This is a genomic window from Kocuria sediminis (assembly GCF_009735315.1).
GTDB lineage: Bacteria > Actinomycetota > Actinomycetes > Actinomycetales > Micrococcaceae > Kocuria > Kocuria turfanensis.
In genome coordinates this window covers 57,322-161,753 of sequence record NZ_WOGU01000011.1, presented here as the reverse complement: position 1 = coordinate 161,753, position 104,432 = coordinate 57,322, and the positions used below count along the sequence as shown (strand labels likewise).

The following is a 104,432-nucleotide window of genomic DNA, read 5'->3' as shown; positions in this document are numbered from 1 at the left end:
GACCCGGCCGTCGTCGATGAGCAGCGGGTCGCCCACGTGCACGTCGCCGGGCAGGCCCTTGTGGGTGGTGGAGCACAAGGTCGCGGTGCCCTCGACGTCCTCGACCGTGATCGAGAACTCGTCGCCGGGCAGCAGCTCGTGGGGGCCGTCGGCGAAGCGGCCGAGCCGGATCTTGGGCCCCTGCAGGTCGGCGAGGATCGCGACGGTCTGCCCGGCATCCGTCGAGGCCCGGCGCAGGTTCTCGTAGGACGCGTCGTGCACGGAGTGGTCGCCGTGGCTCATGTTGAGCCGGGCCACGTTCATGCCCGACCGGATCGCCTGGGAGAGGTTCTCGTAGGAGGAGATGGCCGGGCCGATCGTGGCCACGATCTTTGCTCGTCGCATGTGTGCCGCCTTGGGTTGTGGGGTGTCACCGCGGGTGGACGCACAAGAAAGAACGACCGGGACGCCGCGCGGGCGCGGCGGAGCTCCCGGCCGCTCTGCCTGGTTGTCCTGCCCCGGAGCGGGGAGGTCGTTCCCAGCCTACCAACGCGGCACGCAGTGTCGAGGCCGCGGCTCCCCCGGCGCCCGTCCGCCGGCGCCCGTCCGACGACGACGACGCGGCCCGCACCCCGGGTGTGGGGTGCGGGCCGCGCCGTGGTCCGTGCCGCGGTTTGTGCCGCGCTCCGTGTCGTGGGCCGGTACCTACATGCTGAGGTCGATGGCCCGGTCCGTGGGGGCCACCGGCGCCGGCAGGCGGGTGGAGCCCGTGAGGAACCGCTCGACGGCGGCCGCGCAGGCCCGGCCCTCGGCGATCGCCCACACGACCAGGGACTGGCCCCGGCCCGCGTCGCCGCAGGAGAACACCCCGTCCACGTTGGTCATGTACTGGTCGTCGCGGGCCACGTTGGTCCGCCCGTCCAGCTCCGCGCCGATCTGCGCGGTGATGTCCTCGGACTCGTTGCCGGTGAAGCCCAGCGCCAGGAACACCAGGTCCGTGGGCAGGACCTTCTCCGTGCCCTGCTTCGGGGCGCGGCGGCCGTCGGGCAGGTACTCGGTCTCGGCGACCTTCAGCCCGGTCAGCTTCCCGTTCTCGCCCACGAACTCCACGGTCGAGGCCATGTAGGTCCGATCGCCGCCCTCCTCGTGGGAGGTGGAGACCTCGAAGACCTTCGGCATCATCGGCCACGGGTCGGCGTCGGAGCGGTCGGCGGCGGGCTTGCGCCCGATCGCCAGGGACGTGATCGACGCGGCGCCCTGGCGGTTGGCGGTGCCGATGCAGTCGGAGCCGGTGTCGCCGCCGCCGAGCACGATGACGTGCTTGCCCTCGGCGGAGATCTGTCCCTCGACCTGGTCGCCGGCCACCACGCGGTTGGCCTGCACCAGGTAGTCCATCGCGAAGTGCACGCCCTCGAGGTCGCGGCCCGGGATCGTCAGGTCGCGCGGGCGGGTGGCGCCGGTGGCGACCACGACCGCGTCGTAGCGGCGCTTGAGCTGGTCCCAGGTGATGTCCTTGCCGATCTCCACGCCCGGGCGGAAGCGGGTGCCCTCGGCGCGCATGACGTCCAGGCGGCGGTCGAGGACCTCCTTCTCCATCTTGAAGTCGGGGATGCCGTAGCGCAGCAGCCCGCCGATCCGGTCGTCGCGCTCGTAGACGGCGACCGTGAACCCGGCCTGGGTGAGTTGCTGGGCCGCGGCGAGCCCGCCGGGCCCGGAGCCCACGACCGCCACGGTCTTGCCGACCAGCCGCTGCGGGACGAACGGCTTGATGATGCCCTCATCGAAGCCCATCTCGCCGATCGAGTACTCGATCTGCTTGATGGTCACCGCCGGCTGGTTGATCCCCAGCACGCACGAGGACTCGCACGGGGCCGGGCAGACCCGCCCGGTGAACTCCGGGAAGTTGTTGGTGGCGTGCATGCGCTCCACCGCCTCGGCGTCGAGCCCGCGCCACACGAGGTCGTTCCACTCCGGGATCAGGTTGCCCAGGGGGCAGCCCTCGTGGCAGAAGGGGATGCCGCAGTCCATGCACCGGCCGGCCTGCTTCTGCAGCACCCCCCGGTCCTGGGCCTCCTGGACCTCCTTCCAGTCCATGATCCGGACCGGCACCGGCCGCTTGGGGCGGTCGACGCGCTCGGTCACCTTCAGAAAACCGCGCGGATCAGCCACGGGTCGTCACCTCCAGGATCTTGTGCCAGGCCTCGTCGCCGTCGGGGTCCTGCCCCCGGGTCGCGGCCTCTTCGCGGATGCCCTGCACCGCGGCGTACTCCCGCGGCAGGACCTTGGTGAACCGGCCCAGCGTGGCCACCGGATCGGCAAGCAGCCGGTCCGAGAGCTCGGAGCCGGTCTCCTCGCCGTGCTTCGTGATGAGCGCCAGAACCGCCTCGGCGTCGGCCTCGTCCAGCGGCAGCAGCTGCAGCTCCCCGCTGTCCCGGGCCTGCTTGTTGACGGAGGTCTCGGCCAGGTCGATGACGTAGGCGACGCCGCCGGACATGCCGGCGCCGAAGTTGCGCCCGGTGCGGCCCAGCACCAGGGCGGTGCCGCCGGTCATGTACTCGCAGCCGTGGTCCCCGATGCCCTCGACCACCGCGGTGGCCCCGGAGTTGCGCACCAGGAAGCGCTCGCCCACGGTGCCGCGCAGGAAGATCTCCCCGCTCGTGGCGCCGTAGCCGATCACGTTGCCGGCGATGACGTTCTCGGAGGCCTCGAACACGGCGTCCCGCTCGGGGCGCACGATGATCCGCCCGCCGGAGAGGCCCTTGCCGGTGTAGTCGTTGGCGTCGCCCTCCAGCCGCAGGGTGATGCCCTGCGGCAGGAACGCGCCGAGCGACTGCCCGGCCTGGCCGGTGAGCGTCACGTCGATGGTGTCGTGGGCGAGCAGGTCCGTGCCGAAGGTGCGCGTCACCACGTGCCCGAGCATCGTGCCGACCGCCCGGTCGGTGTTGATGATGTGCTGCTGGATCCGCACGGGCTCCCGCTTCTCGAGGGCGGGCCGGGACAGGCGGATGAGCTCGTTGTCGAAGTGCTTCTCCAGCTCGTGGTCCTGGCCGCGCATGTTGCGGACGGCGGCGCCGCGGTGCTCGAGCACCGTGGAGTGCAGGATCGGGGACAGGTCCAGCCCGTGGGCCTTCCAGTGCTCGATCGCGGCCTTGGTCTCCAGGACCTCGGCGTGCCCGACGGCCTCCTCGATCGAGCGGAACCCGAGCTGGGCCAGGTACTCCCGGACCTCCTCGGCGATGAACTCGAAGAAGTTGACCACGTGCTCGGCCTTGCCGGTGAAGCGCTTGCGCAGCTCCGGGTTCTGCGTGGCCACGCCCACCGGGCAGGTGTCCAGGTGGCACTTGCGCATCATGATGCAGCCCTCGACGATCAGCGGGGCCGTGGCGAAGCCGAACTCCTCCGCCCCGAGCAGCGCCGCGATGACCACGTCGCGGCCGGTCTTCATCTGCCCGTCCGCCTGGACGACCACCCGGTCCCGCAGCCCGTTGAGCATCAGCGTCTGCTGGGTCTCGGCGAGGCCGAGCTCCCAGGGGGCGCCGGCGTGCTTGAGCGAGTTCAGCGGGGCCGCGCCGGTGCCGCCGTCGTGCCCGGAGACGAGCACCACGTCGGCCTTGGCCTTGGTGACGCCGGAGGCCACCGTGCCGATGCCGATCTCCGAGACCAGCTTCACGTGCACCCGGGCCCGCGGGTTGGAGCGCTTGAGGTCGTAGATCAGCTGCGCCAGGTCCTCGATCGAGTAGATGTCGTGGTGCGGCGGCGGGGAGATCAGCGACACCCCGGGGGTGGAGTGGCGCGTCCGGGCGATCCAAGGGTAGAGCTTCTGGGCCATGAGCTGGCCGCCCTCGCCGGGCTTGGCGCCCTGGGCCATCTTGATCTGGATGTCGTCGGCGTTGGTGAGGTACAGGCTCGTGACGCCGAAGCGCCCGGAGGCCACCTGCTTGATCGCCGAGCGGCGCTCCGGGTCGAGCAGCCGCTCGACGTCCTCGCCGCCCTCACCGGTGTTGGACTTGGCGCCGAGCCGGTTCATGGCGATGGCCAGCGTCTCGTGCGCCTCCTGGGAGATGGAGCCGTAGCTCATCGCGCCGGTCTGGAAGCGCTTGACGATCGAGCTGACGGGCTCGACCTCCTCCAGCGGCACCGGCCGGCGGTCGGAGGAGAAGCCGAGCAGCCCGCGCAGGGTCAGCAGCTTCTTGGTCTGGTCGTCCACGAGCTTCGTGTAGGACTTGAAGATGTCGTAGCGGCCGCTGCGGGTGGCGTGCTGCAGCCGGAAGACGGTCTGCGGGTTGAACAGGTGCGGCGGGCCGTCGCGGCGCCAGTCGTACTCCCCGCCGGTCTCGAGGTCGCGGTAGGGCTCGGTCACGCCGTCCGCGGGGTAGGCCCGGCGGTGGCGGGAGGCGGTCTCCTCGGCGATGACGCCGAGGCCGATGCCGCCGATCTGGGTGTGGGTGCCGGTGAAGTAGTCGTCCACCAGCTCCCGGGACAGGCCCAGGGCCTCGAAGACCTGGGCGCCGCAGTAGGACGACACCGTGGAGATGCCCATCTTGGACATGATCTTCTGCACGCCCTTGCCCAGGGCCTTGATCAGGTTCTGCACGGCGTGCTCGGTGGTGATCCCGGTCAGGTCGCCCGAGCGCACGAGCTCCTCGGCGGACTCCATCGCCAGGTACGGGTTCACCGCGGAGGCGCCGTAGCCGATGAGCAGGGCCACGTGGTGGACCTCGCGGACGTCGCCGGCCTCCACGATCAGCGCCACCTTGGTGCGGGTGGCCGAGCGCAGCAGGTGGTGGTGCACCGCGGAGGTGAGCAGCAGCGACGGGATGGGCGCCCACGCGCCGTTGGAGTCGCGGTCCGAGACGATGACGTACTCCACGCCGCGGGCCACGGCCGCGGAGACCTTCTCGCAGATCTCGGCGATCCGGGCGCGCAGGGACTCGGCCCCGCCGTCGGGCCGGTACAGCCCGCGCACCCGGAGCGCGGCGGGCATCCCGTCCTCGCCCTCGATGTGCAGGAACTGGTCCAGCTGATCGTTGTCGATGACCGGGAAGTCCAGGGCGATCTGGCGGGTGCGCACCCGCTCGGTGGTCAGCAGGTTCCCCGACGGCCCCACGGATCCGCGCAGGCTGGTGACCAGCTCCTCGCGGATCGCGTCCAGCGGCGGGTTGGTGACCTGCGCGAAGGACTGCACGAAGTAGTCGAACAGGGTGCGGGACTTCTCGGAGAGCACGGCGATCGGGGTGTCGGTGCCCATGGCGTAGATGGGCTCGGCGCCCTTGGCCGCCATCGGCCCCACGATCATCTTGAGCTCCTCCTGCGTGTACCCGAAGGTCTTCTGGCGCAGGGTGATCGAGGAGCGCGGGTGGACCATGTGCTCGCGCTCGGGCAGGTCGGCGATGTCGACGATGTTGCCGTCGGCCCACTCCTCCCAGGGCGCCGCGGAGGCGATCTCGGCCTTGATCTCGGCGTCCTCGACGATCCGCCCGCGGGCGGTGTCGACGAGGAACATCGTGCCCGGGGACACCCGGCCCTTGCGCACGACCTTGCGGTCGCCGATGTCGACGACGCCGACCTCGGAGGCCAGGATGACGAGCCCGTCGTCGGTGACCCAGAACCGTCCGGGGCGCAGGCCGTTGCGGTCCAGCAGCGAGCCGACCTGGACGCCGTCGGTGAAGGCGACCGCGGCGGGACCGTCCCACGGCTCCATGAAGGAGGCGTGGTAGCGGTAGAACGCCTTGCGGGCCGGGTCCATGGTCTCGTGGTTCTCCCAGGCCTCCGGGATCATCATCATCATGGCCTGGGTGACGGGCCGGCCGGAGAGCACGAGCAGCTCGGCCACCTCGTCGAGGGACTGGGAGTCGGAGGCGCCCTCGGAGCAGATCGGGAACAGCTCCTCGGGGTTGCGGCCCAGCAGCGGGGACTTCAGCTGCGACTGGCGGGCGCGCATCCAGTTGCGGTTGCCCTTCACGGTGTTGATCTCGCCGTTGTGCGCCAGGGTGCGCATGGGCTGGGCCAGCGGCCAGGAGGGGAACGTGTTGGTGGAGAAGCGCGAGTGCACGATCGCCAGCTCGGTGGCGAACCGCTCGTCGGCCAGGTCCGGGTAGAACGGCTCCAGCTGCTGGGTGGTCAGCATGCCCTTGTAGACGATGGTCCGCGAGGACAGGGAGGGGAAGTACACGCCGGCCTTGTTCTGGGCGCGCTTGCGCAGCCGGAAGGCCTTCTGGTCCAGGCGGCGCCGGGCGGCCTCGTCCTCGGGCGCGGGGGCGGCCTCGGCCACGAAGAGCTGGACGAACCAGGGCATGACCTCGCGCGCGGAGCGGCCCACCACGGACTCGGCGACCGGGACCGGGCGCCAGCCCAGGACCTGCAGCTCCTCGGAGGCGGCGAGCTCCTCGAGCGCGGCCTGGATCTGCTCCGCGTTCACCCCGCCGTGCGGCAGGAACGCGGTGCCCACGGCGTAGCCGCCCAGGGGCGGCAGCTCGAAGTCCACGACCGCCCGGAAGAACGCGTCGGGCAGCTGGGTGAGCAGCCCGGCGCCGTCCCCGGTGCCCTCGTCCCCGCCCACGGCACCGCGGTGCTCCAGGTTGCGCAGGGCGGTCAGGGCCGCGTCGACGATCTCGTGGGTGGGGGTGCCGTTGAGGGTCGCGACCACGGCGAGCCCGCACGCGTCCTTCTCCTCGTCCGGGTGGTAGAGGCCCTGCTCCTCGGGCGCGTTCGAGAACTGCTCGAACGGCGACGTCGCCTGGTCCTCGGCGATCTCGGCCGGGTCGGCCGGACGCGGGTCCGTGCCGTGCTGGTCGGAATTGTCACCGGGGGTGCCGGCGGGGGTAGAAGTCATGACAGACGTCTCCTCACCATGAGATGTGGTCAGCAGGAGCGGCCCCCGCGGCAGAGCTCCGGTCGGGAGGTGCCGCCGGTTCGTGAGCTGCCGTCGGCGTCCTCGAACGGTGGTCGAGGTGGTGCCGGGCGGCGGAAGGGCCCCGTTCCAGGAAGGTCCGACGTTGGACGCTCTGGCGTGCGCAGGAGCGGAAGGCGTGGTTCACCCGTCCCCGGTCGTGCGCCAGTGAAATCTAGCACCCCGATGTTACAAGTCTGAAAACTCCCGGACCCGCCGCGGTATCACGGGGCCGATCCGCGGTACCAGGTCCGCGCGGCCTGTGCGGCGCCGTCCCGGGCGCGCCGGCGGCGCACGGTGACCACCGCGAACAGCGCCAGTCCCAGCAGGAGCACGCCCAGCGAGGTCCACACGTGCACCCGCAGCCCCAGCACCATCAGGGAGGGGTCGATCCGCAGGAACAGCTCGATCAGCATCCGGCCCAGCCCGTAGTGGACCAGGTACAGGGCGAACAGCCGGCCGCCGTCCAGGCGGAACCGCCGGTCCAGGGCCAGCAGCAGCACCACGCCGGCCACGTTCCACAGGGACTCGTAGAGGAACGTGGGGTGGAAGAGGGTGTCGGCGGGCAGCCCGGCGGGGAAGTTGGCACTGGCCGGGTCGATCTCCAGCCCCCAGGGCAGGGTGGTGGGGCGGCCGAAGAGCTCCTGGTTGAACCAGTTGCCCCAGCGCCCGATCGCCTGGGCCAGGAGCAGCCCCGGGGCCGCGGCGTCGGCGAACACGGCCAGGGACACCCCGTGCCGGCGGCACACCCACCACGCGGCCGCCGCGCCGAAGGCCACCGCGCCCATGATGCCGAGCCCGCCCTCCCAGATCCGCAGCGCGTCCACGGGGTCCGCGCCCGGGCCGAAGTAGCCGGCCGGGTCGGTGATCAGCACGTGGTACGCCCGGGCGCCGACGATCCCGGCGGGCACCGCCCACATCACGACGTCCCACACGATCTCCGGGTCCAGCCCGAGGGCCCTCCAGCGGCGCAGGGTCAGCCACAGCGCCGCGGCGATCCCGGCGAGGATGCACAGGGCGTAGGCGTGCACGGTCAGCGGTCCGAGCGAGAAGCCCGACCAGTCCGGGGAGGGGATGCCCTGCCGGACGGGGACGCTCAGCAGGACGGGGGTGGCGGCGCTCAGCAGCATGGGGTGGGGCCTCGGCTCGTGGGGACGTGGGGAGGGGCGGGGGCCCGGTCCGGGCCGCTCCGCCCCGTCACGCTATCAGGCCAGACCGGCGAGCTCGCGGGTCAGGGCGCCCACGGCCTCGGGGCCGCCGTCGGCCAGGGCCTTCACGAGGGCGGTGCCCACGATGACCCCGTCCGCGTAGGCCCCGATCTCCTCCACGTGGGCCCGGCGGGAGACGCCCAGCCCCACGCACACGTGCTGCGCGCCGGCGGCACGGGTGTCGGCCACGAGCTGCTCGGCGACGTCGGAGACGGCGTCCCGGGCCCCGGTCACGCCCATCACGGAGACGGCGTAGACGAAGCCGCTGGCGGCCTTGGCCACCAGGTCCAGGCGCTCGCGCGAGGAGGAGGGGGCGGCCAGGAAGATCCGGTCCAGGCCGTGCGCCTGGGAGGCGGCGAACCACTCGGCGGCCTCGTCGGGGATGAGGTCCGGGGTGATGATCCCCGCGCCCCCGGCCTCGGCGAGCCGCTCGGCGAAGGTGTCCACGCCCATCTGCAGGACGGGGTTCCAGTAGGTCATCACCACGGGCACGGCGTCGGTGCGCTCGGCGACCGCCCGGACCACGCGGAAGACGTCCGCGACCCGGAAGCCGTTGGCCAGGGCCGTCGTCGTCGCGTGCTGGATGACGGGCCCGTCCATGACCGGGTCCGAGTAGGGGATGCCGATCTCGATGACGTCCGCGCCGTTGCGGCCCAGGGCCACCGCCGCCTCCACGGACTCCTCGACCGTGGGGAAGCCCGCGGGCAGGTAGCCCACGAGCGCGGGCCGGCCCTGCTCCCGGCAGGCGGCGATGCGTGCGGCGAGCCGGGAGTCGGGGTTGCTGCCCAGGTCGGCGGGCAGGATGCGGGAGGCCAGGTCGGCGCCGGGGTGGGTGGTGCTCACAGTCGCTCGCCCTTCTCGCCGAGCTCCGCCTCGGCGCTGTCGTCCGGGAGCATCCCGAACCATTCCGCGGCCGTGGCCACGTCCTTGTCGCCGCGCCCGGAGAGGGAGACGACGATGATCTTCTCGGCGGCGGCCTCCGCGCCCAGCTCCTCGACCCAGCGCCGGCCGATCTTCAGCGCCCCGGCCAGGGCGTGGGACGTCTCGATCGCGGGGATGATGCCCTCGGTGCGGCACAGCCGCCGGAACGCGTCCATCGCCTCGGTGTCGGTGATCGCCTCGTAGCGGGCCCGCCCGATGTCGTGCAGGTAGGAGTGCTCCGGGCCGACGGCCGGGTAGTCCAGGCCGGCGGAGATGGAGTGGGACTCCAGGGTCTGGCCGTCCTCGTCCTGCATCAGGTACGTCCGGGCCCCGTGCAGCACCCCGGGCCGGCCCAGGGAGATGGTGGCGGCGTGCCGGCCGGTCTCCACGCCGTCCCCGCCGGCCTCGAGCCCGTAGAGCTCCACCGAGGGGTCGTCCAGGAAGCCGTGGAAGATGCCGATGGCGTTGGAGCCGCCGCCCACGCAGGCCGCCACCGCGTCCGGCAGGCGCCCGGTCTGCTGCAGGACCTGGGCGCGGGCCTCCTCCCCGATCTGCTCGTGGAAGTAGCGCACCATCGCGGGGAACGGGTAGGGTCCGGCCGCGGTGCCGAGCAGGTAGTGGGTGTGCTCGACGGAGGCGACCCAGTCCCGCAGGGCCTCGTTGATGGCGTCCTTGAGCGTGCGGGAGCCGTTGGTCACGGGCACCACGGTGGCGCCCAGCAGCTCCATCCGGGCCACGTTGAGGGCCTGCCGGCGGGTGTCCTCCTCCCCCATGTAGACCACGCACTCCATGCCGAACAGCGCGGCCGCGGTCGCGGAGGCGACCCCGTGCTGGCCGGCGCCGGTCTCGGCGATCAGCCGGGTCTTGCCCATCCGGCGGGCGAGCAGGGCCTGGCCGAGCACGTTGTTGATCTTGTGCGAGCCCGTGTGGTTGAGGTCCTCGCGCTTGAGGAGGACCCGGCACCCGGCCTCGGCGCCGAAGCGGTGGGCCTCGGTGAGCAGGGAGGGGCGTCCGGAGTAGTCGCGGGAAAGACGCTGGAACTCCGCGGTGAACTCGGGGTCCGCCTTGGCCTTCTCGAAGGTGTCCGTCAGCTCGTCCAGGGCGGCGACCAGGGACTCGGGCATCCAGCGCCCGCCGAAGTCCCCGAAGTAGGGGCCCGGGGCCTCGCGCAGCGACGCGGCCCGCGCGGCGACGGACTCCGCCTCGGCGTCCGGGACGTGCCGGCGGGCACGGGCCGCGGCACCGGCGGTGCGGAAGCCGGCGATGGTGGCCGCGGCGTCGGCGCTGCGCACGAGCGCCTCGCCGACCAGCACGGCCTTCGCCCCGTGGGAGGCGTACAGCTCGATCTGCTCCTCGCCCTCCACGCCGGACTCGGCCACGAGCACCGCGTCCTGCGGCAGCAGGCCGGCCAGCCGGCCGAAGGTCTCGACGTCGGTGTCGAGGGTCTTGAGGTTGCGCACGTTGACGCCCACGATGCGGGCGCCCACCGCCACGGCGCGCTCGATCTCCTCGGGGGTGTGCGTCTCCACGAGGGCGTGCATGCCCAGCTCGTGGGTGAGGTCCAGGAAGCGGCGCAGCTGCTCGTCGGTGAGGGCGGCCACGATCAGCAGCACCAGGTCGGCTCCGTGCGCCCGCGCCTCCCAGATCTGGTACTCGTCGACCGTGAAGTCCTTGCGCAGCACCGGCACCCCCACGGCCGCGCGCACGGCGTCGAGGTCGGCCAGGGAGCCGTTGAAGCGGCGCTGCTCGGTGAGCACGGAGATGACGGAGGCCCCGCCGCGCTCGTAGCCGGCGGCGAGCAGGGCGGGGTCGGCGATCGGGGCCAGGGCGCCCTTGGACGGGCTGGCGCGCTTGACCTCGGCGATGATCTGCACGGCGTCCGGGCCGGGCCCGCGCAGGGCGGACTCGGCGTCCAGCGCCGGCGGCCGCTGGGCGGCGGCGGCGCGGAGCTCGTCGAGGCCCACGCGTTCCCGGCGCTCGGCCAGGTCGGCGCGGACGCCCTCGATGATGGCGTCCAGGACCGTCCCGGTGCTCTGTTGCGACATGGATTCCTGTCCTCTCGGCGGCGGCGGCCGCCTCTCTGCGTGCTGCGGGGGCCGGGCCGGCATGCCGGGCGCTGGCCCCGCGGGGCCGCCCGGCGGTGACCGGTGCTGCGCGGCGCCGGCCGTGCCGGCGCGGGCTCAGCCCTGGTGGTTGTGGGCCTCGTGCTTGCGCTGCTCGGAGCCGGCCCCGTGGCCCATGGAGCGGAGCACGGCACCGGCGATCAGGCCGACGACGACGAGGCCGATGCCGACGATCAGCACGGGGGTGTTGCCCACGGTGAAGCCCACGACGCCGACGATGACGCCCACGGACATGATGCCGATGGTCACCCAGGCGGCCAGGGTGTTGCCGTGCCCCACGAAGCCCGTGTGGTCGAGGACGATCTCGTTGCCGTTTGCCATGTTCCTGCACTCCCGATATCCCTGCCGGGGCCGGCCGGCCCCGCTCGCCGGGCCCCGGCGGGGCGCGGCGCTTGCTGACAGTCTGTCTCGCTCCATTGTGCCACCCCGCGGCCGGGGACGCGCACGCGCCGCGGGGCCGGGCGCGGTGCCCGGTGCGCCCGGCCCCGCTCCCCGTGGCCGGGCCGCGGCACCGGCCCGCGACCGCTCGCGGCGCCGGCCGTGGGCCGGTGCTCAGGCGGTGGGGTCGCGCCCCTCCGTGAGGGCGTCCCAGGAGTCGATCTCGTCCCCGCGTCCGGCGGTCGCGCCCGGGGCCGTCTCCGTGCCGGTGCGCTCGTAGCGCCGGGCCGTGGTCCAGGACCGTCCCGCCGCCAGGGACCACGCGCCGCACAGGGTGACCAGCACGGCCGCGGCCGCGGCGAGCCACGGCCAGAGGGTCAGGGCGAACTCGCCGCCGGCGTTGACCATGCCCGTGGACTCCCCCACCGTGGTCTGCGCGGCGCCGGCCGGGTCCGTCAGCACGGCCACGGTCGCGGCCAGGGCGCCCAGCCCGGCCAGGACCACCACCACGGACACCACGGAGCGCAGCACGCGCCCGGAGATGGCCGTGGTGAGGGCGCCGGCGGCCGCGACCAGGCCCAGGGCGGTGACCGCGGGGGCGGCGTCGGAGCCGGCGACGTCCACGGTGACGGGCTCGAGCGTGGTCTGCACCGTCGCGGAGACCCACGTGGCCGCCGAGCAGGCGAAGACCGCGAGCGCGGCGACCAGCGTGGCCAGCACCACCGTGGACCGGCGGGAGAGCCGCGCGCGCCGGGACGCCGTGGCCTCAGCCACGTCCGGCACCGGCTCCCGGGACGGCCGTGCGCTCGAGGTCGAGCTCGTGCAGCCGCTCGGCGAGCAGGACCGCGCGCAGCGGGGCGGTGGCCTTGTTCAGGGACTCGAGGGCCTCGGTCTCGGGGTCCGAGTCGGCCACGATGCCGCCGCCGGCCTGGACGTAGGCCTTGCCGTCCACGAGCAGGGCGGTGCGGATGGCGATGGCCATGTCCATGTCCCCGGCGAAGTCCAGGTAGCCGACCACCCCGCCGTAGACGGCCCGGCGCAGCGGCTCGTACTCGTCGAGCAGGCGCAGGGCGCGCGGCTTGGGGGCGCCGGAGAGGGTGCCGGCGGGGAAGGTCGCGGCGAGGACGTCGTAGGCGGTGGCGTCCGGGCGCATCCGCCCGACGACGTTGGAGCACAGGTGCATGATGTGGCTGAAGCGCTCGACCTCCATGAACTCGGTGACCTCCACGGAGCCCGGGACGGCGATCTTGGAGATGTCGTTGCGGGCGAGGTCCACGAGCATGAGGTGCTCGGAGCGCTCCTTCTCGTCCTGGAGCAGGTCCCGCTCGAGGGCGAGGTCCTCCTCCACGGTGCGGCCGCGGGGGCGGGACCCGGCGATGGGGTGGGTGACCGCCTGGTCCCCGGTCACGGTCACGAGCGCCTCCGGCGAGGAGCCCACGATCGAGAAGGGCCGCCCGTCGGCGTCCTCGAAGCTGTACAGGTACATGTAGGGGCTGGGGTTGATCGCCCGCAGCATGCGGTAGACGTCGAGGGAGTCGGCCGTGCACTCCGTCTCGAAGCGGCGGGAGACCACGACCTGGAAGATGTCCCCGTCCACGATCGCCTTCTTGCCCTCCACGATGGAGTTCATGAACAGCGTGCGGTCCCAGCTCTGGGCGACCTTGGCCTCGAGATCTCCGCGGATCTCGTCGGTGCCGGTGAGCGTCGAGGCGGTGACGTGGTCCAGCGGCCGGGTGAGCTTCTCGAGCATCGCGTGCACCCGCTCCACGGCGTCCGCCCAGGCCTCGTCGACGCGCTCGTCGGTGTCGTCGAAGTTGATGGCGTTGGCCACGAGCATGACGGTGCCGTCGGTGTTGTCGTGGACGGCGATGTCGGAGACGAGGTTCATGGCCAGCTCGGGCAGGCGCAGGTCGTCCTCGGGCGGGTGCGGGAGCTTCTCCCAGCGGCGCACGGCCTCCCAGCCCACGAAGCCGACGAGTCCGGAGGTCAGCGGGGGGACGTCCTCGAAGCGCTCGGTGTGCAGTAGCGCCATGGTGTCCCGCAGCGCCTCGACCGGGCTGCCCCCGGTGGGCACGCCGGCGGGCGCCCGGCCGATCCAGTGGGCCTGCCCGTCCTTGGCGGTCAGGGTGGCCCGGGAGTTCGCGCCGACGAACGAGTAGCGGGACCAGACCCCGCCTTCGGCCGCGGACTCCATGAGGAACGTGCCGGGACGGGCGGCGCCGTCCTCGAGCGCGAGGGCGCGGTAGAGACCGATCGGGGTCACGGCGTCCGCGAGGATCTTGACGCGCACGGGGATGACGCGGTGCTTCGCGGCGAGCGCGCGGAACTCGTCGAGGGTGGGGCTGATGGTGCCCAGGTCCTGCATGGGTGTCGACCTGACTTCCTGGTGGCGGACGGGGAGAGCGGGGGTGCGGCTCAGACGGCGGCGGCGGCGCCGAGGTCGCGTCCGTCGAAGCAGCTGCGGGTGCCGGTGTGGCAGGCGGCGCCGGTCTGGTCGACCTGCACGAGCAGGGCGTCGCCGTCGCAGTCCAGGCTCACGCGGTGCACGCGCTGGACGTGCCCGGAGGTGTCGCCCTTGCGCCAGTACTCCTGGCGGGACCGGGACCAGAACGTCACGCGGCCCTCCGCGAGGGTGCGGCGCAGGGCCTCGTCGTCCATCCAGCCCAGCATCAGCACCTCCTTGGTGTCGTGCTGCTGGACCACGGCGGCCACGAGACCGGCCGGGTCCCGCTTGAGGCGCGCCGCCACGGCGGGGTCGAGGACGTCGGTTCCGGGTGCGGGGCTCTGCTGGTTCATCGCCCCCATCCTATCGACCCGTCCCGGGGGACGGCTCCCCGGTGCCGACCGCCGCAGGCCCCGGCTGCCCGTCCCCGGGTCGACCCGCCCCGGACGCGGCGCCCGCGCGGGGGTGCGGCCGGTTCGACGGGACGGGCCGGACACGCGCGGAGCCGGGCACCCCTGCGGGTGCCCGGCTCGGTCGGCGCGGCGGTCAGCGGTGACCGGCCGCGCCCGGCGGCGGTCAGCGGCGGTTGAGCAGACCCCGCAGCCGGCCCCCGAGGCTGCGCCCGGTGTTCCGGCCGGCGCCGGCCTGCCCGGCGGCGTTCATGCCGCGGGTGGCCCGGCGGCCCCCGGCGGCCCGGCCGGTGGTGCCGCCGGCCCCCCGTCCGGTGAAGCTCCTGATGATGCTGTTCAGTCCCACGGTGGACTCCTTCGCGGTCGGCCTGTCGAGCGACTGTCGTCAGCTCACTGCCGACTGTACGCCCGGCACCGGCCCACGGCTACGGGCACCCTCACCTCCCGCGAGGTGGCGGCCGACGGCGCCGGACGCCGCTCCGGTGGCCGACGGCTGCGACCTCGGCGCGGGCGGGCAGGACCGTTCAGCGGACCTCGTGGCCCGCCGAGCGCAGGGCGTCCTTGACCTCGGCGATGGCGTGCACCGGCCCGAAGTGGAAGATCGAGGCCGCCAGCACGGCGTCGGCCCCGGCCTCCACGGCCGGCGGGAAGTGCTCCGGGGCCCCGGCCCCGCCCGAGGCGATGAGCGGCACGTGCACCCGGGCGCGCACGGCCCGGATCATCTCCAGGTCGAAACCCTCCTGGGTGCCGTCCGCGTCCATGGAGTTGAGCAGGATCTCCCCCACCCCGCGGTCCTCGGCCTCCCGTGCCCACTCGAGGGCGTCGAGGCCCGTGAGGGTGCGCCCGCCGTGGGTGGTGACCTCGAAGCCGGAGGGGGTGTTGCCCGTGCGGCGGGCGTCGAGGGAGAGCACCAGCACCTGGCTGCCGAAGTGCCCGGTGATCTCGTCGATCACCTCGGGCCGGGCGACCGCCGCGGTGTTGATCGACGCCTTGTCCGCCCCGCAGCGCAGCAGCCGGTCGACGTCGGCGACCGCGCGCACGCCGCCGCCCACCGTCAGCGGGATGAAGACCTCCTCGGCGGTGCGGGAGACCACGTCGAAGGTCGTGGCGCGGGCCGCCGAGGACGCCGTGACGTCGAGGAACGTCAGCTCGTCCGCGCCGGCCTGGTTGTAGCGCTTGGCCAGCTCGACCGGGTCCCCGGCGTCGCGCAGGTTCTCGAAGTTCACACCCTTGACGACGCGCCCGGCGTCGACGTCCAGGCACGGGATGACACGTACGGCAACGCCCACGGGCGGGACCTCCTCGGCTGCGGTGGGGACGGGGGGAAAGCGGTCAGATGCGGGCGGCCTGGATCGGGGAGACCAGGATGGCGCGCGCACCGACGTCGTAGAGGGCGTCCATCACCTTGTTGGTCTCCGACTTCGGGACCATGGCGCGCACGGCCCACGCGTTGCCGCGCCCGAGCCGGGAGATGGTGGGGCCCTCCATGCCGGGGGTGATCCGGGTGGCGGCCTCGACGAGCTCCTCGGCGACGTCGTAGTCCATCATCACGTACTGCCGGGCCACGAGCACGCCCTGCAGGCGGCGGCGCAGCACGGACAGCCCCTCGGGCTCCTCCGCCCGGCGGCTGCGGATCAGCAGCGCCTCGGAGGTCATGATCGGCTCCCCGAACACCTGCAGCCCCGCGGCGCGCAGCGTGTTGCCGGTCTCCACCACGTCGGCGATCGCGTCGGCCACGCCCAGCCGGATGGAGGACTCCACCGCCCCGTCCAGGCGCACCACCGAGGCGTCCACGCCGCGCTCGGCCAGGTAGTCCCGCAGCAGCCCGTCGTAGCTGGTGGCGATGCGCTTGCCGGCCAGCTCGGCGATCGAGGAGTACCGGCCGGCGGGGCCGGCGAAGCGGAAGGTGGAGCGGGCGAAGTCCAGGGCCAGGTCCTCGTCCGCGTGCGCGCCGGAGTCCAGCAGCAGGTCACGGCCGGTGATCCCGACGTCGAGGGTGCCCCCGCCCACGTACACGGCGATGTCGCGCGGGCGCAGGTAGAAGAACTCGATGTTGGCCTCGGGGTCCACGAGCACCAGCTCGCGGGAGTCCCGGCGCTGCCGGTACCCGGCCTCCTTGAGCATGGTGACGGCGGCTTCGGACAGGGCGCCCTTGTTGGGCACTGCGACACGCAGCATGGGGGATCCTTCTCGGCTTCGGTGGGACGGGGGCGGGAGCGCTCAGAGGTGGCGGTAGACGTCCTCGAGCGTCAGGCCCTTGGCGACCATCATGACCTGCAGGTGGTAGAGCAGCTGGGAGATCTCCTCCGCGGCCTGCTCGGAGGTCTCGTACTCGCACGCCATCCAGACCTCGGCGGCCTCCTCGACGACCTTCTTGCCGATCCCGTGCACCCCGGTGTCCAGCTCCCGGACCGTGCCGGAGCCTTCCGGTCGGGTCACGGCTTTGTCGCTGATCTCGGCGAAGAGGGTCTCGAAGGTTTTCACGACTACCAGGGTAATGGGTCCGCGGGCTCCCCCCGGACGGGCCGCCGCACGGCCCGTCCGGGGGGCGGGGGGGGGCTCAGACCCCGAGCGAGCGCAGCAGCAGGGCGGTCTGCACCGCGGCGGCCGTCGCCTCGTAGCCCTTGTCCTCCTGGGAGCCCTCCAGGCCGGCGCGGTCGAGGCCCTGCTGCTCGGTGTCGCAGGTCAGCACCCCGAAGCCGACGGGCACGCCGGTGCGCACCGAGACGTCCGTGAGGCCCTGGGTGGCGGCGGAGCAGACGTAGTCGAAGTGCGGGGTCCCCCCGCGCACGACCACGCCCAGGGCCACCACGGCGTCCAGTCCGGGCGCCAGGCGGGCCGCGGCCACCGGCAGCTCGAAGCTGCCGGGCACGCGCACGACCGCCGCGTCGGTCACGCCGGCGTCGGCGAGCGCGCGGCGGGCGCCGTCGAGCAGCCCGTCCATGATCACCGTGTGCCAGCTCGAGGCGACGACGGCGACGCGCAGTCCGCTCGCGTCGGCGGCGCTCAGGTCGATGTCGGGGGCTCCGTGTCCGCTCATGGGGTGAGGTCTCCTGTGCTGTTCGTGCGGTCGCCGGCGTGCGCCGGCCCGTCGGGGTGTGCGGTGGTGTCGTCCACGTGGCGCAGGCGGTGGCGCATGCGGTCCCGCTTGGTCGCGAGGTAGTCGTGGTTCTCGGGGCGGGCCGGGACCTCGTTGGGCACCATCGCGACGACGTCGATGCCCAGCTCGGTCAGCCGCTCGGCCTTGGCCGGGTTGTTGCTGAGCAGCCGGATCCGGGTCAGGCCCAGGCGGTGCAGGATGGCTGCGGCGGCGCTGTAGTCCCGCGCGTCGGCGGGCAGGCCGAGCAGCTCGTTGGCCTCCACCGTGTCCGCCCCGCCGTCCTGGAGCTTGTAGGCCCGCAGCTTGTTCACCAGGCCGATCCCGCGGCCCTCGTGGTTGCGCAGGTACAGCAGGGTGCCGCCGTCGTCGGCGATCCGGCGCAGGGCCAGGTGCAGCTGCGGGCCGCAGTCGCACCGGTAGGAGCCGAAGACGTCCCCGGTGAGGCACTCGGAGTGCAGCCGCACGAGCGGGGGCTGGCCCACGGGCACCCGCTCCGAGGACGGGGCGGTGAGGCTCAGGTGCTCGGCGGCCGGCTCCCCGGGCCGGCCGGGCACCTGCCAGCCCACGACCTCGAAGCGCCCCTCGGGGGTGGGCACGACCACGGGCTCGGAGCTCACCAGCGGGGCGTCCGGCGTCATCGGCGGTCCCTGCGCAGCTGCTCCGCCAGGTCCTCGATGCTCACCAGCGGGATGCCGTGCCGGTCGGCGAAGGCCCGCAGGGCCGGCAGCCGCATCATCTCCCCCTCGTCGTGGACGAGCTCCGCGATGACGCCCACCGGTTCCAGGCCGGCGAGGACGCACAGCTCGACGGCGGCCTCGGTGTGCCCGCGGCGGACCGCGACGCCTCCGCCGGCGGCGCGCAGGGGCAGGACGTGCCCGGGCCGGGTCAGGTCCTCCGCGCCGGCGGACGGGTCGGCGAGGACCCGGGCGGTGAGGGCCCGGTCCGCCGCGCTGATGCCGGTGCTCACGCCGTGGCGGGCGTCGCAGGTGACCGTGTAGGCGGTGCCCTTGGAGTCCTCGTTGACGGCGACCATCGGCGGCAGGTTCAGCGCGTCCGCCCGCGCCCCGGTCATCGGCACGCACACGACGCCGGAGGTGTGCCGGACGGTGAAGCCCATGAGCTCGGCGGTGGCGTGCTGGGCCGCGAAGACGATGTCGCCCTCGTTCTCCCGGTCGGCGTCGTCCACGACCACCACGGGCCGGCCCTGCGCCATCGCCTCGACCGCCGTGCGAACGGGGTCCAGGCGGATCTCCTCGTCGGCCCCGCCCGCGCCGGGGCCCGTGTCCGTGCGGGTGCTGCTGGTGCGCATCATGCTCCTTCTCCTGCGGTGGGCCCGGCCTCCGGCGCCGGGGTGCTGTCGGTCCGGGCGAAGGCCAGCAGCCGCTGGGCGTACTTCGCGAGGACGTCGACCTCGAGGTTGACGGACGCGCCGACGGGGCGCCGTCCCAGCGTGGTCTCGGCCAGGGTGGCCGGGATGAGCCCGATCTCGAACCAGGGCTCCGCGGCGCCGGGGGCGCTGACCGCCGTGACGGTCAGGGACACCCCGTCCACGGCGACCGAGCCCTTCTCCGCGACGAAGGGGGCGAGCTCCCCGGGCACCGCGATCCGCACCCGTTCCCACTCCCCCAGGTCCTCCCGGGCGACGACGGTGCCGGTGCCGTCGACGTGGCCCTGGACCACGTGGCCGTCCAGGCGCCCGCCGGCGGGCACGCACCGCTCCAGGTTCACGGTGTCGCCGGGGGCCAGCGCCCCCAGGGTGGTGCGCACCAGCGTCTCGCCGATGACGTCGGCCAGGAACTGTCCGGCCCCGATGTCCTCGGTGCGCGTGGCCGTCAGGCACACGCCGTTCACGGCGAGGGAGCCGCCGTGCGGCAGGTCGGCGACGAGCGGGCCCGCGTCCACGAGGAGGCGGGCGCTCCTGCCGTCCGGGCGGGACTCGACCGAGCGCACGGTGCCCTGCCCGGCGACGATTCCTGTGAACATGCGACTTGTCCTCTGTCTCTCTCGGTGCGGTCTGTCGGTGAAGTCGGTTCGGTGCGGTCCGTGGCCTCGGTCAGCCCGCGGGGGCGGGCCGCAGGTGGATCCACAGGTCCGGGCCCAGCTGCTGCACCGGTCCCCCGCCGGCGGGGTCCAGCCGCCAGCGGGAGGCGTCGGCGAGGGTGCCGATGCCCTGCTCGGCGAAGGCCGGGCGGCCGGCGCCCAGCAGCAGCGGCGCCTGGTAGAGGCTGATCTCGTCGACGAGGCCGGCTCGCAGGAAGCCCCCGGCGACCGTGGCCCCGCCCTCGATGAGGACGTGCCGGACCCCGGCGTCGTAGAGCTCGGCCAGGGCCGCGTGGGGGTCGTGGGTGACCAGGTGGCGGAACCGGCCGTCGCTGCCGCGGATCGCCGCGCCGGCCGGGACGGCGCGCAGCCCCATGGCGGCGCGCAGCGGCTGCCGCGGGACGGCGGCGCCGTCGCCGGTCCGGGCGGTGAGCCGCGGGTCGTCGGCCAGGACCGTCCCGGTGCCCACGAGCACGGCGTCGGCGCGGGCGCGGAGGTCGTGGCCGTGCTCGCGCGCCGAGGCGGAGGTGATCCACTGGCTGGTCCCGTCCGCCGCGGCGATCCGGGCGTCGAGGGTCTGGGCGACCTTGAGGGTGACGAAGGGCCGCTGGGCGCGCATCGTCTCGCCCCAGCGGTCGTTGAGCCGTTCGGCCTCCTCGGCGAGCACTCCGGAGCGCACCTCCAGCCCGGCCGCGCGCAGGGTGGCGGCACCGCCGGCGGCGGCGGAGGTCCGGTCGGGGGCCCCGAAGACCACCCGGGGCACACCCGCCTCCACGATGGCCTCGGCGCACGGGCCGGTGCGGCCCCAGTGGTTGCAGGGCTCGAGGGTGACGTACATGGTGGTGCCGCGCAGGTCCGTGCCGGCGGAGGCGGCGCGCTGCAGGACGTCGACCTCGGCGTGGACGGTGCCCGCCCCGCGGTGGTGGCCGACGTGCAGGATCCGGCCCGCGGCGTCGGCGAGGACGGCTCCCACGAGGGGGTTGGCCCCGCGCGGGCCGCGCGCCGCCGCGTGCAGGGCGGTCCGCATGATCGACCGTTCGGCGTCTCCGCCGGGCCGGTGCTGCGGGTCCATTCGCGTCGTCCTTTCCCGGGTCGGCTCCGGGGGCAGGACGACGGCGGCGACGGCCGGGCCCGTGCGGCCGCGACCGGCGACGCGGTGGGCCGGAAGGGCGCGCCGCGAGGGCCGTCGAACGTGTTGCCTTCCATCCAGACTGTGACTGTCGGTACCGGAGTTCCACCGGTTCGGCCGTGCCCGCCCCGATGGGGCGCCGCACGGTTCGCGGACTGTGACCGCCGGTTCGGACTTGCACCGACCCCGGAACACGTTGTTCTTGTGGCCGATTATGGCACAGCCCCGCCGGGCCGGCCGCACGGGGCGGCGGGGTCCGCTCAGGGCCGGGAGTCGTGGGCGGCCCTCCGCAGCGCCGTGATCGCGGCCTCGGGGTCCCCCGCCCCGTAGACGGCGGAGCCGGCCACGAAGGTGTCGGCCCCCGCCTCGGCGGCGCGCACGATCGTCTCCTCCGTGATCCCGCCGTCCACCTGCAGGGCCACCCGTCCGCCGCCGGCGCGGATCGCCTCGGCCGCCCGGCGGATCTTCGGCAGCATGACGTCCAGGAAGGCCTGCCCGCCGAAGCCGGGCTCCACCGTCATCACCAGGAGCATGTCCAGCTCCGGGAGCAGGTCGAGGTAGGGCTCCACGGGGGTCGCCGGGCGCAGGGCCATGCCGGCCCGCGCGCCGTGGGCGTGCAGCTCCCGGGCCAGCTTCAGCGGGGCGCGCGCGGCCTCGGCGTGGAAGGTGACCGACTCGCAGCCGAGCTCGGCGTAGCCGGTGGCCCAGCGGTCGGCGTCCTCGATCATCAGGTGCACGTCCAGCGGGACCGGGCTGACGGCCAGCAGCCGCTCCACCACGGGCAGCCCGAGGGTGAGGTTGGGGACGAAGTGGTTGTCCATGACGTCCACGTGCACGGCGTCGGCGGTGGCGATCCGGGCCAGCTCGGCCTCGAGGTTGACGAAGTCGGCGGAGAGGATCGAGGGGTGGATGCAGGGCTGGGGCACGGAGGACTCCTGGGTGGTCGGGGGCTCGGGGGCTCAGCGCTTGCGCAGCAGGGCCAGGAACATGGCGTCGGTGCCGTGCACGTGCGGCCACAGCTGGACGGTCGCCGGTCCCGCGGCGCCCTCCCAGGGGCGGGACGGGTCCCGGTCCCCCTCGAGGGCCCCGGGCAGGGCGGCGTCGCGGGCCGGGCCGAGGGCGTCGAGGAGCTCCACGTCCTCCCGGCGGCCCAGCACGTCCTGGACCACCGCGAGGGTCTCGGCCGCGTGCGGGGAGCACGTGGCGTAGGCGACCGTGCCGCCGGAGCGGGCGACGTCGAGGGCGGCCTCCAGCAGCTCCCGCTGCAGCGGCCCCAGCTCGGCCAGGTCCCGCGGGGTGCGGCGCCAGCGCGACTCGGGCCGCCGGCGCAGCGCCCCCAGCCCGGTGCACGGGGCGTCGACGAGCACCCGGTCGTAGCCGGCCTCCTCCGCGGGGCGGCCCCCGAGCAGCTCGCCGGCGGCGCGGCCGTCACCGGTGCGCACCGACCACGCGTGCCCCGGCACCGGCCGCAGCGCCTGGCGGACCAGCTCGGCCCGGTGCGGGGCCACCTCGTTGGCCGTCAGGTGCGCGCCGCGCTGGGCGGCCAGGGCGGCCAGCAGCGCGGCCTTGCCGCCGGGGCCGGCGCACAGGTCGAGCCAGCGCTCGCCCCGGGCGTCCCCGGCCCTTCCGCCGTCGGCCGCGGCCAGGGTCCGGGCGACCAGCTGGGAGCCGGCGTCCTGGACCCGGACCCCGCCCGCGCGCACGGAGGAGAGCCGGTGCAGGTCGCCGCCGCTGCTGAGGGCGGAGCCGGGCACGAGGTCGCCCTTCTCCGCGCCGGCGTCGAGGGCCTCGGTCAGCTCGCCGAGGCCGGGCAGGGCCACGAGGTTGACCACGGGGGCCTCGTTGTCTGCCGCCAGCAGGGCCTCCAGCTCGGCGCCGGACCGGCCGTGGGCCACCAGGGCCTGGCGCAGGGCGCGGACCTGCCACGCCGGGTGGGCGTGGGCCAGGCCGAGCCGCGCGGTCTCGTCGGCCGCGTCCTGGGTCAGCTCGGCGATCCACGCGGCGAGGTCGCGGGCGGCGACCTTGCGCAGCACCGCGTTGACGAGGGACCCGGGGCCGGCGCCCACCACGGCCCGCACCAGCCCGACCGTCTGGTCGAGGGCGGCGTGGTCGGGCACCCGCATGGCCAGCAGCTGGTGCACGCCCAGGCGCAGGGCGTCGAGCACCGCGCCGTCGAGATCGGCCAGCGGCCGGTCCACGCACCGGCTCAGCACCGCGTCCCAGGTCCCCTGCCAGCGCAGCGCCCCGTAGGCCAGCTCGGTGGCGAAGCCGGCGTCGCGCCGGTCGAGCCGGTGGGCCCGCACGGCCTTCGGGAGCACGAGGTTGCCGTAGGCGCCCTCTTCGGAGACCGCGCGCAGCGTCTCGAACGCGGCCAGCCGGGCCGGGTCGGCCCGCCGCGTCCGGGCCGCGGGCGCGGCGGAGGAGAACGTCCGCTCGGACCGGGCGCGCCGGTTGCGCTCGTGGCCCCGGGCGTTGCGCCGTTCGCCCCCGGGGCGCCGGTCCCGGCCGCCCCGGCGGTCGTCCTGGCGGTCGTCGCGTCCCCGGTTCTCGCGCTCGCTCACTCGAACACCACCCTGTCCTCCGTGTTGTGGCCCCGCGCCCAGGCGGCGGCGTCCATGGTCTTCTTCCCGGCGGGCTGCACCGTGCCCAGCTGCACGGCTCCCGAGCCGGTGCCCACGAGCACGGCACCGCCGCGCAGCCGGCACTCCCCCGGGGCGAGGTCCCGCACGTCGGGGCGGGCGGTGACGCCCTCGAGCTTGATCCTGCGGCCGTCGAGCTGGGTCCAGGCCCCGGGCTCCGGCGTCGTCCCGCGGACCCGGCGGACGACGGCCAGGGCGGGGTCCGCCCAGCGGACCCGCCCGTCCTGCGCGGTGAGCTTGGGGGCCAGCGTGACGTCGCCCTGCTGGGCGGCGGGACGGGCCGTGCCGTCGACCACCGCGCGCAGCGAGTCGGCCAGCAGCGGGGCGGCCGTGCGGGCGAGCCGTTCCAGGACCGTGCCGGCGGTGTCCTCGGGGCGGACCTCGTCCGTCATCGTCCCGACGACGGGGCCGGTGTCCAGCCCGGCCTCCAGCAGGAAGGTGCTGGCGCCCACCACCGTGTCCCCGGCCATCAGCGCCCGCTGCACGGGGGCGGCGCCCCGCCACTGCGGGAGCAGGGAGAAGTGCAGGTTGATCCAGCCGTGCGGCACGGCGTCCAGCGCGGCCTGGGGCACCAGCGCGCCGTAGGCGACCACCGCGGCCACGTCGGCGCCGAGGTCCCGGATCCGCTCGGTCAGCTCCGCGTCGATCCGGTTGGCCTTGAGCACGGGCAGGCCCCGCCGCTGCGCCTCCTGGGCCACGGGCGAGGGCGTGAGCACCTTCTTGCGGCCCACGGGGGCGTCGGTGCGGGTCAGGACGGCGAGGATCTCGACGTCGGGCCGGTCGGCCAGGTGGGCCAGGGGCGGCACGGCGACGGACGGCGTGCCGGCGTAGAGGATCTTCACTGCTCTCCAGACGGGTGGGGACGGGGGGGTGGGCTCAGCCGCGGGCGGAGCCGAAGGCGCTGCCGGTGCCGAAGGAGGATCCCACGGTCGCGGCCCGCTGCCCGGCCACGCCGTGGACCACCCCGTCGTAGTCGGCGGCGCGGATCGCCCGCAGCGCCTCCTTCCGGGCGGCGCCCACGAGGCGGTCGACGTACAGCCGCCCGTCCAGGTGGTCGGTCTCGTGCTGCAGGCAGCGCGCGAGCAGGCCTGTGCCCTCGACGGCGACGGGCCGGCCGTCCTGGTCCGTGCCGGTGACCCGGGCCCAGTCGCGGCGCGGGGTGTCGAAGCCGAAACCGGGCACGGAGAGGCAGCCCTCGCCGCCCTCCTGCGGTTCGTCGCCGACCTCCAGGACCGGGTTGACCACGTGTCCCGCGCTGCCCTCGACCGCCCAGGTGAACAGGCGCAGCCCGATCCCCACCTGGGGAGCGGCGAGGCCGACGCCGCCGACGTCGAGCATCGTCTCGGTCATGTCGGCGACGAGCCGGCGCAGGGCGTCGTCGTACTGCGTGACCTCCGACGCGCGGGTGCGCAGGACGGGGTCGCCGATGGTGCGGATGGGCAGGATGGGCATGGGGCAACCTCGCTCTCGACCCGACAAGTCTACGGGCCGCCCGCGGGGCGCGGGACGCGGGCCCGCCCCCGGGGTCCTAGGGCTGTTCGCGCGGCGGGGGCGGCGGCACGGGGCGCAGGGCGGGGCCGGCCGCGGCGAGGGCGGTCTCCTGGGTCCACAGCCGGTGCAGGGCGCAGAACTTGTACCAGTGCTGCTCGAGCACCGCCGGCACGGCCTGCACGGGCACGACCTCCGTCTCCCCGACCGCGACCCCCAGCAGGAGGTCGGCGCCGCCGTAGGCCCAGGGCTCCCAGGTGCCGGCCTCGGCGTCCACGAGGGACTCCTCGGCCTTGAGCCCGGCCACGAGCTGGGTGACGACCTTGGCGTCCAGGGACTTCACCCGCCCGTCCCGGTCCGTGCCCTTGGTCTTGTAGTCGATCAGGCAGACCTTGCCCGCGATCCGGGCGACGAGGTCGAGGGTGCCGGCGTAGCCGACGGTCGAGTTCCAGACGGTGACCTCCACGGCGAGGGGCTCGGGGGCGTACAGGTCCCACCACTCGTCGAAGCGGGAGGCGAAGCGCTCCTCGCCGTGCTCGGCCAGAGTGGCCCGCGCCTCGACGGCCCGGTGGGGCTTCCCGAGGGCGCGCAGGGCGATCTGCTCGGCGTAGGTGTGCACCCGGTCCCCGCGGGCCGCGGCGTCGTCCCGGTGCCGCTCGGCGGCCCTGGCGGCGTCCCGCACGACGGCGCGCAGCTGGGCGGGCGAGCCCAGGGCCGCGCGCAGCCGGTCGTCCTGCACCGCCGCCTGCGCGGCGGAGTAGCCGTACCAGCCGTCCAGGTCGGTGGCGGCACGGGAGAGCACGGTGGTGATGGAGGGGACGGTGGCCTGCTCCGAGGTGGACCTCGCGTACATCCGTCCGTACTCGGTCTGTTCCGCCAGCCTGGGCTGTGTCACGCTGCTCGTCGCCTCTCCGTCGGGTCCCCGGCTCGCCCGGGCGGGTCCCCGGTGCTCCGGGTCCTGGGCCGCAGGCTACCGACCGCCTCGGACACGGGACGCCCGGGGCCCGCCGGGCACGACGAAGGCCCCGGCTCGTGGAGCCGGGGCCTTCGGGTGGTGCGCGATACTGGGATCGAACCAGTGACCTCTTCCGTGTCAGGGAAGCGCGCTACCGCTGCGCCAATCGCGCTTGACCGGCGACCTCCGGGGAGGCCGTCAAGCATGGTGGGTCGTGCACCGAGGTGGAGACGGGATTCGAACCCGCGTAGACGGCTTTGCAGGCCGCTGCCTAACCACTCGGCCACCCCACCGGGGCCTCGTCCTCGCGGACAGGGCCGTCGGTCACGGCATGGGACATGCCGATTCCTGCGAGCGGACGACGGGAGTCGAACCCGCGACATCCACCATGGCAAGGTGGTGCTCTACCAGCTGAGCTACGTCCGCATGTCTTTCCGGCGGATCTCTCGATCTTCCGGTGAGGAACTCTATCACAGCCCCGTGCCCGGCGTTCCCGCCGGCCCGGTCCTGCGACATCCGGCGGAGTCCTGGATCGTCCCGGCCTCGCGGCCGGTCCGTTCGCCGGAACCCGTCGGTGTTCCTGACAGGCAGAGACTGTACGGGACGGATTTCCGGATCGCCAAATCGACGGCGGGCGGCGCCGCCGGGCGGGCGAATTGGCCCACGGCCCGGTTGTGGGTTATGGTTTTCGAGCAGTGAGCGCGATTGGCGCAGTGGTAGCGCGCTTCGTTCACACCGAAGAGGTCACTGGTTCGAACCCAGTATCGCGCACGAGCACCGACGAGGGCCCCGGCTGAGATCATCTCAGCCGGGGCCCTCGTCGTCGTCCTGCCCCCCGGGCGGCGCCCGCTCCGGGTCCGGGACGACGACGCCCGCCCCACCGGCCCGTCCTCGGGACGGCGGTGGAGCGGGCGGGCGCGGGAGCCGGGTGCGGGCGGGACAGCCGGGCGGTGGCCTCAGACCGTGGAGACGTCCCCCAGGATCCCCTCCCGAGCCAGCGCGGTGAGCCGCGAGACCGCCCGGTAGTACTTCTTCTGGTAGCCGCCGGCCATCATCTCGGCGGTGAAGACCTCGTCGAAGGGCCGGCCGGAGGCGATGATCGGCAGGTTCTTGTCGTAGAGCCGGTCGGCGAGCACGACGAAGCGCAGGGCCACGGCCTGCTGCTCGATCGTGTGCACGTCCTGCCACACGATCGCGTCGATCCCCTCCAGGAGCTTGCGGTACCGGGAGGGGTGCACGCCGGAGAGGTGCTCGATCAGGTCGGCGAACGCGTCCGCGGCCACCACCTGGCCCGAGAACCGCTCCTCGACGGCGCGCTCGAGCTCGTCGCCGGACAGCGGCGCCGGGGCCTGCGGCAGGCCGCGGTGGCGGAAGTCCTCGCCGTCGATGCGCACGACCTCGAACTGGTCGGCCAGCACCTGGATCTCCCGCTGGAAGTCCTGGGCGGCGAAGCGGCCCTCGCCGAGGGAGCCGGGCAGGGTGTTGGACGTCGCGGCGATCCGGACGCCGGCGTCGGCCAGCTCGCGCATCAGGCGGGACATCAGCACGGTGTCCCCGGGGTCGTCGAGCTCGAACTCGTCGATGCACACCAGCTGGTAGGTGCTCAGGGCGTCGACGGCCTTGCGGAACGTCAGCGCGCCCACCAGGTTGGTGTACTCCACGAAGGTGCCGAAGGCCTTGGGGCCGGGCACGGCGTGCCACAGGGAGGCGAGGAGGTGGGTCTTGCCCACGCCGAAGCCGCCGTCGAGGTAGATCCCCGTGCGGACGTCGGCCGGGCGGGGGCCGCCGCCGAAGAGCTTGGCGAAGAACCCGCCGCCGGAGCCGGCCCGTCCCACGGACTCCGCGAAGGCGCGCAGCTCCCGCACGGCCCCGGCCTGGGACGGCTGCTGGGGATCGGGGCGGTAGGTGTCGAACGAGACCTCGCCGAAGCGCTCGGACGGGCGGAACCCCGCCAGCAGTTCGTCGGCCGACACGTGCGGCCGGCGGTCGGTGAGGTGTTCGATGCGGATGCTCACGGGGAGACCTCTCTGTCCGCCGGGCACGACGGCTCGCTGGTTCGGCACGCCGAGGGGGCGCGCGCGGGTGCTCCGGCGATTTTAGCCCGCGCCCCGCAGCCGCCGGTGCGCCGACCGCGAAATCCCGGCCGACCCGGGCCCGGCGCTCCCGCGCGGGGGGCGGCGCCCGGCCGGGAGCACTACGCTGGAGGGGAATCCGATCCCCACCCCGGAAGGAGCCCCCATGGGCGTTGCCGTGGAGAACAACGAAGAGTTCGCGCAGTACGCGCACCCCGAGCGACTGGTGTCCACGCAGTGGGTCGCCGAGCACCTCGACGACCCGGGCGTGGTGGTCGTCGAGTCCGACGAGGACGTGCTGCTCTACGAGACCGGGCACGTCCCCGGCGCCGTGAAGGTGGACTGGCACACCGACCTCAACCGCCCCGACACCCGCGACTACGTCGACGGCGCGCAGTTCGCGGAGCTGATGTCCCGCAAGGGCATCTCCCGCGACACCACCGTGGTCGTGTACGGGGACAAGTCGAACTGGTGGGCCGCCTACGCCCTGTGGGTGTTCGAGCTGTTCGGCCACCCGGACGTGCGGCTCATGAACGGCGGGCGGGACAAGTGGATCGCCGAGGGCCGCGAGCTGTCCACCGACAAGGTCGTGCCCGAGCGCGCCGAGTACCCGGTGGTCGAGCGCGACGACTCCCGCGCCCGTGCGTACCGGGAGGACGTGCTCGGCCACCTCGGCGAGCGCCCGCTGATCGACGTCCGGTCCCTGCCGGAGTACACCGGCGAGCGCACGCACATGGCCGAGTACCCCCAGGAGGGCACGCTGCGCGGCGGGCACATCCCCACCGCGGCCTCCGTGCCGTGGGCCCGGGCCGCCGCCGAGGACGGCCGGTTCCGCTCCCGCGAGGAGCTCGAGGCGGTCTACCGCGACGAGGTCGGCCTGGCCGAGGACGACGACATCATCGCCTACTGCCGCATCGGCGAGCGCTCCAGCCACACGTGGTTCGTGCTGAAGTACCTGCTCGGCTTCGAGAAGGTGCGCAACTACGACGGCTCGTGGACCGAGTGGGGCAACTCCGTGCGGGTGCCGATCGTCGTGGGCGAGGAGCGCGGCGAGGCCCCGGGGTCGGCGCGATGAGCGCTCCGCTGCCCGCCCAGCTCGAGGAGCTCGTCGAGGACTTCACGGCCGTCCCGGAGGAGGACAAGCTCCAGCTGCTGCTGGAGTTCTCCCGCTCCCTGCCGGCCCTGCCCGCCCGGCTCGGCGAGCACCCGGAGGAGCTGGAGCAGGTCGTGGAGTGCCAGTCGCCGCTGTTCCTGACCGTGGAGTGGGACGAGGGCACCGAGCCGGGCCCCGAAACCCCGGTGCGGCTGTTCTTCTCCGCCCCGGCGGAGGCGCCCACCACCCGCGGTTTCGCGTCGATCCTGCACGAGGGGCTCGACGGGCTGCCCGCCCGGCAGGTCCTCGAGGTCCCGGACGACCTGCCCGAGCGCTTCGGCCTGACCCAGCTCGTCTCCCCGCTGCGGATGCGCGGGATGTCGGCGATGCTCGGGCGGGTCAAGCGGCGCGTGCGCGAGCTCCAGGGCGCCTGAGCGCCGGGGCGCCCGTCATGGCCAGGACCGCCCGCCGCGCCGGGCCCACGGCCGCCGTCGCGCTCCTGGAGCGGGAGCGGGTGGACTACGCCCGGCACGAGTACGAGCACGACCCCGCGGCGGCGTCCTTCGGGCTGGAGGCCGCCGCCGCGCTGGGCCGCGACCCCGGGCAGGTCTTCAAGACGCTGATGCTCGTCCACGAGCGCGACTGGGCGGTGGCGGTGCTGCCCGTCTCCGCCCGGCTGTCCGTGCGCGCGGCCGCGGCCGCGCTGGGCTGGAAGAAGGCGGCCCTGGCCGAGCCCAGGCTGGCGGAGCGGCGCACCGGCTACGTGGTGGGGGGCATCTCCCCGCTGGGCCAGAAGACTCGCTCGCCCACCCTGCTGGACGACTCCGCGCTCGCGTGGCCCACGGTGCTCGTCTCCGGCGGGCGCCGGGGCCTGGACGTGGAGCTGGCCCCGGCCGAGCTGCTGCGGCTCACGGGCGGGTGCACGGCGGCGCTGCGGAGCTGACCGGGGTCAGCGCCGCACGGCCGCGGCTCCCCCGGCGGACCGGGCGTCCTGCGCCAGCCGCTCCGGCAGCCAGCGCCGCACCGCGTCCTCCCACCGCCGCGGGTCCACGTTCCACTCCTTGGTGTGCCGGGCGCGGGTGAACGGCACGAACTCCACGAGCCGGTTCAGCTCCGCGAGCCGGCGGGAGCTGGCGGCGGGGACGAACTCGTCGTCCACCGAGTGCAGCACCAGGGTGGGCGTGCGCAGGTGCTCGCTGCGGGAGAGCCAGTCGAGGGCCTTGAGGTCCACCGGCGCGGCGAGACCGGTCAGCATCCGCCCCGCCCGGTGCGAGATGAGGTTGGTGGCCAGCCGGCCGATCCCGGAGGGGATGCGCCGGGTGCGGGAGTGGTGGGCGATCAGCTCGAACCAGTCCACGACCGGGCCGGTCAGCACCAGGGCCGCGATGTCGTCGCGGTAGAAGGAGAGGTCGGCCGTCTGCAGGGAGATGGCCCCGCCCATGGACCAGCCGAAGAGCACGATCTGGGTGGCGCCGCGGGACTTGGCGTAGCTGATCGCCGTCTGCACGTCCTTCCACTCCGTGAACCCCAGCCCGTACCGGAAGTCGTGGGTGGGCGGGGCCTCGCGGTCGTTGCGGTAGGAGATCAGCAGGGAGGTCAGCCCGAGCTCCCGGGCCACCGGCGCCGCGCGCACGGTCTCCATCCGGTTCGCCCCGCGTCCGTGCACCATGATCGCCCAAGGTCCCGGCAGCTCCCGCGGCCGCTCGCCCTCCGGGGTGGGCCCGCCCTCGGCGGGCACGACCCAGCAGGGCGCGGGACCGACCTCGATGGGGATCTCGACCTCCTCGAACGGCAGCCCGGCGGCGCCGGGGTCCGGGTAGACGGTCCCGGACCAGAAGCCGCGGGAGGCCTTCGCGAGATCCCCCGCGTAGACCTCCTCCACCACCCGGGTGACGGTGCCCTCCTGCGGGGAGTAGGAGCGGATCGCCCCGATCCGGGCGTGGCCGCGGCCGGCGTCGAAGCGCAGGCTGTAGGTGCCGGCCACGGTCGTGTCCACCGTGGCCGGCAGCTTCACGAGGGTCGTCGCCGCCGGGTCCCCGTCCTCGCCGGTGCGGGTCAGCCCGAGGATGGGCAGGTCCTCGGAGCGGTACTTCGGCGGCACCACGACCTGCCGGGCGAAGTAGGCCGCGGCGGCGCTGGAGAGCCCGAAGGACAGGGAGGCCGCGCCGACGGTGGCGGCGGCGCCGACCACGGCGCCGCGCGCCCACGCCGTCGCGGGAGCGGGCGGCGTCGCGGGGGGCGCGGCGGGGGCCGGGAGGAAGCGTCGAGGCATGTCACCAGTCTTCCACGGGGCCGCGGGCATAACCCGGAGGGGCACGTCGTTGTCCCTGCCGGGTGCTCCGGGCCCCGCGCCGCCGGCCGGGCCGCCCGCCGGAGCACCCGTCAGACCACCCGTTCGATCCCGGAGGACGACACCATGAGCGAGACCACCAGGCACGACGACCGCCCCGAGCCCGCCGACCGCCCCGCGACCGCCGACCGGACCGAGCAGGACTGGCGCTCGATCCTGTCCCCCGAGGAGTACCACGTGCTGCGGGAGGCCGGGACGGAACGGCCCTTCACGGGCGAGTACTGGAACACCGAGACCGAGGGCGTGTACACCTGCCGGGCGTGCGGGGCCGAGCTGTTCCGCTCGGAGACGAAGTTCGACGCCCACTGCGGGTGGCCCTCCTTCTACGCCCCGCTCGCGGAGGACCGGGTCCGCTACATCAAGGACACCACCCTGGGCATGGAGCGCGTGGAGGTCCGGTGCGCCGCCTGCGACTCCCACATGGGCCACGTCTTCGGCGGTGAGGGCTTCCCCACCCCGACCGACCTGCGGTACTGCATCAACTCCGTCTCCGTCCGGTTGGTCCCCGCCTCCTCGTGACCGGCGGGCCCGCGCGCGGCGTGGCACCGGCCACGCCGGCGCCCGGACGGCCTACCCTTCCAGTGTGAGCACCGTGAACGACCTGTCAGGGGTGTCCCAGGACTTCCAGGAGGCCCTGGAGCACCTGCTCCGCACCCCGTACCGGGACGGCATCGAGCTCACGGAGATCCCCGCGCCCACGCACCTGGCCCCCTTCGCCGCCGCGGTGCGCGCGGAGGTGCGGCAGCCGCCGGACCCGCCCGCCGGCCCGGCCGCGCAGCCCGGCACGGCGCTCCCGGCCCTGCCGCGGGCGGCGTCCCCGGCCGACGAGCTCGGGGCCCGGGGGCCGGCGGACGAGCTGGCCGCGGGCCGCTTCGTGCTCCTGTTCGACCCCACCGAGCCCGAGGCCTGGGGCGGGCCCCTGCGCATCGTCACGTGGGCTCGTGCGGCCGTGGGCCGGGAGGTCGGGTGCGACGACACGGCCGGGCTGCTCGCCTGGACCCGGCTCCTCGAGTCCCTGCGGCGCCACCGGGCCGGATATTCTCGGGAGGGCGGCACGGCGTCCCGGGTCCTCGCCGAGGGCTTCGGGACCCTCGGGGACCAGGTCGAGGGGGCCGACGTCGAGCTGCGGGCGTCCTGGACGCCCGACGGGTCCGACGTGGAGCCGCACCTCGCCGCCTGGGCGGACACGGTCTGCGCGTTCGCGGGCCTGCCGCCCTACCCGCGCGGGGTGACCGTGCTGCACCCGCGCCGCTGACCACCGAACCGACCGCGCCCCGACGGGGCCGACACAGAATCGAAGACGCTCCTTGACCAGCCCAGCCGACCGCCGATCCGCGCCCGACGAGCCCTCGACCCCGGTGGTCGCCGGCTTTGAGGACTACGAGATCCCCGACAGCGTCCACCTCGCGGCCCCGTTCGACGGCGTCCCGCCCGTCATCGGGACCGTGGCCGGGCTCGAGCGGGCCGCCGCCGCCGTCGCCGGGGGGACGGGCCCGGCCGCGATCGACACCGAGCGCGCCTCCGGCTTCCGCTACGGCCAGCGCGCCTTCCTCGTCCAGCTGCGCCGCGAAGGCGTGGGCACCCTGCTCATCGACCCCGAGGCCACCGGGTCGCTGGCCGTGCTCAACGAGGCGCTCGCCGGCGTGGAGTGGGTGCTGCACGCCGCCACCCAGGACCTGCCCTCGCTGCGGGCGCTGGACATGGAGCCGGACCTGCTCTTCGACACCGAGCTGGGCGGGCGCATCGCCGGGCTCCGGCGGGTGGGCCTGGCCGCCGAGACGGAGGAGCTGCTCGGCTACACACTGGCGAAGGAGCACTCCGCCGTCGACTGGTCCAAGCGGCCCCTGCCGCAGGACTGGCTCAACTACGCCGCCCTCGACGTGGAGATGCTCATCCCGCTGCGCTGGGCGATGGAGGACCTGCTCCGGGAGCAGGGCAAGCTCGAGTGGGCCCTGGAGGAGTTCGAGGCCGTGCGCACGGCCCCGCCCGCCCCGCCGCGCCAGGACCCGTGGCGCAGGACCTCCGGGATCAACAAGGTCAAGGGCCGCCGCCAGCTCACCGCGCTGCGCCTGCTGTGGGAGGAGCGCGAGCGGCTGGCCCAGCACAAGGACCTCTCCCCCAGCCGGTTGCTGCCGGACGCGGCCCTCGTGGCGGCGGCCTCCGCCATGCCCCGGACCGTGCCCCAGCTGCTGGCCACCCCCGGTTTCCACGGCCGGCAGGCCGCGCGGGAGGCTCCCCGGTGGCTGCGGGCGATCGCCGAGGCCCGCAACGCCACCGAGCTCGTCCCCGTCACCGTGAAGTCCGACGCCCTGCCGCCCGTGAAGGCCTGGGAGGTGAAGCGCCCCGAGGCCGCCGCCCGGCTGAAGGTCCTCAAGCCGGTCGTGACCCAGCTGGCGGAGGAGCACGGGCTGCCGACCGAGAACCTGCTCACCCCGGAGCACCTGCGCCGCTTCTGCTGGCAGCCGCCCAAGAGCACCGGCGACCAGGCGGTGGCCGACCGGCTGCGCGACCTCGGCGCCCGCCGCTGGCAGGTGCGACTCACGGCGCCCGTCATCGGCGCGGCCTGGCGGGAGCTGCGGGCGCGCAAGCGCGCCGCCCGCCACGCCGAGCAGCCCCACACCGAAATGGCCCACACCGAGCTGGCCCACACCGAGCTGGCCCACACCGAGCAGCCCCAGGCCGACCTCGCGCAGGCCGACCTCGCGCAGGCCGACCTCTCCCGGGCCGAGCGCGCCGGGACCGGGCTCGCCCCGGCCGGCGGCGAGGGAGCCCCCGCCGCCTGAGCCGCAGGGGCCCGCGGCGGCCGGCCGTGCGGCGCCGCCTCCGGCCGGACTGCGCGCGGGGCGGCACGACGACGGGCCCCGGCCGGAGGCCGGGGCCCGTCACGGGGCTGCTGGGATCAGTGCTGGGTGTCGCCGGGGGCCGGGTGCGGCTCGGCCGGATCCAGCGGGGTCTCCGGGGTGACCGGCTTCGCGGTCTGCAGGTCCGCGTAGCCGGGGGTGGAGGTGCCGGTCGCCGCGCCGGTGCCGCCCGAGGAGCCGGAGACCTTGTCCTTGACCGTCGAGGACGCGTCCGAGGCCTTGGTGCCCACCGTGTCGGCGGCCTTCTTGGCGGAGTCGGCGAGCTTGCCGCCGACCACGGGCACCTCCGACTTGACCCAGTCGGTGCCCTCGGAGACCTTCGCCTGCACCTTGGGGTCCTGCCAGGTCTTCAGGGCGTTCTGCTTCAGGGTCTCGTAGCTCTTGCGGCCCGAGGCCGAGCCGACCACGAAGCCGACGCCGAAACCGGTCACGAAGATGAGTCGCTTGATCATGGTGCTGTCCTTCCGTCCGTCCCGGCGCTGCCGCCGGGAACGGGTCGGAGCCTCTGGTGCACGGCTCGTCCCCGGTGTCTGTTGTCATCGTCATCCTACTGATCACATGGTGCAGCCGACACCGCCCCCCCGCCGCACTCCGCTGAGAGCGATCACCCGCCCCGCTCGGGCGCACACCCCGAGGGCACGTCCCGGCGGCACCGGTCGGCCGCCCCGGGGGTGGTCCCGCCGGGCCCGGCAGCGGCGGCGCCTAGACTGGCGGTGCACCCGCAGGACCGCCGACGAGAGGACCACCATGGCCGCGCCCGAATCCTCCACCGCCCCCTCCGCGCTGCCCCGGCGCACGGTCCTGGGCGCGGCCTGCGCGGGACTGGGCTCCGCCGCGGCGCTGAGCGCGTGCGGCGGCCAGGACGGGTCGTCGGACGGACCGGCCGAGCCCGTGGACGCGGGCGCGGTCGAGGACGTGCCCGTGGGCTCCGGCGTCAAGGTGGATCGGGACGGGGTGCAGGCGGTGGTGGCACGGCCCGCCGAGGACACGGTCGTGGCGTTCTCCCCGGTGTGCCCGCACCAGGGCTGCATGGTCGTGCCCGAGGAGCGGCGCTACGTCTGCCCCTGTCACGCGTCGCAGTTCGACCTCGCGACCGGGGAGGTCCGGGGCGGACCGGCCCGGACGGGGCTCACGCCGTACCCGGTAGCCGTCCGGGAGGGCCGGATCGTCCTCGGCTGAGCCGCTCAGCCCCGGCCCGGCCGCGGCAGCGACGTTCCGTTCCGGGCCGTGTCCGGGAGGACCTCGGCGTCCTCCGCCTCGACCGGGCGGGCGTAGGGCACCCGGGTGCCGAGCACGGAGGCCAGAGTGTCCTGGGCGACGCGCTGGGCGGTGAGCCCCACCCGTTCCAGGACCTGGGAGCGCGAGCCGTGCGCGAGGAACCGGGTCGGCAGACCGACCTCGTTCAGGGCGGTGTCGACGCCGGCGGCGCGCATCTCCTGCCGGATCCGCGAGCCGATCCCGCCGGCGCGCACCCCGTCCTCCACGACGACCACGATTCGGTGCTGGGCGGCGAGCTCGATGACCGACCCGGGCACCGGGAGCACCCACCGGGGGTCGACCACGGTGGAGGACACCCCGTGGGCCTCCAGCCGGTCGGCGACGTCCAGGGACAGCCCGCTCATGGCACCGACGGAGACGATCAGGACGTCGCGGCGGGCGCCCTCGGTGCCGCTCTCCCCGCCGCGGCGGGCGAGGACGTCCACGCCGTCGGAGAGCCGCTCCACCGCCGGGACGGGCGTGCCCACCGACCCCTTGGGGTAGCGGATGACCGTGGGGGCGTCGCCGACGGCCACCGCCTCGCGCAGCTCCTCGACCAGGGTCGGCTCGTCGCGCGGGGCGGCGAGGTGCAGCCCGGGGACGATCTGGAGCAGCGCCAGGTCCCACATGCCGTGGTGGCTCGGCCCGTCCGGTCCGGTGACCCCCGCGCGGTCCAGGACCAGGGTGACCCCGGCCCGGTGCAGGGCCACGTCCATGAGCAGCTGGTCGAAGCCGCGGTTGAGGAACGTGGCGTACAGGGCGACGACCGGGTGGAGCCCGCCGTAGGCCATGCCCGCGGCCATCGCCACGGCGTGCTGCTCGGCGATCCCCACGTCCACGACGCGGTCGGGGTGGGCGGCCTGCATCTTCTGCAGCCCCACCGGGATGAGCATGGCCCCGGTGATGCCCACGACGTCCTCGCGCTCGTCGGCGATCCGGGCGATCTCGTCGCGGAACACGGCCGTCCAGCTGCGCTCGGAGCTCGTGGCGGTGGAGCGCCCCGTGACGGGGTCGATGACGCCCACGGCGTGGAACTGGTCGTCCTCGTGGGCGATCGCGGGCGCGTACCCGTGGCCCTTCTCCGTGATGGCGTGCACGATGACGGGCCCGCCGTAGTTCTTAGCGTTGCTGAGCGCCTGCTCGACCGCCTCGAGGTCGTGGCCGTCCACCGGGCCCAGGTACTTCATGCCGAGGTCCTCGAAGATGCCCTGCGGGACCACGACGTCCTTCAGGCCCTGCTTCATGCCGTGCAGGCCCCGGTAGAGCATCTCCCCCACCGGCCCGGAGTGCTTCAGCAGGTTCTTCACCGACTCGAGGGTCTGCTCGTAGCGACGGTCGGTGCGCACGGCGTCCACGCCCTGCTGCACGCTCGCCTGCAGCTCGGCCAGGTGGTTGGCGAAGCCGCCCACCGTGGGGGCGTAGGACCGGCCGTTGTCGTTGACCACGATCACGACCTTGCGGTCGCGGTCGGAGGCGATGTTGTTGACGGCCTCCCACGCCATGCCGCCGGTCAGCGCGCCGTCCCCGACGAGCACCACGGTGTGCCGGTCGGTCCGGCCCGTCATGGCGTAGCCGCGGGAGATGCCGTCCGCCCAGGACAGGGACGACGACGCGTGCGAGGACTCGACGATGTCGTGCACCGACTCCGCCCGGTCCGGGTAGCCGGCGAGGCCGCCCTCCTGGCGCAGGGTGCGGAAGTCCTGGCGGCCGGTGAGCAGCTTGTGCACGTAGGACTGGTGCCCGGTGTCGAAGACCACGGAGTCCTTGGGCGAGTCGAAGACGCGGTGGACCGCCATGGTCAGCTCCACGACCCCCAGGTTGGGGCCCAGGTGGCCCCCGGTCGCGGAGACGTGGGTGACGAGGAACTCACGGATCTCGGCGGCCAGCTCGGTCAGCTCCGCGCGGGTCAGCCCCGCGAGGTCCTCGGGCCCGGACACCCGTTCCAGCACGCTCATGCTTCCTCCCGCACTCCTCGGCGTCGTGGTCGGCCGCTCCGGGGTCGCCGGGGCGGCACGTTCCCCCGATCCTACTCGCTCGCCCCGACAGCCCCGGGCGGCACGAGGGGCCCGGTCCGTTGCCGGACCGGGCCCCTCGTGCGTCCTGGATCAGGACCGGGCGAGCGCTCACCCGTGCTCCCCGGGCGCGCCGCGGCGCGCCCGGGGACCTGCCTACTTGGCGATCTGCCGCAGCACGTACTGCAGGATCCCGCCGTTGCGGTAGTAGTCCGCCTCGCCCGGCGTGTCGATGCGCAGGACCGCGTCGAACTCGACCGTGGAGCCGTCCTCCTTCGTGGCGGTGACCTTCAGCGTCCTCGGGGTGGTGCCCTCGTTGAGCGCGGTTACCCCCTGGATGGCGAAGGTCTCGGTGCCGTCCAGGCCCAGGGAGTCGGCGGACTCCCCGGCCGGGAACTGCAGCGGCAGCACGCCCATGCCGATGAGGTTCGAGCGGTGGATGCGCTCGTAGCTCTGGGCGATGACGGCCTTGACGCCCAGCAGCGAGGTGCCCTTCGCGGCCCAGTCGCGCGAGGACCCGGAGCCGTACTCCTTGCCGCCCAGCACGACCAGCGGGACGCCGGCCTGCTGGTAGTTCATCGCGGCGTCGTACACGGCGGCCTGGGGGCCGCCCTCCTGGGTGAAGTCGCGGGTGAACCCGCCCTCCACGCCGTCCAGCAGCTGGTTCTTGATCCGGATGTTGGCGAAGGTGCCGCGGATCATGACCTCGTGGTTGCCGCGCCGGGAGCCGTAGGAGTTGAAGTCCTTGCGCTCCACGCCGTTGGCGATGAGGTACTTGCCGGCCGGGGTGTCGGACTTGAAGGAGCCCGCCGGGGAGATGTGGTCGGTGGTGACCGAGTCGCCCAGCTTCAGCAGCACCCGGGCGCCGGAGATGTCCTCGACCGGGGTCGTCTCCATCGTCATGCCCTCGAAGTACGGGGGCTTGCGCACGTAGGTGGACTGCGGGTTCCACTCGAAGGTCTTGCCGGTGGGGGTGTCCAGGTTCTGCCAGCGCTCGTCACCGTCGAAGATGGTGCCGTACTCGCGGGTGAACATCTCCGTGTCGATGGACGCGTCGATGATCCTCTGCACCTCGGCCGGCTCCGGCCAGATGTCCTTGAGGTAGACGTCGTTGCCGTCCGCGTCCTGGCCCAGGGGCTCGCTCTCGAAGTCGAAGTCCATGTTGCCGGCCAGGGCGTAGGCGATCACCAGCGGCGGGGACGCCAGGTAGTTCATCTTCACGTCCGGGTTGATCCGGCCCTCGAAGTTGCGGTTGCCGGAGAGCACCGAGGTCACGGCCAGGTCGTTGTCCTGGATGGCCTGGGAGATCTCCTCCTCCAGCGGCCCGGAGTTGCCGATGCAGGTGGTGCAGCCGTAGCCCACGATGTAGAAGCCGAGCTCCTCCAGCGCCGGCACCAGACCGGACTTCTCGTAGTAGTCGGTGACGACCTTGGAGCCCGGGGCGATCGAGGTCTTCACCCACGGCTTCGCCTTCAGGCCCTTCTCGACGGCGTTGCGGGCCAGCACCGCCGCGGCCATCATGACCGAGGGGTTGGAGGTGTTGGTGCACGAGGTGATCGAGGCGATCGACACCGCGCCGTGGTCGAGCTCGAACTCCCGGCCGTCGGGCATGGTCACGGGGACCTGCTTGGTCGGCCGGCCGTTCTGGGCGTAGGCGTGGTGCTCGCGCGGGCGGTCCTTCTCCGGCTGCGGGTGCTCCGGCGTGTAGGCCGGGGCGTCGGAGGCCGGGAAGGACTGCGCCGAGGCGTCGTCGATGGTGTTGCCGGCGGTGACGTCCTCGTCCACGTGCGTCGCGTAGTTGCCCAGGTCCTCGTGGAACTGCGCCTTCGCGTCGGTGAGCGAGATGCGGTCCTGGGGGCGCTTCGGCCCGGAGATCGAGGGGACCACGGTGGAGAGGTCCAGCTCGAGGTACTCCGAGAAGGTGATCTCCTCGGCCGGGTCGTGCCACATGCCCTGTTCCTTGACGTACGCCTCGACGAGCGCGACCTGCTCGTCGGAGCGCCCGGTCAGGCGCAGGTAGTCCAGGGTGACGTCGTCGATCGGGAAGATCGCGGCGGTCGAGCCGAACTCGGGGCTCATGTTGCCGATCGTCGCGCGGTTGGCCAGGGGCACCGCGCCCACGCCCTCGCCGTAGAACTCCACGAACTTGCCGACCACGCCGTGGTCGCGGAGCATCTCGGTGATGGTGAGCACCACGTCGGTGGCCGTGGCGCCCGCCGGGATCTCACCGGTGAGCTTGAAGCCGACCACGCGCGGGATGAGCATCGAGATGGGCTGGCCGAGCATCGCGGCCTCGGCCTCGATGCCGCCCACGCCCCAGCCCAGCACGCCCAGGCCGTTCTCCATGGTCGTGTGCGAGTCGGTGCCCACGCAGGTGTCCGGGTAGGCGCGCAGAACGCCGTCGACCTCGCGGGTCATGACGACGCGGGCCAGGTTCTCGATGTTGACCTGGTGGACGATGCCCATGCCCGGGGGGACGACCTTGAAGTCGTCGAAGGCGGTCTGGCCCCAGCGCAGGAACTGGTACCGCTCGCCGTTGCGCTGGTACTCGATGTCCATGTTGCGCTCGATCGACTCGCGGCTGCCGAACGAGTCGATCTGCACGGAGTGGTCGATCACGAGCTCGGCCGGGGCGAGCGGGTTCACCCGGGCGGGGTCGCCGCCGAGGTCCGCGACGGCCTCGCGCATCGTGGCGAGGTCGACGATGCAGGGCACGCCGGTGAAGTCCTGCATGATGACGCGGCCCGGGGTGAACTGGATCTCGATGCTGGGCTCGGCCTCCGGGTCCCAGTTGGCCAGGGCCTCGATGTGCTCGGAGGTGATGTTGGCGCCGTCCTCGGTGCGCAACAGGTTCTCGAGCAGAACCTTGAGGCTGTACGGGAGCTTCTGCGCCCCCTCCAGCGTGTTCAGTCGGAAAATCTCGTATTCGGTGCCGTCGACGTCGAGAACGCCCTTGGCTCCGAAGCTGTCCACCGTGCTCATATGCGTGGAACTCCTCTCGCCACCGTCATGGAAACGCCCGCGGGAGGACACCGGCGAAGCGCCGGGTGTTCTCCCGTGAACAGTCACCTGTCAGTGTAGCCCGATCGGGCGCGGTGGCCCCCGAGCCGCCGTCGCGGCGACGACACATCCGGGCGCGGCTCAGGGCTCCAGGACCGCCAGGGTCTCGACGTGGTGGGTGTTGGGGTACATGTCGAAGGCCCGCACCGACCGCACCCGCCACCCGGCCCGGCGGAACCGGCCGAGGTCCCGCGCCAGGGTGGCCGGGTCGCAGGCGAGGTAGGCGATCCGGCGCGGGGCCAGGGCCACGAGCTGGTCCACGACGACCCGCCCGGCGCCCGCCCGGGGCGGGTCCAGGACCACGACGTCCGGCCGGGCCGCCGCCCGGGCCCGTCCCGGGGACCTCCGCCCCCGGGGCCCGGCGGTGCCCGGCCAGAGCCGGGCCGCGACCTTGTCGACGCTGCCGCGCTCCACCCGGACCTGCGGGCGGTCCGCGAAGGTGCGCCGCGCGTCGGCGCTGGTGACCGGCGAGCCCTCGACCGCGAGCACGGACCCGGCGGGGCCGACCGCGTCCGCGAGCGCGGCCGTGAACAGGCCCGCGCCCGCGTACAGGTCGAGGGCGTGCTCTCCCGGGCGTGCCCCGGCCGCGGCCGGCACCGCCTCGAGCAGCAGACCGGGGGCGCTGCGGTGGATCTGCCAGAAGCCCTCGGCCGAGACCTCCCAGCGGTGGGCGCCGGCGTGCTCGACGACGGCGGGGCGCCCCGACCACGTCTCGAGCTCGCGCGAGTCCTCGGCGCGGGCGGTGACGGAGACCTCCCGGCCGGCGGCGAGGCGCTCCAGCTCCCGGCGCAGCCGCTGCCGGTCGGCCCCGGCGGCCAGGGCCAGGTGGACCAGCGGCGTCCCCCCGCCGGCCGGGGCCGCGACGTCCACGCGCGCCACGCCCCGCAGGTCCAGCGCCGCCAGCCGCAGGTCGTCGATCGCCGGGACGACGAGCGGGAAGCTCTCGACCGGGACGACGGCGGCGCTGCGGTGGGGATGCATCCCGATCCGCCCGGCGGCGTCCACGGCGAAGTGCGCCCGGGTGCGCCAGCCCAGGCCCAGAGGGTCCTCACCGGGCATGGCCTCGACCTCGACTCGGGTGTCGAGACCGGCCAGGCGGGAGAGCTGCTCGGCGACCACGGCAGCCTTCAGCCGGCGCTGGGCCGGGAGCTCGGCGTGGCCGAACTCCGCCCCGCCCACGGGCGGCTCGCCGCGCCGCCACGTGCGGAGGGGGTCGGCCGGGGCCCAGACGTGCCGGTCGCGGCGGCCGGGGTCGGCCTCCAGGACCGCGACCACGTCCCCGCGCCAGAAGCGCGCCTCGGGCCCGGCCTCCGTGAGCCGGACACGGACCAGCTCCCCGGGCAGGCCGTGGCGGACGAACACCACCCGGCCCTCGCCGGTGCGGGCCACGGTGTGGCCGCCGTGGGCGACCGGGCCGAGGCGCAGCTCGAGCTCGTCGTGCTGGGCGGGGGTGGCCGGGGAGTGCGGGGAGGTCACGGGCGGGCGGCTCTCTGCTGGGGGGCGGGGGCGGACTCGGGGCCGACGTCCTGGCCGGCGGCCGAGGACAGGTGCCAGGGCACGGAGGCCGTCATGACCCCGCGCTCCTGGTGCAGGCGGGCGCGCAGCGGGCGGATCGCCTGGTTGTGCAGCAGCCGTTCCCAGCGGTGGCGCACCACGTACTCGGGCAGGTAGACCACGACCAGGTCCCGCGGGGACTTCCGGCGGACCCCGCGCACGTGGTCGACCACGGGGCCGATGGTGTCCCGGTAGGGGGCGTCGAGCACGGTGACGGGCACCGGGATCTCGAGCCGCTGCCACTCGTCCAGGATCCGCCGGGTGGCGGCGGCGTTGGTGTCCACCACCACGGCCTCGAGGGTCGAGGGCCGGGACGCCCGGGCGTAGGCGAGGGCGCGCATGAGGGGCTTGCGCACGGACGAGACGTAGATGATCGCGTGCACCCGGGAGGGCAGGGCCCGCACCGGGGAGTCCGGCTGCAGGGCGAGCTCGGCGTCCACGGCGTCGTAGTGCCGGCGGACTCCGGCCATCACGGCGCTGAGGAGCACGATGGCCACGAGGGTGATCCACGCGCCCTGGGTCAGCTTGGTCACGAGCACGACCACGAGCACGGCCGCGCACAGCACGAAGGCGACCAGGGCCACCGCCCGGCGGCCGAACAGCTCCCGCCGCACCCCGGGGTGGGGCCGCATCCGCCGGACCCGCCCCCAGTGCCGGACCATGCCCGCCTGGGTGAGGGTGAAGGAGACGAACACGCCCACGATGTAGAGCTGGATGAGGCTGTTGACGTTGGCCCCGAACGCCACGATGAGGCCCACGGCCACGAGCAGCAGCAGCAGGATGCCGTTGGTGAAGGCGAACCGGTCCCCGCGCGCTTGCAGCTGCCGCGGCAGGAAGGCGTCGCGGGACAGGCGGGACGCCAGCGTGGGGAACCCGGAGAAGGCCGTGTTGGCGGCGAGCACCAGCACCCCGACGGTGGCGGCCACGAGCACGTAGAACCACAGCGACTCCGTGCCGAAGACCGTCTTGGCGAGCTGGCCCAGGACGGGGTCCTGGAAGAAGTCGGGGCCCGGGAGCCGCCCGTCCACGAGCAGCTGCTCCGCGGGGTTGCCGACGACGACGACGTCCGTGCGGTCCGCGAGGTACATGACGCCGGCGAGCATGGCCGCCGAGAGCGCGCCCAGCAGGCCGAGGGTGGCCGCCGCGTTGGCGGCGCGCGGCTTGCGGAAGTAGGGCACGGAGTTGGTGATGGTCTCCACGCCGGTCAGGGCCACGGCCCCGGAGGAGAAGGCCCGGAGCACCAGCAGCGCCCCCGCCAGGCCGGTCAGCCCGGCGTCGAGGCCGGCCGCGGGGAGGACCTCCCGGTCCGCGCTCGGGGCCTGGCCCAGGGACCCGGTGAGGTCCTGGCCCAGGCCCACGAGCAGCAGCGCGGCGAGCACGGCCAGGAAGAAGTAGGTGGGCACCGCGGCGGCCCGGCCGATGAAGGCCAGCCCGCGCAGGTTGAGGAGCCCGACGAGCAGCACCCCCGCCACCGCGAGCTCGACCCGCCGGTCGGCCACCCCGGGCAGGGCCGCCGTGACGTACTGCGCGGCGGTGGCCATGGACACCGCCACGACCAGCGCGTAGTCGGCCATCAGGGCCGCCCCGACCCCGACGCCGGCGGTGCGCCCGAGGTTCTTGGAGACGATCTCGTAGTCGCCGCCGCCGGAGGGGTAGGCGCGCACGTTCTGCCGGTAGGCGGCGATCACCACGGCGAGCACCACGAGCACGGCCAGCCCCACCCACGGGGAGATCGCCACCGCCGTGGTCCCGGCCAGGGCGAGCGTGAGGATGATCTCGTCCGGCGCGTAGGCCACCGAGGACAGCGCGTCCGCCGAGAACACCGGCAGCGCCGTGCGCTTGGGCAGCACGGCGTCGCGGAACCGCTCGTTGTGGATGGGCTTGCCGACGAGTGCGCGGCGCAGCGCCCGGGGAATGCTCTGCACGGCTCCCCACGGTAGTCCGTCCGGCACCGATTGTCCGCCGGGGCGGGCGTGAGGTGCGCCGCCCTGCGTGGCCTAGGCTGAGGACATGGCGCATTTCGTGATCATGGGCGTGGGGCGCGTCGGCGTGATGGTCGCCCACACCCTGGAGGACTCCGGGCACACCGTGGCGGTGATCGACCAGGACGACCGTGCCTTCCGCCGGCTGCGCAAGTCCTTCGAGGGCAGGAAGGTCACCGGGCTGGGCTTCGACCGCGAGGTGCTGCGCCGGGCCGGGATCGAGGAGGCCTACGCGTTCGCGGCCGTCTCCAGCGGGGACAACTCCAACATCATCGCCGCGCGGGTGGCGCGCGAGACCTTCAAGGTCCGCCACGTGGTCGCCCGCATCTACGACCCCTCCCGCGCGGAGTTCTACCAGCGCCTGGGCATCCCCACGGTCGCCGCCGTGCGCTGGAGCGCGGACCAGGCGCTGCGCCGGATCCTGCCCGAGCAGTCGATCACCGCCGACTTCCGGGAGGCCTCGGGGCGGCTGCAGCTGGGCGAGCTGTCCCTCGACGACTCGTGGTCGGGCCTGCACCTGGAGGCGATCGAGGAGGCCGCCGGGGTGCGCGTGGCCTTCGTGACCCGCTTCGGGGAGGGCGTCCTGCCCGGCCCGGACACCAGCTACCAGCAGGGGGACGTGGTGCACGCGATGATGCGCACGGGCGAGGTGGAGGCGGTCTCGCGCGTCCTCTCCCGCCCGCCGGACCCGGAGGTCCTGGACTTCGCCAACTCCCTGCGCCGCGACGCCGAGGACGCGTCCGGCTCCGACCGCACCTACCCGGGAGGCAGCTGATGCGCGTGGTCGTGGTGGGCGCGGGCGCCGTGGGGGCCTCGATCGCCCGGGAGCTGCTCTCCCACCACCACGAGGTGGTGATCTTCGACGAGAAGCCCGAGGTGATCGGGCGCTCCGACCTGCGCGGCGCCCAGTGGATCATCGGGGACGCCTGCGAGCTCTCCACGCTGCGGGAGGGCGGTCTGGAGGAGACCGACGTCGTCGTCGCCGCCACGGGCGACGACAAGGCGAACCTGGTGGTGTCCCTGCTGGCGCGCAGCGAGTTCGGGGTGCCCCGCACGGTGGGCCGGGTGAACAACCCCAAGAACGAGTGGCTCTTCGACGACGCGTGGGGCGTGGACGTGGCCGTCTCCACACCGCGCCTGATGACGGCGCTGGTGGAGGAGGCCGTGGAGGTGGGCGACGTGGTGCGGCTGCTGACCCTGCAGACGGGCGGGGCGACCCTCTCCGCCTACACCGTCCCGCACGAGCACCCGGTCATCGCCTCGATGGTCTCCCAGGTGCCGTGGCCCCCGGACGTGACGCTCGTGGCGATCCTGCGCGACGGCGTGCCCATCACCCCCTCCGGCGACGACGTGCTCGAGGGTGCCGACCAGCTCTTCTTCGTCTCCACCGCCGCGGGCGAGGGGCAGCTGCGCGCGATGTTCACGACCGCCGACCAGCACGAGCCGCCCCAGGGCTGAGCCGGGCCGGGCCGCTCAGCCGGCGCTGTCCTGCTCGGCGCCGTCCTGCTCTGCACCGTCCTGCTCTGCACCGTCCTGCTCGGCGGCGATCTGCTGCGGCGGCCGGGAGACTAGCCACGCCAGCCACAGGGTCAGCGCGTACAGGGGCACGCCCATGACCAGCCGGGCCACGCCCAGCCCGGTGAGGTTCCCCGCGAAGTACAGCGGCACCTGGACCAGGAGCCGGGCCGCGAACATGGCCATGAGCATCACCGTGGCCACCCGGTAGGCGCGCAGGCGCACCGGGACGTCACGCCACTGGGTGCCCTCCCCGCGGATGTAGCCGTAGAACACCCCGAGCAGCGGCCAGCCCGCGAGCAGCGAGATCCCCAGGCCCACGAAGGAGACCGTGTTGATCCAGAATCCGGGGACGTAGTAGTCCAGGGCCTCGCCGGTGGCCCGGGCGAACAGCGCGCACACGCCCACCCCCACCACGCCGGAGACCGCCTGGACGAGGCTCTGGCGCCGGGCCAGGCGCAGCACCGTGAACGCGGCCGCGGTCCCGAGGGACGCCAGCAGGGCCACGCCCAGGGCGTCGCCCGCCAGGAGCACGGCCAGGAACACGAAGCCGGGCAGGATCGTCTCGGCCAGGCCCCGCCAGCCCCCGACGGCGTGCAGCACGTCGAGCTGGCCGTTGTCCTTGCGCCGCATGCCGGAGCGTGCCGCGTAGGCGGCCATCGAGTCCTCCATCCCGGAGCGGCGCGGGCCGCGGCCCGCCGTCTCGTCCGGCTCCCCGGGACGCGTCATCCGTCGACCTGCCACATGTGCTGTTCCGTCCTATCTGCTGACCTGCTTGGCGATGATCTCGTAGCGCGGGTTGAACATGGTGGGGCGGCCGTCGCGGAAGCTCACGACCCCCACGCAGCGCAGCCGCGTCCCGGCGGTCACGCCCGGCACGCTGCGCTGGCCCTGCCACACGAGCAGCAGCGCGCGGGGCTCGGCGGCGCCGGGCTCCCGCGCGCACTCCGGCACCAGCAGCGCCGTGTAGTTCTGCGCCCCGGTCACCGGGGGCACCGTCACCTCGACCACCTGGCCGGTGGCCATCACCCGGTGCCGGCCGCCGGCGGCCGCCGGGTCGAGGTCCCCGGCGCACACGGGGGCCTCGGTCACCACGTCGATCGCCCCCGTCGCCGACCCCGCCCGGGGCGAGCCGTTCTGCGCGTGCGCCACGGCTCAGCCGATCTCGGTGATCTCGGGACCGCGCCGCGGCGGGGCCACGGGCCCGGCCTCCGGCTGCGGGGCCGGCGCCCGGACGGAGCCCTCCGGCACGGTCAGCGGGAGCAGCTCCCGCGGGGGCATGGGGCGGTCCCCGCGCACCACGACGAGCTCGCGCACGACCTCCTCGAGGGCGGCGGACTCGGCCGCCACCGCGGCGGTGCCCGTGAACACCGCGCGCACGAACCAGCGGGGCCCGTCGATGCCGACGAAGCGCGCCAGGCGGAAGCCGCGGGTCCCGTCCGAGGCGGTGGCCGGGAAGCGGGTGAGCACCTGCAGCCCGAAGGGCCCTTCCTCCACCGTGGGCTCCCCGTTGCCCTCGCGCAGGGACTGGACGAGCTCACGGCGGACCTCCTCCCACAGCCCCTCGGACCGGGGCGCGGCGAACGCCTGGACCTGCACGGAGCCGCCGGCGAGGTCGAGCGCCACCGCGCGCGGCCGCTGGGTCCGCTCGTCGACCTCCAGGCGCACCCCCAGCCCCGGCCGGGGCCGCACGAGCAGCGCACCCAGGTCGAGGTAGCCGTCCCGGTCCTCGAGCTGGGCCACGTCCAGCGGGCCCTGCGGCTCCGCGGGCGGTGCCGGCTGCGCCTCCGCGGCGTCCTGCGGCTGCTCCGGGGCGTCCTGCGCCGCCGGCTTCTTCTTCTTGCGACCGAACATGTTCTCGTTCTCCTCCGCCGGCACGCGTGCCGGCTCGTGGCGTCAGCTCTCGGGTCAGCTCGTGGTCAGGCGGTGCCGCTGGAGCCGAAGCCCGTCCCGCCGCGCTCGGACCCCGGCAGGGCGTCGACGACCTCGAAGACGGCCTGCTCCACGCGCTGCACCACGAGCTGGGCGATGCGGTCCCCGCGGCTGACCCGGAAGGGCTCGTCCCGGTCCGTGTTGAGCAGCGTCACCATGATCTCCCCGCGGTAGCCGGCGTCCACCGTGCCGGGGGCGTTGACCACCGTGATGCCGTGGCGGGCGGCCAGACCCGAGCGCGGATGGACGAAGCCGGCGTAGCCCTCGGGCAGCGCGATCGCCACGCCCGTGGGCACCAGGGCGCGCTCACCGGGGCCGAGGGTCAGGTCCGCGCGCGAGCGCAGGTCCGCGCCGGCGTCGCCGGCCTTCGCGTACACGGGCAGGGGGAGGTCCGGGTCGAGGGCCTGCAGCGCGATGCTGAGCGGGCGCCCGGGGCCCGGGGAAGGCCGGTGGCCTGTCGACTGGTCGTTCACAGTGCCCCACTCTAACGCGCCGGACCACGCCCGCGGTCGTGAGAACCTTGACTCATGTCCCACCCTGCTTCCTCCAGCGCGTCCCCGTCCGACGACCCCCGCGGTGCCCGCCCGTCCCCGGCCGGCGCCCCCGGGGCCCGGGTCCTCTACGAGGAGAAGCTCACCGCCGCGTGGTGGATGTGGCTCCTCGTCCTCTTCACCGGCCTGGTCGCCCTCGTGGCGCTCGCGCCCATCAATCCCTGGGTGGCCGGGCTCGCCGCCCTCGTGGCCGCGGGCGGCACGGCCGTGGCGCTGGTCGCCTCCACGAGCTCCATCGTGATCACCGACGAGTTCCTGCAGGTCGGCCGGGCCCGGATCGAGCGCCGCTTCGTCGGCGCCGCCGAGGCCTTCCGCGGCGACGAGGTGCGCCGCGTGCGCGGCCCCGAGCTCGACGGCCGGGCGTTCATGAACTTCCGGGCGTCCGTGGGCCCGGTGGTGCGGATCCGCATCACCGACCCCGTGGACCCGACCCCGTACTGGCTGACGTCGACGCGGCACCCGGAGCGGATCGTGGAGGTGCTGTCCCAGCCGGTGTGAGCCGTACGCCCGGGACCGGACGGAGGAGCCCCGCCGCGACGTGCGTCGCGGCGGGGCTCCTCCGGTTCTCGGGCGGTCGGGCGGGTGCGGTGCTCAGCCCACGCACTCGATGCAGTACTTGACGCCGTTCTTCTCCTCGGCGACCTGGGACCGGTGCCGCACCAGGAAGCACGAGCCGCAGGTGAACTCGTCCTCCTGCGCCGGCAGCACCACCACGGAGAGCTCCTCGTTGGAGAGGTCCGCCCCGGGCAGCTCGAAGCTCTCGGCCGCCGCCGCCTCGTCCTCGTCGACGCTGCCCGACTGCGGGTCGCTGCGGCGCGTCTGCTGCAGCTCCTCGATCGAGTCCTCCTTGAGCTCGTCGTCCTGCTTGCGCGGCGCGTCGTAGTCAGTGGCCATAGTCGGTCTTCGCTCCAAGATGGGTCCAGGGCGAGCTCCGAGGCGGCTGCCGCGCCGCCCACCGGGCTCTGTATCGCGTAGATTGTTCACCATGTGAGGGCAAAAATCCAACCGTGCTCCGGCCCGCGAACACGCGGTCGGAGCGGTTCGCGGACGGCGTCCGGCGGCCCCCGTGCGGCGGCCAGTAGGATTGGGGCGCAGGGTCGCACCGGCACCACGCCCGCAGCCGCCGGCCCCGCCGCGCAGTCCCCGCTCGACGACCGCGAGCGCACCCGAGAACCACCCGGAGGAATGACAGCATGGAGCAGTTGCGCCTGGCAGGTGTGCACGACGACGGTGAGCACCTGGTCGTCGAGGACGAGACGGGCACCCGCCGCCTGCTGCGGATCGACCAGGAGCTGCGCCTGGCCGTCCAGCGCGCCCGGCGCCTCGCCGGCTCCCGCCCCCGGGGCACGGGCCAGTTCGGCCCGCGCGAGATCCAGGCCCGGTTCCGCGCCGGGGCCACGGTCGAGGAGATCGTGGCCGAGAGCGGCTGGGAGGCCGCCCGCGTCCGCCGCTACGAGTGGCCGATCCTCGCCGAGCGCGCCCACATCGCCGCCGAGGCGCAGAAGGTCGAGATCGAGGACCGCTCCGCGCACCGGGGCTACCACTCCGTCTTCGAGGGCGAGCCGCTGACCCTCGGCCGGGCCGTGGCCCACCGGGCCGGGGACCTGGGCGTGGACCCCTCCTCGCTGGAGTGGGACTCCTGGCAGCGCGAGGACCACCTGTGGACCGTGGTCGCCCGGTTCGCCGTGACCGATGCCGGGGCCACCCCCACCGAGGACGAGCCCCAGGCCGAGTGGCTCTACAACCCGGCGAACCAGAGCGTGCGCCCGGCCAACTCCTGGGCCGAGGCCCTCACCGAGCCGGGCGCCCCGGACACCCCGCTCGGCGCCGGCCTGGGCGTCCTGGACGGCGGGCTCGACCCGGAGCTCACGCAGCTGCGCCGCTCCGCCGTGGAGGCCGACGACCTGCTCGACGTCCTGCAGGCCCGGCGCGGTCAGCGCATCGGCGAGGACGTGGAGGGCGACGACGCCCTGGCGGAGCTGCTGGGCCGCGGTATGGGACACGTCGAGCGGCGGCCGCGCCCGCTGGCCGCACCAGAGGACACCCCGGTGTTCGACCGGCCCTTCCAGCCCGCCACCCGGTTCCCCGACGCCGACCCGGCCGCGCGGGCGACGGCCCCGCAGGACACGCCCGAGGACCGCGGCGCGCCCCAGGACGGCCCCGGCACGGCACCGGCCGCCCCCGAGGGCACCGCCGCCCCCCGCGCCGCCGAGCAGGACGCGGCTGTCCAGGACCCCGCCGGCCAGGACGCACCTCCGCAGGACGCACTTCCGCAGGACGCCGCCGCGCAGGACCGGCCGGAGCAGGGCCGCCCGGCGCAGGACGTCCCGGGCCCGGTCGCCGCACTCCGGCCGTCCGCCCCGGAGGCGCCGGCCGGCGGCTCCACGCCCGGCGCCGCCGAGGCCGCGGACCCCGCCGGCGAGGGCTCCGAGCGCGCCGGCACGCGTGACGCGGGCGGGCCCGGGGACGCGGACACCGACCCGTCCGGCGGCGAGAGCGCCGCGCCCGAGCGGCCCCGGCCGCGCAACCGGACCGCCAAGGCCCGCCGCTCGGCGCGCTCCTCCGTGCCCAGCTGGGACGAGATCGTCTTCGGCAGCTCCTCCGACTGAGCTCCCGGGCCCGGCACGCGCCGGCCTCCGGCGCGCCGGGACGGCCACGGGATAGAGTGCACGCGTCAGGGGCCGGTCCGCGCCGCTCCCGCGGGCTCGCGCGCTCCCCCGTCCTGCGCGCGGCCCGGACGCACGGAACCACGTCAGGGGCAGCACGTCATGGGCAATTCGATCGAGGACGATCTGTTCGGTGAGGACGAGCGCGACGGCGTCGCCGGGCCGACGGGGTCCGCCGACCGGGCCGGATCCGGCTCACCGGACGAACCGGCCCGGGGCTCCGGGCCCGGCCGGGTCGTGGCGGGGCTCGTGCTCGGCGCGGTGGTCCTCGTGGTGCTGGCCGGCGTCGGCGTCCTCTATCTCGGCGGGGTGGGGCGCGACCTGTTCGGGGCCGGCCGGGAGGCGCAGTTCGTCCCGGCTCCCTCCGTGAGCCGCACGCCCGCCGCCACGCCCACGCCGTCCCGCACGCCCTCCCCCGCGCCCACCCGGTCCCCGACCCGGACGCCCACGCCCGGTCCGTCCCCGGAGCCGACGCCGGAGCCCGTCGCACCCGTGGCCCCCGCCCCGGTCGCCCCCGTCGCGCCGCAGCCCGTGGCCCCCGTCCCCGTCGCCCCCGCCCCGGTGACGCCGGCCCCTGTGGTCCCCGTGCCGGTGGCCCCCGCACCGGTGGTCCCCGCGCCGGCCGAGCCCGCTCCGGCCGTGCCCGCGCCCGCTCCCTCGAGCCCGGCCGGGACCCCGGCGCCGGGCACCGTCAGCCCCCTGCCCGGCGACGACGAGGACGCGGCCGACGAGAGGCCCGACGAGGAACCGCTCGCGGAGCAGGCCGCCGCCGGCGAGGAGGCGGCTGCGGAGGCCACCCCGGGCGCCCCGGTGCCGACGCCCGTGGAGAGCCCCGAGGACGAGGCCGCGGACACCCCCTGACCGGGCGGCCGCGTCCGCGCTCAGCTCAGCCGCAGCAGCGGCACCTCGCGCTCGGCCCGGGTGAGCGAGCCGTGCTGGCCCACCATCGAGAGAACACTGGGACGGGCCCGGCCGAGGTCGAACAGCGCCAGCGGGTCCTTGGCCGCGACCAGCAGGTCGCCGATGCGGGCGCGCACGGCCTCGCGCACCAGCCCGGGGGGCCCGAAGTAGCCCGCTTCGAGGGCGGCCTCCCGGGAGAACAGCCACACCCGGGAGCCGAAGCGCTCCCGCCAGGCCGCCACGAGCGCCTGCACGTCTCCCGGAGTCGCGTCCGGCTCGAGGTGCAGCTGCACCATGCGCGGCTCCCCGGCGGTGTGGCGGACACCGTCGAGCAGCCCGGGCACGCGGGAGACCTCGACCCGGGCGTCCGGGGGCACGTCGACCATGCCGTGGTCGCCGGTCACCAGGACGGTGGTCCCGGCCGGCACCCGGTCGACGAGCCGGCGCAGGGACGCGTCGAGCTCCTCGAGCTGGGCCGTCCACTCCCAGGACTCCCAGCCCTTGGCGTGCCCGGTGCGGTCGAGCTCGTCCCAGTAGAAGTACATGAGGGCGTCCCGGCCGGCGGTCAGCTGGTCCAGCGCGGTGCTCACGCGCGCCGCGGGGCCGTCGGCGGCCACGAACCGGCCCCCGCGCAGGGCGGCGTGGGTGAGCCCCGAGTCGGCGAACTTGTGCCGGCTGACGGTCACCACGTCGACGTGCTCGGCGGCGCGCTCCAGCACCGTGGGCAGGGGCTGCCAGGCCCGCGGGTCCACGGCGGCGTCCCAGCCGCCGAGCTGGTTGACGACCGTGTCCCGCTCCGGGTCCAGCACGTCGTAGCCCACGAGCCCGTGCGCCCCGGGGGCGGCGCCGGTGCCCAGGGACGCGAGGGAGGACGCGGTGGTCGTGGGGAACGCGGCGTCCAGGGTGGCCAGGTTCCTGGCCCCGGCGAGCGTGGGGGCGTGCCCGGCGCGGGCCCGCAGCTGGGCGCGTCCGAGCCCGTCCGCGAGGACGACGACGACGCGGCGGGCAGCAGGCAGTCCCAGCACGTCCTCGAAGCCCGGCACGCCCAGGGACGCGGCGGCCGAGGACATGACCTCCGCGACCGTGCGCCGCCCGTAGCGGGGCGGCTGCGGCAGGTCCCCGGGCAGGCCGGGCAGGACCTCCTCGACCGCCCTCATCGGGCGGGGCCGCCGTCCCGGCCGGTGAACCGGTCGGTGAACCGTGTGCGCGGGGTCGCGGTGGGGCCACGCCGCGGGGCCGGCACGCGCCCGTGTGCGGGCTGGGCGATCTGGGCGCCGTCGGTGAGCGGGGAGAGGTTGGCCCGGCGCAGCGTGCGCGCGAACTCCCGCGCGCCCTCGACCGCGGCGGGGCCGTCCGCCTCGGAGCTGATCCGCAGCACGATGTCCTCCCGCGCGGCCGTGCCGGTGTAGCCGTGGTCGGCCTGGCACTGCGGGTCGTCGCACAGGGCGGGCGCCAGGTCCACGTGCAGCGTCCCGGTCCACGCGATCGCGAGGGTCACCTCGGAGATGGGGCTGTCCGGCCGGTAGTTGGCCGGCTGGTAGTACGAGTAGCTGAGCGTGACGGAGCGGATCTGGGAGATCCCCACCGTCTCGGTCGAGACCCGGGCCACCACGTCGCGGCCGCTCTCGTCGAACTCCTCGTCGTCCACGTGCGTGACGTGCAGGACGTCCTCGGCCAGGACCAGCACGGTGATGTGCCGGTGCACCTCGGTCCGGTCGATGTGCGTCTCGAGCTGCACGAGGTGGGAGACCGGGGACCGGCCGTCCAGCGAGTCCTGGACCACGTCGATCACCAGTTGCGGATAGAAGCCGGCCTTGTTGATGTCCTCGACCAGCCGCTGGCCGCGCTCACCTGAATACGTCATGGGGGCCATTTTCCCCCACGCCCGCGCCCGCGCCCAACACGGCCGTCAGGGCACCCGGAAGTAGCACTCCTGCTGGCCCCCGCCGATGTCCTCGCAGACCTGCTCGAGCTGGACCGGTCCCGACGTCGTCGGCTCCGGGCTCGAGGTCGGTGCCGGGGTGGGCGAGGTGGTGGCCCCGGGAGCGGGCGCCTGCTGGGCGGAGCCCAGGGGGTCCAGCAGCAGGTATCCGGCGAGCAGCGCCGTCAGGCCGACGAGGCCCAGGAGCAGGCCGGTGAGCGCGCCGCCGCGGCGGCGCCCGGCCGGGGCCGGGTCCGGCGGGGCGGCCAGGGTCTCCGTCGTCGGCACGGCGGCGGCGGCCGGGCCGGTGGACCGCGTGCCGCTCCCCCTGCCGGTCGCCGCATCGGTGCTCCCGGGGGTGTGGCCGCCCGGGGTCGCGGCGCCCGAGGCGACGGTGTCCGGTCCCTCGTCCTCCGCGCCGCCCGCCGCGCCCCACGCCCCGTCGCCGGTGGCGGGTGCCCCGCTCGCGGTCCCGTCCGGGCCCTCCCAGCCCTCGCGCACCCGGGTGGCCCAGGGCTCCGGCAGCGGGTCGAGGACGTCGAAGATCTCGAAGGGCTCCCCGTCGCGGGTGAGCGCCGGGTCGAACGTGCGGGCGGCCGCGCCCGCGGTGAGCGCGTCCAGCACGGCCGACGCGGCGTCGCGGCGCAGCGCCGGATCGGGGGTGAGCAGCGCCGCGAGGTGCTCCGCCAGGTCGCCCTGCTCCCCCACGACCGCGCGCGCGTCGGCGGGCCCGAGGCTGCCCTCCGGTTCGAGGGCCGGGTCGAGCATCCGCAGCGCGGTGATCCCCGCCGCGTAGAGGTCCTGGGCGGGGGCCGGGTCGGCGAGCCCGTAGGCCTCGGGCGGCAGGTAGCCGGGCGTGCCCACCACGGTGCCCGTCCGGGTGAGGCGGGCGTCCTGCACGCGCACGGCGATGCCGAAGTCCGAGAGGAACACGTGGGGGCGTCCGGTGCCGGTGCTCTCCAGCATGAGGTTGCCCGGCTTCACGTCCCGGTGGACCCACCCCTGGGCGTGCACGAACTGCAGGGCCCGCAGCAGCTGGGCGAGGACCTCCTCGGTGAGCTCCGCGGAGGCGGCGCCGTTGTCCTGCAGGGCGGACTCCAGGGTCCCGCCGTGGACCAGCGGCATGGCGATGACGACGTGCTCGTCCTCCGCGGCCCAGCCGTACGGGGCGAGCACGTGCGGGTGGTCCAGTTTCACGGACTGCTCCCGGGCGAACCGGAGCAGGTCCGCGGAGTCCCGCTGGCGCAGCACCTTGGCGGCGCACAGCTGCTGGAGCCGGCCGTCCCACGCCCGCCACACGGCTCCGCTGCCGCCGCGCGCGATGGGGTCGATGAGGGTGTACCGACCGGCTATGGTGTCCGCCACGAGGTCCGGGACCGCCTAGCTGCGCATCGCCCGGCGAGCGCTGTCCGTCCGCTGCCGCGGGTTGCCGATCCCCACCGACGCGCCGAGCACCGTGAGGGAGTCGCTGGAGACCAGCACCGGGTTGAGCTCCACGCGGGCGATCTCCGGGTGCCGGTCCTTGAGCAGCGCGACCCGGGCCACGAGGGCCTCGAGCCGGTCCACGTCGGCGGCCGGGACCCCCTGGTGGCCGAAGAGCTTGCGGGAGGCCTTGGGCTCCCGGACCATCCGCCGCACGTCCATGTCGGTGAGCGGCGGCACCCGGTGGGCCCAGTCCTCCAGGAGGTTCACCGCGTCCCCGGCCATCCCGAAGGAGACCACGGGACCGATCAGCGGGTCCTCGATGGCGCGCACGACCACGGCCTGGCCCGTGGGGGCCATGGACTGGACCTCGAGGTCGAAGGAGCCGAAGGGGGCCAGGGCCCGGTGCATGGTCGAGATCGCCGCCCGCAGCTGCTCGCCGTCCTGGATGTTGAGCTGCACCCCGCCGAGGTCCAGGCGGTGGCGGAGGTTCGGGTCGGTGGTCTTCAGCGCCACCGGGTAGCCCAGCCGTTCGGCGGCGGCGGGCGCGTCCGCCGGGTCGGTGAACCGGGCGCTGGGCAGCAGCCCGATCCCGTAGGTCGCCAGCAGCGTGCGCGACCGGTCGGCGTCCAGCTCCAGCAGCCCGTCGCCGGGGACGCGGGGCAGCACCGTCTCCACGAACGTCTCGGCGGCCTCCGCGTCGATCCCCGGCGGCTCGGCGAAGCGGCCCTGGTCCTGGGCGCGCCACCGGGTGTAGTCCACGACCTTGGCCAGCGCCCGCAGAGCGGCCCCGGGCGAGTCGAAGCACGGCACGTCCAGGCCGTCCTCGGCGTGGTGCAGCACGGACGCGGCGCCCGGCTCGGTGCTGCCGGTGAAGGCGACGACCACCGGCTTGCCGTGCTCCCGGCCCACCCGCCCCACGGTCTCGGCGATCTGCCCCGGCACAGTGCCGGGGATCGGCATGAGCGTGACCACGGCGGCGTCGACGCCCTCGGCGCCGAGGCTGCGATCCACGGCGGCCCGCAGAGTCTGGAGGGCCCGCTCGCCGCCGTCGGCGGTGGACACCGACGCCTGGGTCACGGCGGTCTCCAGGCCCAGCTGGGTGCAGCGGTCCTCCATGAGCTGGCCCAGGGCGAGCGCGTTGGACACCAGCGCCGTGCGGGGTCCGGCCGGCAGCGGCTGGCCGGCCAGGATGCCGGCCACGTCCATGAGGTGCTCGCTGGTGTCGGCGCGGATCACCCCGGCCTGGCGGAACATCGCGTCGAGGGCGCCGGGCGGGGCCTGGGTGGTGCGCCCGGTGTGGCCCGGCGGCAGCCGCAGCCCGGTGACCTCGCTCTTGGCCACGATGACGGGCTTGTTCAGCGACAGCCGGCGGGCGATGCGGGAGAACTTGCGGGGGTTGCCCACGGACTGCAGGTAGAGCCCGCAGGCGCGGGTCGCGGTGTCGTCCTCCCAGTACTGCATCATGTCGTTGCCGGAGACGTCCGCGCGGTTGCCGGCCGAGAGGTAGGTGGACACGCCCACGTTGTGCCGCAGCGCTGCGGCGTTGAGCATCATCCCGATGGCCCCGGACTGGCTGAACAGCCCCAGCGGTCCCTGCCGCGGGGTCGTGGGCAGCACGGAGGCGTTGAAGCGGCCCTCCGGGTCCGTGCGGTACAGCCCCAGGCTCGCCGGCCCGACCAGGCGCATGCCGTGGGATCGGGCGCGGCGCACGAGCTCGGTCTGCCGGGCCCGGCCCTCCGCCCCCGCCTCGGCGTAGCCCCCGGTGACCACGACCACGGCGCGGACGCCCGCCGCGCCGCACTGGTCGACGACGTCGGCCACCTGGTCCACCGGCACCGCGATCAGGGCCAGGTCCACGCGCTCCGGGACCTCGCCGATCGAGGTGGCGTGGGTCATGCCCTCCCGCGCGAACGGCGTGGGGCTCACCCCGCTCAGCCGGCCCGCGAACCCGGAGGCGAGCAGGTGCTCCACCAGGGCGTGCCCGGCGTGGCCGGGGTCCCGCGACGCGCCGATGACCGCGATCGAGGAGGGGGTGACCAGATCGGCGATCGAGCGGGCCTCCGCCCGGTGCTCGCGGGCGGCCATCACGGCCAGCGACTTCTCCGTGGGGTCGATGTCGAAGCCCACCACGACCACGCCGTCGTCGAAGCGGCGGGTCAGCTCGTAGCCGGCCTCCGCGAACACGCGCAGCATCTTCCGGTTCTCGGGCAGCACCTCGGCGGAGAAGTGGTCGATCCCGTTCTCCCGCGCCGCGGCGGCGAGGTGCTCCAGGAGGATCGAGCCGATCCCCCGCCCCTGGTGGGCGTCGGAGATCATGAACGCGACCTCGGCGTCGTGCGGGTCCTCCGTGCGGTCGTAGCGGCCCACCCCGACGATCTGCTCCCCCAGCAGCAGCACGAAGCAGACGCGGTCCTTGTGGTCCACGCGGGTGAACCGGTCCAGCTCGCGCGCCGAGAGGGTGGGCTTGTAGGAGAAGAACCGCAGGTAGATGCTGTCCTCGGACTGCGACTGGTGGAACGCCAGCAGGGCGTCGCGGTCCTGCGGGGCGATGGGGCGCAGGTGTGCCGTCGCGCCGTCGCGCAGCATCACGTCCGCCTCCCAGTACTCGGGGTACCGGGCGGCCTCTTCCGTGTCCGCGGTCTCTGGAACCATAGACTTCAGGCTAGTAGACAAACCCGCACCGTCAACGGTGCGTCCCGGTGCGTCCCCGCACGATCTCGCCCGCCGAGTCGCCGGGGCCGCCCGGGCCCATCCCCGACCGAAGGACCCCCCGCTTTGATGGCTCGCCGCCGTGCGTCCTCCCGCCCGTCCGCCGAGGACGAGCTGCCCGCCGACTTCCGGGAGAACATCGTCGACATCGACGTGACCTCCGAGATGGAGACGAGCTTCCTGGAGTACTCGTACTCCGTGATCTACTCCCGGGCCCTCCCCGACGCCCGGGACGGGCTCAAGCCCGTCCAGCGCCGGATCCTGTTCATGATGAACCAGATGGGCCTGCGCCCGGACCGCGGCCACGTCAAGAGCGCCCGGGTGGTGGGCGAGGTGATGGGCAAGCTGCACCCGCACGGCGACTCCGCGATCTACGACGCGATGGTCCGCCTCGCCCAGCCCTTCGCGATGCGCCTGCCCCTCGTGGACGGGCACGGCAACTTCGGCTCCCTCGACGACGGCCCGGCCGCCTCCCGCTACACCGAGGCCCGCATGGCCCCCGCGGCGCTGGCCCTCACGGCCGACCTCGACGAGGACGTCGTGGACTTCGTGCCCAACTACGACAACCAGTTCTTCCAGCCCGGCGTGCTGCCGGCCGCGTTCCCGAACCTGTTGGTGAACGGGTCCTCCGGCATCGCGGTGGGCATGGCCACGAACATGGCCCCGCACAACCTGCGCGAGGTCGTGGCCGGGGCCCGGCACCTCGTGGAGCACCCCGAGGCCACCCTCGAGGAGCTGATGCGCTTCGTCCCCGGCCCGGACCTGCCCTCGGGCGGGCGGATCGTGGGCCTGGACGGGATCCGGGACGCGTACCGGACCGGGCGGGGGTCCTTCAAGACCCGGGCGAAGGTCTCGATCGAGCAGGTCTCCCCGCGCAAGCAGGGCATCGTGGTCACCGAGCTGCCCTACATGGTGGGGCCGGAGAAGGTCACCGAGAAGATCAAGGAGGCCGCGCAGGCGAAGAAGCTGCAGGGCGTCTCCGACGTCGTGGACCTCACCGACCGCAAGAACGGCATGCGCCTGGTGATCGAGGTCAAGAACGGCTTCAACCCGCAGGCGGTGCTCCAGCAGCTGTACAAGTACACGCCGATGGAGGACTCCTTCGGGATCAACAACGTGGCCCTGGTGGACGGGCGGCCCCGCACCATGGGCCTGCTCGAGCTGCTGCGGGTCTACGTGGAGCACCGGCTCTCCGTGGTGCGCCGGCGCACGGGCTTCCGCCTGGCCAAGCGGCGCGACCGGCTGCACCTGGTCGAGGGGCTGCTCGTGGCGATCGTCGACATCGACGAGGTCATCCAGATCATCCGGTCCTCCGACGAGACCGCCGTGGCCCGGGAGCGGCTGATGACCGTGTACGACCTCACCCGGGTCCAGGCCGACCACATCCTCGAGCTGCGCCTGCGCCAGCTCACCAAGTACTCGCGGATCGAGCTGGAGAAGGAGCAGGAGGAGCTGCGCGGGGAGATCGCCGAGCTGGAGGAGGTCCTCGCCTCGGACGCCCGCCTGCGGGCCCTGGTCTCCGCCGAGCTCGCCGAGGTCGCCGCCGTGCACGGCGACGACCGGCGCACCGAGCTGCTCGAGTCCGAGGCGCTGCCGGCCGCGGCCGCGGCCGCGGCCGCCCCGGCCCCGGGCCGCGGCGGCGGGGGGCTCGCCCTGGAGATCGCCGACGACCCGTGCTGGGTCTTCCTGTCCACCTCCGGCCAGCTCGCCCGCTCCTCCTCCCAGGACCCGCTGGTGGACCCGCCGCGGCGGCTCAAGCACGACGCCCTGGCCTCCGTGGTGCGCGCCACCGCGCGCTCGGAGATCGGGGCCGTCACCTCGTCCGGGCGGATGGTGCGCGTGCAGGTGATGGACGTGCCCGTGCTCACGGCCTTCGAGGGCACCCCCAAGCTCGGCGACGGCGTGCCGGTCAAGGAGTTCCTCACGCTGGGCCGCGGCGAGCGGCTCGTGGGCCTCGCCCCGCTGGGGTCCGTGCTCGCCCTGGGCACCCGCAACGGCGTGGTGAAGCGGGTGAACCCGGAGTACCCCCTCAACCGCGAGGAGTGGGAGGTCATCACGCTCAAGGACGGCGACGAGGTCGTCGGCCTCGCCGAGTCCGCGGCCGAGGACGACGAGCTGGTGTTCGTGACCCAGGAGGGCAAGCTGCTGCACTTCGAGGCGGGCGCGGTGCGCCCCCAGGGCCGCACCGCCGGCGGGGTGGCGGGGATCAAGCTGACCCCGGGTGACGCCGTGCTGTTCTTCGGGACGGTGCGCGCCGCCGACGAGACGCCGGTGGTCGTGACGCTGGCCCGGGCGGACGAGGTGCTGCCGGGGATGTCCCGGTACTCGGTGAAGGTCACGCCCTTCGCGGAGTACCCGCCCAAGGGCCGGGCCACGGGCGGGGTGCGCGCCCACCGGTTCCTCAAGGGCGAGACGGGGCTGGTCCTGGCCTGGGCGGGGCACGGTCCGGCCAAGGCCGTCTCGGCCACGGGCGTGGCGCGGGCCCTGCCCGTCGAGCACGGGCGCCGCGACGGCTCCGGGGTGCCCACCGACCAGGTGATCGACGCGGTGGGCCCGGCCTACTCCTGAGGTCCGGCGGGGAGGTCAGCGCCGGGGGCCGAGCAGCCCGAGCTGCTGCACGGCCTCCCGCTCCTCCTCGAGCTCGCGCACGGAGCGCTCGAGCCGGGTCCGCGAGAAGTCGTCGAGCGCCAGGTCCGGGACGATCCCGGCCCGCCCGTCCCGGCAGACCACGGGGAAGGAGCTGACGAGGCCCTCCGGCACGCCGTAGGAGCCGTCGGAGGGCACCGCCATGGACGTCCACGTGTCCGCCGGGGTGCCGAGCGCCCAGTCGCGCACGTGGCACAGGGCGGCGTGGGCGGCCGAGGCCACGGAGGACCCGCCGCGCACGTCGATGATCTCCGCGCCGCGGCCGGCCACCCGCGGGATGAAGGTGCGGTCCACCCAGTCCAGGCCGAGGCCCTGCTCGGCCAGCACCTCCAGGGCCGGCCGGCTGGCGACCGTGGCGTGGGTCAGGTCCGGGTACTGGCTCGCGGAGTGGTTGCCCCAGATCGCCACCCCCCGGATCTCCGCCACCCGGGCGCCCGTGGCCTCGGCCAGCTGCGCGACCGCCCGGTGGTGGTCCAGCCGGGTGAGGGCGGTGAACCGCTCCCGGGGCACGTCCGGGGCGTGCGAGGCGGCGATGTAGGCGTTGGTGTTCGCGGGGTTGCCGACCACCACCGCCCGGAAGTCCTCCGCCGCGCCCCGGTTGACGGCCCGGCCCTGCACCGAGAAGATCCCGGCGTTGGCCTCGAGCAGGTCCGCCCGCTCCATGCCCTGGGAGCGGGGACGGGCCCCGATGAGCAGGCCGACCGAGGCCCCGTCGAAGGCCGCGTCGGCGTCGTCGAAGACCTCCACGCCCTCGAGCAGCGGGAACGCGCCGTCCTGGAGCTCCAGGGCCGTGCCCTCTGCCGCCCGCCGCGCCTGCGGCAGCTCGAGCAGGTGCAGGCGGATCGGCGTGTCGGGACCGAGGAGGTCGCCCGCCGCGGCCCGGAAGACCGTGGCGTAGCCGATCTGCCCGGCGGCACCGGTGACGGTGACCGTCGCGGGGCGGGACCGGCGGGGGGCGTCGGGACGGGAGTGCGGGCCGGAGGCGGTCATGCGGGGATCCTTCCTCGGGGACGGTCGTCCCTGCCCAGCGTAGTGCTCCGGCCCGCGCCGCGCCCGGGGTCCCGCCGGGTCTCAGGCGTCGATGCGCTCCTGGTCCAGCTGCGTGGCGCCCTCGATGATGAAGTCCTTGCGCGGCGCCACCTCGGAGCCCATGAGCAGCGAGAACGCGTGCTCGGCGGCCTCGGCGTCCTCGACCCGGATCCGGCGCAGCATCCGGTGCCGGACGTCCATGGTGGTCTCCGCGAGCTGGTCGGCGTCCATCTCGCCCAGGCCCTTGTAGCGCTGGATGGGCTCCTTGTACCGGCGGCCCTCCGTCTCCAGCCGCCCGAGCAGGTCCGCGAGCTCCCGCTCGGAGTAGGTGTAGACCATCTCGTTGGCCTTGCCGCCCGCGTTGACGACCTCCACCCGGTGCAGCGGTGGCACGGCGGCGTAGACCCGGCCGGCCTCCACGAGCGGGCGCATGTAGCGGTAGAACAGCGTGAGCAGCAGGGTGCGGATGTGCGCGCCGTCGACGTCGGCGTCCGTCATCATGATGACCTTGCCGTAGCGGGCGGCGGAGAGGTCGAAGGTGCGGCCCGACCCCGCGCCGATCACCTGGATGAGGGCCGCGCACTCGGCGTTGGCGAGCATGTCCGTGATGGACGCCTTCTGGACGTTGAGGATCTTGCCCCGGATCGGCAGCAGGGCCTGGTGGTTCGAGGACCGGGCCAGCCGGGCGGTGCCCAGGGCCGAGTCGCCCTCCACGATGAACAGCTCCGAGCGCTCGACGTCGTTGGAGCGGCACTCCACGAGCTTGGCCGGCATGGAGGAGGTCTCCAGGGCGTTCTTGCGCCGCTGCGTCTCCTTGTGCACCCGGGCGGAGATGCGCGACTTCATCTCGGCCACGACCTTCTCCAGCAGCTGCCCGGCCTGCTGCTTGTCGTGGCGGGCGGTCGCGGTGAGCTTGGCCGTCAGCTCCTTCTCCACCACCCGGGCCACGATCTGGCGCACGGCCGCAGTGCCGAGGATCTCCTTGGTCTGGCCCTCGAACTGCGGCTCGGCCAGCCGCACGGTGAGCACCGCGGTGAGCCCGGCCAGGACGTCGTCCTTCTCCACCTTGTCGCTGCCGGCCTTGAGCTTGCGGGCGTTGACCTCGATCTGCTTGCGGAAGGTCTTGAGCAGGGCGGCCTCGAACCCGGCCTGGTGCGTGCCGCCCTTGGGGGTGGCGATGATGTTCACGAAGGAGCGCAGGGAGGTGTCGTAGCCGATCCCCCAGCGCAGGGCGACGTCGACCTCGCACGTGCGGTCGACCTCGGTGAGCTTGGAGCGGCCGCTCTCGTCCAGGACGGGCACCGTCTCCTTGAACCGGCCCTCGCCGTGGAAGCGCCACACGTCGGTGACGGAGCTGTCGGCGGCGAGGTACTCCACGAACTCGGAGATCCCGCCGTCGTGCTGGAACACCTCCTCGTGGGTGCCGAACTCCCCCGGGGTGCCGGGCAGGCCCCGCTGGTCGCGCACGGTGATGCGCAGGCCCGGGATCAGGAAGGACGTCTGGCGGGCGCGCTTGGCCAGCTCCTCGTAGCTGAACCGGGCGTCGGTGGTGAAGATCTGCTCGTCCGCCCAGTAGCGGATCCGGGTGCCGGTCACCCCGCGCTTGGCCTTGCCCACGACGTCGAGCACCGAGCCCTCCACGAACGGCTCGAAGGGCGCGTGCGGGGAGGGCCGGCCCTTGTCGAGGAAGCGGCCCGGCTCGCCGTGGCGGAAGGACATCTGGTGGGTCTTCCCGCCCCGGTCCACCTGGACGTCCAGGCGTGCGGAGAGGGCGTTGACCACCGAGGCGCCGACGCCGTGCAGGCCGCCGGAGGCGCTGTAGGAGCCGCCGCCGAACTTCCCGCCCGCGTGCAGCTTCGTGAACACGACCTCCACGCCGGTCAGTCCGGTGCGGGGCTCGATGTCGATGGGGATGCCGCGGCCGTCGTCGTGGACCTCCACGGCGCCGTCGGCGTGCAGGATCACCGTGATCTGGTGCCCGAACCCCGCCAGCGCCTCGTCCACGGAGTTGTCGATGATCTCCCACACGCAGTGCATCAGGCCGCGGGAGTCGGTGGAGCCGATGTACATGCCGGGCCGCTTCCGGACGGCTTCGAGGCCCTCGAGGACGGAGAGGTGGCGGGCGTTGTACTCGGAACGGGACGGTGTCACGGGGATACGACTCCTGGGGGACGGTGGGATTCCCCACCACTGTAGTCGGGGCGGCGGACACCACTGGGCGGGACGGCACAGCCCTCGCGGGCGCGGGGACCTACGCCGGGGGCGAAAAAGCGTCCCGGACGGGATCCGATGTCCGACGGTCGTGGTTGTATGTACCAGTACCCCTCAGCGTCCACGAGACCCCGGGTACCTGCACCGGCGGGTCTGCGGCCCCCGTGCACCGCGTACGACACAGGAGGAGGATCCCGTGAACGCAACACTGGAAAGCCGAGAACTCAATGCGACCGACCGCTGCGACGCGTGCGGCGCCCAGGCCTACGTCCGAGTGATCCTCGAGTCGACGGGCGGTGAGCTCCTCTTCTGCGCTCACCACGCGCGCAAGAACGAGCAGAAGCTGCGGCCCCTGGCGGCCACCTGGCAGGACGAGACGGAGCGGATCGGCTCCTGAGCCGGACGCTCCCCGGCGAGCGCCGAGCGCGAGGAGGGCCCCGACACCTGGTGTCGGGGCCCTCCTGCACGTCCTAGCCCGGTCCTGCACGTCCTAGCCCGGTCCTGCACGTCCTAGCCCGGTCCTGCACGTCCTAGCCCGGTCCGTCCGGGCCGCCCCGCCCCCGTCCCCGGGCGGGTCCGGGGACGGGGGCGTCCGGTCAGTCGAGGTAGTCGCGCAGCACCTGCGAGCGGGACGGGTGGCGCAGCTTGGACATCGTCTTGGACTCTATCTGCCGGATGCGCTCCCGGGTCACGCCGTAGACCTTGCCGATCTCGTCGAGGGTCTTCGGCTGGCCGTCCGTGAGGCCGAAGCGCATGGCGACGACGCCGGCCTCCCGCTCGGAGAGGGTGTCCAGGACGGAGTGCAGCTGCTCCTGCAGGAGCGTGAAGCTCACCGCGTCGGCCGGGACCACGGCCTCCGAGTCCTCGATCAGGTCGCCGAACTCGGAGTCGCCGTCCTCGCCCAGCGGGGTGTGCAGGGAGATCGGCTCCCGGCCGTACTTCTGCACCTCCACGACCTTCTCGGGGGTCATGTCGAGCTCGTTGGCCAGCTCCTCCGGGGTCGGCTCCCGGCCCAGGTCCTGCAGCATCTGCCGCTGCACGCGGGCCAGCTTGTTGATGACCTCCACCATGTGCACGGGAATGCGGATGGTGCGGGCCTGGTCGGCCATGGCGCGGGTGATGGCCTGGCGGATCCACCACGTGGCGTAGGTGGAGAACTTGAAGCCCTTGGTGTAGTCGAACTTCTCCACCGCGCGGATCAGACCGAGGTTGCCCTCCTGGATGAGGTCCAGGAAGAGCATGCCGCGCCCGGTGTAGCGCTTGGCCAGCGAGACGACCAGGCGCAGGTTGGCCTCGAGCAGGTGGTTCTTGGCGCGCTTGCCGTCGTGGATCACCCAGCGCAGCTCCTTGCGCGTCTGGGGGTCCAGGCTGTCCTTCTCGTCGGCGAGCTTGTGCTCGGCGTACAGGCCCGCCTCGATCCGCAGGGCCAGGTCGACCTCCTGCTCGGCGTTCAGCAGGGCGACCTTGCCGATCTGCTTCAGGTAGTCCTTGACGGGGTCGGCGGTCGCCCCGGCGGAGACGACCTGCTGGGCCGGGGCGTCGTCGTCGTCGTTGGCGGTGATGACGAAGCCGGAGGTCTTCTCGTCCTTGCGCACGGGCGCCGCGACCTCGTCCTCCGCCGGCGCCTCCTCCGCGACGTCCTCGTCCTCCTCCACGTCGGGGTCGACGACGCCGGCCTCGTCGGTCAGGTCCGGCTCGAGGTCCGCGTCGTCGGCGACCTCGACGTCCGTGTCCAGCTCGCCGGTGACGTCCGGGTCCGTCTTCTTCGGGGCGGCCTTCTTGCGGGTCGCCGGCTTCTGGGCGGGCGCGGACGCCGGGGCGGCCTTGGGCGCGGAGCTCCTCGCGGCCGTCGGCGTCGCCGCGGCCGACCTGGCGGCAGTGGACTTGGCTGCCGTGGACTTCGCGGCAGCGGTCTTGGTGGCCGTCGACTTCGCGGCAGTGGTCTTGGTGGCCGTGGTCTTCTTCGCGGCCACGGTCTTCTTGGCCGCGGTGGACTTCGCGGCGGCGGTCTTCGCCCGCGGCGACGTGCCCGCGGACCCGGACGGCGACCGAACGTCCCCGGTGACCGGAGCCTCGGCGGCGGTGTCCGTCGTCTTCTTGCTGGCGGAAGGTGACACTGAGAGCCTTTCGTTGAACGGTCACGGCGCCCGCACTGGGGGCAACACGCCTATGACCCTGTCAAGTCCTCGCTCCGGGCGTCGTCCGGCGCAGCAGGCTTGAAGGGTCCTGACAGCCGGAACCACGGCCGGCCGGGATTTGTTCCCGCCCGGCCGGTGGATCCGGAAAAAGCTCGCGGGGCGCCCCTCAGGAGTGCCAGGCGGTCGCCCGGTCCCGGGCCCACAGCGGCACCGGGCGGGCGTCCGCGAGGCGCAGCACGCGCAGGGCGGCCGGGTGGCAGGGCACCAGCGCCGTGGCGCGGCGCACGAAGTGGGCGGTGTGCGAGCCGCGGGCGCGGAAGCGGTTGAGCTGCGCCAGCTCCACGAGCACGCCCGCGAGCACCACCCGCGCCGCCGGGGCGTCCGACCCGGCCGCCGCCTCCGCCGTCCCCTCCGCTGTACTCTCCGCCGCTTCCACCGCCGCCGGCTCCGCCGGGGCATCGCCGCGCTCGAGCAGCCAGGCCAGGGCCTGCAGCACCCGGTACAGGGCGTTCAGCCGCGGCCAGGCCGGGGTCTCCTCCCACTCCCCGGAGAGCACGCGGGAGAGCCGGATGAGCTCCCCGGCGTCCGGTGCGGGCAGCCGCACGGCGCCGGGGGACGCCCCGGGACGGTCACCGCCGGGACCTCCCCCAGCGGGCCGACGAGGAACGGCCGCGACCCCGGGGGGTGCCGCTTCGCGGGTCGGTCCGGTCGGCTCGTCCCCGGCGTCCGCGGGGCCGTGCTCGCCGTCGCACAGCTCCGCCCACATGGCCGCCGCGGCCAGGACACCGGCGGTGTCGTCCGTGGCGCAGGCGGCGAGGAGGAGGTCGGCGAGCACCGGGTCCGAGAGGCCCGCGGCCAGGAAGCCCAGGAGGTCGTCGTCGTGGGCCAGCAGCGCGGGCAGCCAGTCGCCGTCGGCGTCCCGGACCCCCGTCAGGACGTCCTCCCACACGGCCAGCGTGCACGCCAGGCGGCCCAGGCGGTGCCATCCGTCCCGGCCCGCCCGGGCCCAGCGGGCGGCCTGCCCCGCCACCCCGCGGCGGATGTCCGCCGGCAGCGCACCGTACTCGTGGTCCATGGCCTGCCGCGGTGCGGTCGCGTAGGAGCTGCCGGCGGCCACGAGGGCGGCGTTGACGGCGCTGTCCTGGATGCGGGCCACGTCCCGGACGTCCTCGGGGTCCTCGACGGGCCACCAGTGCTCCCCGGCCACGACCCACCGCGCCGCCACGGCCCGGTCGGCGCGGCGGGCGGCCTCGTCCACGAAGGCCAGCACGGCGGGCACCGCTCCGGGCCCGCCCGCCGGCGGGGGCGTGCCCGGTGACGCGCAGCCGGACGTGTAGACGATGGCGAAGACCCGGTCGCTGAGGGCGTCGTGGCCCACGAGCTCGGCGAGCTCCGCGACGAAGGCCTCGGCGAATCGCTCGTCGCCGGGGTCGGCCGGCAGGTCCACCCGCACGCAGGCCCCGGCCGTCCCGCCGCCGGCGGCGAACAGGACGAGTGATTCGGCGGGCCAGTAGCCGAGGGTGTGCGGGACGACGGCGAGCAGGTCGGCGGCGCAGCGCACGACGGGGACGAAGGGGTCACGGGTGGGGTGCTGTCTCATGGGCCCAGGGTGGGCGGTGCCGGGCCGGTGGCGGCGGCCCCGGCGGCGTGCTGTGGAGGGCGGCGGTCGGGACGCCGCCCGGGGTGCCCGGTGCAGTGTGGGTGGCCCCCCGGGCGCCGGGCTCCGGCAGGCGCCCGGGGAGTCCCCTCAGACGGCGTCGGGCCCGTGCCGGCGCCGCACCCGCGCGGCGGTGGCCAGCACGCCGGCGGCCCCGGCCGCGGCGATGAGGAACTGGGCCGCGACGGCGATCCGGAACGCGTCGGGCGCGTAGAGCTCCTCGCGGAAGCCGCCCGCGTACAGGAGGTCCAGGACGAACCCGGTGACGAAGATGGCCAGGACTGAGGCGGTGAACCCGCCGACGTTGGCGATGCCCATGGCCGTGCCCGAGCGGCGGGGCGGGTTGAAGCTGCGGGTGATGTCGAAGGCGATCATCGACGCGGGCATGCTGATCGCGATGACGCACACGGCCGCCAGCACCACCGCTGCCGGGGCCGTTCCCGGCCACACCAGCAGCACGGCCCAGGCCGCGAAGATGCCCGCGGTGACCGTCAGGGACAGCCGCACCCGGCGCCCGGGGCGCCGGGCGGTCAGTCCGCCGAGCGCGAGGCCGACGGCCAGGTTGGTGAGCACGAACGAGGTCATCACCACGGAGATCGTGGTGTCGGGCAGGCCCTGGGCGTACTCGAGATAGGGGTAGCCCCACATGAGGACGAAGGTGTTGCCGGCGAACTGGGTGGTGAAGTGCACCCAGAAGCCCAGCCGCGTGCCCGGCTCGGCCAGGCTCTCGCGGAGCACCTGCCCGATGCGCCGCAGCCCCAGCTGCCGGTGGAGCACCTCCGTGCCCGGCGGCGCGTCGCGCAGCAGCGCCGCGGCGAGCGCCCCGGCGAGCAGCGCGAGGGCGGCCAGGCCGAGGAAGGACGGGAACCACCCCGTGCGGTCGAGCACCCAGGCGAAGGGGATCACGGAGACGAGCTGGCCGAGGTTGCCGAAGACGCCCACCACCTGGGTGAGCAGGGGGACCCGCAGGGCGGAGAACCATGCGGGGATCAACCGCATCACGCAGACGAAGGTGGCCGCGTCCCCGGCCCCGACGAGCACGCGGGCCACCACGCCCCCACCGACCGTGTCCGCCAGGGCCAGCTGCACCTGCCCCACGGTCATGAGCAGCGCCCCGGCGGAGACCATCACCCGGGCGCCGAAGCGGTCCACGAGCACGCCCACGGGGATCTGCAGGGAGGCGTAGACCAGGACCTGCATGAGGGAGAACAGCGAGAGCGCGGAGGCGGCCGTGCCGAACCGCTCGGCGGCGTCGACCGTCGCGACCCCGAAGCTCGTGCGCTGCGCCACGGCGCTGAAGTAGGCGAAGATGCCGATCCCGAGCACCAGGTACGCGCGGCGGGAGTCCTTGCCGGACTGCGGGGGGCGGGACCGGTCGGACGTCATGCACTTCGCTCTCGGGAGGACGGGGCCGCGGACGGCGGCACCGTCCCGGGTCGGGCCCGGCCCCGTCCCACCGGGCGGGCTCAGTCCTGCTCGTCCTCCCGGGCGGCCAGGAAGGCCTCGGCCGCGGCGCCGATCTCGTCGGCGTCGGGGAGCTCGGACTCGTCCCCCACGAGCAGGGAGCGGGGGGCCGAGGCGTCGACGACGTCATCGTAGCGCTGTTCCAGACCCGCCACGACCGCCTGGACCTCCGGGGAGGCGCCCACCTGCTGGTCGATCTGCCGCTCGATCTCGCGGGCCGCCTCGCGAAGCTCGTCCGAGGGCAGGGTGAGCGAGGTCACGGCGTTGATGTGCTCCAGGGCGGCCACCGCGGCGTGCGGCAGGTGCGCCTCCGCCAGGTACTGCGGGACGTGGACCGTGAAGCCGATGTTGTCGATCCCCGCCTCGGTCAGGCGGATCTCGAGCAGCTGCGCGGCCGAGGAGCTCATCTCCACCACCGGCCGCCAGGCGTGCTTGACGGGCAGCAGGTCGGTCCGGCTGCCGTGCACGGACACGATGAACGGGCGGGTGTGCGGGACCGGCATCGGGATGCCCGAGACGATCGCGACCAGCGAGACGTCCATCCGCCGGGCCAGGCCCACGACGGCCTCCGTGAAGCGGTTCCACTGCAGGTCCGGCTCGGGGCCGGTGAGCAGCGCGAAGCTGCGCCCCAGCGGGTCCGTCACCAGCCGCAGGGACAGCTCGGGGTCCTGGAAGTCCTCGAAGTGGTCCTCCGCGAAGCGCACGTGCGGGCGGCGGGCCCGGTAGTCGTAGAGCTGGTCCAGGTCGAACCGGGCCACGACCTCGTGCGGCAGGGCATCGGTGATCGCGTGCTCGATCTGCACGGCCACGTGCCCGGCCTCCGCGTAGCCGGACAGGGCGACGATCAGCGGCAGGCCACGGACCCGGGCGTCCTCGAGCAGCGCGGGGTTGCTCAGGTACAGCGAGGTGGGATCCAGCACGGCAACTTCCTCCTGGGGGTGGGTCGGGGCTCCGGGTGTTCATCACGAGGCCGGGGGGAACGCCTCCGGCGGCGTTCCCTGGATCATGTCAACCGCCCCCGGGGCCCCCCTTATTCCCTGCCCGGCCCGGCGGACCCGGTCGCCGCCGGGGCCGGGGATAGGATCGACAGCACGCCTGCCGGACGGGCCGGGACGGCCACGAGCACCCCGCCCGGCCCGGCCGGTCCGGACCTCAGCGAAAGGACGACACATGCCCGACGTACAGGAACTGCTCGAGCCCCGGGGGATCGAGCTCACCGCCACGCACAAGCCCCTGGGCCGGACCCCGGCGCACGCCCTCGTGCTCGCCGTGCAGAAGGGGACGGACGGCGACGGCGCCGGCCGCGTCGTGCTGCCCGCCGGGGAACAGCGCAAGCTCTCCCCCGTGCTGGAGGCCGCCGCGGCCCTGCGCGTGGGCGGCGGCGCCGACGAGGTCACCCTCGTGCCCGCGCCGTCCGGACTGCCCTTCACCGTGGTGGCGCTCACGGGCGTCGGCGACCTGCCCGAGAGCGGGCCGGAGCGGGCCGAGTCCCTGCGCCGGGCCGTCGGCGCCGCGGTGCGCCGCCTCGCCGGCACGGACTCGGCGGTCCTCGCCCTGCCCGCGGCCTCGGAGGAGGACGCCGCGGCGGTCGCCGAGGGCGCGGCCCTGGGCGCGTTCGCCTTCTCCCACCAGCGGTCCGTGACCGCCGGCTCCGTGAAGGCCCCGCTGGCCTCCGCCGTCGTGCACGCGCCCGACGTCGCGCGCACCGCGCTCAGCCGTGTCCTGGACCGCGCCACCGCCCTCGGCCGCGGCGTGCGGGCCGCCCGCACCCTCGTGGACCTCTCCCCCAACGTCATCTACCCGGAGGCCGTCGCGGACTACGCCCGGCAGGCCGCCAAGGGCACCAAGGTCTCCGTGACCGTGCTGGCCGAGAAGGATCTCGCCAAGGGCGGCTACGGGGGCCTGCTGGGTGTGGGGCAGGGCTCCGTGCACGGTCCCCGACTGGTCAAGCTCGAGTACTCCCCGGCGCGGGCCTCCCGCCACTACGCCTACGTGGGCAAGGGCATCACCTTCGACTCGGGCGGGCTCTCGCTCAAGCCCCCGGCCTCGATGATGACCATGAAGTCGGACATGGCCGGGGCCGCCGCCGTCCTGGCCACCGTCCTGACCGCCGCCGAGCTCGGCCTGCCGGTCAAGGTCACCGGCTGGCTGTGCCTGGCCGAGAACCTGCCCTCCTCCACGGCCACCCGCCCCGGCGACGTGATCACCATCCGCGGCGGGCGCACCGTGGAGGTGCTCAACACCGACGCGGAGGGACGTCTGGTGCTCGCCGACGGCCTGGTGGCCGCCTGCGAGGAGGCCCCCGACGCCGTCGTCGACATCGCCACCCTCACGGGCGCCCAGATGGTGGCCCTGGGGTCGCGGACCTTCGGGATCATGGGCGACGACGCCCTGCGCGCGGCCGTGGCCGACGCCGCCCGCGCCGCCGGCGAGGACGGCTGGCCGATGCCTCTGCCGGAGCACCTGCGCCCGTCCCTGGACTCCAAGGTCGCGGACCTCAAGAACATCGGCGACAAGAACGGCGGGATGCTCGTGGCCGGGCTCTTCCTGCGCGAGTTCGTCGGCGGCCCGGACGGCGCCCGGGTCCCGTGGGCGCACGTGGACATCGCCGGGCCCTCCTTCAACGAGGGCTCCCCCTACGGCTACACCCCCGCGGAGGGCACCGGGGCGGGCGTGCGCACGCTCGTCCGGCTGCTCGAGGACTCCGCCGCCGCCCGCGGCTGAGCACCCGCGACACCCCCCTCGGCGGAGGGAGCGCCCGCCTGGTTGCTCTCTCCGCCGTGGGGCTAAGGTATGTACGAAACGAACCCGTCACCGTACGGGTGCACCCCACTCGGAACGACGTCAACGCGCAAGGGAGCCAAACACGTGGCCGACAACGAATTCGACATCCTCGTCCTCGGCGGAGGCAGCGCCGGCTACGCCGCGGCGCTGCGGGCCGTCCAGCTCGGCTTCACGGTGGGCCTGGTCGAGAAGAACAAGCTCGGGGGCACCTGTCTCCACTGGGGCTGCATCCCCACGAAGGCCTACCTGCACTCCGCCGAACTGGCCGAGGACGCCCGGGAGAGCTCCAAGTACGGGGTGCACACCACGCTGGAGTCGATCGACATGGCGGCCGTGCGGGACTACAAGGACAAGATCGTCGCCGGCAAGTTCAAGGGCCTGTCCGGCCTGATGAAGATGCGCAAGGTCACGGTCATCGAGGGCGTGGGCAAGCTGACCGGGCACAACACCGTCGACGTCGACGGCACCAGCTACACCGGCAAGCACATCGTGCTCGCCTCCGGCTCCGTCTCCAAGACCCTCGGCGTCGAGATCGGCGGCCGGATCATGACCTCCACCGAGGCGCTGGAGATCGACTTCGTGCCCCAGAGCGCGATCGTCCTGGGCGGCGGCGTGATCGGCTGCGAGTTCGCCTCCATGTGGAAGTCCTTCGGCGTGGACGTCACCGTGATCGAGGGCCTCCCCCACCTGGTCGCCAACGAGGACCCGGCGCTGATCAAGATCCTCGAGCGCGAGTTCAAGAAGCGCGGCATCAAGTCCAACCTCGGGACCTTCTTCGAGAAGGTCGAGCAGGACGACAACGGCGCGAAGGTCACCCTGGCCGACGGCAAGGTCTTCGAGGCCGACATCGTGCTCGTCGCCGTGGGCCGCGGCCCGAACACCGCGGACATGGGCTACGAGGAGCAGGGCATCCCCATGGACCGCGGCTTCGTCACCCCGAACGAGCGCCTGCACACCGGGGTGGGCAACATCTACGCGATCGGTGACATCGTCCCGGGCGTCCAGCTCGCCCACCGCGGCTACCAGCAGGGCCGCTTCGTGGCCGAGGAGATCGCCGGCCTCAACCCCGCCGTCGTCGACGACGTGAACATCCCCAAGGTGACGTTCACGGAGCCCGAGATCGCCTCCGTCGGCTACACCGAGCCGAAGGCCAAGGAGAAGTTCGGCGAGGACAACGTCGAGGTCGCCGAGTACAACCTCGCCGGCAACGGCAAGAGCTCCATCCTGGGCACCGGCGGCATCATCAAGCTGGTGCGCGAGAAGGACGGCCCCATCATCGGCTTCCACGCCATCGGCAAGCGCATCAGCGAGCAGATCGGCGAGGGCCAGCTCATCGTCAACTGGGAGGCCTACCCCGAGGACGTCGCCGCGTTCGTGCACGCGCACCCCACCCAGAACGAGGCCATCGGCGAGGCCGCCATGGCGCTCGCGGGCGCGCCGCTGCACGGCTGACCGCACCGAGGCCCCGCCCCTCCCGGGCGGGGCCTCCCCCACTACCCCGGCTCCGGGCCCGGCGCCCGGACCGCACCATCGAAGGCACCGAAAGAGAGACGGTCGGACCATGTCAGAAACCGTAAACCTGCCCGCACTGGGCGAATCCGTGACCGAGGGCACCGTGACCCGGTGGCTCAAGCAGGTCGGTGACGAGGTCGCCGTCGACGAGCCCCTGGTCGAGGTCTCCACCGACAAGGTCGACACCGAGATCCCCTCCCCCGTGGCGGGCGTCATCGAGGAGATCCTCGTCGAGGAGGACGAGGACGTCGAGGTCGGGGCTCCCCTGGTCGTCATCGGCTCCGGCTCCGGGTCCGCCCCGGCCCAGGAGCAGCCCTCCGCCGAGCAGGCCGAGGACGCCGCGACCCAGGCCGAGACCCCGGAGGCCACCGACGAGGCCGCCGAGCAGCAGGCCCCGAAGCAGCAGGAGTCCGCCCCGCAGGCCGAGGCCCAGCAGGGCGGCGAGGGCACCGAGATCACCCTGCCCGCCCTGGGCGAGTCCGTGACCGAGGGCACCGTGACCCGCTGGCTCAAGCAGGTCGGCGAGGAGGTCGCCGTCGACGAGCCGCTGCTGGAGGTCTCCACCGACAAGGTCGACACCGAGGTCCCCTCCCCGGTGGCCGGCACCCTGCTGGAGATCCGGGTGCAGGAGGACGAGGACGCCGAGGTCGGCCAGGTCCTGGCGGTGATCGGCTCCGGCGCCGCCCCGTCCGGGGCCGCCCCGGCCCAGGAGCAGCCCTCCGCCGAGCAGAAGCCCTCCGCCCAGGCGTCCGACGCCTCCGGCGAGGGCTACGAGGGATCGACCACCGGCACGCGGGAGAAGGCGCCGTCCCGCGACGAGGCCCTGGTGAAGACCGAGGAGCCCGTCATGGCGGACACCTCCGGCGGCGAGCAGAAGGACGCCGCCGAGCGCGACGGCGCCCGCACCGAGAACGCCGGTGCGGCACCCGAGGCCCCGACCGGCGACAACGCCGCCTACGTCACCCCGCTCGTGCGCAAGCTCGCCAAGAAGGAGGGCGTGGACCTGTCCACCCTCACCGGCACCGGCGTGGGCGGCCGCATCCGCAAGCAGGACGTGCTGGCCGCCGCCGAGCAGCAGAAGAGCGCGGCGGCCCCGGACGCCCAGGCCCCGGCCGAGCAGCCCGCCGCCGCGGAGCCGCAGAAGGCCCCCGAGGCCGCGCCGGCCCCGGACGCCAAGCGCGGCACCACGGAGAAGGCCCCGCGCATCCGCATGACGATCGCCCAGCGCATGCGGGAGTCCCTGCAGGAGTCGGCCCAGCTGACCCAGGTGACCGAGGTCGACATGACCCGCGTGGCCGTGCTGCGCAACAAGGCCAAGGCGAAGTTCCAGGAGCGGGAGGGCGCCAAGCTCACCTTCCTGCCCTTCTTCACCAAGGCCGTGGCCGAGGCGCTGCAGGCGCACCCCAAGCTCAACGCCACGTTCCGGGAGGCCGAGAAGGAGATCGTCTACAACGGCTCCGAGAACATCGCCATCGCGGTGGACACCCCCCGGGGCCTGCTGGTCCCGGTGATCAAGGACGCCGGGGACCTGAACCTGGGCGGGCTGGCCAAGCAGATCGCCGACCTCGGCTCCCGGGCCAAGGACGGCAGGATCGCACCGGACGACCTCACCGGCGGCACCTTCACGATCACGAACATCGGCTCCTTCGGGGCGCTGTTCGACACCCCGATCATCAACCAGCCGCAGGTGGCCATCCTCGGCACGGGGTCGATCGTGAAGCGACCGATGGTCGTCGCCGACGCCGACGGCAACGACACCATCGCGATCCGGCAGATGTGCTACCTGTCCCTGACCTACGACCACCGTCTGGTCGACGGCGCGGACGCCGGCCGGTTCCTGCAGGCGCTGAAGGCGCGCCTGGAGGAGGGCCGCTTCGAGTCCGAGGTCGGTCTCTGACCGGCCCCGCGGCCCGTCCCGGCGCGGTCTGAGCACCCGCCGGGGACGTCCCGGCATCAAGGGGGCGTGTTCCCGATCACAGGGAGCACGCCCCTTCGTCGTGGCGCTGGCCGTGGCGGTGGCCGCGTTCGTGGGACAGCGGCGCACCGGGCGTGGCGAGCCGGTCTCGACCGGCCTGGCCCACGCGGTGGGCGGCCTGGCCCTGATCAACGTGGCGGTCGCGACCCTCTGGTGAGGGCCGCTCCGCACGACCCCGCCCCCGGTGCCCCCGTTCAGCGCCGGGGGCTCTGCGTGGCCGCCCCCGTCCCCGCGGGGCGCTCCCGGCGCGGCTCCACGGCGGCCAGCCGCCATCCCTCCGCGCCGCGGACCAGGACCACGACGACGGTCTGCACCCACCCCTCGCCCGCCGGCAGCACCGACGGGTCCCGGCCGGGATGCCCCCGATAGCCCTCGACCCGCACCTCGGCCTCGAGCGTGACGCCGCCCGGCACCGTGGGCCCCGGCCGCGGGGCGGCGCCCCGGATCCGCCCGGCCTGCAGGACGAGGTCGGCGAACACCCGGTCCCCGGCCGCGGCGGCCCGCGCGATGGTCGCCCGGTCGTCCGCCGCGGCGGCCGCCCCGGGCACGTAGACCCGGTCGAGCAGCCGGGCGTTGCCGGTCCGCAGGGCCTCGCCGCGCCGGGCGACGAGCCGGCGCAGCGCCTCCTGCGGTTCCCCGGGCTCCATCCGCTCCCCGGCGGTCGGGTCGGCCGATGCCGGGACGGCCGGGCCCGGGACGTGGGCGCCCGAGGCGGCCGGGTCCGGGAGGCCAGGTTCCGGGAGGGCGGTCTCGGGAAGCCCTGCCGACCCGGTCGTGCCGGCCGTCTCGTGCGGCGCCACCGCGTCCGGCCGCCCCGGCTCGGGCCCGGGCCGCAGCAGCGCCGCGCCGGTGGCCAGGACCAGCGCGGCGGCCATGGCGAGGAGCGCCGTGCGCCGGCGGGACGGCGGGGCAGCCGCAGGGCACCGCGACGCCCGGCGGGACGACCGGATGCCCGCGGGGCCGAGCGCCGCGCGGCGGGTTCGCGGGATCGCCGCTGCCGGGGCCGCCGATGCCGGGACCGGGGCCGGGAGGAGCTCGAGCCCGGCGACCAGCTCCGCGGCGGTGGGACGGCCGGACGGGTTCTCCGCGAGGGCCGACTCCACCGCCCGGCAGAGGCGGGCCGGGACGTCCGGCCGCAACCGTGCCAGGGGGGCCCGGTGCCGACCGGCGGCCGGGGCCCGGCCCGTGAGCACCGTCCAGCCGACGACCCCGAGGGCCCGCACGTCCTCCGGCGGGCTCCCATCCCCGGTGCCCGGGCGCACCGCCGCCAGGGCCGGGCCGCCGGAGCCGCCGCCGGCACCGCTCTCCGGCCCGACCCCGGTACCGTCACCGGCTCCGTCCTCCGTCCCGGCCCAGCTCCTGCTTCCGGCACGGCGGAAGAGGATCTGCCGGGCGGTGAGCCCCCCGTGGCAGCGGCCCAGGCCGTGCAGCGCCGCCAGCCCGGCCGCGGCGTCGCGGAGCACCGCGGCCGCCTCGTCCGGAGCCAGCGGCCCGCGCTCGGCCAGCCGATCCGCCAGGGACCCGCCCGGCAGGAACTCCTCGACGAGACCCACGGGCTCCGCGGCGGGGCCGAGCAGCCCGCGCACGGCCACCAGGTGGGGCTCCTCCCGGCCGGCCAGGTCGACGGCCAGCGCCAGCAGGGCCCGGCGGGACGCGACACGCTCCGCGCCGTCCGCACCCGTGCAGAGCCGCAGGACGAAGACCTCCCGGGAGCGGGACTCGCGCACCAGCCACGAGCCGTCGCCCAGCCTCCGGACCGGCTCGAGCCCCTCCTCCGGCGGCAGCCGCGGGGGCGGCTCCTCCGTCCGGTGCGGCCCGGGGCCGCGGGCGTCGTCGCGCACGGCCGCCGCGAGCCGGTCCCGCGCGGAGGCGGGTGCCGGCCGGAACCCGGGCTGCCGGCCACCCGGTGCGGGGGTGCCTTCGTCCATGGGCCCAGCATGCCCGCTCGGGGGCCGGCGCCGCCCAGGCCGTCCACAGCCCCGGCCCGGCGCGCGTGTCGCCTCCGCGCGATAGGCTGGGGGCCATGTCCCTCTCCTTCGAACGGCTCGGCTTCGCCCCCCACCTCGTGGACTACCGCGCGGCGCTGGAGCTGCAGAAGAACGTGCACCGTGAGGTCGTGGCCGGTGAGCGGGCCAACACCGTGCTGCTGCTGGAGCACCCGCCCGTCTACACGGCGGGCCGGCGCACCGAGGCGCACGAGTACCCCTACGACGGGACCGAGGTGGTGGAGATCGGCCGCGGGGGCAAGCTGACCTACCACGGGCCCGGGATGCTCGTGGGCTACCCGATCGTGCGCCTGACCACGCCCATCGACGTCGTGCGCTTCGTGCGCCTGCTCGAGGAGATCATCCTGGCGGTGGTCGCGGACTTCGGGGTGGCGGCGACCACCGTGGCCGGACGCTCGGGGGCGTGGGTGCTCGCGGACGAGCACGGCCCCGACCGCAAGATCGCGGCGATCGGCGTGCAGGTGTCCAAGCGGACGACCATGCACGGCTTCGCCCTCAACTGCTCCAACGACCTGCGGCCGTTCGGCAAGATCATCCCCTGCGGCATCACCGACGCCTCCGTCACGAGCCTGTCCCAGGAGACCGGGCGGCTCGTGACCCCGGAGGCGGTGGTGGCGCGCATGGAGCAGGAAATATCCGCCCGTCAGGACGAGTTGTGCGAACAGTTCGACCCGTCCGGGCTCCCGGGGCCGCTGCCCTGGCCGACCGCCGTCAGCTGATCCGCGCCGCCCCGGGACCACCGGACCGTGAGCGCACCACCGTCGACATCTCGACAAGGAGACCGACCATGACCGTTGCCCCCGAGGGCCGCCGCCTGCTGCGCGTCGAGGCGCGCAACGCCGAGACACCCATCGAGAAGAAGCCGTCCTGGCTGAAGAACACCGCCCGCATGGGCCCGGAGTTCCAGGAGCTGAAGTCGCTGGCGCGCGGCAAGGGGCTGCACACTGTGTGCGAGGAGGCCGGCTGTCCCAACATCTACGAGTGCTGGGAGGACCGGGAGGCGACGTTCCTGATCGGCGGGTCCAAGTGCACCCGGCGCTGCGACTTCTGCGACATCGCCACCGGCAAGCCGGACCTTCTGGACGTCACCGAGCCGCGCAAGGTCGCCGAGTCCGTCCAGGAGCTGGGCCTGCGCTACGCCACCGTGACGGGCGTGGCCCGCGACGACCTCGACGACGGCGGGGCGTGGCTCTACGCCGAGACCATCCGGGCGATCCACACGCTCAACCCCAACACCGGGGTGGAGATCCTGATCCCCGACTTCCAGGGCAAGCCGGACCGCCTGCAGCAGGTCATCGACGCCCAGCCGGAGGTCTTCGCGCACAACGTGGAGACGGTCCCCCGCATCTTCCGCCAGATCCGCCCCGCGTTCACCTACGAGCGGTCCCTGGACGTGATCACCCAGGGCAAGGAGGCCGGGATGATCACGAAGTCGAACCTGATCCTCGGCATGGGCGAGACCAACGAGGAGATCCACGAGGCCCTGTGCGACCTCCACGACGCCGGGTGCGACATCATCACGCTCACCCAGTACCTGCGCCCCTCCCCCCTCTTCCACCCCATCGACCGGTGGGTCAAGCCCGAGGAGTTCGTGGAGCTCTCCCGGACGGCCGAGGAGATCGGCTTCCTGGGCGTCATGGCGGGACCGATGGTCCGGTCCTCGTACCGTGCCGGCCGCCTGTGGGCCCGGGCCATGGAGAAGTCCGGCCGCGAGATCCCCGCCCACCTGGCGCACATCGAGGACGAGGGCTCCGCCTCCCAGGAGGCGTCCTCCCTGGTGCAGCGCCTCGGCTGAGCCGGGGCGGGTCACGACACCTCCCACCCGCTAAACTGGAGGACGGACCACGGCGGGCGCCCCGGCGCGCGCCGTGGTCCCCGAACCACCGCCACCGCACCACAGGACGAGGTCTCACCGTGTCACCTTCCCACGCCAAGTCGCGCCCCGCGTCGCGATCCACCTCCTCCGGGAAGCCCACGGGGACGCCGAGCGGGAAGCCAACCCGGGCGCAGAAGCGCGAGGCGAAGAAGCAGCGGAAGGCGACCAAGGGCCCCGGCTTCCTCGGGCAGATCAAGCAGGTCTTCAAGATGACCCGCGAGGTCGAGCCCAACGTGGGCTGGTGGATGCTGCTGATCGGTCTCGGTGTGCTCCTGGCGTTCCTGCTCGTCGGCGCCCTGCTCGGCAACTGGATCACCGGCCTGCTCATCGGACTGCCGTTCGCCCTGCTCGCGGCCTCGTTCTACCTCTCCCGGAGGGCCGAGCGCGCCGCCTTCGCCCGGATCGAGGACCAGCCCGGGGCCGCAGGGGCGGCCCTGTCCGCCCTGCGCCGCGGCTGGATCGTGGAGGAGCAGCCGGCCGCGATGGACCCGCGCACCCGCGACCTCGTCTTCCGCGCCATCGGCCGCCCCGGCGTGGTCCTCGTGACCGAGGGTCCCGCCGGCCGGGTCGACAAGATCGTCTCGAAGGAGCGCCGCCGGATCGGTCCCGTGATCCAGAACGTGCCGATCCACGTCATCAAGACCGGCAAGGGCGAGGGCCAGGTGCCCCTGCGCGAGCTGTCCAAGCAGATGAAGAAGCTCGACAAGAAGCTCACCCAGCAGGAGGTGCAGACCGTGCACAAGCGGATCAGCACGCTCGGCAACCGCCTGCCGATCCCCAAGGGCGTCGACCCGATGCGCGCCCGCCCGGACCGCAAGGCCATGCGCGGCCGCTGAGCCGCCTCGACGACGGAGCCCCCGCCTTCCCTGGGAAGGCGGGGGCTCCGTCGTCGAGGCGGCCCGGTTCAGCGGGTGCGCACGAGGATCGTGTCCGCGGCCCGGTCGTGCAGGCCGCGCTGGTCCGGGTCGAAGACCACGGGCGGGATCAGCAGGCACAGCAGCAGCGAGCGCACCACGGCCCGGGCGAACCCGGAGGGGCGCCCGTCCAGCGTCTGCACCTGCAGGCCCGTCACCCAGTGCCCCAGGGTGTGCCCGGCGGCCCCGACCAGGAGCACGTTGAGCAGGAACAGCAGGGCGAGGGTCACGAGCCCGTGCTGGTTCCACTGCGGGGCGAGCCACGCGGCGAGCGCCCAGCACAGGTACCAGTCCAGGGCCAGGGCCACGAGCCGCCGTCCGGGGCGGCCCACCGAGCCCGGCCCCGCCGCCGGGCGCCCCAGGCGCTGCCCCGGGTACTGCCGGGGGCCGGTCCCCGGGCCCTCGAGCCAGGAGCCGACGTCACGTCTGTCGATCATGCCCCCAGGGTATCGGGGCGATCTCGCCTAGACTGACGCCCAGACCGTGGCTTCCCCGGGCCACCCCGTGTAACACCGAGGAAACACCCGGGACACGGAGCCTTAATGCCGGGTCCGTAGCGTTGGCCCCGGAAAAGGACGCCGCACGAACGTCTCGGCACGGCGGTCCAGCCCATCTGAGAAGGGAAACAGCACATGTTCCAGACACCCGAGGAAGTCCTCGCGTTCATCAAGGACGAGGAGATCGTCTTCGTCGACGTCCGGTTCACGGACATGCCCGGCGTGCAGCAGCACTTCAACCTCCCGGCCAAGTCGGTGGACAACGACTTCTTCGTGCACGGACAGCTGTTCGACGGATCCTCCATCCGCGGCTTCCAGGGCATCGCCGAGTCGGACATGCAGCTGATCCCGGACCCGACCTCCGCGTTCGTGGACCCCTTCCGCGTCGAGAAGACCCTCGTGGTCACCTGCTCGATCGTGAACCCGCGCACCGGTGAGCCCTACCACCGCGATCCCCGCGGCGTCGCCGAGCGCGCCGAGGCCTACATGGCGTCCACCGGCATCGCCGACGTCGCCAACTTCGCCTCCGAGGCCGAGTTCTTCATCTTCGAGGACGTCCGCTACGACGTCCAGCCGCAGGGCTCCTTCTACGCCATCGACTCCGACGAGGCCGCGTGGAACACCGGCCGCAAGGAGGAGGGTGGGAACCTGGGCAACAAGACCGCCACCAAGGGCGGATACTTCCCGGTCTCCCCCGTGGACAAGCAGGCCGACCTGCGCGACGCGATGTGCGTGGCCCTGGACGAGGTGGGCCTCGAGGTCGAGCGCTCCCACCACGAGGTGGGCGGTCCCGGCCAGGCCGAGATCAACTACCGGTTCAACACCCTCACCCGGGCCGCCGACGACCTGCAGAAGTTCAAGTACGTCATCAAGAACACCGCGGACGCCTTCGGCAAGTCGGCCACGTTCATGCCCAAGCCGGTCTTCAACGACAACGGCTCCGGCATGCACTGCCACCAGTCGCTGTGGAAGGGCGGCGAGCCGCTGTTCTACGACGAGAAGGGCTACGCGGGCCTGTCCGACCTGGCCCGCTGGTACATCGGCGGTCTGCTCGAGCACTCCTCGGCCGTCCTCGCGTTCACGAACCCGACCGTGAACTCCTACCGCCGCCTGGTGAAGGGCTTCGAGGCCCCGGTCAACATGGTGTACTCGCAGGGCAACCGCTCCGCCGGCATCCGCATCCCGATCACGGGCACCAACCCGAAGGCCAAGCGCCTCGAGTTCCGCGCCCCGGACCCCTCGTGCAACCCGTACCTGGCGTTCGCCGCCCAGCTGATGGCGGGCCTGGACGGGATCCGCAACCGCATCGAGCCGGCCGACCCGATCGACAAGGACCTCTACGAGCTGCCCGCCGAGGAGGCCAAGGACATCAAGAAGGCCCCGGCCTCGCTGGAGGAGGCGCTGCTGGCCCTGGAGGAGGACCACGAGTTCCTGCTCGCCGGGGACGTCTTCACCGAGGACACCGTCCGGTCCTGGATCGAGTACAAGCGCGAGTTCGAGCTCAAGCCGCTCTCCGTGGTCCCGCACCCGCTGGAGTTCTCGCTGTACTACGGCGTCTGAGTTCGGCGGCGTCACCGGCCCGCGGCGCCCCAGCCGCAGGCGGCAGACCCACGGGAACGGCCCCGGACCCCTCGAGGGGTCCGGGGCCGTTCCCGTGCGCGGGCCCCGCGCAGGGGTCCGTCAGTGGCCGTAGAAGAGCCGCTCGAACACGGCGCGGGCCTTGCGGGTGGTCCGCAGGTAGTCCTCCTCCAGGAGGCGGGCGCCGCCGTGGCCGTACCCGCACCAGCGGGCCACCGCCTCGAGGTCCGCACGCTTCGAGGGCAGGGCGTCGGAGCTGCGGCCGGTGCGCAGCACGTTGCCGTTGCGCACGGCGGTGGCCAGGCGCCAGGCCGCGGCCAGGGCGGCGGCGTCCTCGGCCGTGACCAGACCCTCCTCCTCGGCGGCGCGCAGCGCGCGCAGCGTGCTGGTGGTCCGGAGCCCCGGGACCCGGTGCGCGTGCTGGAGCTGCAGCGTCTGCACCAGCCATTCCACGTCCGAGAGCCCGCCCCGGCCCAGCTTCACGTGCCGGGACGGGTCCGCGCCGCGCGGCAGGCGCTCGTTCTCGACCCGCGCCTTCATCCGGCGGATCTCCAGCAGCTGCGCCTCGGTGAACTCGGCCGGGTAGCGGCGGGGGTCGATCACGCGGCGGAACGCCTCGGCCAGGTCGTCGCTGCCCGCCACGGGCAGCGCCCGGGTGAGGGCCTGGAACTCCCACGTCTGGGCCCACCGGGCGTAGTACTCCGCGTAGGAGTCGACGGAGCGCACCATGGGGCCCTGCTTGCCCTCGGGGCGCAGGTCGTTGTCGATCTCCAGCACCCGCTCCGCCACGATGGGCGGGCTGCACGGCGCCTTGAGCAGCTGCACCATCCGCTGTAGCAGGGTCTCGGCCTGCTCCCGGGCGGCGGCCGGGTCCGCCTCCCCCACGGGACCGTAGACGTACATGACGTCGGCGTCCGAGCCGTAGCCGATCTCCCGCCCGCCCTGCCGCCCCATCGCGACCACCAGGACCTCGGCGACGCGGCCGGAGCGGTCGTAGACCTCGCGCTCGGCGGCGTGCAGGGCGCCCAGGATGCAGGCGCGGTCGATGTCGGAGAGCGCCTCGGCGACCCGCTCGACGTCGAGCAGCCCGGAGGTGTCCGCGAGCGCCACGCGCAGCTCCTCGCGGCGGCGGATCAGGCGGATCATCCGCATCGCCTCGCCCGAGTCGGGGTGCCGGGCCATCTGCGAGCGGATCTCGGTCCACAGGGTCTCGAAGGGGACGGGACAGAGGTCGTCGTCCTGGCCGAGCCAGGCGGTCGCCTCCGGGGAGTTCTCCAGCAGGTCGGTGACGTAGCGGGAGCTGGAGAGGATCTGGCACAGCCGCTCGGCGGCCGCGTTGGAGTCGCGCAGCAGACGCAGGAACCAGGGGGTGGTGCCCAGGGACTCCGAGAGCCGCCGGAAGCCCAGCAGCCCGGCGTCGGCGTCCACTCCGTCGGCGAACCAGGACAGGAGCACGGGCAGCAGGGTCCGCAGGATCTCGGCCCGCCGGCTCACCCCGCGGGTGAGCGCCTCGATGTGCCGCACGGCCGCCTTCGGGTCCCGGTAGCCCAGGGCGGCCAGCCGGTCCCGCACCGACTCCGGGGAGAGGCTGGTGTCGCTCTCGGGCAGGTGCGCCAGCGCGGCCAGCAGCGGCCGGTAGAAGATGCGCTCGTGCATCCCGCGCACGTTGCGCTTCACCTTGCGCCACTCCTCGAGCAGCGACTCCGCCGAGGGGCGGGCGGTGTCCGCGGCGCCCCGCAGGGACCGGGCCACGGTCACCAGCTCCCGCTCGGCACGCGGCATGAGGTGGGTGCGGCGCATGCGGAAGAGCTGGATCCGGTGCTCCAGCAGGCGCAGCCAGCGGTAGTGCGCGGCGAACTGCTCGCTGTCGCGGCGGCCGATGTAGCCGCCCTCGGACAGCGCGCGCAGCGAGTCGGTGGTGGCCCGGGTGCGGACCCGCTCGTCCGTGCGCCCGTGCACGAGCTGGAGCAGCTGGACGGTGAACTCGACGTCGCGCAGGCCGCCGGGGCCCAGCTTGATCTGCCGCTCGGCCTCGGCGTCGGGGATGTTGTCGGTGACCCGGCGTCGCATGGCCTGCACGGACTCCACGAAGCCCTCGCGCGCGGCGCTGCGCCAGACGTACGGCTCGATCGCCTCCCGGTAGGCCTGCCCCAGCTGCGGGTCCCCCGCGATGGGGCGGGCCTTGAGCAGGGCCTGGAACTCCCAGGACTCCGCCCAGCGCTCGTAGTAGCGCACGTGGGACTCCAGGGTGCGCACCAGGGGCCCGTCCTTGCCCTCGGGGCGCAGGTTGGCGTCCACCTCCCACAGCGGCGGCTCCGCCGCGCGCGCCATGATCGCCCGGGCGGTGCCCGTGGCCAGGGCCGTGGCGATGCTCGTCGCCTCCGCGCCGTCCGGCCCGTCCTCCTCGTGCCCGGCGTCCACGGCCATGACGTGGACCACGTCGACGTCGGAGATGTAGTTGAGCTCCCGGGCCCCGCACTTGCCCATCCCGATCACGGCCAGCCGCACCCGGTCCACGAGCTCGGGGGCCCAGGTCCGTGCCGCCTCGGCCCGGGAGACGGCCAGCGCCGCCTCGAGCGCGGCGGCGGCGAGGTCGGCCAGCTGCCGGCCCACCGCCGGCATGTGGTCGGCGGGATAGAGGGCGCCGACGTCGCGGATCGCGATGCGGGTCAGCTCCCTGCGGTAGGCGACGCGCAGAGCGGTGTAGGCCTCGTCGCCGGTGTCCCCGGCCACCGGGGTCCGGGCCGCGGGGTCCGCGCCCACCGCGTGCAGCAGCGCGGTGCGGAACTGCTCCGCGGAGATCTCCTCCGGCTCGGCGGCGGCCGGCTCCGCGAGCAGGTCGAGGTGCTCGGGCCGGCGCAGCAGGAACTCGCCCAGCGCCTCGGAGGCCCCCAGCAGCCGGAACATGGTCTCGGAGGCCTCCGGGCCGGCGTTGATCCGCTCGGCCAGCTGGGGGGAGCCCTCCAGCAGGCGGACCGTCAGCTGCAGGGCGACGTCGGGCGAGGCGGCCAGCGCCAGGCCCTCCAGCAGCCGGTCCTGGTCCACCGGGCCGAGCTCGCGGAACCCGAGCCAACGCTGGGCGTTGCCCGTGTCCGCGAAGCCGAGCTTGATGAGCCGCCCGGAGGCGACGGGGTCCGTGGCGGACGCCGACTGGGGAGGGTGGGTCATGGCGCGCTCCGTCCCGGGCTCAGAGGATGCCGAGGTTGTTCTTCAGCTCGAAGGGGGTGACCACGCGACGGTAGTCGTTCCAGTCCCGGCGCTTGTTGCGCAGGAAGTAGTCGTAGACCTGCTCCCCGAGCAGCTCGGCCATGAACTCCGACTCCTCCGTCTCCCGGATGGCGTCGTAGAGGCTCGAGGGCAGCGGGTTGTGCCCCAGGGCCCGGCGCTCGGCGGAGCTCATCGCGGCGACGTCGTCCAGCTCCACGGGCGGGAGGTCGTACTCGTTCTCGATGCCCTGCAGGCCCGCCGCGAGCAGCGCCGCGTAGGACAGGTACGGGTTCGTCGCGGAGTCGATGCCGCGGTACTCGATCCGCGCGGCCTGCACCTTGTCCGGCTTGGACAGCGGCACCCGCACGAGGGCGGAGCGGTTGTTGTGCCCCCAGGAGAGGTAGGAGGGTGCCTCTCCCCCGCCCCAGAGCCGCTTGTAGGAGTTCACGAACTGGTTGGTCACCGAGGTGAACTCCGGGGCGTGGCGGAGGATGCCGGCGATGAAGTGGCGGGCCGTGCGGGAGAGCCGGAACTCGGAGCCGCCGTCGAAGAAGGCGTTGGTGTCCCCCTCGAAGAGGGAGAAGTGGGTGTGCATGCCCGAGCCGGGGTGCTCCGTGAAGGGCTTCGGCATGAAGGTGGCGTACAGCCCCTGGGCGAGCGCGACCTCCTTGATCACGGTGCGGAACGTCATGATGTTGTCGGCCGTCTGCAGGGCGTCGGCGTAGCGCAGGTCGATCTCGTTCTGCCCGGGGCCGGCCTCGTGGTGGGAGAACTCCACGGAGATCCCGACGGCCTCGAGCATGTTGACGGCCTTGCGCCGGAAGTCCTGCACGACGCCGCCCGGCACGTGGTCGAAGTAGCCCTCGTGGTCGACCGGCACCGGCTGGCCCTCGGCGTCGAGGTCGGCGGACTTCAGCAGGTAGAACTCGATCTCCGGGGCGGTGTAGCAGGTGAAGCCCATGTCGGAGGCCTTCTCCAGGACCCGCTTGAGCACACCCCGAGGGTCCGAGGAGGCGGGCTCCCCGTCGGGGGTGAGGATGTTGCAGAACATCCGCGCGGTCGGCTCGGTCTCCCCCCGCCAGGGCAGGATCTGGAACGTGGAGGGGTCGGGCTGCAGGAGCATGTCCGCCTCGGAGACGCGGGAGAGGCCCTCGATCGAGGACCCGTCGAAGCCGAGCCCCTCCTCGAAGGCCGCCTCCACCTCGGCCGGGGCCAGCGCCACCGACTTGAGGCTGCCCACGACGTCCGTGAACCACATCCGCACGAAGCGCACGTCCCGCTCCTCGATGGTCCTGAGGACGAACTCCTGCTGACGGTCCATGGCTGTGTTCCTCGTCTTCCTGCCCGCGGCCGGCGCCGCGGGCGTGTGCCGTGCCGACACGGGCACGCCTGCTGTCCCGCCCACTCTAACGCGCCCGCCCGGGCCCCCCGCCGGGCGCGCGGAGCCCGCCGGTTAGGCTGGGGCCATGACCCAGGAGACCACCCGCCCGGAGCCGGGCGCCCTCGACGTGCGCCGGGTGCGCACCCACCACCTGCGCGAGGCGAAGCGCCGCGGCGAGAAGTTCACCATGCTCACGAGCTACGACGCTCTCACGGCGGCGATCTTCGACGCCGCGGGCGTCGACACGCTGCTCGTCGGGGACTCCGCGGGCAACAACGTCCTGGGCTACGACACCACGCTGCCCGTCACCGTGGACGAGCTGCTGCCGCTGTGCCGGGCCGTGTCCGGGGCCGCCGAGCGCGCGTTCGTCGTCGTCGACCTGCCCTTCGGCTCCTACGAGGCCTCCCCGGAGCAGGCGGTGGCCACCGCGGTGCGCTTCCTCAAGGAGGGCGGGGCGCACGCGGTGAAGCTGGAGGGCGGGGCGTGGTTCGCCCCGCACGTGCGGGCCATGGTCCAGGCCGGGGTGCCCGTCGTGGCGCACCTGGGGTTCACGCCGCAGAGCGAGCACGCCCTGGGCGGCTACCGGGTGCAGGGCCGCGGCGACGCAGCACAGGCCCTGGTCGAGGACGCCCGCGCCCTCGAGGCGGCCGGGGCGTTCTGCCTGGTCCTGGAGATGGTCCCGGCCGAGGCCGCCCTCGCCGTGGACGCCGCCGTGGACGTCCCCACCGTGGGGATCGGCGCCGGGCCCGGGACCACCGGCCAGGTGCTCGTGTGGCAGGACATGCTGGGGCTGCGCCGCGGGCGGATGCCCCGCTTCGTGCGGCAGTACGCGGACCTCCACGGGGTGGTCGCCGACGCCGTGGGCCGCTACGTGCAGGACGTGCGCACCGGGACCTTCCCGGGTCCCGAGCACAGCTTCTGAGCCGCGGGGCTCAGCCCTCGTCGAAGGCGCGGTCCTCCTCGTCCCACTTCCGGGTCCGCTCCGCCGCGAGCTTCAGGGCGTTCTGCGCCTCCTGGCGCGTGGCGTAGGGACCGAGCAGCTTGCGGTAGTCCGACTGCGGGCCCTCCTCGACCTCGTGGGTGTAGACGTTGAACCAGAACTCGCTCATGACCTCTCCTTCCCCGGGCCGCCGGGGCGTCCTCGACCGGACCGGGCGGGCACCCGGCGCGTTAGGGTAGATCCTAGGCCCCGACGGGGCCGACAGACCCGAAGAACCAGGAGGACCAGACCCCCGTGCTCTCGCACAACCTCACCGCTCCCGGCGGCGCCGCCCCCGTCGGTGCCCTCGCCCCCGGGTCCCTGAGCCCGCAGCGCCCCGTCCCGGCGTCCATCCCCCGGCCCGAGTACGTCGGCCGGGCCGAGCCCGACGAGGGCCGGGGCGGGAACGTCTACCCGCCCGAGGAGGTCGAGCTGATCCGGGAGGCGGGCCGGATCGCGGCCCGCGCCCTGCAGGAGGCCGGCCGGGCCGCCGTGCCCGGCGCCACGACCGACGACCTGGACCGGATCGCCCACGAGTACCTGTGCGACCACGGCGCCTACCCGTCCTGCCTGGGCTACCGGGGCTTCCCGAAGTCCATCTGCACGTCCCTGAACGAGGTGATCTGCCACGGCATCCCCGACTCCACGGTGCTGGAGGAGGGCGACATCATCAACCTCGACGTCACGGCCTACAAGAACGGCTTCCACGGCGACACGAACCGGATGTTCCTGGTGGGCGAGGTCGACGAGCAGTCCCGCCTGCTGGTGGAGCGCACCGAGGAGGCGCTGAACCGGGCCGTCAACGCGGTCCGGCCCGGCCGCGAGATCAACGTCATCGGCCGGGTGATCGAGAAGTACGCCCGGCGCTTCGGCTACGGCGTGGTCCGTGACTTCACCGGCCACGGCGTGGGCCGGGAGTTCCACTCCGGGCTCATCGTCCCGCACTACGACGCCGCCCCGTCCTACGCCACCCTCATGGTGCCCGGCATGGTCTTCACGATCGAGCCCATGCTGACCCTCGGCACGATCCAGTGGGAGCAGTGGGACGACGACTGGACGGTCACCACCCGGGACCGGATGCGCACCGCGCAGTTCGAGCACACGCTGGTTGTGACGGATGACGGCGTGGACGTGCTGACCCTGCCGTAGACTGCGCACTGATCAATCGACCACGGCCCCCCGAGAGGACCGCCCCATGACCACACCAGATCGCTCCGTCGCGGACGTCCCGAGCCGGCGCGTCATCGGCATCGACTTCGGCGGCACCGGGACCAAGGGCGGCATCGTCGACCTGGACACCGGCGAGCTCGTCGGCGAGCGCTTCCGCATCCCCACCCCGCGCCCGGCCACGCCGGAGAAGGTGGCGGAGGTCGTGGAGCAGATCGTGGCGGAGCTGCAGTCCCGCCCCGAGGCCCCGGCGCCGGACTCGCCGGTGGGCATCGTCTTCCCGGCGATCATCAAGGACGGGGTGGCGCTGTCCGCGGCGAACATCGACAAGTCCTGGATCGGCACGGACGTGGACACCCTGATGACGGAGCGGCTGGGCCGGCCGGTCGAGGCGCTCAACGACGCCGACGCCGCGGGCCTGGCCGAGGCGGTCTACGGCGCCGGACGCGGGGTGAAGGGCCTGGTCATCGTGATCACCCTGGGCACCGGCATCGGCTCGGCCCTGATCCTCAACGGCAAGCTCGTGCCGAACGCCGAGCTGGGCCACCTGGAGATCGACGGCCACGACGCCGAGACGAAGGCCTCCGCGGCGGCGCGCGAGCGCGAGGACATGCCCTGGAAGAAGTGGGCGACCACGCGGCTGCAGCGCTACTTCAGCCACGTCGAGTTCCTGTTCACCCCGAGCCTGTTCGTCGTGGGTGGCGGGGTGTCGAAGAAGGCGGACAAGTTCCTGCCCTTCCTGGAGCTGCGCACGCCGGTGAAGGTCGCCGAGCTGCGCAACAACGCGGGCATCGTGGGCGCGGCCCTGTGGGCGGGCATCCCGCACGGGTCCGAGGACTGACCCCGGCGCCTGCGCCGGACGACGACGCCCGGACGCCTCCTCGCGGAGGCGTCCGGGCGTCGTCGTGTGCTGCGGGCACGAAAAAAACCCGCCGGGGGCCGCGGCTTCCCCTCCGCAGCCCCCGGCGGGAGCTTGTTACGAGGCTTACTCTACGACCCTCCTCCGGTCGGCGGCAAGAGACACGCCGGGACGTGTCGCCGCGGTGCCGCACTCAGAGCAGCCGGGGCTGGGACACGCCGTCGAGGCTCCGGGGCCGGGCCCGGCGGCCGGGGCGCTTCTTCGCCCCGGAGCCCGCGGGCTCCACCGCGGCGGGGATGGTCTGCTGCCCGGACTGCTCGGCCTGCTGCTGCCGCAGCAGGTCGATCGCCTCCTCGAAGTCGCCGAGGCCGTCGAAGGCCTGGTAGACGCTCGCGAAGCGGAGGTAGGCCACCACGTCCAGGCGGCGCAGCGGGGCCAGGATGGCCAGCCCCACCTCGTGGGCCTCGATCTCCGCGGCGCCCAGGGCGCGGATCGTCTCCTCGACCTCTTGGGCGAGCATCGCGAGGTCGTCCTCGCTCACCGGCCGCCCCTGGCAGGCCTTGCGCACCCCGTTGACGATCTTCTGCCGGTCGAAGGGCTCGGTGACGCCCGAGCGCTTGATCACGGAGATCGTGGTCGTCTCGAGCGTGGTGAAGCGGCGGCCGCACTCGGAGCACTGGCGGCGGCGGCGGATCGCCGTCCCGTCGTCCGTGGTGCGGCTGTCCACGACGCGGGAGTCGGTGTGGCGGCAGAAGGGGCAGTGCACGGTCGGATCAGCCCCCGGTGCGGATCGTGATGGCCGTGCCGTGCGCGGGCAGGTCCTCGGAGTCGGCCAGGGCCACGATGTCCGCGCCGATCTCGGCGAGGGCCTCCTGCGAGTACTCCACGATCTGCACGGCCTTCAGGAAGGAGGTGGTGGACAGCCCCTGCGTGTGCACGGCGGTGCCGCCGGTGGGGAGCACGTGGTTGGACCCGGCGGCGTAGTCGCCCAGCGGGACGGGACTGTACGGGCCCACGAAGATGGCCCCGGCGTTGCGCACCCGGGCGGCGACCTCCTGCGGGGCGGCGGTGTGGATCTCGAGGTGCTCGGCGGCGTAAGCGTCGGCCACCGCGATCGAGGCGTCCAGGTCGTCGGTGAGCACCGCCCCGGACTGCGGCCCGGTCAGCGCGGTCGCCACCCGCTCCCGGTGCCGGGTGCGCGGCACCTGCACGGCGAGCTCCGCCGCGACGCGCTCGGCCAGGGCCGGCGAGTGCGTGATGAGCACGGACCCGGCGGCGGGGTCGTGCTCGGCCTGGGAGATGAGGTCGGCGGCAACGTAGGCGGGGTTCGCCGTGTCGTCGGCCAGCACGGCGATCTCGGTGGTGCCCGCCTCGGCGTCGACGCCCACCACGGAGCGCAGCAGCCGCTTGGCCGTGGCCACGTAGACGTTGCCGGGGCCGGTGACGGTGTCCACCGGCTCGAGCACGTCCTCGCCGTCGACCACGCCGTGGGCCATGGCCGCGAGGGACTGGGCCCCGCCGATGGCCCAGACCTCGTCCACCCCGAGCAGACCCGCCGCCGCGAGGATCGTCGGGTGCGGCAGGCCGCCGAACTCCCGCTGCGGCGGGCTGCACAGGGCGATCGACCCGACCCCGGCCGCCTGGGCCGGGACGACGTTCATGACCACCGACGAGGGGTAGACGGCCAGCCCGCCCGGGACGTAGAGACCGGCCCGGCGGATGGGGGTCCAGCGCTGGACCAGGACCGCCCCGGGAGCCACCTCGAGGCGGGCGTCGGCCGGGCGCTGGGCCGCCGCGAAGGCCCGGGTGCGCTCGATCGCCGTCTGCAGGCCGTGGCGCACCGCGGGGTCCAGCGCGTCGACCGCCCGCCGGATCTCGGCGGGGTCCACGCGCAGCCGCTGCTGCTCCACGCCGTCGAAGCGCAGGGCGTAGCGGCGCAGGGCCGCGGCACCCTCCGCGCGGACGGCGGCGATGATCTCCTCCACGGCCTGCTCGGCGGACGCCAGGGACGAGGTGCTCTGCCGGGGCACCGCCGCGCGCAGCTCGGCCCAGGACAGCTGCCGGCCGCGGAGGTCGATCGTGCGCAGGGCGGGCGTCGTGGTCGTCTCAGCAGTAGTCACGTGTCCATGGTATTCCACCGCACCACCCCTGACGGGGCCCGGGTCTTGCGCTCTCCGGCCCGGTCGGCTAGACCTCCAGGCAGGTGGGCCCGAGCAGCACCTTCAGGTCCCCGAACAGGGCCGGCGAGGGGTTCACCCGCAGGTCCGGGCCCAGCCGCAGGATCTGCACCTTCTGCCGGGTCTCGAGGTGGATGCGCACCTCGGAGTCCCCGCGGTGGTTGCGCAGCACCGCCCCGATCTCCTGGACCGTGGCCTCGGTGGCGCGGAACTCGGGCAGCGCGATCAGCACCGGGCCGTTGTGCCCGTCCGCGGAGAGCTCCGGCACCGTCAGCTCCTGGGCGGAGATGGTCACCGAGCCGTCGTCCCGGCGCTGCAGGCGGCCCTTGATCACGCAGATCAGGTCCTCGGCCAGCACCCCTGCGATGGGGGCGTAGGCCTTGCCGAAGAACATGATCTCGATCGAGCCGGTCCGGTCCTCGAGCTCCACCCGGGCGTAGGCGTTGCCGGAGGTCTTGGCGATCCGCCGGGACAGGGACGTGATCATGCCCGCGACCGTGACGACCGCGCCGTCGGGCCGGCCGTCCTCCCCCAGCAGCGGCTGGATCGAGGTGTCGGCGTACTGGCCCAGGGCCTCGTCGAGCCCGCGCAGCGGGTGGTCGGACACGTACAGGCCCAGCATCTCGCGCTCGAAGGCCAGCAGGTCCTTGCGCTCCCACTCGGGGACGTCGGGCACCGCCACGGTCAGCGAGGTGGAGGGGTCCTCCTCGTCCAGGCCCATGCCGCCGAAGAGGTCGAACTGCCCGGCCGCCTCCTGGCGCTTGACGGCCACCGTGGCGTCCACGGCCTCCTCGTGGCACATCACTAGGCCCCGCCGGGTGTGGCCCAGCCTGTCGAAGGCGCCGGCCTTGACCAGGGACTCGATGGTGCGCTTGTTGCACACCACCGCGGGGACCTTGGCGAGGAAGTCGTTGAAGGAGGTGAAGGCGCCGTGCTCCTCCCGGGCCTCGACCATGGCGCCGACCACGTTGGCCCCCACGTTGCGCACCGCGCCCATGCCGAAGCGGATGTCGGTGCCCACCGGGGTGAAGTTCAGCGCGGACTCGTTGACGTCCGGGGGCAGCACGGTGATGCCCATCCGGCGGCACTCGGTGAGGTAGAGGGCCAGCTTGTCCTTGTCGTCGCCCACCGAGGTGAGCAGCGCGGCCATGTACTCGGCCGGGTAGTGCGCCTTGAGGTAGGCCGTCCAGTAGGAGACGAGGCCGTAGGCCGCGGAGTGGGCCTTGTTGAAGGCGTAGTCGGAGAACGGCAGCAGGATGTCCCACAGGGCCTTGATGGCGCCCTCCGAGTAGCCGCGCTCCACCATGCCCCCGTGGAAGCCCGCGTACTGCTTGTCCAGCTCGGACTTCTTCTTCTTGCCCATGGCGCGGCGCAGGATGTCCGCCTGGCCCAGCGAGAAGCCGGCCACCTTCTGGGCGATCGCCATGACCTGCTCCTGGTAGACGATCAGCCCGTAGGTCGTGTTGAGGATCTCCGCGAGCGGCTCCTCGAGCTCGGGGTGGATCGGGGTGATCTCCTGCTGGCCGGTCTTGCGCAGCGCGTAGTTGGTGTGCGAGTTCGCGCCCATCGGACCGGGCCGGTAGAGGGCGATCACGGCGGAGATGTCCTCGAAGTTGTCCGGGCGCATGAGCTTGAGCAGCTGGCGCATGGGCCCGCCGTCGAGCTGGAACACCCCGAGGGTGTCGCCGCGGGCCAGCAGCTCGTAGGACTCGGCGTCCTCGAGGCCGAGGTGCTCGAGGTCCAGGACGAAGCCGTCCTGGTTGAGCGTGATGTTCTCCAGGGCGTCGGAGATGATCGTGAGGTTGCGCAGGCCCAGGAAGTCCATCTTGATCAGCCCCAGCCCCTCGCACGTGGGGTAGTCGAACTGGGTGATCACCTGGCCGTCCTGCTCGCGGCGCATGATCGGGATGATGTCGATCAGCGGGTGCGAGGACATGATCACGCCCGCCGCGTGCACCCCCCACTGCCGCTTGAGGCCCTCGAGCCCCTCGGCGGTCTCGAAGATCTTCTTCGCCTCGGGATCCTGGGCGAGGACCTCGCGCAGCTCGTCGGCCTCGCCGTGGCGCTTGGCGGACTCGTCGTAGACGTCCTTGAGGGAGATGCCCTTGCCCATGACGTCCGGCGGCATGGCCTTGGTCAGCTTCTCCCCCATGGAGAACGGGTAGCCGAGCACGCGGGAGGAGTCCTTCAGGGCCTGCTTGGCCTTGATGGTGCCGTAGGTGACGATCATGGCCACGCGCTCGTCGCCGTACTTCTCGGTGACGTAGTGGATGACCTCCGAGCGGCGGCGGTCGTCGAAGTCGACGTCGAAGTCGGGCATGGACACGCGGTCCGGGTTGAGGAAGCGCTCGAAGATCAGCCCGTGCTGGAGCGGGTTCAGCTCGGTGATGCGCATGGCGTAGGCGACCATGGACCCGGCCCCGGAGCCGCGGCCCGGGCCCACCCGGATCCCGTTGTTCTTCGCCCAGTTGATGAAGTCGGCGACCACCAGGAAGTACCCGGGGAAGCCCATCTGCAGGATGATGCCCTTCTCGTAGTCCGCCTGGCGCTGGACGTCCTCGGGGATCCCGCCGGGGAAGCGGTGGTGCAGGCCCTTCTGCACCTCCTCCACGAACCAGGACTCCTCGTCGTGGCCCTCCGGGGTCGGGAAGCGGGGCATGTAGTTGGCGGAGGTGTCGAACTCCACGTGGCAGCGCTCGGCGATCTCGAGGGTGTTGTCGCAGGCCTCCGGGAAGTCCCGGAAGAGCTCGCGCATCTCGGCCGGGGACTTCAGGTAGAACTCGTCCGCGTCGAACTTGAACCGCTTGGGGTCGGCCAGGGTGGAGCCGGACTGCACGCACAGCAGCGCCGCGTGGGACTTCGCGTCCTCGGCGTGGGTGTAGTGCAGGTCGTTGGTGGCCACCAGCGGCAGCTGCAGGTCCTTGGCCAGCTTGAGCAGGTCGCTCGTGACGTTCTTCTCGATCGCGAGACCGTGGTCCATGAGCTCGCAGTAGAAGTTCTCGGCCCCGAAGATGTCCCGGAACTCCGCGGCGGCCTGGCGGGCCTCCTGGTACTGGCCCAGGCGCAGCCGGGTCTGGACCTCGCCGGAGGGGCAGCCCGTGGTGGCGATCAGGCCCTTGCCGTAGGTGCTCAGCAGCTCCCGGTCCATGCGCGGCTTGTACAGCTGGCCCTCGAGGGAGGCCAGGGATGAGGCGCGGAACAGGTTCTGCATGCCCTGCGTCGTCTCGGCCAGCAGCGTCATGTGCGTGTAGGCGCCGCCGCCGGAGACGTCGTCGCGGCCGCCGTCGGCGAACTTCACGCGGGTGCGGTCCGAGCGGGCGGTGCCCGGGGTGAGGTAGGCCTCCACCCCGATGATCGGCTTGATCCCCGCGTTGCGGGCCTTGTTCCAGAAGTCGAAGGCGCCGAAGACGAACCCGTGGTCGGTGGTCGCGAGGGAGGACATCCCCATCTGGTGGCAGGCCTCGAAGAGGTCGTCGAGACGTGCCGCACCGTCGAGCATGGAGTACTCGGTGTGCACGTGCAGGTGGGTGAAGCTGTTCTTGCCGGATGCCGTCGTCACCCGACCAGTGTAGTCGTCCCCGCCGACCGCGCCGCCGCGCCGGGGGCCCGCCGGGTCAGGCCGGCCCGCCGTCCCGGAGGGTCTCCAGGGCGAAGGCGAGGTCCGGCGGATAGGGGCTGTCGAACTCGACCGCCTCGCCCGTGCCGGGGTGCTCGAAGCCCAGCCGCTGGGCGTGCAGCCACTGCCGGGTCAGCCCGAGCCCGGCCGACAGCGCCGGGTCCGCCCCGTAGGTCAGGTCCCCGCAGCAGGGGTGGCGCAGTGCCGAGAAGTGCACCCGGATCTGGTGGGTGCGCCCGGTCTCCAGGTGGACCTCCACCAGGGCCGCGCGCCCGAAGGCCTCCAGCACCTCGTAGTGGGTGACCGACGCGCGCCCGCCCTCGACCACGGCGAAGCGCCAGTCGTAGCCGGGGTGGCGCCCGATCGGGGCGTCGACGGTCCCGCGCAGCGGGTCCGGCAGGCCCTGGACCACGGTGTGGTAGACCTTCGTGACCGTCCGCTCCTTGAACGCCCGCTTCAGCGCGGTGTACGCCCGCTCGGTGCGGGCCACGACCATCAGCCCGGACGTGCCGACGTCGAGCCGGTGCACCACGCCCTGCCGCTCCGGCGCCCCGGAGGTGCTCACGGTCACGCCGGCCCCGGCCAGGGCGCCCACCACGGTGGGCCCCTTCCAGCCCGGCGACGGGTGGGCGGCCACCCCCGCCGGCTTGTCGATCACCACGATGTCGTCGTCCAGGTGGACCACCCGGAAGTCCTCGACCAGCTGCGGGACGATCCGGGACGGGTCCTCCGGCACGGGCACCTGCACGGTGAGCGTCTGGGCGGCCTCCACCCGGAAGGACTTGGGGACGGGGCGGCCGCGGTGCAGCACCCGCCCCTCCGCGCACAGGGCGGCCGCGGCGGAGCGGGAGAGGCCCGTGAGGGCGGCGACCGCCGCGTCGGCGCGCTGGCCCTCCAGCTCGGGCGGCACGGTGAAGCGCTCGGTGGTGTGCTCCGGCTCAGCCACGGGAGCCCTCCTCCTCGGGCGCGGTCCGGTCCGCGGCGCGGGTGCCGTCGAGCTCCCGGCCGAGCAGGGTCAGGAGCACCACCAGGCCCACGCCCACCACCACCCCGCAGTCGGCGATGTTGAAGATCGCGAAGCGCGGCACGGCGATGAAGTCCACCACGTGGCCCACCGCGAAGCCCGGCTCCCGCAGGAGGCGGTCGGTGAGGTTGCCGAGGGCCCCGCCGAGGACCAGGCCCAGGGCCAGGGCCCACCCTGCCGAGCGCACCCGGCGCAGCGTCAGCACGATCACCACGGAGACGACCGCCATGACCAGGGTGAACAGCCAGGTCACGTTCTCGCCCAGGGAGAAGGCCGCCCCCGGGTTGCGGATGAACTGCCACCACAGCAGGCCCTCGACCACCGGGGTCCGCTGGCCGAGCGCCATGGTGCTCACCACCCACCACTTGGTGAGCTGGTCCAGGACGTAGACCAGCAGCGCGGCGGCCGCTGCGAGGAGCAGCACGCGGCGGCGGCCCGCCCCGCCGGTGGTGCCCGCGGGGGCTTCGGGGTGCTCGCTCATGCTCTCCTCGGAAGGGGTCGGGGTGCGGGCCCGGACGGCCGGGCCCGGGTCCATGGTGTCACGTCGGCCGGGGCGGGCGCGGGGCCGGGACCACGACGGAGGGACCGGCCGCGCGGCCGGTCCCTCCGTCGGGATCCCCGTGCGCGGGGGCTCAGGCCTGGGCGGCCGGGGCCGCGGCGGACGTCTCGCCGCCGTCGGCGGGAGGCGCGGGCTCGAGGGCCGGGGTGGTCTCCAGGTCGTGCAGCTGCTCCTGGATGAAGCCCCTGAGCTTCTCCCGGTAGTCCTGCTCGAAGCCGCGCAGCCCCGCGACCCGGGTCTGCAGCGCGGCCTCCTCGTCCCGCAGGGCGGTCAAAGTCTGCTCGCGGGTGCGCCGTGCGTCCTCGACGAGCTCCTCGGCCTGGACCCGGGCCTCGGCGACGAGCCGGTCGCGCTCCGCGGTGCCCTCGGCGACGTACTCGTCGTGCAGCTTCTGCGCCATCGCGAGCACCCCGGCCGCGGACTGCGCGGCGCCGGCCGGGCTCTCCGCGGCGGACGGCTCGGCGGGGACCGGCTCGGCGACGGCGGGCTCGGTCACCGCGGTCCCGGCGACGCCCGGTCCGGCGGCGGGCTCCTCGGCCGCGGCCGGGCCCGCCTCGGCGACCGGCGCGGGCTCCCGGGGGGCGACCGGCTGCCCGGCCGTCTCGAGCTGCTGCTTGAGGTCCGTGTTCTCCTGGTTCAGGCGCCGCAGCTCCACGACGATCTCGTCGAGGAAGTCGTCGACCTCGTCCTGGTCGTAGCCCTCCCGGAACTTGGTGGGCTGGAACCGCTTGTTGATGACGTCTTCGGGCGTCAGGGCCATGAGTGCATTCCTCCTAGGGCGGGGCGCGGGCGCGGCCCGCGGCGGGGGGCTCCGTCCGACCGGCGCCGGGGGCGGACCGGCGGCCGGCACCCGGTGGGTCGTGCGGTTACAGAGTACAGGCAGGTCGCAGCGGGGCCGGTTCAGACCAGCAGGGAGCCGACGATGCCCTGGACGATGCTGACGGCGAAGATGAGGATCAGGAAGCCGAGGTCCAGGGCCACGCCGCCGAAGCGCAGCGGCGGCACGATCCGGCGCAGCCAGCGCATGGGCGGGTCGGTGACGGTGTACACGGCCGAGGCGCCCACGAGGGCGACGCCGCGGGGCCGCCAGCTGCGGGCGAACATCTGCACCCAGTCCAGGACGAGGCGGGCCAGCAGCGCCACGTACACGAGGTGCAGGGCCAGGTACAGCAGGGAGAGCAACAGGTCCATCGGTCCGCCTCAGTCCTCCGGGTGGTCGTCGGTGCCGTCCTCGGCCTCGCCGCCGGCCGGGTGGCCGACGACCTCGACGTAGGACGGGGTGAGCAGGAAGACCTTGCCGGTCACCCGCTCGATGGAGCCGTGGAGGGCGAAGACCAGCCCGGCGGAGAAGTCCACCAGCCGCTTGGCCTCGGCGTCGCCCATGTCGCTGACGTTCATGATGACAGGGGTGCCCTCGCGGAAGGCCTCGCCGATGGACTTCGCGTCGTTGTAGGAGCGGGGGTGGACCGTGGTGATCGTGCGCAAGGTCGAGCTGTCCTCTCGAGAGCTGGAGGGGGCGCGTTTGATGGGGGTGACCGGCGCCCGGTACTCGGCCGACCGGCGCGGCACGGCCACGGCCGTGGACTCGTGGGCGCGGGCCTCGCGCGGCTCCTCGCGGACCGCGACGGCGGACTGGTGCTCCTGGCGGGCAGGCGTCGGGTCGTCGTCGTAGTCCTCGTCCGTCTCGGCGAGGCCGAGATAGATCATGGTGCGGCGCAACGCTCCGGCCATGGTGCTCTCCTTGACTGTCTGTGCGGATATCGGCGGTGGGGGGAGTTCCGGGATCCTCGGACCGCCCGGCGCCCGTCGTGCTGCACGGATCGCGGTACGGCCCTGGCCCCGCAGGGCCGTCCTCCAAGCTATCCTACGGGCGGTCGGGGGCCGAGGATATCGGAGCCGACGCGCACGTGCGTGGCTCCCCGGGCGACGGCCTCCTCGAGGTCCTGGCTCATGCCCGCGGAGACGGCGGTGGCCCCCGGCAGCGCCTCCCGCACCCGGTGCGACAGGGCCTGCAGGCGGTCGAAGGCCGGGCCCGCGGCCGCGCCCAGCGGGGCGACGGCCATGACCCCGCCGGCGCGCAGCCCCTCCGTGGCGGCGATCTGCTCCGCGAGCCCCACGACGTCCTCGGGGCGGGCGCCGCCCCGGTGCTCCTCCGCGTCCAGGGACACCTGCACCAGGCAGGTGAGGTCCTGCTGGGTGCACGGACCGCCGGGGACCTGCCCGGCGGCGGCCTCCTCCCGGTGCCGCCGCACCGCCTTGCCCAGGGCGGTGACGAGGGAGCCGCGGTCCACCGAGTGCACCCACGAGGCGTAGCGGACCACGGACTTCGCCTTGTTCGACTGGAGCTGGCCGATGAAGTGCCAGGCGAGGGGGCCGTCGAGGTGCTCCGCGACCTCCCGCGCCTTGGCGGCGGCCTCCTGGTCCCGGTTCTCCCCCACGTCGCGCACGCCCAGCCGGTGCAGCCGGAGGACGTCCGCGGCGGGGAAGAACTTGGTGACGGCGATCAGCGTGGGCTCCGGGGCGCCGGCGCCCCGGGCCGCGGCGCCGATCCGGGCCCGGACGCGCCCCAGGGCCTCGGCGAGCTCGCGGCTGCGCGGGTCGTCCGCACCGGCGCTCATGCCGTGCGCTCCGCCCGGGCGCCGGGGCGGCCGCGCCAGACGAGGCCGACGATCCGGCCCGAGCCGGGGTCCCGCCGGTGCGAGGAGAGCCGCTCGTCCTCCAGGGTGCAGACCGGCCCGCCGTCGGCCGAGGGTTCGGTGACGGCCACGCCGAGGCCGGCGAGCCGGTCCCGGGCGCCGGCGCGCAGGTCCAGGGCCGGGGTGCCCCAGGACGTGGTGGCGGCCACCGCGGGGATCCGCCGCAGCGACTCCTCCCGCATCGCGGCCGGCACCTCGTAGCAGCTGCCGCAGATCGAGGGCCCCACCCAAGCCGCGAGCCGGTCCGCGCCCCGCTCCCGCAGCCGCTCCACGGTGCGCTCCAGCACGCCGCCGAGCAGACCGCGCCGCCCGGCGTGCGCCACGGCCGTGACCGGGCCCGTGGGCCCCTCGCCCAGGAGCAGCACGGGCACGCAGTCGGCCACCATCACGGCCAGCGGCACGCCCGTGGCCGAGACCGCGGCGTCGGCCACGGGCACCGCCGCGCGGTCGGGGCGGTCGGCGTCGACGACGTCGGTGCCGTGCACCTGCTCCAGGAAGAGCAGGGAGCCGGCGGCCACTCCCATCGACCGCTCGAGGGCGGCCCGGCGGCGGCGCACCGCGGCCGGGTCGTCACCCGTGTGCAGCGCGAGGTTGCCCGCGCTGCGGTCCGTGAAGGCCATCCGGACGCCCGGCCCGACCTCGTCCTGCCACCAGAACACCCTGGTCCTCCTCTGTCGTGCCGCACCGGCCGCCGGACGGACGGACGGGGCGGGGTTAAACGCCCGGGGGCGGACGCGGTGCACCGCGTCCGCCCCCGGGCCCGGACTCACTTCAGGAAGTCGGGGAAGTCCAGGGAGTCCTTGCGGGCGGAGCCGGCGGGCTGGCCGGCCTCGGCCTCGGCGGGCAGGTCGACGTCGAAGCCGGCGTCGTCGGGCACGTCGTCGTTGGCCACCGGCTGGGCCCACCGCTGCGCGGTGGCGGGCTGGCCGAAGGAGGCGGTGCCGCCGCGCTGCGGGGAGCGGCCCAGGCCGGCGGGCTGGCCGGCGCCGGAGCCGAAGGCGGCGCGGGTGCTCGCGGCCTGCTGGGCGGCGGCGTTGGTGTTGTTCGCGTTGGTCTCCGGGCTCACGGAGTCGAAGCCGGCGGCGATGACGGTGACCCGGGCCTGGTCGCCGAGGGCGTCGTCGATGACGGCGCCGAAGATGATGTTCGCCTCGGGGTGGGCCACCTCCTGGACCAGGCGGGCGGCCTCGTTGATCTCGAACAGGCCGAGGTCGGAGCCGCCCTGGATGGACAGCAGCACGCCGTGGGCGCCGTCGATGGAGGCCTCCAGCAGCGGGGACGCGATGGCGAGCTCCGCGGCCTTCACCGCGCGGTCCTCGCCCTGCGCCGCGCCGATGCCCATGAGCGCCGAGCCGGCGCCCTGCATCACGGACTTCACGTCGGCGAAGTCGAGGTTGATCAGGCCCGGGGTGGTGATCAGGTCGGTGATCCCCTGCACGCCGGAGAGCAGCACCTGGTCCGCGGACTTGAAGGCGTCGAGCATGGACACGTTGCGGTCGGAGATCGACAGCAGCCGGTCGTTCGGGATCACGATGAGGGTGTCGACCTCGTCGCGCAGCGTCTCGATGCCGTTCTCCGCCTGGTTGGAGCGGCGCCGGCCCTCGAAGGTGAACGGGCGGGTGACCACGCCGATGGTCAGGGCCCCCAGGGAGCGGGCGATCCGGGCGACCACGGGGGCGCCGCCGGTGCCGGTGCCGCCGCCCTCGCCGGCGGTCACGAACACCATGTCGGCCCCCTTGAGGACCTCCTCGATCTCCTCGTGGTGGTCCTCCGCCGCCTGGCGCCCGACATCGGGGTTGGCGCCGGCGCCCAGGCCGCGGGTCAGCTCGCGCCCGACGTCGAGCTTGACGTCGGCGTCGCTCATCAGCAGGGCCTGGGCGTCCGTGTTGATCGCGATGAACTCGACGCCGCGCAGCCCCTCCTCGATCATCCGGTTGACGGCGTTGACGCCGCCGCCGCCGATTCCGACGACCTTGATGACGGCCAAGTAGTTCTGGGGGGTGGAGGAGTCCATGGGTACCTAACTCGAGATGGTTCGGGGCCGGGGTCGCGAGCCGTTGCTCAACCTTCGATCGAAGGTGGAACGTCAGGCCGTCAGCTGCTTCTCCTGGCGGTTGGATGTCGGGTCAAGACTAACAACCGAGGGGACCACCTGCACGACAAGCCATACCGCTTTCGACACTTTTCGCCAAAACCGCAGGCCACGCCGGTGTGCGGCCCAGGTCTCAAGCTCTGGTGGAGGCTGAGCCGCAGCACGCGGTGCTCAGCGCACGACGGGGCGCGTCGGGCTGGACACGTCGTAGGTCTCCACGCCGCTGCCGGCCCCGCGCGCCTCGACGAGCTCCCGGAGCACCTGCGCCTTCAGCTCGCTGTCCTCGGCGGTGCCCCACACGACGGTGCGGCCGTCGGAGAACGTCAGCTCCACGGAGGACAGGGACTCGGCCGAGGCCGTGCGCAGCTGGGCGAGGACGGACTCGGGCAGGGCGGCCAGCACGTCGGCGATGGCGTCGAACCGTTCGCCCTCCAGCACGTCGGGACCCCCGGTGACCACCGGCACGGCCGCCTCCTCGGCGGTGGCCGCGGTGGTGAGCCGCACGCCCTCCGAGTCCACGACCGCGAACTCGTCACCGTCCTGGACCGCGGCCACCGGCACCCGCTCGTGCAGCTCCACGATCAGGTGGTGCGGGGGCTCGAGCACGACCTCGATCGAGCGGACCTGCGGGACCGCCCCCACGCGCGCCCGGACCTCCTGCTTGGAGATCCGGGTCAGCGGGATCCCGCGGTAGCCCTCCAGGGTCTCCTCGACGCTGGCGGGGTCGGTCAGCTGGGCGCCGCGCACGGAGATGTCCCGCACCGCGAGGGCCGGGGAGAGGAACAGGACGCCGGCGAGCACGGCGAGGGCCACGAGCGCCCCCAGGGCGGCGCCGAGCCGCCGGCGCCGGCGCCGGGCCCCGGCCGAGGCGGGGAACGCGACGACGGTGGCCCCGCCCGCGCTGGAGCCGACCACGCCGGAGCCGACCGCGGTGGACCCGGCCGCGGGGGACCTGGTTTCAGGGGAACCGGCCGCAGGGGAACCCACGGCGGTGGAGCCGTGGTGGGCGGGCTCCGCCGGCACCCGGGAGGCGGTGAGCGTCCGGGACGGCGCGCGCTCCTGCCGGTGCCGTCGCCAGGCGCTGAACCGGCCGCCCGCCGCGGGGACCTCCACGAGCTCGTCCTCGTCGGAGACGGGCGAGACCTTGGTCCCGTCGTTCACGCGCACCCGTCCGCTCCGCCCCGCGCCCTCGGCGGGGACCGCGGACCAGGGCCCGGCGGCGGTGTCTCCGGTGGTGTCCCCGGGGCCACCGTCCCGGCCGCCTCCGGCGGAGGCACCCGGGTCGAGGGGGCCCGAGGTGGACGTGCCCTCGGCCGGCGTCTCCGGGGCGGCGGACTCCGGGGTCGCGGTCTCCGGGGCGGCGGGCTCCGGGGCCGGGGCACCGGTGCCGGCGTCCCGGGGGTCCTCCCCGAACCGGGGCTGGTGCGGTCGGCCGTGCCGGCTCATCAGCTCTCCCCGAGCCGGTCCACGAGCAGGGGGCCGAGCCGGGTGACGTCACCGGCCCCGACCGTGAGCACCAGGTCGCCGGGGCGGGCGGCGCGGGCGGCCTCGGCGACCGCCTGCGCGCCGTCGGGGACGTAGCGGACGTGGTCGGGGGCGCGGTCGGTGATGACCTCGCTGGTCAGCCCGGCGACCGGCTGCTCGCGCGCGGCGAAGACGTCGATGACCAGGCTCTCGTCCGCGAGGGCCAGGGCGTCGGCGAACTCCGCGGCGAACTCCCGGGTCCGGGAGAACAGGTGGGGCTGGAAGATGGCGATCACCCGGTGCCCGCCGGCGACCTCCCGGGCCGCGGTGAGGGCCGCGACGACCTCCGTGGGGTGGTGGGCGTAGTCGTCGAAGACCCGCACGCCGCGCCCCTCGCCCCGCAGGTCGAAGCGCCGGGCCGAGCCGTGGAAGCCGGCCAGCCCGCGCACCGCGTCCGCGGGCGGGACCCCGGCCTCGACGGCCACGCAGAAGGCGGCGGTGGCGTTGAGCACGTTGTGCCGCCCGGGCACCGCGAGCTCGAGCTGCTCCTCGCGGCGGTCGGCGCCCTCCCCCAGCACCAGGGTGCTGCGGGTGCGCAGTCCGTCGCTCCCGTGCGGGAGCACCCGGACGTCCGCGGTGGCGTCGGTGCCGTAGCTGACCACCCGCCCGCCCGCGGCCCGGTGCCGTTCGGCCAGGGCCCGCGAGCCGGGGTCGTCCTGGCAGGCCACGAGCAGCCCGTCCTCGGTCAAGGTCGCGGCGAAGTCGTCGAAGGCCTGGTAGAAGGCCGCGCGGGACGGGTAGAAGTCGAGGTGGTCCGGCTCGATGTTGGTGACCACCGCGATCCGGGGACCGTACGTGAGGAAGGAGCCGTCGGACTCGTCGGCCTCCGCCACGAACCACCGCCCGTCCCCGAGGGCGGCGTTGGCCCCCAGGTCGGCCACGTGCGCGCCGATCGCCCAGGACGGGTGCCGGCCGGCGGCGTGCAGCGCCAGGGCGGCCATCGCGCTCGTGGTGGTCTTGCCGTGGGTGCCCGCCACCGCCACGACGTCGCGGCCGTGCATGGTGGCGGCCAGGGCGTCGGAGCGGTGCACCACGCGCAGCCCGGCGGCCCGCGCCGCGGCGTACTCGGGGTCCTCCGGGGGGATGGCGGTGGAGACGACCACGGTCCGGGCCCCGGTGACGTGCTCGGCCCGCTGGCCCACGAACACCGTGGCGCCCAGGTCCTCGAGCTGGCGCAGCGCCGGGGAGTCCTGGCGGTCGGAGCCGCTGACCGGGACGCCGTGGGCGAGCATGAGCTTGGCGACGGCGGACATGCCGGCCCCGCCCATGCCGATGAAGTGCACCCGGCCCAGCCGGCCGGGG

The 104,432-nt window shown here is 74.1% G+C and carries 89 protein-coding genes, 4 tRNA genes, 1 pseudogene and 1 riboswitch (1 of these 95 running past the window's edge); of the genes and pseudogenes, 27 read left to right on the top strand and 67 right to left on the bottom strand.

Features of this window, described 5'->3' with window-relative positions; genetic code table 11:
• The 27 genes from GMA12_RS13850 to GMA12_RS13720 form a co-directional block, all read right to left on the bottom strand.
• On the bottom strand, positions 1–384 hold a 384-nt coding region (locus GMA12_RS13850; RefSeq protein ID WP_240898840.1), incomplete at its 3' end, for a pyruvate kinase.
• A 300-nt stretch (positions 385–684) separates the two neighbouring features.
• Positions 685–2,148, bottom strand: a complete 1,464-nt coding sequence (locus GMA12_RS13845; RefSeq protein ID WP_162459871.1) for a glutamate synthase subunit beta — start codon at positions 2,146–2,148, stop codon at positions 685–687.
• Entirely contained in the window at positions 2,141–6,811 is a 4,671-nt protein-coding gene (gltB, locus tag GMA12_RS13840; RefSeq protein ID WP_156270043.1) for a glutamate synthase large subunit, read from the bottom strand. The genes GMA12_RS13845 and gltB overlap by 8 nt, the downstream gene beginning before the upstream one ends.
• A gap of 281 nt (positions 6,812–7,092) precedes the next feature.
• Positions 7,093–7,998, bottom strand: a complete 906-nt coding sequence (gene lgt, locus GMA12_RS13835; RefSeq protein ID WP_156270042.1) for a prolipoprotein diacylglyceryl transferase — start codon at positions 7,996–7,998, stop codon at positions 7,093–7,095.
• A 75-nt stretch (positions 7,999–8,073) separates the two neighbouring features.
• Complete coding sequence (trpA, locus tag GMA12_RS13830) at positions 8,074–8,865, bottom strand: tryptophan synthase subunit alpha (RefSeq protein ID WP_156270074.1); 792 nt, start codon at positions 8,863–8,865, stop codon at positions 8,074–8,076.
• Between the two features lie 50 nt (positions 8,866–8,915).
• Entirely contained in the window at positions 8,916–11,042 is a 2,127-nt protein-coding gene (gene trpB, locus GMA12_RS13825; RefSeq protein ID WP_156270041.1) for a tryptophan synthase subunit beta, read from the bottom strand.
• A gap of 135 nt (positions 11,043–11,177) precedes the next feature.
• Positions 11,178–11,441 (bottom strand): HGxxPAAW family protein, encoded by a 264-nt coding sequence (locus GMA12_RS13820; RefSeq protein WP_156270040.1) that lies wholly within the window; start codon positions 11,439–11,441, stop codon positions 11,178–11,180.
• A 231-nt stretch (positions 11,442–11,672) separates the two neighbouring features.
• Positions 11,673–12,272: a Trp biosynthesis-associated membrane protein gene (locus GMA12_RS13815; RefSeq protein ID WP_162459869.1), complete on the bottom strand. Its 600-nt coding sequence runs from the start codon at positions 12,270–12,272 to the stop codon at positions 11,673–11,675.
• The gene (locus GMA12_RS13810) at positions 12,265–13,863 is read right to left on the bottom strand and encodes an anthranilate synthase component I (RefSeq protein WP_156270039.1); all 1,599 of its coding nucleotides are present in this window, start codon (positions 13,861–13,863) and stop codon (positions 12,265–12,267) included. Before GMA12_RS13810 ends, GMA12_RS13815 begins: the two co-directional genes overlap by 8 nt.
• Before the next feature lie 50 nt (positions 13,864–13,913).
• A complete protein-coding gene (hisI, locus tag GMA12_RS13805) occupies positions 13,914–14,294 on the bottom strand; it encodes a phosphoribosyl-AMP cyclohydrolase (RefSeq protein ID WP_156270038.1) in 381 nt (126 codons plus the stop codon).
• Positions 14,295–14,517: 223 nt separating this feature from the next.
• Positions 14,518–14,697, bottom strand: coding sequence for a hypothetical protein (locus tag GMA12_RS13800; protein ID WP_156270037.1), 180 nt, complete (start codon positions 14,695–14,697; stop codon positions 14,518–14,520).
• 178 nt (positions 14,698–14,875) lie between these two features.
• Positions 14,876–15,640, bottom strand: a complete 765-nt coding sequence (gene hisF / locus GMA12_RS13795) for an imidazole glycerol phosphate synthase subunit HisF (RefSeq protein ID WP_162459868.1) — start codon at positions 15,638–15,640, stop codon at positions 14,876–14,878.
• Between the two features lie 43 nt (positions 15,641–15,683).
• A complete protein-coding gene (hisG, locus tag GMA12_RS13790; protein ID WP_156270036.1) occupies positions 15,684–16,529 on the bottom strand; it encodes an ATP phosphoribosyltransferase in 846 nt (281 codons plus the stop codon).
• A gap of 42 nt (positions 16,530–16,571) precedes the next feature.
• Positions 16,572–16,835, bottom strand: coding sequence for a phosphoribosyl-ATP diphosphatase (locus GMA12_RS13785; protein WP_047801456.1), 264 nt, complete (start codon positions 16,833–16,835; stop codon positions 16,572–16,574).
• Positions 16,836–16,911: 76 nt separating this feature from the next.
• Positions 16,912–17,391 carry a 6,7-dimethyl-8-ribityllumazine synthase gene (gene ribH, locus GMA12_RS13780; protein ID WP_047801455.1) on the bottom strand — a complete coding sequence of 160 codons (480 nt, stop codon included), beginning with the start codon at positions 17,389–17,391 and terminating at the stop codon, positions 16,912–16,914.
• Entirely contained in the window at positions 17,388–18,089 is a 702-nt protein-coding gene (locus GMA12_RS13775) for a GTP cyclohydrolase II (protein ID WP_156270034.1), read from the bottom strand. Before GMA12_RS13775 ends, ribH begins: the two co-directional genes overlap by 4 nt.
• A complete protein-coding gene (gene ribB / locus GMA12_RS13770; protein ID WP_170301055.1) occupies positions 18,086–18,760 on the bottom strand; it encodes a 3,4-dihydroxy-2-butanone-4-phosphate synthase in 675 nt (224 codons plus the stop codon). Before ribB ends, GMA12_RS13775 begins: the two co-directional genes overlap by 4 nt.
• Positions 18,760–19,434, bottom strand: coding sequence for a riboflavin synthase (locus GMA12_RS13765; RefSeq protein ID WP_156270033.1), 675 nt, complete (start codon positions 19,432–19,434; stop codon positions 18,760–18,762). The genes ribB and GMA12_RS13765 overlap by 1 nt, the downstream gene beginning before the upstream one ends.
• Positions 19,435–19,504: 70 nt before the next feature.
• Positions 19,505–20,563: a bifunctional diaminohydroxyphosphoribosylaminopyrimidine deaminase/5-amino-6-(5-phosphoribosylamino)uracil reductase RibD gene (gene ribD, locus GMA12_RS13760; protein WP_156270032.1), complete on the bottom strand. Its 1,059-nt coding sequence runs from the start codon at positions 20,561–20,563 to the stop codon at positions 19,505–19,507.
• A gap of 116 nt (positions 20,564–20,679) precedes the next feature.
• A riboswitch (FMN riboswitch) is annotated at positions 20,680–20,819 on the bottom strand.
• A gap of 61 nt (positions 20,820–20,880) precedes the next feature.
• The gene (gene rpe, locus GMA12_RS13755) at positions 20,881–21,546 is read right to left on the bottom strand and encodes a ribulose-phosphate 3-epimerase (protein ID WP_162459867.1); all 666 of its coding nucleotides are present in this window, start codon (positions 21,544–21,546) and stop codon (positions 20,881–20,883) included.
• 33 nt (positions 21,547–21,579) lie between these two features.
• Positions 21,580–23,181: an RsmB/NOP family class I SAM-dependent RNA methyltransferase gene (locus tag GMA12_RS13750; protein ID WP_162459866.1), complete on the bottom strand. Its 1,602-nt coding sequence runs from the start codon at positions 23,179–23,181 to the stop codon at positions 21,580–21,582.
• Positions 23,178–24,101 carry a methionyl-tRNA formyltransferase gene (fmt, locus tag GMA12_RS13745; protein WP_162459865.1) on the bottom strand — a complete coding sequence of 308 codons (924 nt, stop codon included), beginning with the start codon at positions 24,099–24,101 and terminating at the stop codon, positions 23,178–23,180. The genes GMA12_RS13750 and fmt overlap by 4 nt, the downstream gene beginning before the upstream one ends.
• Before the next feature lie 34 nt (positions 24,102–24,135).
• On the bottom strand, positions 24,136–24,711 hold the full coding sequence (gene def, locus GMA12_RS13740) for a peptide deformylase (protein ID WP_156270031.1): 576 nt from the start codon (positions 24,709–24,711) through the stop codon (positions 24,136–24,138).
• 76 nt (positions 24,712–24,787) lie between these two features.
• The gene (locus GMA12_RS13735) at positions 24,788–25,642 is read right to left on the bottom strand and encodes a cytochrome (protein WP_162459864.1); all 855 of its coding nucleotides are present in this window, start codon (positions 25,640–25,642) and stop codon (positions 24,788–24,790) included.
• Positions 25,643–25,799: 157 nt separating this feature from the next.
• Positions 25,800–25,874 (bottom strand) — tRNA-Val (locus GMA12_RS13730).
• Between the two features lie 50 nt (positions 25,875–25,924).
• A tRNA-Cys gene (locus tag GMA12_RS13725) sits at positions 25,925–25,995 on the bottom strand.
• Between the two features lie 60 nt (positions 25,996–26,055).
• Positions 26,056–26,128: transfer RNA gene (locus GMA12_RS13720), tRNA-Gly, on the bottom strand.
• On the opposite strand from GMA12_RS13720, the gene GMA12_RS13715 reads away from it, so the two are divergent.
• Together GMA12_RS13715 and GMA12_RS13710 are read left to right on the top strand one after the other, a co-directional pair.
• The gene (locus tag GMA12_RS13715; protein ID WP_156270030.1) at positions 26,099–26,401 is read left to right on the top strand and encodes a hypothetical protein; all 303 of its coding nucleotides are present in this window, start codon (positions 26,099–26,101) and stop codon (positions 26,399–26,401) included. The genes GMA12_RS13720 and GMA12_RS13715 overlap by 30 nt on opposite strands.
• A tRNA-Val gene (locus GMA12_RS13710) sits at positions 26,402–26,473 on the top strand.
• A 185-nt stretch (positions 26,474–26,658) separates the two neighbouring features.
• Here GMA12_RS13710 and zapE read toward each other — a convergent pair.
• The gene (zapE, locus tag GMA12_RS13705; protein WP_162459863.1) at positions 26,659–27,717 is read right to left on the bottom strand and encodes a cell division protein ZapE; all 1,059 of its coding nucleotides are present in this window, start codon (positions 27,715–27,717) and stop codon (positions 26,659–26,661) included.
• Between the two features lie 223 nt (positions 27,718–27,940).
• Here zapE and GMA12_RS13700 point away from each other — a divergent pair, with 223 nt between their 5' ends.
• Genes GMA12_RS13700 through ybaK form a run of 3 tightly spaced genes read left to right on the top strand, consistent with a single transcriptional unit; the run spans position 27,941 to position 29,810 of the window.
• Positions 27,941–28,849 (top strand): sulfurtransferase, encoded by a 909-nt coding sequence (locus GMA12_RS13700; RefSeq protein WP_156270029.1) that lies wholly within the window; start codon positions 27,941–27,943, stop codon positions 28,847–28,849.
• A complete protein-coding gene (locus GMA12_RS13695; RefSeq protein ID WP_062733438.1) occupies positions 28,846–29,301 on the top strand; it encodes a SufE family protein in 456 nt (151 codons plus the stop codon). Before GMA12_RS13700 ends, GMA12_RS13695 begins: the two co-directional genes overlap by 4 nt.
• Before the next feature lie 17 nt (positions 29,302–29,318).
• A complete protein-coding gene (gene ybaK, locus GMA12_RS13690; RefSeq protein WP_156270028.1) occupies positions 29,319–29,810 on the top strand; it encodes a Cys-tRNA(Pro) deacylase in 492 nt (163 codons plus the stop codon).
• Positions 29,811–29,816: 6 nt separating this feature from the next.
• On the opposite strand, the gene GMA12_RS13685 is transcribed toward ybaK, so the two are convergent.
• Entirely contained in the window at positions 29,817–31,139 is a 1,323-nt protein-coding gene (locus tag GMA12_RS13685; protein ID WP_156270027.1) for an alpha/beta hydrolase family protein, read from the bottom strand.
• A gap of 144 nt (positions 31,140–31,283) precedes the next feature.
• On the opposite strand from GMA12_RS13685, the gene msrB reads away from it, so the two are divergent.
• The 3 genes from msrB to GMA12_RS13670 all read left to right on the top strand — a co-directional run bounded on the left by msrB (position 31,284) and on the right by GMA12_RS13670 (position 34,000).
• Positions 31,284–31,736, top strand: coding sequence for a peptide-methionine (R)-S-oxide reductase MsrB (msrB, locus tag GMA12_RS13680; protein ID WP_156270026.1), 453 nt, complete (start codon positions 31,284–31,286; stop codon positions 31,734–31,736).
• Between the two features lie 64 nt (positions 31,737–31,800).
• Entirely contained in the window at positions 31,801–32,472 is a 672-nt protein-coding gene (locus GMA12_RS13675) for a DUF3000 family protein (RefSeq protein ID WP_162459862.1), read from the top strand.
• Between the two features lie 52 nt (positions 32,473–32,524).
• Positions 32,525–34,000 (top strand): HRDC domain-containing protein, encoded by a 1,476-nt coding sequence (locus GMA12_RS13670; protein ID WP_240898839.1) that lies wholly within the window; start codon positions 32,525–32,527, stop codon positions 33,998–34,000.
• A gap of 116 nt (positions 34,001–34,116) precedes the next feature.
• Here the strand turns inward: GMA12_RS13670 and GMA12_RS13665 are convergent, their stop codons facing one another.
• Positions 34,117–34,530: a hypothetical protein gene (locus GMA12_RS13665; protein ID WP_156270025.1), complete on the bottom strand. Its 414-nt coding sequence runs from the start codon at positions 34,528–34,530 to the stop codon at positions 34,117–34,119.
• A 295-nt stretch (positions 34,531–34,825) separates the two neighbouring features.
• On the opposite strand from GMA12_RS13665, the gene GMA12_RS13660 reads away from it, so the two are divergent.
• Positions 34,826–35,257, top strand: a complete 432-nt coding sequence (locus GMA12_RS13660; protein WP_156270024.1) for a QcrA and Rieske domain-containing protein — start codon at positions 34,826–34,828, stop codon at positions 35,255–35,257.
• 5 nt (positions 35,258–35,262) lie between these two features.
• On the opposite strand, the gene dxs is transcribed toward GMA12_RS13660, so the two are convergent.
• The 4 genes from dxs to GMA12_RS13640 all read right to left on the bottom strand — a co-directional run bounded on the left by dxs (position 35,263) and on the right by GMA12_RS13640 (position 43,886).
• Positions 35,263–37,290, bottom strand: a complete 2,028-nt coding sequence (gene dxs / locus GMA12_RS13655) for a 1-deoxy-D-xylulose-5-phosphate synthase (protein WP_156270023.1) — start codon at positions 37,288–37,290, stop codon at positions 35,263–35,265.
• Positions 37,291–37,503: 213 nt separating this feature from the next.
• The gene (locus tag GMA12_RS13650; RefSeq protein ID WP_156270022.1) at positions 37,504–40,329 is read right to left on the bottom strand and encodes an aconitate hydratase; all 2,826 of its coding nucleotides are present in this window, start codon (positions 40,327–40,329) and stop codon (positions 37,504–37,506) included.
• Positions 40,330–40,488: 159 nt separating this feature from the next.
• Entirely contained in the window at positions 40,489–41,883 is a 1,395-nt protein-coding gene (locus GMA12_RS13645) for a class I SAM-dependent RNA methyltransferase (RefSeq protein WP_162459861.1), read from the bottom strand.
• On the bottom strand, positions 41,880–43,886 hold the full coding sequence (locus GMA12_RS13640; protein WP_162459860.1) for an APC family permease: 2,007 nt from the start codon (positions 43,884–43,886) through the stop codon (positions 41,880–41,882). The genes GMA12_RS13645 and GMA12_RS13640 overlap by 4 nt, the downstream gene beginning before the upstream one ends.
• An 85-nt stretch (positions 43,887–43,971) precedes the next feature.
• On the opposite strand from GMA12_RS13640, the gene GMA12_RS13635 reads away from it, so the two are divergent.
• Together GMA12_RS13635 and GMA12_RS13630 are read left to right on the top strand one after the other, a co-directional pair.
• A complete protein-coding gene (locus tag GMA12_RS13635; protein ID WP_156270021.1) occupies positions 43,972–44,718 on the top strand; it encodes a potassium channel family protein in 747 nt (248 codons plus the stop codon).
• Positions 44,718–45,401 (top strand): potassium channel family protein, encoded by a 684-nt coding sequence (locus tag GMA12_RS13630; protein ID WP_156270020.1) that lies wholly within the window; start codon positions 44,718–44,720, stop codon positions 45,399–45,401. The genes GMA12_RS13635 and GMA12_RS13630 overlap by 1 nt, the downstream gene beginning before the upstream one ends.
• 15 nt (positions 45,402–45,416) lie before the next feature.
• Here GMA12_RS13630 and GMA12_RS13625 read toward each other — a convergent pair whose 3' ends face one another.
• The 4 genes from GMA12_RS13625 to dut form a co-directional block, all read right to left on the bottom strand.
• Positions 45,417–46,187, bottom strand: a complete 771-nt coding sequence (locus tag GMA12_RS13625) for a DUF3159 domain-containing protein (RefSeq protein WP_156270019.1) — start codon at positions 46,185–46,187, stop codon at positions 45,417–45,419.
• A gap of 30 nt (positions 46,188–46,217) precedes the next feature.
• A complete protein-coding gene (locus GMA12_RS13620) occupies positions 46,218–46,610 on the bottom strand; it encodes a single stranded DNA-binding domain-containing protein (protein WP_240898838.1) in 393 nt (130 codons plus the stop codon).
• A 3-nt stretch (positions 46,611–46,613) separates the two neighbouring features.
• Positions 46,614–47,312, bottom strand: a complete 699-nt coding sequence (locus GMA12_RS13615) for a DUF3710 domain-containing protein (RefSeq protein ID WP_156270018.1) — start codon at positions 47,310–47,312, stop codon at positions 46,614–46,616.
• 65 nt (positions 47,313–47,377) lie between these two features.
• Positions 47,378–47,806: a dUTP diphosphatase gene (dut, locus tag GMA12_RS13610; protein WP_370831607.1), complete on the bottom strand. Its 429-nt coding sequence runs from the start codon at positions 47,804–47,806 to the stop codon at positions 47,378–47,380.
• A gap of 111 nt (positions 47,807–47,917) precedes the next feature.
• Between dut and GMA12_RS13605 the strand changes: the two genes are divergently transcribed.
• Positions 47,918–48,439, top strand: coding sequence for a DUF3093 domain-containing protein (locus GMA12_RS13605; protein WP_156270017.1), 522 nt, complete (start codon positions 47,918–47,920; stop codon positions 48,437–48,439).
• Between the two features lie 93 nt (positions 48,440–48,532).
• Here GMA12_RS13605 and GMA12_RS13600 read toward each other — a convergent pair whose 3' ends face one another.
• A complete protein-coding gene (locus tag GMA12_RS13600) occupies positions 48,533–48,835 on the bottom strand; it encodes a DUF4193 domain-containing protein (RefSeq protein ID WP_156270016.1) in 303 nt (100 codons plus the stop codon).
• A 299-nt stretch (positions 48,836–49,134) separates the two neighbouring features.
• Between GMA12_RS13600 and sepH the strand changes: the two genes are divergently transcribed.
• Positions 49,135–50,550, top strand: coding sequence for a septation protein SepH (gene sepH, locus GMA12_RS13595; RefSeq protein ID WP_156270015.1), 1,416 nt, complete (start codon positions 49,135–49,137; stop codon positions 50,548–50,550).
• Positions 50,551–50,709: 159 nt separating this feature from the next.
• A complete protein-coding gene (locus GMA12_RS13590) occupies positions 50,710–51,468 on the top strand; it encodes a hypothetical protein (RefSeq protein WP_156270014.1) in 759 nt (252 codons plus the stop codon).
• A 20-nt stretch (positions 51,469–51,488) separates the two neighbouring features.
• On the opposite strand, the gene GMA12_RS13585 is transcribed toward GMA12_RS13590, so the two are convergent.
• From GMA12_RS13585 to GMA12_RS13570, 4 genes are read right to left on the bottom strand one after another with little or no spacing between them, the layout of a single operon-like run.
• Positions 51,489–52,664 carry an alkaline phosphatase family protein gene (locus tag GMA12_RS13585; RefSeq protein WP_156270013.1) on the bottom strand — a complete coding sequence of 392 codons (1,176 nt, stop codon included), beginning with the start codon at positions 52,662–52,664 and terminating at the stop codon, positions 51,489–51,491.
• The gene (locus GMA12_RS13580; protein WP_156270012.1) at positions 52,661–53,371 is read right to left on the bottom strand and encodes a DUF5998 family protein; all 711 of its coding nucleotides are present in this window, start codon (positions 53,369–53,371) and stop codon (positions 52,661–52,663) included. Before GMA12_RS13580 ends, GMA12_RS13585 begins: the two co-directional genes overlap by 4 nt.
• A 45-nt stretch (positions 53,372–53,416) precedes the next feature.
• On the bottom strand, positions 53,417–54,793 hold the full coding sequence (locus GMA12_RS18560) for a serine/threonine-protein kinase (RefSeq protein WP_370831587.1): 1,377 nt from the start codon (positions 54,791–54,793) through the stop codon (positions 53,417–53,419).
• A 15-nt stretch (positions 54,794–54,808) separates the two neighbouring features.
• On the bottom strand, positions 54,809–57,505 hold the full coding sequence (locus tag GMA12_RS13570; RefSeq protein WP_156270011.1) for a bifunctional acetate--CoA ligase family protein/GNAT family N-acetyltransferase: 2,697 nt from the start codon (positions 57,503–57,505) through the stop codon (positions 54,809–54,811).
• 126 nt (positions 57,506–57,631) lie between these two features.
• Between GMA12_RS13570 and GMA12_RS13565 the strand changes: the two genes are divergently transcribed.
• Complete coding sequence (locus GMA12_RS13565; protein ID WP_156270010.1) at positions 57,632–60,130, top strand: DNA gyrase/topoisomerase IV subunit A; 2,499 nt, start codon at positions 57,632–57,634, stop codon at positions 60,128–60,130.
• A 15-nt stretch (positions 60,131–60,145) separates the two neighbouring features.
• On the opposite strand, the gene GMA12_RS13560 is transcribed toward GMA12_RS13565, so the two are convergent.
• The gene (locus GMA12_RS13560; RefSeq protein ID WP_156270009.1) at positions 60,146–61,198 is read right to left on the bottom strand and encodes a malate dehydrogenase; all 1,053 of its coding nucleotides are present in this window, start codon (positions 61,196–61,198) and stop codon (positions 60,146–60,148) included.
• Between the two features lie 81 nt (positions 61,199–61,279).
• Positions 61,280–63,388: a DNA gyrase/topoisomerase IV subunit B gene (locus GMA12_RS13555; protein WP_162459857.1), complete on the bottom strand. Its 2,109-nt coding sequence runs from the start codon at positions 63,386–63,388 to the stop codon at positions 61,280–61,282.
• Between the two features lie 256 nt (positions 63,389–63,644).
• Between GMA12_RS13555 and GMA12_RS13550 the strand changes: the two genes are divergently transcribed.
• A complete protein-coding gene (locus GMA12_RS13550; protein ID WP_017834164.1) occupies positions 63,645–63,845 on the top strand; it encodes a DUF7455 domain-containing protein in 201 nt (66 codons plus the stop codon).
• A 199-nt stretch (positions 63,846–64,044) separates the two neighbouring features.
• On the opposite strand, the gene GMA12_RS13545 is transcribed toward GMA12_RS13550, so the two are convergent.
• The 4 genes from GMA12_RS13545 to GMA12_RS13530 all read right to left on the bottom strand — a co-directional run bounded on the left by GMA12_RS13545 (position 64,045) and on the right by GMA12_RS13530 (position 69,627).
• The gene (locus tag GMA12_RS13545; protein WP_162459856.1) at positions 64,045–65,565 is read right to left on the bottom strand and encodes an RNA polymerase sigma factor; all 1,521 of its coding nucleotides are present in this window, start codon (positions 65,563–65,565) and stop codon (positions 64,045–64,047) included.
• Between the two features lie 187 nt (positions 65,566–65,752).
• Positions 65,753–67,186, bottom strand: coding sequence for a DUF4192 family protein (locus GMA12_RS13540; RefSeq protein WP_156270008.1), 1,434 nt, complete (start codon positions 67,184–67,186; stop codon positions 65,753–65,755).
• A 147-nt stretch (positions 67,187–67,333) separates the two neighbouring features.
• Complete coding sequence (locus GMA12_RS13535) at positions 67,334–68,629, bottom strand: MFS transporter (protein ID WP_156270007.1); 1,296 nt, start codon at positions 68,627–68,629, stop codon at positions 67,334–67,336.
• Between the two features lie 80 nt (positions 68,630–68,709).
• On the bottom strand, positions 68,710–69,627 hold the full coding sequence (locus GMA12_RS13530; RefSeq protein ID WP_162459855.1) for a PAC2 family protein: 918 nt from the start codon (positions 69,625–69,627) through the stop codon (positions 68,710–68,712).
• A 250-nt stretch (positions 69,628–69,877) separates the two neighbouring features.
• On the opposite strand from GMA12_RS13530, the gene GMA12_RS13525 reads away from it, so the two are divergent.
• The 4 genes from GMA12_RS13525 to GMA12_RS19340 all read left to right on the top strand — a co-directional run bounded on the left by GMA12_RS13525 (position 69,878) and on the right by GMA12_RS19340 (position 75,135).
• Entirely contained in the window at positions 69,878–71,431 is a 1,554-nt protein-coding gene (locus tag GMA12_RS13525; protein ID WP_156270006.1) for a leucyl aminopeptidase, read from the top strand.
• Between the two features lie 144 nt (positions 71,432–71,575).
• On the top strand, positions 71,576–72,943 hold the full coding sequence (gene lpdA, locus GMA12_RS13520; RefSeq protein ID WP_162459854.1) for a dihydrolipoyl dehydrogenase: 1,368 nt from the start codon (positions 71,576–71,578) through the stop codon (positions 72,941–72,943).
• A gap of 109 nt (positions 72,944–73,052) precedes the next feature.
• Entirely contained in the window at positions 73,053–74,900 is a 1,848-nt protein-coding gene (gene sucB, locus GMA12_RS13515; RefSeq protein ID WP_156270004.1) for a 2-oxoglutarate dehydrogenase, E2 component, dihydrolipoamide succinyltransferase, read from the top strand.
• A gap of 100 nt (positions 74,901–75,000) precedes the next feature.
• The gene (locus GMA12_RS19340; RefSeq protein WP_276607412.1) at positions 75,001–75,135 is read left to right on the top strand and encodes a hypothetical protein; all 135 of its coding nucleotides are present in this window, start codon (positions 75,001–75,003) and stop codon (positions 75,133–75,135) included.
• A 1,225-nt stretch (positions 75,136–76,360) separates the two neighbouring features.
• Here GMA12_RS19340 and GMA12_RS19585 read toward each other — a convergent pair.
• Positions 76,361–76,906: pseudogene (locus GMA12_RS19585) on the bottom strand (hypothetical protein); the annotation flags it as partial.
• 95 nt (positions 76,907–77,001) lie between these two features.
• On the opposite strand from GMA12_RS19585, the gene lipB reads away from it, so the two are divergent.
• From lipB to GMA12_RS13495, 3 genes are all read left to right on the top strand, one after another.
• A complete protein-coding gene (gene lipB / locus GMA12_RS13505) occupies positions 77,002–77,703 on the top strand; it encodes a lipoyl(octanoyl) transferase LipB (RefSeq protein ID WP_156270002.1) in 702 nt (233 codons plus the stop codon).
• A 68-nt stretch (positions 77,704–77,771) separates the two neighbouring features.
• Positions 77,772–78,779 carry a lipoyl synthase gene (gene lipA / locus GMA12_RS13500; RefSeq protein WP_156270001.1) on the top strand — a complete coding sequence of 336 codons (1,008 nt, stop codon included), beginning with the start codon at positions 77,772–77,774 and terminating at the stop codon, positions 78,777–78,779.
• Between the two features lie 119 nt (positions 78,780–78,898).
• Positions 78,899–79,696 carry a DUF4191 domain-containing protein gene (locus tag GMA12_RS13495; RefSeq protein ID WP_162459853.1) on the top strand — a complete coding sequence of 266 codons (798 nt, stop codon included), beginning with the start codon at positions 78,899–78,901 and terminating at the stop codon, positions 79,694–79,696.
• A gap of 68 nt (positions 79,697–79,764) precedes the next feature.
• Here the strand turns inward: GMA12_RS13495 and GMA12_RS13490 are convergent, their stop codons facing one another.
• On the bottom strand, positions 79,765–80,211 hold the full coding sequence (locus GMA12_RS13490; protein ID WP_156270000.1) for an RDD family protein: 447 nt from the start codon (positions 80,209–80,211) through the stop codon (positions 79,765–79,767).
• Between the two features lie 195 nt (positions 80,212–80,406).
• Here GMA12_RS13490 and glnA (GMA12_RS13485) point away from each other — a divergent pair, with 195 nt between their 5' ends.
• Positions 80,407–81,831 carry a type I glutamate--ammonia ligase gene (gene glnA / locus GMA12_RS13485; protein WP_156269999.1) on the top strand — a complete coding sequence of 475 codons (1,425 nt, stop codon included), beginning with the start codon at positions 80,407–80,409 and terminating at the stop codon, positions 81,829–81,831.
• Positions 81,832–81,951: 120 nt separating this feature from the next.
• Here the strand turns inward: glnA (GMA12_RS13485) and GMA12_RS13480 are convergent, their stop codons facing one another.
• Both GMA12_RS13480 and glnA (GMA12_RS13475) read right to left on the bottom strand, forming a co-directional pair.
• Positions 81,952–85,017, bottom strand: a complete 3,066-nt coding sequence (locus tag GMA12_RS13480; protein ID WP_156269998.1) for a bifunctional [glutamine synthetase] adenylyltransferase/[glutamine synthetase]-adenylyl-L-tyrosine phosphorylase — start codon at positions 85,015–85,017, stop codon at positions 81,952–81,954.
• Positions 85,018–85,036: 19 nt separating this feature from the next.
• Complete coding sequence (gene glnA, locus GMA12_RS13475) at positions 85,037–86,377, bottom strand: type I glutamate--ammonia ligase (protein ID WP_047801484.1); 1,341 nt, start codon at positions 86,375–86,377, stop codon at positions 85,037–85,039.
• A 145-nt stretch (positions 86,378–86,522) separates the two neighbouring features.
• Between glnA (GMA12_RS13475) and panB the strand changes: the two genes are divergently transcribed.
• A complete protein-coding gene (panB, locus tag GMA12_RS13470) occupies positions 86,523–87,359 on the top strand; it encodes a 3-methyl-2-oxobutanoate hydroxymethyltransferase (RefSeq protein ID WP_156269997.1) in 837 nt (278 codons plus the stop codon).
• 10 nt (positions 87,360–87,369) lie between these two features.
• Here panB and GMA12_RS13465 read toward each other — a convergent pair whose 3' ends face one another.
• Positions 87,370–87,546, bottom strand: a complete 177-nt coding sequence (locus GMA12_RS13465) for an SPOR domain-containing protein (RefSeq protein WP_139318569.1) — start codon at positions 87,544–87,546, stop codon at positions 87,370–87,372.
• A 125-nt stretch (positions 87,547–87,671) separates the two neighbouring features.
• On the opposite strand from GMA12_RS13465, the gene map reads away from it, so the two are divergent.
• Together map and ppgK are read left to right on the top strand one after the other, a co-directional pair.
• Positions 87,672–88,565 (top strand): type I methionyl aminopeptidase, encoded by an 894-nt coding sequence (gene map, locus GMA12_RS13460; protein ID WP_162459852.1) that lies wholly within the window; start codon positions 87,672–87,674, stop codon positions 88,563–88,565.
• 46 nt (positions 88,566–88,611) lie between these two features.
• Positions 88,612–89,424: a polyphosphate--glucose phosphotransferase gene (gene ppgK / locus GMA12_RS13455; protein WP_156269996.1), complete on the top strand. Its 813-nt coding sequence runs from the start codon at positions 88,612–88,614 to the stop codon at positions 89,422–89,424.
• Positions 89,425–89,635: 211 nt separating this feature from the next.
• Here ppgK and nrdR read toward each other — a convergent pair whose 3' ends face one another.
• The 13 genes from nrdR to murC form a co-directional block, all read right to left on the bottom strand.
• Positions 89,636–90,208 carry a transcriptional regulator NrdR gene (nrdR, locus tag GMA12_RS13450; protein ID WP_162459851.1) on the bottom strand — a complete coding sequence of 191 codons (573 nt, stop codon included), beginning with the start codon at positions 90,206–90,208 and terminating at the stop codon, positions 89,636–89,638.
• Positions 90,209–90,215: 7 nt separating this feature from the next.
• Positions 90,216–91,562, bottom strand: coding sequence for a histidinol dehydrogenase (gene hisD / locus GMA12_RS13445; protein WP_162459850.1), 1,347 nt, complete (start codon positions 91,560–91,562; stop codon positions 90,216–90,218).
• Between the two features lie 67 nt (positions 91,563–91,629).
• Positions 91,630–95,178 (bottom strand): DNA polymerase III subunit alpha, encoded by a 3,549-nt coding sequence (gene dnaE / locus GMA12_RS13440; protein WP_162459849.1) that lies wholly within the window; start codon positions 95,176–95,178, stop codon positions 91,630–91,632.
• A gap of 55 nt (positions 95,179–95,233) precedes the next feature.
• Complete coding sequence (locus tag GMA12_RS13435) at positions 95,234–96,181, bottom strand: RluA family pseudouridine synthase (protein WP_370831578.1); 948 nt, start codon at positions 96,179–96,181, stop codon at positions 95,234–95,236.
• Positions 96,174–96,740 (bottom strand): signal peptidase II, encoded by a 567-nt coding sequence (gene lspA / locus GMA12_RS13430; RefSeq protein ID WP_156269995.1) that lies wholly within the window; start codon positions 96,738–96,740, stop codon positions 96,174–96,176. The genes GMA12_RS13435 and lspA overlap by 8 nt, the downstream gene beginning before the upstream one ends.
• A 151-nt stretch (positions 96,741–96,891) precedes the next feature.
• Positions 96,892–97,578, bottom strand: coding sequence for a DivIVA domain-containing protein (locus GMA12_RS13425; protein WP_156269994.1), 687 nt, complete (start codon positions 97,576–97,578; stop codon positions 96,892–96,894).
• A gap of 140 nt (positions 97,579–97,718) precedes the next feature.
• The gene (locus tag GMA12_RS13420) at positions 97,719–98,009 is read right to left on the bottom strand and encodes a YggT family protein (protein ID WP_156269993.1); all 291 of its coding nucleotides are present in this window, start codon (positions 98,007–98,009) and stop codon (positions 97,719–97,721) included.
• Between the two features lie 9 nt (positions 98,010–98,018).
• On the bottom strand, positions 98,019–98,549 hold the full coding sequence (locus GMA12_RS13415) for a cell division protein SepF (RefSeq protein WP_047802085.1): 531 nt from the start codon (positions 98,547–98,549) through the stop codon (positions 98,019–98,021).
• 128 nt (positions 98,550–98,677) lie between these two features.
• The gene (locus GMA12_RS13410; protein WP_156269992.1) at positions 98,678–99,436 is read right to left on the bottom strand and encodes a YggS family pyridoxal phosphate-dependent enzyme; all 759 of its coding nucleotides are present in this window, start codon (positions 99,434–99,436) and stop codon (positions 98,678–98,680) included.
• Positions 99,433–100,173, bottom strand: coding sequence for a purine nucleoside phosphorylase YfiH/LACC1 family protein (locus GMA12_RS13405; protein ID WP_370831577.1), 741 nt, complete (start codon positions 100,171–100,173; stop codon positions 99,433–99,435). The genes GMA12_RS13410 and GMA12_RS13405 overlap by 4 nt, the downstream gene beginning before the upstream one ends.
• A 107-nt stretch (positions 100,174–100,280) precedes the next feature.
• Positions 100,281–101,528: a cell division protein FtsZ gene (gene ftsZ, locus GMA12_RS13400; RefSeq protein WP_156269991.1), complete on the bottom strand. Its 1,248-nt coding sequence runs from the start codon at positions 101,526–101,528 to the stop codon at positions 100,281–100,283.
• Between the two features lie 249 nt (positions 101,529–101,777).
• Positions 101,778–103,052, bottom strand: coding sequence for a cell division protein FtsQ/DivIB (locus GMA12_RS13395; RefSeq protein WP_156269990.1), 1,275 nt, complete (start codon positions 103,050–103,052; stop codon positions 101,778–101,780).
• Positions 103,052–104,432 carry the 3' portion of a UDP-N-acetylmuramate--L-alanine ligase gene (murC, locus tag GMA12_RS13390; protein WP_162459848.1) on the bottom strand. The gene runs 23 nt beyond the window's last position, so 1,381 of the gene's 1,404 nt are visible here — the last part of the coding sequence; its start codon lies beyond the right edge, outside the window — the gene reads right to left on this strand; its stop codon occupies positions 103,052–103,054. Before murC ends, GMA12_RS13395 begins: the two co-directional genes overlap by 1 nt.

Coding starts and splice junctions, on each gene's coding strand:
- gltB (WP_156270043.1), bottom strand. CDS start 6,811: ATGACTTCTACCCCCGCCGGCACCCCCGGTGACAATTCCGACCAGCAC.
- lgt (WP_156270042.1), bottom strand. CDS start 7,998: ATGCTGCTGAGCGCCGCCACCCCCGTCCTGCTGAGCGTCCCCGTCCGG.
- trpB (WP_156270041.1), bottom strand. CDS start 11,042: ATGTCGCAACAGAGCACCGGGACGGTCCTGGACGCCATCATCGAGGGC.
- GMA12_RS13820 (WP_156270040.1), bottom strand. CDS start 11,441: ATGGCAAACGGCAACGAGATCGTCCTCGACCACACGGGCTTCGTGGGG.
- GMA12_RS13810 (WP_156270039.1), bottom strand. CDS start 13,863: ATGCAGGACCTGGGCACCATCAGCCCCACCCTCGACGAGTTCCGCGCG.
- hisI (WP_156270038.1), bottom strand. CDS start 14,294: ATGAACCAGCAGAGCCCCGCACCCGGAACCGACGTCCTCGACCCCGCC.
- hisG (WP_156270036.1), bottom strand. CDS start 16,529: ATGCTGCGTGTCGCAGTGCCCAACAAGGGCGCCCTGTCCGAAGCCGCC.
- ribH (WP_047801455.1), bottom strand. CDS start 17,391: ATGAGCGGACACGGAGCCCCCGACATCGACCTGAGCGCCGCCGACGCG.
- GMA12_RS13775 (WP_156270034.1), bottom strand. CDS start 18,089: ATGACGCCGGACGCCCCGCTGGTGAGCTCCGAGCCCGTGGTCGTGCCC.
- ribB (WP_170301055.1), bottom strand. CDS start 18,760: ATGCGCACCAGCAGCACCCGCACGGACACGGGCCCCGGCGCGGGCGGG.
- GMA12_RS13765 (WP_156270033.1), bottom strand. CDS start 19,434: ATGTTCACAGGAATCGTCGCCGGGCAGGGCACCGTGCGCTCGGTCGAG.
- ribD (WP_156270032.1), bottom strand. CDS start 20,563: ATGGACCCGCAGCACCGGCCCGGCGGAGACGCCGAACGGTCGATCATG.
- def (WP_156270031.1), bottom strand. CDS start 24,711: ATGCCCATCCTGCCCATCCGCACCATCGGCGACCCCGTCCTGCGCACC.
- GMA12_RS13700 (WP_156270029.1), top strand. CDS start 27,941: ATGGGCGTTGCCGTGGAGAACAACGAAGAGTTCGCGCAGTACGCGCAC.
- GMA12_RS13695 (WP_062733438.1), top strand. CDS start 28,846: ATGAGCGCTCCGCTGCCCGCCCAGCTCGAGGAGCTCGTCGAGGACTTC.
- ybaK (WP_156270028.1), top strand. CDS start 29,319: ATGGCCAGGACCGCCCGCCGCGCCGGGCCCACGGCCGCCGTCGCGCTC.
- GMA12_RS13685 (WP_156270027.1), bottom strand. CDS start 31,139: ATGCCTCGACGCTTCCTCCCGGCCCCCGCCGCGCCCCCCGCGACGCCG.
- msrB (WP_156270026.1), top strand. CDS start 31,284: ATGAGCGAGACCACCAGGCACGACGACCGCCCCGAGCCCGCCGACCGC.
- GMA12_RS13665 (WP_156270025.1), bottom strand. CDS start 34,530: ATGATCAAGCGACTCATCTTCGTGACCGGTTTCGGCGTCGGCTTCGTG.
- GMA12_RS13660 (WP_156270024.1), top strand. CDS start 34,826: ATGGCCGCGCCCGAATCCTCCACCGCCCCCTCCGCGCTGCCCCGGCGC.
- dxs (WP_156270023.1), bottom strand. CDS start 37,290: ATGAGCGTGCTGGAACGGGTGTCCGGGCCCGAGGACCTCGCGGGGCTG.
- GMA12_RS13650 (WP_156270022.1), bottom strand. CDS start 40,329: ATGAGCACGGTGGACAGCTTCGGAGCCAAGGGCGTTCTCGACGTCGAC.
- GMA12_RS13635 (WP_156270021.1), top strand. CDS start 43,972: ATGGCGCATTTCGTGATCATGGGCGTGGGGCGCGTCGGCGTGATGGTC.
- GMA12_RS13630 (WP_156270020.1), top strand. CDS start 44,718: ATGCGCGTGGTCGTGGTGGGCGCGGGCGCCGTGGGGGCCTCGATCGCC.
- GMA12_RS13625 (WP_156270019.1), bottom strand. CDS start 46,187: ATGACGCGTCCCGGGGAGCCGGACGAGACGGCGGGCCGCGGCCCGCGC.
- GMA12_RS13615 (WP_156270018.1), bottom strand. CDS start 47,312: ATGTTCGGTCGCAAGAAGAAGAAGCCGGCGGCGCAGGACGCCCCGGAG.
- GMA12_RS13605 (WP_156270017.1), top strand. CDS start 47,918: ATGTCCCACCCTGCTTCCTCCAGCGCGTCCCCGTCCGACGACCCCCGC.
- GMA12_RS13600 (WP_156270016.1), bottom strand. CDS start 48,835: ATGGCCACTGACTACGACGCGCCGCGCAAGCAGGACGACGAGCTCAAG.
- sepH (WP_156270015.1), top strand. CDS start 49,135: ATGGAGCAGTTGCGCCTGGCAGGTGTGCACGACGACGGTGAGCACCTG.
- GMA12_RS13590 (WP_156270014.1), top strand. CDS start 50,710: ATGGGCAATTCGATCGAGGACGATCTGTTCGGTGAGGACGAGCGCGAC.
- GMA12_RS13585 (WP_156270013.1), bottom strand. CDS start 52,664: ATGAGGGCGGTCGAGGAGGTCCTGCCCGGCCTGCCCGGGGACCTGCCG.
- GMA12_RS13580 (WP_156270012.1), bottom strand. CDS start 53,371: ATGACGTATTCAGGTGAGCGCGGCCAGCGGCTGGTCGAGGACATCAAC.
- GMA12_RS13570 (WP_156270011.1), bottom strand. CDS start 57,505: ATGGTTCCAGAGACCGCGGACACGGAAGAGGCCGCCCGGTACCCCGAG.
- GMA12_RS13565 (WP_156270010.1), top strand. CDS start 57,632: ATGGCTCGCCGCCGTGCGTCCTCCCGCCCGTCCGCCGAGGACGAGCTG.
- GMA12_RS13560 (WP_156270009.1), bottom strand. CDS start 61,198: ATGACCGCCTCCGGCCCGCACTCCCGTCCCGACGCCCCCCGCCGGTCC.
- GMA12_RS13540 (WP_156270008.1), bottom strand. CDS start 67,186: ATGAGACAGCACCCCACCCGTGACCCCTTCGTCCCCGTCGTGCGCTGC.
- GMA12_RS13535 (WP_156270007.1), bottom strand. CDS start 68,629: ATGACGTCCGACCGGTCCCGCCCCCCGCAGTCCGGCAAGGACTCCCGC.
- GMA12_RS13525 (WP_156270006.1), top strand. CDS start 69,878: ATGCCCGACGTACAGGAACTGCTCGAGCCCCGGGGGATCGAGCTCACC.
- sucB (WP_156270004.1), top strand. CDS start 73,053: ATGTCAGAAACCGTAAACCTGCCCGCACTGGGCGAATCCGTGACCGAG.
- lipB (WP_156270002.1), top strand. CDS start 77,002: ATGTCCCTCTCCTTCGAACGGCTCGGCTTCGCCCCCCACCTCGTGGAC.
- lipA (WP_156270001.1), top strand. CDS start 77,772: ATGACCGTTGCCCCCGAGGGCCGCCGCCTGCTGCGCGTCGAGGCGCGC.
- GMA12_RS13490 (WP_156270000.1), bottom strand. CDS start 80,211: ATGATCGACAGACGTGACGTCGGCTCCTGGCTCGAGGGCCCGGGGACC.
- glnA (WP_156269999.1), top strand. CDS start 80,407: ATGTTCCAGACACCCGAGGAAGTCCTCGCGTTCATCAAGGACGAGGAG.
- GMA12_RS13480 (WP_156269998.1), bottom strand. CDS start 85,017: ATGACCCACCCTCCCCAGTCGGCGTCCGCCACGGACCCCGTCGCCTCC.
- glnA (WP_047801484.1), bottom strand. CDS start 86,377: ATGGACCGTCAGCAGGAGTTCGTCCTCAGGACCATCGAGGAGCGGGAC.
- panB (WP_156269997.1), top strand. CDS start 86,523: ATGACCCAGGAGACCACCCGCCCGGAGCCGGGCGCCCTCGACGTGCGC.
- GMA12_RS13465 (WP_139318569.1), bottom strand. CDS start 87,546: ATGAGCGAGTTCTGGTTCAACGTCTACACCCACGAGGTCGAGGAGGGC.
- ppgK (WP_156269996.1), top strand. CDS start 88,612: ATGACCACACCAGATCGCTCCGTCGCGGACGTCCCGAGCCGGCGCGTC.
- lspA (WP_156269995.1), bottom strand. CDS start 96,740: ATGAGCGAGCACCCCGAAGCCCCCGCGGGCACCACCGGCGGGGCGGGC.
- GMA12_RS13425 (WP_156269994.1), bottom strand. CDS start 97,578: ATGGCCCTGACGCCCGAAGACGTCATCAACAAGCGGTTCCAGCCCACC.
- GMA12_RS13420 (WP_156269993.1), bottom strand. CDS start 98,009: ATGGACCTGTTGCTCTCCCTGCTGTACCTGGCCCTGCACCTCGTGTAC.
- GMA12_RS13415 (WP_047802085.1), bottom strand. CDS start 98,549: ATGGCCGGAGCGTTGCGCCGCACCATGATCTATCTCGGCCTCGCCGAG.
- GMA12_RS13410 (WP_156269992.1), bottom strand. CDS start 99,436: ATGAGCGCCGGTGCGGACGACCCGCGCAGCCGCGAGCTCGCCGAGGCC.
- ftsZ (WP_156269991.1), bottom strand. CDS start 101,528: ATGGACTCCTCCACCCCCCAGAACTACTTGGCCGTCATCAAGGTCGTC.
- GMA12_RS13395 (WP_156269990.1), bottom strand. CDS start 103,052: ATGAGCCGGCACGGCCGACCGCACCAGCCCCGGTTCGGGGAGGACCCC.